96 protein-coding genes, 4 tRNA genes and 2 pseudogenes (2 of these 102 cut by a window edge) are annotated in these 115,343 nt (G+C 60.0%); 55 read left to right on the top strand and 47 right to left on the bottom strand.

Annotated features, from left to right (window positions below; translation table 11 throughout):
• The 10 genes from CAF79_RS17935 to aceA all read left to right on the top strand — a co-directional run.
• Positions 1-1,737: the 3' portion of an NADP-dependent isocitrate dehydrogenase gene (locus CAF79_RS17935; RefSeq protein ID WP_085699135.1), read on the top strand. The gene continues 489 nt to the left of window position 1, outside the view; only the last 1,737 of its 2,226 coding nucleotides appear in the window; its start codon lies beyond the left edge, outside the window; its stop codon occupies positions 1,735-1,737.
• A gap of 411 nt (positions 1,738-2,148) precedes the next feature.
• Positions 2,149-2,814, top strand: coding sequence for a hypothetical protein (locus CAF79_RS17930; protein ID WP_085699133.1), 666 nt, complete (start codon positions 2,149-2,151; stop codon positions 2,812-2,814).
• A 77-nt stretch (positions 2,815-2,891) separates the two neighbouring features.
• Entirely contained in the window at positions 2,892-3,338 is a 447-nt protein-coding gene (locus CAF79_RS17925; protein ID WP_085699131.1) for an NUDIX hydrolase, read from the top strand.
• Positions 3,339-3,397: 59 nt separating this feature from the next.
• Complete coding sequence (gene mnmA, locus CAF79_RS17920) at positions 3,398-4,522, top strand: tRNA 2-thiouridine(34) synthase MnmA (RefSeq protein WP_085699129.1); 1,125 nt, start codon at positions 3,398-3,400, stop codon at positions 4,520-4,522.
• Positions 4,519-5,142 carry a high frequency lysogenization protein HflD gene (gene hflD, locus CAF79_RS17915; protein ID WP_011334953.1) on the top strand — a complete coding sequence of 208 codons (624 nt, stop codon included), beginning with the start codon at positions 4,519-4,521 and terminating at the stop codon, positions 5,140-5,142. The genes mnmA and hflD overlap by 4 nt, the downstream gene beginning before the upstream one ends.
• A gap of 127 nt (positions 5,143-5,269) precedes the next feature.
• Entirely contained in the window at positions 5,270-6,640 is a 1,371-nt protein-coding gene (gene purB, locus CAF79_RS17910; RefSeq protein ID WP_085699127.1) for an adenylosuccinate lyase, read from the top strand.
• A gap of 86 nt (positions 6,641-6,726) precedes the next feature.
• Positions 6,727-7,902 (top strand): cupin domain-containing protein, encoded by a 1,176-nt coding sequence (locus tag CAF79_RS17905; RefSeq protein ID WP_085699125.1) that lies wholly within the window; start codon positions 6,727-6,729, stop codon positions 7,900-7,902.
• Entirely contained in the window at positions 7,895-8,320 is a 426-nt protein-coding gene (locus CAF79_RS17900) for a GNAT family N-acetyltransferase (RefSeq protein WP_007951452.1), read from the top strand. The genes CAF79_RS17905 and CAF79_RS17900 overlap by 8 nt, the downstream gene beginning before the upstream one ends.
• A 132-nt stretch (positions 8,321-8,452) precedes the next feature.
• Positions 8,453-9,205: a secretin N-terminal domain-containing protein gene (locus CAF79_RS17895; protein ID WP_007951453.1), complete on the top strand. Its 753-nt coding sequence runs from the start codon at positions 8,453-8,455 to the stop codon at positions 9,203-9,205.
• Between the two features lie 475 nt (positions 9,206-9,680).
• The gene (aceA, locus tag CAF79_RS17890) at positions 9,681-11,006 is read left to right on the top strand and encodes an isocitrate lyase (protein ID WP_039767419.1); all 1,326 of its coding nucleotides are present in this window, start codon (positions 9,681-9,683) and stop codon (positions 11,004-11,006) included.
• A 135-nt stretch (positions 11,007-11,141) separates the two neighbouring features.
• On the opposite strand, the gene CAF79_RS17885 is transcribed toward aceA, so the two are convergent.
• From CAF79_RS17885 to CAF79_RS17850, 8 genes are all read right to left on the bottom strand, one after another.
• Positions 11,142-12,296 (bottom strand): MFS transporter, encoded by a 1,155-nt coding sequence (locus CAF79_RS17885; RefSeq protein WP_256579299.1) that lies wholly within the window; start codon positions 12,294-12,296, stop codon positions 11,142-11,144.
• Between the two features lie 46 nt (positions 12,297-12,342).
• Entirely contained in the window at positions 12,343-13,488 is a 1,146-nt protein-coding gene (locus CAF79_RS17880) for a histidinol-phosphate transaminase (protein WP_085699121.1), read from the bottom strand.
• Complete coding sequence (locus CAF79_RS17875) at positions 13,485-14,228, bottom strand: class II aldolase/adducin family protein (RefSeq protein WP_085699119.1); 744 nt, start codon at positions 14,226-14,228, stop codon at positions 13,485-13,487. Before CAF79_RS17875 ends, CAF79_RS17880 begins: the two co-directional genes overlap by 4 nt.
• The gene (locus CAF79_RS17870; RefSeq protein WP_085699274.1) at positions 14,221-15,198 is read right to left on the bottom strand and encodes an NAD(P)-dependent oxidoreductase; all 978 of its coding nucleotides are present in this window, start codon (positions 15,196-15,198) and stop codon (positions 14,221-14,223) included. The genes CAF79_RS17875 and CAF79_RS17870 overlap by 8 nt, the downstream gene beginning before the upstream one ends.
• 63 nt (positions 15,199-15,261) lie before the next feature.
• Positions 15,262-16,251: an ornithine cyclodeaminase family protein gene (locus CAF79_RS17865; protein ID WP_085699117.1), complete on the bottom strand. Its 990-nt coding sequence runs from the start codon at positions 16,249-16,251 to the stop codon at positions 15,262-15,264.
• Between the two features lie 84 nt (positions 16,252-16,335).
• The gene (locus tag CAF79_RS17860) at positions 16,336-16,860 is read right to left on the bottom strand and encodes a MaoC family dehydratase (protein ID WP_085699115.1); all 525 of its coding nucleotides are present in this window, start codon (positions 16,858-16,860) and stop codon (positions 16,336-16,338) included.
• 10 nt (positions 16,861-16,870) lie between these two features.
• The gene (locus CAF79_RS17855) at positions 16,871-17,698 is read right to left on the bottom strand and encodes a CoA ester lyase (protein ID WP_085699112.1); all 828 of its coding nucleotides are present in this window, start codon (positions 17,696-17,698) and stop codon (positions 16,871-16,873) included.
• Complete coding sequence (locus tag CAF79_RS17850) at positions 17,698-18,942, bottom strand: aminotransferase class I/II-fold pyridoxal phosphate-dependent enzyme (RefSeq protein WP_085699111.1); 1,245 nt, start codon at positions 18,940-18,942, stop codon at positions 17,698-17,700. Before CAF79_RS17850 ends, CAF79_RS17855 begins: the two co-directional genes overlap by 1 nt.
• A gap of 330 nt (positions 18,943-19,272) precedes the next feature.
• Here CAF79_RS17850 and CAF79_RS17845 point away from each other — a divergent pair, with 330 nt between their 5' ends.
• From CAF79_RS17845 to CAF79_RS17765, 18 genes are all read left to right on the top strand, one after another.
• On the top strand, positions 19,273-20,034 hold the full coding sequence (locus CAF79_RS17845) for an SDR family NAD(P)-dependent oxidoreductase (protein WP_085699109.1): 762 nt from the start codon (positions 19,273-19,275) through the stop codon (positions 20,032-20,034).
• Positions 20,035-20,539: 505 nt separating this feature from the next.
• A complete protein-coding gene (locus CAF79_RS17840; RefSeq protein ID WP_003223812.1) occupies positions 20,540-20,953 on the top strand; it encodes an NADH-quinone oxidoreductase subunit A in 414 nt (137 codons plus the stop codon).
• A 10-nt stretch (positions 20,954-20,963) separates the two neighbouring features.
• The gene (locus tag CAF79_RS17835; RefSeq protein ID WP_007951456.1) at positions 20,964-21,638 is read left to right on the top strand and encodes an NADH-quinone oxidoreductase subunit B family protein; all 675 of its coding nucleotides are present in this window, start codon (positions 20,964-20,966) and stop codon (positions 21,636-21,638) included.
• Positions 21,639-21,707: 69 nt separating this feature from the next.
• Complete coding sequence (nuoC, locus tag CAF79_RS17830) at positions 21,708-23,492, top strand: NADH-quinone oxidoreductase subunit C/D (RefSeq protein WP_085699107.1); 1,785 nt, start codon at positions 21,708-21,710, stop codon at positions 23,490-23,492.
• Between the two features lie 2 nt (positions 23,493-23,494).
• Positions 23,495-23,992: an NADH-quinone oxidoreductase subunit NuoE gene (nuoE, locus tag CAF79_RS17825; protein ID WP_003223804.1), complete on the top strand. Its 498-nt coding sequence runs from the start codon at positions 23,495-23,497 to the stop codon at positions 23,990-23,992.
• Complete coding sequence (gene nuoF / locus CAF79_RS17820) at positions 23,989-25,344, top strand: NADH-quinone oxidoreductase subunit NuoF (protein ID WP_085699105.1); 1,356 nt, start codon at positions 23,989-23,991, stop codon at positions 25,342-25,344. The genes nuoE and nuoF overlap by 4 nt, the downstream gene beginning before the upstream one ends.
• Positions 25,345-25,479: 135 nt before the next feature.
• Positions 25,480-28,194: an NADH-quinone oxidoreductase subunit NuoG gene (gene nuoG / locus CAF79_RS17815; RefSeq protein ID WP_085699103.1), complete on the top strand. Its 2,715-nt coding sequence runs from the start codon at positions 25,480-25,482 to the stop codon at positions 28,192-28,194.
• Complete coding sequence (gene nuoH, locus CAF79_RS17810; protein WP_007951460.1) at positions 28,191-29,198, top strand: NADH-quinone oxidoreductase subunit NuoH; 1,008 nt, start codon at positions 28,191-28,193, stop codon at positions 29,196-29,198. The genes nuoG and nuoH overlap by 4 nt, the downstream gene beginning before the upstream one ends.
• An 11-nt stretch (positions 29,199-29,209) precedes the next feature.
• Complete coding sequence (nuoI, locus tag CAF79_RS17805; protein WP_085690002.1) at positions 29,210-29,758, top strand: NADH-quinone oxidoreductase subunit NuoI; 549 nt, start codon at positions 29,210-29,212, stop codon at positions 29,756-29,758.
• Positions 29,759-29,767: 9 nt separating this feature from the next.
• Complete coding sequence (gene nuoJ / locus CAF79_RS17800; RefSeq protein ID WP_085690004.1) at positions 29,768-30,268, top strand: NADH-quinone oxidoreductase subunit J; 501 nt, start codon at positions 29,768-29,770, stop codon at positions 30,266-30,268.
• Between the two features lie 3 nt (positions 30,269-30,271).
• Positions 30,272-30,595, top strand: a complete 324-nt coding sequence (gene nuoK / locus CAF79_RS17795; RefSeq protein ID WP_085699101.1) for an NADH-quinone oxidoreductase subunit NuoK — start codon at positions 30,272-30,274, stop codon at positions 30,593-30,595.
• A complete protein-coding gene (nuoL, locus tag CAF79_RS17790) occupies positions 30,592-32,445 on the top strand; it encodes an NADH-quinone oxidoreductase subunit L (RefSeq protein ID WP_085699099.1) in 1,854 nt (617 codons plus the stop codon). The genes nuoK and nuoL overlap by 4 nt, the downstream gene beginning before the upstream one ends.
• 39 nt (positions 32,446-32,484) lie before the next feature.
• A complete protein-coding gene (gene nuoM, locus CAF79_RS17785; RefSeq protein WP_085699097.1) occupies positions 32,485-34,017 on the top strand; it encodes an NADH-quinone oxidoreductase subunit M in 1,533 nt (510 codons plus the stop codon).
• Positions 34,018-34,024: 7 nt separating this feature from the next.
• Entirely contained in the window at positions 34,025-35,488 is a 1,464-nt protein-coding gene (nuoN, locus tag CAF79_RS17780) for an NADH-quinone oxidoreductase subunit NuoN (RefSeq protein WP_011334964.1), read from the top strand.
• 667 nt (positions 35,489-36,155) lie between these two features.
• Entirely contained in the window at positions 36,156-36,284 is a 129-nt protein-coding gene (locus CAF79_RS29490; RefSeq protein WP_256574697.1) for a hypothetical protein, read from the top strand.
• A 50-nt stretch (positions 36,285-36,334) separates the two neighbouring features.
• A complete protein-coding gene (locus CAF79_RS17775) occupies positions 36,335-37,558 on the top strand; it encodes a YcaO-like family protein (protein ID WP_085699095.1) in 1,224 nt (407 codons plus the stop codon).
• On the top strand, positions 37,555-38,505 hold the full coding sequence (locus CAF79_RS17770) for a trans-aconitate 2-methyltransferase (RefSeq protein ID WP_085699093.1): 951 nt from the start codon (positions 37,555-37,557) through the stop codon (positions 38,503-38,505). Before CAF79_RS17775 ends, CAF79_RS17770 begins: the two co-directional genes overlap by 4 nt.
• Entirely contained in the window at positions 38,502-39,380 is an 879-nt protein-coding gene (locus tag CAF79_RS17765; protein WP_085699091.1) for an alpha/beta fold hydrolase, read from the top strand. The genes CAF79_RS17770 and CAF79_RS17765 overlap by 4 nt, the downstream gene beginning before the upstream one ends.
• Before the next feature lie 43 nt (positions 39,381-39,423).
• Here the strand turns inward: CAF79_RS17765 and CAF79_RS17760 are convergent, their stop codons facing one another.
• Genes CAF79_RS17760 through CAF79_RS17735 form a run of 6 tightly spaced genes read right to left on the bottom strand, consistent with a single transcriptional unit; the run spans position 39,424 to position 45,376 of the window.
• Positions 39,424-41,166 (bottom strand): ABC transporter substrate-binding protein, encoded by a 1,743-nt coding sequence (locus CAF79_RS17760; RefSeq protein ID WP_085699089.1) that lies wholly within the window; start codon positions 41,164-41,166, stop codon positions 39,424-39,426.
• Between the two features lie 47 nt (positions 41,167-41,213).
• Positions 41,214-41,486, bottom strand: coding sequence for a DUF2160 domain-containing protein (locus CAF79_RS17755; RefSeq protein WP_085699087.1), 273 nt, complete (start codon positions 41,484-41,486; stop codon positions 41,214-41,216).
• A 10-nt stretch (positions 41,487-41,496) separates the two neighbouring features.
• A complete protein-coding gene (locus CAF79_RS17750) occupies positions 41,497-42,297 on the bottom strand; it encodes a carbohydrate ABC transporter permease (RefSeq protein ID WP_007951486.1) in 801 nt (266 codons plus the stop codon).
• 9 nt (positions 42,298-42,306) lie between these two features.
• Positions 42,307-43,173, bottom strand: coding sequence for a carbohydrate ABC transporter permease (locus CAF79_RS17745; protein WP_007951487.1), 867 nt, complete (start codon positions 43,171-43,173; stop codon positions 42,307-42,309).
• Positions 43,170-44,282: an ABC transporter ATP-binding protein gene (locus CAF79_RS17740; RefSeq protein ID WP_085699085.1), complete on the bottom strand. Its 1,113-nt coding sequence runs from the start codon at positions 44,280-44,282 to the stop codon at positions 43,170-43,172. The genes CAF79_RS17745 and CAF79_RS17740 overlap by 4 nt, the downstream gene beginning before the upstream one ends.
• Positions 44,282-45,376, bottom strand: a complete 1,095-nt coding sequence (locus CAF79_RS17735) for an ABC transporter ATP-binding protein (RefSeq protein WP_085690014.1) — start codon at positions 45,374-45,376, stop codon at positions 44,282-44,284. The genes CAF79_RS17740 and CAF79_RS17735 overlap by 1 nt, the downstream gene beginning before the upstream one ends.
• Before the next feature lie 363 nt (positions 45,377-45,739).
• Between CAF79_RS17735 and CAF79_RS17730 the strand changes: the two genes are divergently transcribed.
• Positions 45,740-47,605, top strand: coding sequence for a sigma-54-dependent Fis family transcriptional regulator (locus CAF79_RS17730; RefSeq protein ID WP_085699083.1), 1,866 nt, complete (start codon positions 45,740-45,742; stop codon positions 47,603-47,605).
• Between the two features lie 102 nt (positions 47,606-47,707).
• On the opposite strand, the gene cysS is transcribed toward CAF79_RS17730, so the two are convergent.
• Together cysS and CAF79_RS17720 are read right to left on the bottom strand one after the other, a co-directional pair.
• Complete coding sequence (gene cysS / locus CAF79_RS17725) at positions 47,708-49,090, bottom strand: cysteine--tRNA ligase (protein WP_085699081.1); 1,383 nt, start codon at positions 49,088-49,090, stop codon at positions 47,708-47,710.
• Between the two features lie 20 nt (positions 49,091-49,110).
• Positions 49,111-50,811: a glutamine--tRNA ligase/YqeY domain fusion protein gene (locus CAF79_RS17720; protein ID WP_085699079.1), complete on the bottom strand. Its 1,701-nt coding sequence runs from the start codon at positions 50,809-50,811 to the stop codon at positions 49,111-49,113.
• A gap of 250 nt (positions 50,812-51,061) precedes the next feature.
• Between CAF79_RS17720 and CAF79_RS17715 the strand changes: the two genes are divergently transcribed.
• Together CAF79_RS17715 and lpxH are read left to right on the top strand one after the other, a co-directional pair.
• Entirely contained in the window at positions 51,062-51,568 is a 507-nt protein-coding gene (locus CAF79_RS17715) for a peptidylprolyl isomerase (RefSeq protein WP_085690022.1), read from the top strand.
• Positions 51,565-52,320, top strand: a complete 756-nt coding sequence (gene lpxH, locus CAF79_RS17710) for a UDP-2,3-diacylglucosamine diphosphatase (protein WP_085699077.1) — start codon at positions 51,565-51,567, stop codon at positions 52,318-52,320. Before CAF79_RS17715 ends, lpxH begins: the two co-directional genes overlap by 4 nt.
• 152 nt (positions 52,321-52,472) lie before the next feature.
• Here lpxH and CAF79_RS17705 read toward each other — a convergent pair whose 3' ends face one another.
• The 7 genes from CAF79_RS17705 to CAF79_RS17675 all read right to left on the bottom strand — a co-directional run bounded on the left by CAF79_RS17705 (position 52,473) and on the right by CAF79_RS17675 (position 63,725).
• Entirely contained in the window at positions 52,473-54,002 is a 1,530-nt protein-coding gene (locus CAF79_RS17705; protein WP_085699075.1) for a DHA2 family efflux MFS transporter permease subunit, read from the bottom strand.
• 168 nt (positions 54,003-54,170) lie between these two features.
• A complete protein-coding gene (locus CAF79_RS17700) occupies positions 54,171-55,373 on the bottom strand; it encodes an efflux RND transporter periplasmic adaptor subunit (RefSeq protein ID WP_085699073.1) in 1,203 nt (400 codons plus the stop codon).
• A 15-nt stretch (positions 55,374-55,388) separates the two neighbouring features.
• Positions 55,389-56,858 carry an efflux transporter outer membrane subunit gene (locus CAF79_RS17695; protein WP_085699071.1) on the bottom strand — a complete coding sequence of 490 codons (1,470 nt, stop codon included), beginning with the start codon at positions 56,856-56,858 and terminating at the stop codon, positions 55,389-55,391.
• A complete protein-coding gene (locus CAF79_RS17690; protein ID WP_085699069.1) occupies positions 56,848-57,330 on the bottom strand; it encodes a MarR family winged helix-turn-helix transcriptional regulator in 483 nt (160 codons plus the stop codon). Before CAF79_RS17690 ends, CAF79_RS17695 begins: the two co-directional genes overlap by 11 nt.
• 279 nt (positions 57,331-57,609) lie before the next feature.
• Positions 57,610-61,284: a translocation/assembly module TamB domain-containing protein gene (locus CAF79_RS17685; RefSeq protein WP_085699067.1), complete on the bottom strand. Its 3,675-nt coding sequence runs from the start codon at positions 61,282-61,284 to the stop codon at positions 57,610-57,612.
• Positions 61,281-63,008, bottom strand: coding sequence for an autotransporter assembly complex family protein (locus CAF79_RS17680; protein ID WP_085699065.1), 1,728 nt, complete (start codon positions 63,006-63,008; stop codon positions 61,281-61,283). The genes CAF79_RS17685 and CAF79_RS17680 overlap by 4 nt, the downstream gene beginning before the upstream one ends.
• Positions 63,009-63,074: 66 nt before the next feature.
• On the bottom strand, positions 63,075-63,725 hold the full coding sequence (locus CAF79_RS17675; RefSeq protein ID WP_007951503.1) for an N-acetyltransferase: 651 nt from the start codon (positions 63,723-63,725) through the stop codon (positions 63,075-63,077).
• Positions 63,726-63,899: 174 nt separating this feature from the next.
• Between CAF79_RS17675 and xthA the strand changes: the two genes are divergently transcribed.
• Both xthA and CAF79_RS17665 read left to right on the top strand, forming a co-directional pair.
• Positions 63,900-64,712 (top strand): exodeoxyribonuclease III, encoded by an 813-nt coding sequence (gene xthA / locus CAF79_RS17670; RefSeq protein ID WP_085699063.1) that lies wholly within the window; start codon positions 63,900-63,902, stop codon positions 64,710-64,712.
• Between the two features lie 172 nt (positions 64,713-64,884).
• Entirely contained in the window at positions 64,885-66,219 is a 1,335-nt protein-coding gene (locus CAF79_RS17665; protein ID WP_085699256.1) for a substrate-binding domain-containing protein, read from the top strand.
• An 83-nt stretch (positions 66,220-66,302) separates the two neighbouring features.
• On the opposite strand, the gene CAF79_RS17660 is transcribed toward CAF79_RS17665, so the two are convergent.
• A complete protein-coding gene (locus CAF79_RS17660) occupies positions 66,303-67,532 on the bottom strand; it encodes an acyl-CoA dehydrogenase (RefSeq protein ID WP_011334996.1) in 1,230 nt (409 codons plus the stop codon).
• Positions 67,533-67,721: 189 nt separating this feature from the next.
• On the opposite strand from CAF79_RS17660, the gene CAF79_RS17655 reads away from it, so the two are divergent.
• The 3 genes from CAF79_RS17655 (at position 67,722) to CAF79_RS17645 (ending at position 70,167) form a co-directional block, all read left to right on the top strand.
• Positions 67,722-68,666: a LysR family transcriptional regulator gene (locus tag CAF79_RS17655; RefSeq protein WP_085699061.1), complete on the top strand. Its 945-nt coding sequence runs from the start codon at positions 67,722-67,724 to the stop codon at positions 68,664-68,666.
• A 55-nt stretch (positions 68,667-68,721) separates the two neighbouring features.
• Entirely contained in the window at positions 68,722-69,123 is a 402-nt protein-coding gene (locus tag CAF79_RS17650; RefSeq protein ID WP_007951507.1) for a MerR family DNA-binding transcriptional regulator, read from the top strand.
• Positions 69,124-69,267: 144 nt separating this feature from the next.
• Complete coding sequence (locus tag CAF79_RS17645; RefSeq protein WP_085699059.1) at positions 69,268-70,167, top strand: hydroxymethylglutaryl-CoA lyase; 900 nt, start codon at positions 69,268-69,270, stop codon at positions 70,165-70,167.
• Positions 70,168-70,773: 606 nt separating this feature from the next.
• Here CAF79_RS17645 and CAF79_RS17640 read toward each other — a convergent pair.
• Positions 70,774-72,471, bottom strand: a complete 1,698-nt coding sequence (locus CAF79_RS17640) for an AMP-binding protein (protein ID WP_085699057.1) — start codon at positions 72,469-72,471, stop codon at positions 70,774-70,776.
• 201 nt (positions 72,472-72,672) lie between these two features.
• Between CAF79_RS17640 and CAF79_RS17635 the strand changes: the two genes are divergently transcribed.
• Genes CAF79_RS17635 through CAF79_RS17620 form a run of 4 tightly spaced genes read left to right on the top strand, consistent with a single transcriptional unit; the run spans position 72,673 to position 78,234 of the window.
• Positions 72,673-73,836 (top strand): isovaleryl-CoA dehydrogenase, encoded by a 1,164-nt coding sequence (locus tag CAF79_RS17635; protein WP_085699055.1) that lies wholly within the window; start codon positions 72,673-72,675, stop codon positions 73,834-73,836.
• Between the two features lie 12 nt (positions 73,837-73,848).
• Positions 73,849-75,456, top strand: a complete 1,608-nt coding sequence (locus tag CAF79_RS17630) for a carboxyl transferase domain-containing protein (protein WP_085699053.1) — start codon at positions 73,849-73,851, stop codon at positions 75,454-75,456.
• A 13-nt stretch (positions 75,457-75,469) separates the two neighbouring features.
• Positions 75,470-76,285: a gamma-carboxygeranoyl-CoA hydratase gene (locus CAF79_RS17625; protein ID WP_085699051.1), complete on the top strand. Its 816-nt coding sequence runs from the start codon at positions 75,470-75,472 to the stop codon at positions 76,283-76,285.
• A complete protein-coding gene (locus tag CAF79_RS17620; RefSeq protein ID WP_085699049.1) occupies positions 76,285-78,234 on the top strand; it encodes an acetyl/propionyl/methylcrotonyl-CoA carboxylase subunit alpha in 1,950 nt (649 codons plus the stop codon). The genes CAF79_RS17625 and CAF79_RS17620 overlap by 1 nt, the downstream gene beginning before the upstream one ends.
• A 39-nt stretch (positions 78,235-78,273) precedes the next feature.
• On the opposite strand, the gene CAF79_RS17615 is transcribed toward CAF79_RS17620, so the two are convergent.
• Entirely contained in the window at positions 78,274-78,930 is a 657-nt protein-coding gene (locus CAF79_RS17615; protein WP_085699254.1) for a LexA family transcriptional regulator, read from the bottom strand.
• A 129-nt stretch (positions 78,931-79,059) separates the two neighbouring features.
• Here CAF79_RS17615 and CAF79_RS17610 point away from each other — a divergent pair, with 129 nt between their 5' ends.
• Positions 79,060-79,398, top strand: coding sequence for a DUF6124 family protein (locus CAF79_RS17610; protein ID WP_085699047.1), 339 nt, complete (start codon positions 79,060-79,062; stop codon positions 79,396-79,398).
• Positions 79,399-79,614: 216 nt separating this feature from the next.
• On the opposite strand, the gene CAF79_RS29185 is transcribed toward CAF79_RS17610, so the two are convergent.
• A complete protein-coding gene (locus CAF79_RS29185) occupies positions 79,615-79,779 on the bottom strand; it encodes a hypothetical protein (RefSeq protein WP_170929742.1) in 165 nt (54 codons plus the stop codon).
• Positions 79,780-79,876: 97 nt separating this feature from the next.
• Here CAF79_RS29185 and CAF79_RS17605 point away from each other — a divergent pair, with 97 nt between their 5' ends.
• Positions 79,877-81,028: a M14-type cytosolic carboxypeptidase gene (locus CAF79_RS17605; RefSeq protein WP_085699045.1), complete on the top strand. Its 1,152-nt coding sequence runs from the start codon at positions 79,877-79,879 to the stop codon at positions 81,026-81,028.
• Between the two features lie 147 nt (positions 81,029-81,175).
• The gene (locus tag CAF79_RS17600) at positions 81,176-82,384 is read left to right on the top strand and encodes an MFS transporter (protein WP_085699043.1); all 1,209 of its coding nucleotides are present in this window, start codon (positions 81,176-81,178) and stop codon (positions 82,382-82,384) included.
• Between the two features lie 5 nt (positions 82,385-82,389).
• Here CAF79_RS17600 and CAF79_RS17595 read toward each other — a convergent pair whose 3' ends face one another.
• Together CAF79_RS17595 and CAF79_RS17590 are read right to left on the bottom strand one after the other, a co-directional pair.
• Complete coding sequence (locus CAF79_RS17595) at positions 82,390-82,935, bottom strand: cytochrome b (protein WP_085699041.1); 546 nt, start codon at positions 82,933-82,935, stop codon at positions 82,390-82,392.
• Positions 82,932-84,026, bottom strand: coding sequence for a catalase family peroxidase (locus tag CAF79_RS17590; protein ID WP_085699039.1), 1,095 nt, complete (start codon positions 84,024-84,026; stop codon positions 82,932-82,934). The genes CAF79_RS17595 and CAF79_RS17590 overlap by 4 nt, the downstream gene beginning before the upstream one ends.
• A 157-nt stretch (positions 84,027-84,183) precedes the next feature.
• Between CAF79_RS17590 and CAF79_RS17585 the strand changes: the two genes are divergently transcribed.
• From CAF79_RS17585 to CAF79_RS17570, 4 genes are all read left to right on the top strand, one after another.
• Positions 84,184-84,690, top strand: coding sequence for an RNA polymerase sigma factor (locus CAF79_RS17585; RefSeq protein WP_085699036.1), 507 nt, complete (start codon positions 84,184-84,186; stop codon positions 84,688-84,690).
• On the top strand, positions 84,687-85,439 hold the full coding sequence (locus tag CAF79_RS17580) for an anti-sigma factor (protein ID WP_085699034.1): 753 nt from the start codon (positions 84,687-84,689) through the stop codon (positions 85,437-85,439). Before CAF79_RS17585 ends, CAF79_RS17580 begins: the two co-directional genes overlap by 4 nt.
• Positions 85,440-85,699: 260 nt before the next feature.
• The gene (gene zapE / locus CAF79_RS17575) at positions 85,700-86,833 is read left to right on the top strand and encodes a cell division protein ZapE (protein WP_085699032.1); all 1,134 of its coding nucleotides are present in this window, start codon (positions 85,700-85,702) and stop codon (positions 86,831-86,833) included.
• Positions 86,834-86,894: 61 nt separating this feature from the next.
• A complete protein-coding gene (locus CAF79_RS17570; RefSeq protein WP_085699029.1) occupies positions 86,895-88,208 on the top strand; it encodes a leucine-rich repeat-containing protein kinase family protein in 1,314 nt (437 codons plus the stop codon).
• Positions 88,209-88,246: 38 nt separating this feature from the next.
• Here the strand turns inward: CAF79_RS17570 and CAF79_RS17565 are convergent, their stop codons facing one another.
• Complete coding sequence (locus CAF79_RS17565) at positions 88,247-88,951, bottom strand: YebC/PmpR family DNA-binding transcriptional regulator (RefSeq protein ID WP_027614601.1); 705 nt, start codon at positions 88,949-88,951, stop codon at positions 88,247-88,249.
• A gap of 220 nt (positions 88,952-89,171) precedes the next feature.
• On the opposite strand from CAF79_RS17565, the pseudogene CAF79_RS17560 reads away from it, so the two are divergent.
• Positions 89,172-90,579: pseudogene (locus CAF79_RS17560) on the top strand (type VI secretion system Vgr family protein).
• Positions 90,580-90,582: 3 nt separating this feature from the next.
• Here the strand turns inward: CAF79_RS17560 and CAF79_RS17555 are convergent.
• Positions 90,583-91,974 carry an FAD-dependent oxidoreductase gene (locus tag CAF79_RS17555; protein WP_085699027.1) on the bottom strand — a complete coding sequence of 464 codons (1,392 nt, stop codon included), beginning with the start codon at positions 91,972-91,974 and terminating at the stop codon, positions 90,583-90,585.
• A 72-nt stretch (positions 91,975-92,046) separates the two neighbouring features.
• On the bottom strand, positions 92,047-93,372 hold the full coding sequence (locus tag CAF79_RS17550) for an MFS transporter (RefSeq protein WP_085699025.1): 1,326 nt from the start codon (positions 93,370-93,372) through the stop codon (positions 92,047-92,049).
• 270 nt (positions 93,373-93,642) lie between these two features.
• Here CAF79_RS17550 and CAF79_RS17545 point away from each other — a divergent pair, with 270 nt between their 5' ends.
• A complete protein-coding gene (locus CAF79_RS17545) occupies positions 93,643-94,542 on the top strand; it encodes a LysR family transcriptional regulator (protein ID WP_085699023.1) in 900 nt (299 codons plus the stop codon).
• Here CAF79_RS17545 and CAF79_RS17540 read toward each other — a convergent pair.
• Complete coding sequence (locus tag CAF79_RS17540) at positions 94,512-95,372, bottom strand: LysR substrate-binding domain-containing protein (protein WP_085699021.1); 861 nt, start codon at positions 95,370-95,372, stop codon at positions 94,512-94,514. The genes CAF79_RS17545 and CAF79_RS17540 overlap by 31 nt on opposite strands.
• Positions 95,373-95,485: 113 nt before the next feature.
• On the opposite strand from CAF79_RS17540, the gene CAF79_RS17535 reads away from it, so the two are divergent.
• The 3 genes from CAF79_RS17535 to CAF79_RS17525 all read left to right on the top strand — a co-directional run bounded on the left by CAF79_RS17535 (position 95,486) and on the right by CAF79_RS17525 (position 98,311).
• Positions 95,486-96,595, top strand: coding sequence for a 2-aminoethylphosphonate--pyruvate transaminase (locus tag CAF79_RS17535; protein ID WP_085699019.1), 1,110 nt, complete (start codon positions 95,486-95,488; stop codon positions 96,593-96,595).
• Positions 96,596-96,740: 145 nt separating this feature from the next.
• Positions 96,741-97,568, top strand: coding sequence for a phosphonoacetaldehyde hydrolase (gene phnX, locus CAF79_RS17530; RefSeq protein WP_085699017.1), 828 nt, complete (start codon positions 96,741-96,743; stop codon positions 97,566-97,568).
• Positions 97,569-97,756: 188 nt separating this feature from the next.
• Positions 97,757-98,311 (top strand): cytochrome b, encoded by a 555-nt coding sequence (locus CAF79_RS17525; RefSeq protein ID WP_085699015.1) that lies wholly within the window; start codon positions 97,757-97,759, stop codon positions 98,309-98,311.
• Here CAF79_RS17525 and CAF79_RS17520 read toward each other — a convergent pair.
• A complete protein-coding gene (locus CAF79_RS17520) occupies positions 98,308-99,216 on the bottom strand; it encodes a 1-aminocyclopropane-1-carboxylate deaminase/D-cysteine desulfhydrase (RefSeq protein ID WP_085699013.1) in 909 nt (302 codons plus the stop codon). The two genes, CAF79_RS17525 and CAF79_RS17520, sit on opposite strands and share 4 nt — an antisense overlap.
• 174 nt (positions 99,217-99,390) lie before the next feature.
• A complete protein-coding gene (locus CAF79_RS17515) occupies positions 99,391-101,430 on the bottom strand; it encodes an NADPH-dependent 2,4-dienoyl-CoA reductase (RefSeq protein WP_085699011.1) in 2,040 nt (679 codons plus the stop codon).
• Positions 101,431-101,635: 205 nt separating this feature from the next.
• Between CAF79_RS17515 and CAF79_RS17510 the strand changes: the two genes are divergently transcribed.
• The gene (locus CAF79_RS17510) at positions 101,636-102,766 is read left to right on the top strand and encodes a nitrilase-related carbon-nitrogen hydrolase (protein WP_085699009.1); all 1,131 of its coding nucleotides are present in this window, start codon (positions 101,636-101,638) and stop codon (positions 102,764-102,766) included.
• Between the two features lie 3 nt (positions 102,767-102,769).
• Positions 102,770-103,810, top strand: coding sequence for an AraC family transcriptional regulator (locus CAF79_RS17505; protein ID WP_085699007.1), 1,041 nt, complete (start codon positions 102,770-102,772; stop codon positions 103,808-103,810).
• 321 nt (positions 103,811-104,131) lie between these two features.
• On the opposite strand, the gene CAF79_RS17500 is transcribed toward CAF79_RS17505, so the two are convergent.
• From CAF79_RS17500 to CAF79_RS17450, 12 genes and pseudogenes are all read right to left on the bottom strand, one after another.
• On the bottom strand, positions 104,132-105,001 hold the full coding sequence (locus CAF79_RS17500; protein ID WP_085699005.1) for a DUF2242 domain-containing protein: 870 nt from the start codon (positions 104,999-105,001) through the stop codon (positions 104,132-104,134).
• Positions 105,002-105,093: 92 nt separating this feature from the next.
• Positions 105,094-105,192, bottom strand: a pseudogene (locus CAF79_RS29485) (LysR family transcriptional regulator); the annotation flags it as partial.
• A 77-nt stretch (positions 105,193-105,269) separates the two neighbouring features.
• The gene (locus tag CAF79_RS17495) at positions 105,270-107,141 is read right to left on the bottom strand and encodes a SurA N-terminal domain-containing protein (protein WP_085699003.1); all 1,872 of its coding nucleotides are present in this window, start codon (positions 107,139-107,141) and stop codon (positions 105,270-105,272) included.
• 230 nt (positions 107,142-107,371) lie between these two features.
• The gene (locus CAF79_RS17490) at positions 107,372-107,644 is read right to left on the bottom strand and encodes an HU family DNA-binding protein (protein ID WP_002552737.1); all 273 of its coding nucleotides are present in this window, start codon (positions 107,642-107,644) and stop codon (positions 107,372-107,374) included.
• A 148-nt stretch (positions 107,645-107,792) separates the two neighbouring features.
• The gene (gene lon, locus CAF79_RS17485) at positions 107,793-110,189 is read right to left on the bottom strand and encodes an endopeptidase La (RefSeq protein ID WP_085690114.1); all 2,397 of its coding nucleotides are present in this window, start codon (positions 110,187-110,189) and stop codon (positions 107,793-107,795) included.
• 163 nt (positions 110,190-110,352) lie between these two features.
• A complete protein-coding gene (clpX, locus tag CAF79_RS17480; protein ID WP_085699001.1) occupies positions 110,353-111,636 on the bottom strand; it encodes an ATP-dependent Clp protease ATP-binding subunit ClpX in 1,284 nt (427 codons plus the stop codon).
• Positions 111,637-111,749: 113 nt separating this feature from the next.
• Positions 111,750-112,385, bottom strand: coding sequence for an ATP-dependent Clp endopeptidase proteolytic subunit ClpP (clpP, locus tag CAF79_RS17475; RefSeq protein ID WP_007951559.1), 636 nt, complete (start codon positions 112,383-112,385; stop codon positions 111,750-111,752).
• Positions 112,386-112,477: 92 nt separating this feature from the next.
• Complete coding sequence (gene tig, locus CAF79_RS17470) at positions 112,478-113,788, bottom strand: trigger factor (RefSeq protein WP_085698999.1); 1,311 nt, start codon at positions 113,786-113,788, stop codon at positions 112,478-112,480.
• Positions 113,789-114,187: 399 nt separating this feature from the next.
• Positions 114,188-114,263, bottom strand: a tRNA-His gene (locus CAF79_RS17465).
• Positions 114,264-114,339: 76 nt separating this feature from the next.
• Positions 114,340-114,424: transfer RNA gene (locus CAF79_RS17460), tRNA-Leu, on the bottom strand.
• Between the two features lie 58 nt (positions 114,425-114,482).
• A tRNA-His gene (locus CAF79_RS17455) sits at positions 114,483-114,558 on the bottom strand.
• Between the two features lie 32 nt (positions 114,559-114,590).
• A tRNA-Arg gene (locus CAF79_RS17450) sits at positions 114,591-114,667 on the bottom strand.
• 274 nt (positions 114,668-114,941) lie between these two features.
• Here CAF79_RS17450 and folD point away from each other — a divergent pair.
• Positions 114,942-115,343: the start of a bifunctional methylenetetrahydrofolate dehydrogenase/methenyltetrahydrofolate cyclohydrolase FolD gene (gene folD / locus CAF79_RS17445; RefSeq protein ID WP_085698997.1), read on the top strand. Its footprint extends 453 nt past the window's final position; 402 of the gene's 855 nt are visible here — the first part of the coding sequence; its start codon is at positions 114,942-114,944; its stop codon lies off the right edge, out of view.

Here is a 115,343-nt window from a genome sequence, read left to right as displayed (position 1 = left end):
GCCTGGGCCAAGGACTCCAAGTCCCATGTCGCTCACATGAGCACCGGTGATTTCTACGGCAGCGAAAAAGCTGCCCTGATCGACGCCGCTGACGCCGTGAAGATCGAGCTGATCGCCAAAGACGGCACCGCGACCGTCCTGAAAGAAAAAACCACCGTTCAGGCGGGCGAGATCCTTGACTGCTCCGTCATGAGCAAAAAGGCCCTGCGCGCGTTCATCGCCGCTGAAATCGACAGCGCCAAGCAACAAGGCGTGCTGCTGTCGGTTCACCTCAAAGCCACCATGATGAAGGTCTCCGACCCGATCATGTTCGGCCAGATCGTTGCCGAGTTCTACAAGGACGCCCTGACCAAGCACGCCGACGTGCTGGCCGAAATCGGCTTCAACCTGAACAACGGCATCGGCGACCTGTACGCCCGCATCAAATCCCTGCCGGCCGAACAGCAAGCCCAGATCGAAGCTGACATTCAAGCGGTCTACGCCGTTCGTCCGTCGCTGGCGATGGTCAACTCCGACAAAGGCATTACCAACCTGCACGTGCCGAGCGACGTCATCGTCGACGCCTCGATGCCGGCCATGATCCGTGACTCCGGCAAGATGTGGGGCACCGACGGCCAGTTGCACGACACCAAGGCTGTGATCCCGGATCGTTGCTACGCCACCATCTACCAGGCCGTGATCGAAGATTGCAAAGCCAATGGCGCTTTCGATCCAACCACCATGGGCAGCGTGCCAAACGTTGGCCTGATGGCTAAAAAGGCTGAAGAATACGGCTCCCACGACAAGACCTTCCAGATCAAGGCCGACGGCGTGGTTCGCGTGACCGACAGCAAGGGCACCCTGCTGATGGAGCAGGCTGTTGAAGCCGGCGACATCTTCCGCATGTGCCAGACCAAAGACGCGCCGATCCAGGACTGGGTCAAACTGGCCGTCAATCGTGCTCGCGCAAGCAGCACCCCGGCCATTTTCTGGCTGGACCCGATGCGCGCCCACGACGGCGTGGTGATCGAGAAGGTTCAGGCTTACCTGAAGGATCACGACACCGCCGGTCTGGACATCCAGATCATGTCGCCGGTCGACGCCATGAAGTACACCCTGCAGCGCACCCGCGAAGGCAAGGACACCATCTCGGTGACCGGCAACGTACTGCGTGACTACCTGACCGACCTGTTTCCGATCATGGAACTGGGCACCAGCGCCAAGATGCTGTCGATCGTGCCGCTGATGAACGGTGGTGGTCTGTTCGAAACCGGCGCCGGCGGTTCGGCGCCCAAGCACGTGCAGCAGCTGGTCGAAGAGAACTTCCTGCGCTGGGATTCGCTGGGTGAATTCCTGGCCCTGGCCGCTTCTCTCGAGCACCTGGGTGTTAACTACAACAACCCGAAAGCGCTGATTCTGTCCAAGACCCTGGACCAGGCCACTGGCCAGTTCCTGGACAACAACAAGTCGCCATCGCGCAAAGTCGGCAACATCGACAACCGCGGCAGCCACTTCTACCTGGCGATGTACTGGGCTCAAGCCCTGGCCGCCCAGACTGAAGACGCTGCACTGCAAGCGCAGTTCGCGACTCTGGCCAAGACCCTGACCGAGAACGAAGCGACCATCGTCGCCGAGCTCAATGCCGTTCAAGGCAAGCCAGTGGACATCGGCGGTTACTACCACGCCAATGCCGAGCTGATCAGCAAGGCCATGCGCCCAAGCGCAACCCTCAACGCGGCGATTGCTGCGCTGGTATAAGGTTGTAAAGGGAACTTCACAAACCCCGGCCATGCGCCGGGGTTTGTTTTTTTCAAAAAGTTGAAATTTTGTTTTCGGTCTTACTTACCCCCCCGAGAATCGAGCGCCTTATTCCACATCGTCGCAATGGACGATCGCAAAAAAGCATAATCAACTGTCAAAGTTGACAGGTCACAAGACTCGAGCAAGCCACTAATCTCAGAACACTCGAAATAAAATATCTGCCACCTCACTCACGCTCCCGATAACACAAAACACCGAAATAGCCGGCCGGCCATTACTCCGGAATCAATAATAAAAAACGAGCGAGTCGAATCAACACCTTGCATCCCCGATGCAGACATCCGAGCCCAACAAAAACTTTGAGAGACAACTTTTTCAGATACCTTTAAACCTCGCAAGGAGATAAAAATGAAACCGTCGAGCCTACTCACCAGCTTTGCATTGGCCGCACTTATATCTTCAGCATCTGCCGACACTCTCTCATGGAATGACCCGGCAATCAGTGATGGACCATGCACTGACCCTCCCGCCCTCCAGGTCCCTATGCAACTCTTCAACACTCTGAAAGGCCTGCCACAAGGTTTCAGAGTTTATTTACCTTTTGGAAATCAGGCGTATTACCGCTGGATCCATCAAAAAACAAATGGTGGTATGGCTGCGACAGACGAATCCCAGATTCTGGCAACCAAACCCCGGGTGACTTTCCCGGACTTGCTGGCACCCATATTTTGGGCAGTGGGAAAAGTTGATGTCTACGATCACAACCCCGTCGATAAATGGTATTACGTACAAGCCATCCCCAAGAATCTCATCGCCACAGACTTGAGTGTCAACATTGTCAATCCAAGTCCAGGATCTGCGCCTTATGGATTTGGAGGCACGAACATTCCATCTCGGTATATTTGGGCGGACCCCTACGCACTTGTCGAGTGGCACTGCTTTGCGGGCAACGTTCAAGTCTTTAATGTAATTTCATTAATACCCGCACTTACGAACGAGCAGATTTCAAAAATTTCGACTTTCCTGGAAAGTTATGGCTTTCAATCAAAAAACTTTATGAGCATGCCTTATTAAGCAGACCTGCATGAATCGGTTGAGGACTACGACGCCTTGTTGTTTACTTGCGCCCCTCCCCCGAGCAAGAGCAGTCCATGAACTGGCAACCCCACATCACCGTCGCTACCATCGTCGAGGACAACGGTCGTTTCCTGATGGTCGAGGAACACAAGGCCGGGCGTAACGTACTCAATCAGCCGGCCGGCCATCTGGATCCGGACGAAACCCTGATCGAAGCCGCCGTGCGCGAAACCCTCGAAGAAACCGGCTGGGATGTCGAACCCACCGCCGTGATCGGCATTTATCTGTACACCGCACCGAGCAACGGCGTGACTTACCAACGCGTGTGCTTCAGCGCCAAAGCCGTCAAGCACCACCCGGATTATCAACTGGACGACGGCATCGTCGGCGCCAAGTGGCTGACCCGCGACGAATTATTGGCCCAGCGCGATAACTGGCGCAGCGAGCTGATCATCCGTTGCATCGATGATTATCTGGCCGGCAATCGCTTCGGCCTCGAACTGATCCGCCCTTCCCTTTAGCCTTGAGGGCGTGAGCCTGATAGAATCGCGTCCTTTTTCAAGACACTCATTGAATCCCTATGCGTGATCCAGCCCCTTCTGACACATCCAAGAAGCGCGTCATTGTCGGCATGTCCGGCGGCGTGGACTCTTCCGTTTCCGCTCTCCTGCTGATCGAGCAGGGCTATGAAGTGGAAGGCCTGTTCATGAAGAACTGGGAAGAAGACGACGGAACGGAATACTGCACCGCCATGGACGACCTGGCGGATGCACAGGCCGTGTGCGACAAGATCGGTATCAAGCTGCACACCGCCAACTTCGCCGCCGAGTACTGGGACAACGTGTTCGAGCACTTCCTGGCCGAATACAAGGCCGGCCGCACGCCGAACCCGGACATCCTGTGCAACCGCGAGATCAAGTTCAAGGCGTTCCTCGACTACGCCATGATGCTCGGCGCGGACCTGATCGCCACCGGTCACTACGTGCGCCGCCGCGACATCGATGGCCGCACCGAACTGCTCAAGGGCCTGGATCCGAACAAGGATCAGAGCTACTTCCTGCACGCTGTCGGCGGTGAACAGATCGCCAAGACCCTGTTCCCGGTCGGCGAGCTGGAAAAACCGGAAGTCCGTGCAATTGCCGAGAAATACGAGCTGGCGACCGCCAAGAAGAAGGATTCCACCGGGATCTGCTTCATCGGCGAGCGCCGTTTCAGCGATTTCCTCAAGCAATACCTGCCGGCACAGCCGGGCGAGATCAAGACCACCGAAGGCGAAGTCATCGGCCGTCACCACGGCTTGATGTATCACACCATCGGCCAGCGCCAAGGCCTGGGCATCGGCGGACTGAAAGACGCTGGCGACGAGCCGTGGTACGTGCTGCGCAAGGATCTGGACACCAACGAGCTGATCGTCGGCCAGGGCAACAACCATCCGTGGCTGTTCTCCAGTGCCCTGCTCGCTTCGGAAATCTATTGGGTCAACCCGATCGATCTGAGCCAGCCGTTGCGACTGACTGCCAAGGTCCGTTATCGCCAGAGCGATCAGGCCTGCACCCTGGAAAAAACCGCAACCGGTTATCGCGCCGTGTTCGATGAGCCGCAGCGCGCGGTCACGCCGGGCCAGTCGGTGGTGTTCTATGACGGAGAAATCTGCCTCGGTGGCGGCGTGATCGAAGTTGCCGAGCCGTGGAGCGGCCTGGCATGAGCCCGACTCAGGAGCAACTGACGGCGCTGGGCGGCGTGTTTCTCGCCGCCGTGCTGGTGGACCGGATCGCCAAGACCGGCCAGACCAACGAGGCCGGCCTGAGCTGCATGCTCGGCAGTCTGCTGGTTCGCGACCCGAAAGACACCCTGGATGTGTACGGCGGCGACGATATCAACCTGCGCGAAGGTTACCGCGCGCTGATCGGCGCCCTCGAGCGCGATCCGAGCACCTTGCAGCGCGAACCGCTGCGCTACGCGTTGTCGATGCTTGGTCTCGAGCGACAGCTGGCCAAACGCGACGACATGCTCGATGTGATCGGCAAGCGTTTGCCGCAGATCCAGTCGCAGGTCGAGCATTTCGGCCCGGCCCACGAAAACGTGATCGCGGCCTGCGGCGCGCTGTATCAGGACACCCTGAGCACGTTGCGCCAACGCATTCAGGTGCACGGCGACATGCGCAATCTGCAGCAGCCGAGCAATGCCTCGAAGATCCGCGCCCTGTTGCTCGCCGGCATTCGCTCGGCACGCCTGTGGCGTCAGCTCGGCGGTCATCGCTGGCAGTTGGTCGTGAGTCGGCGCAAGTTGCTCAAAGAGCTGTATCCGTTGATGCGCAGCGAGTAAATCGCCGCGCAATAAAAGCCTTGTAGGCTGTAACGCGTAATACGCCGGTCAGTTGGCGACGGACCGGCGGATTTTTTCATGTATGATACGCGCCCCATTTCGTTGCCCGACTGTCCGAGAACACCCCATGCAGCTCTCTTCGCTCACTGCGGTTTCCCCTGTTGACGGCCGCTACGCCGGCAAAACCCAGGCCCTGCGCCCGATTTTCAGCGAGTACGGTCTGATCCGTGCCCGCGTTCTGGTTGAAGTGCGCTGGCTCCAGCGCCTGGCCGCTCACGCCGGCATCCCGGAAGTGCCAGCCTTCTCCGCCGAAGCCAACGCCGTTCTGAATGAACTGGCCGAGAACTTCTCTCTCGAGCACGCCGAGCGCGTCAAAGAGATCGAGCGCACCACCAACCACGACGTAAAAGCGATCGAATACCTGCTAAAGGAGCAGGCGGCCAAGCTGCCGGAGCTGGCCAAGGTCAGCGAGTTCATCCACTTTGCCTGCACCAGCGAGGACATCAACAACCTGTCCCATGCCCTGATGTTGCGCGAAGGTCGTGACGACGTGATGCTGCCGCTGATGCGCCAGACTGCCAACGCCATCCGCGAACTGGCCCTGCGTTTCGCCGACGTGCCAATGTTGTCGCGCACCCACGGCCAGCCGGCTTCGCCGACCACTCTGGGCAAAGAGTTGGCGAACGTGGTTTACCGTCTCGAGCGTCAGATCGCGCAGGTCGCTGCCGTTCCGCTGCTGGGCAAGATCAACGGCGCTGTCGGCAACTACAACGCTCACCTGTCGGCCTATCCGCAGATCGACTGGGAAGCCAACGCCCGCGCCTTCATCGAAGACGAGCTGGGTCTGGCCTTCAACCCGTACACCACACAGATCGAGCCGCACGACTACATCGCCGAGCTGTTCGACGCCATTGCGCGCTTCAACACCATCCTGATCGACTTTGACCGTGACATCTGGGGCTACATCTCCCTGGGTTACTTCAAGCAGCGCACCATCGCCGGTGAAATCGGTTCGTCGACCATGCCGCACAAGGTCAACCCGATCGACTTCGAAAACTCCGAAGGCAACCTGGGCATCGCCAACGCGCTGTTCCAGCATCTGGCGAGCAAACTGCCAATCTCCCGCTGGCAGCGCGACCTGACCGACTCCACCGTGCTACGCAACCTCGGTGTCGGCTTCGCCCACAGCGTGATCGCGTACGAAGCAAGCCTCAAAGGCATCAGCAAGCTTGAACTGAACGCTGACAAGATCGCTGCCGACCTGGACGCTTGCTGGGAAGTCCTGGCTGAGCCGATCCAGACCGTGATGCGCCGCTACAACATCGAAAACCCGTACGAGAAGCTGAAAGAACTGACTCGCGGCAAGGGCATCAGCCCTGAAGCCCTGCAGACTTTCATCGATGGCCTGGACATGCCGGCCGAAGCGAAAGCCGAGCTCAAGCAACTGACCCCGGCCAACTACATCGGCAACGCTGTAGCGCAAGCCAAACGCATCTGATCGACTGCTTGACCCGTTTGAGACGCCCGGCCGCGCCGGGCGTTTTTATTCCCGTCTGAAAAATGCTTTTTTTCAATAGGTTACATATGAATCCCGATATTCCTCTTCAACTTCTGGGTGGTCTTACGGCGCGCGAATTCATGCGCGATTACTGGCAGAAAAAACCACTGCTGATCCGCCAGGCGATCCCTGATTTCGAAAGCCCGATCGACGCCGACGAACTCGCCGGCCTGGCCCTGGAAGAAGAAGTCGAATCGCGCCTGGTGATCGAGCACGGCGAGCGACCTTGGGAACTGCGTCGCGGCCCGTTCGCCGAAGACGAATTCAGCAAGCTGCCGGAGCGCGACTGGACCCTGCTGGTGCAAGCGGTCGATCAGTTCGTGCCGGAAGTCAGCGAGCTGCTGGAAAACTTCCGCTTCCTGCCGAGCTGGCGCGTCGACGACGTGATGATCAGCTTCGCCGCCCCGGGTGGCAGCGTCGGCCCGCATTTCGACAACTACGACGTGTTCCTGCTGCAAGGCCACGGCAAGCGCAACTGGAAAATCGGCCAGATGTGCGATTCGGAAAGCCCGCTGCTGCAACACGCAGACTTGCGCATCCTCGCCGAATTCCACGAGACCGAAGAGTGGGTCCTGGAACCGGGCGACATGCTCTACCTGCCGCCGCGCCTGGCTCACTGCGGCGTTGCCGTCGATGACTGCATGACCTACTCGGTCGGCTTCCGCGCACCAAGCGCCGCTGAAGTACTGACCCACTTCACCGACTTCCTCAGCCAGTTCCTGACTGACGAAGAGCGCTACACCGACGCCGACGCCAAACCGGTCAGCGACGATCCACATCAGATCCAGCACGATGCCCTCGATCGCCTGAAAGCGCTGCTCGCCGAGCACATGAGCGACGAACGCCTGTTGCTGACCTGGTTCGGCCAGTACATGACCGAGCCGCGCTATCCAGAGCTGGTGGTAGGCCCGGAAGAAGTCGAGGAAGAAGACCTTCTCGGTGCGCTCGAAGACGGCGCCATCCTGATCCGCAACCCGAGCGCGCGCCTGGCGTGGTCGGACGTCGATGACGATCTGCTGCTGTTCGCCAGCGGCCAGAGCCGATACCTGCCGGGCAAGCTGCGTGAATTGCTGAAGCTGATCTGCTCCGCCGACGCCCTGCACACCGACAACCTTGGTGAGTGGCTGAGCGACGAAGACGGTCGCGGCCTGCTGTGCGAACTGGTCAAACAGGGCAGTCTGGGGTTCGCCGACGATGAATAAGATTCGCGTACGTGTTGCAGACTGGCAAAAGGACAACGCCGAGATCCGCCGCATTCGCGAAACGGTGTTCATTGCCGAACAATCGGTTCCACCCGAGCTTGAGTGGGACGCCGATGACGCCACGGCGGTGCATTTCCTGGCTTTCGAAGGCGACTTTCCGATCGGCACCGCCCGCCTTTTGCCCGACGGGCATGTTGGCCGGGTTTCGGTACTGAAGGACTGGCGCGGGCTGAAGGTCGGCGATGCGCTGATGCAAGCGGTGATTGCCGAAGCGGAAGCGCGTGGCTTGAAGCAGCAGATGCTCAGCGCGCAGGTGCAGGCCACGGCGTTCTATGAGCGCCTGGGTTTCAACCTGGTCAGCGAGGAATTCCTCGAAGCCGGGATTCCGCATGTCGACATGGTTCGCCATTCGGCATAACGCTTGATGAGCACCACAAAACGCCCCGCCATCGACCGATGCCGGGGCGTTTTGCTGTCTACGATTCAACTTGCCCCACCCCGGGCCGACAAACTGGCAATATCAAGCCTTTCGAAAGCGGAGATAACGGACATGTCCCTACGCACCCTGCTCACCACCCTGCTGCTCGGCTGCAGTTTTTCGGTGATGGCAGCCACAGAAATCGTTCCCCTCAAGTACCACACCAGTGCCGACATGCTGCCAGTCGCTCAGGACTTCATCGGTAAGGACGGCCAGGTCAGCGCCTACGGCAACCAACTGATCGTCAAGGCCGAGCCCGGCAAAATCGAAGAGCTCAAGGATTTGCTCTCGCAACTCGACACCGCACCCAAGCGCCTGCTGATCACGGTCGATACCAACGAAAACAACGGGCGTGGCGACGAAGGCTATTCGGTCAACGGCGCGCAGACCCGCATCATCAGCCGCAGCACTGCCAGCCGAGACGGCGGTATTCAGCAGATTCAAGCCAGCGAAGGAGCGCCGGCGCTGATTCAGGTCGGCCAGAGCGTACCGATCACCAGTAGCCAGACCAACTCGTACGGCGATTACAGCAGCCAAACCCAATATCGCAACGTCACACAGGGGTTTTACGTCACCGCCAGCGTCACTGGCGAAACCGTTCATCTGGCAATCAGTACCAACCGTGACCGCATGAGCCAGGAACGTCCCGATGTAGTGAACGTGCAAAGCACCGACACAACTGTCACCGGACGACTGGGCGAATGGATCACCCTTGCCGGCGTGAATCGCCAGACTCAAGCCGACAAACAAGGTCTGGCCCGCAGCTACTCGACTCAAGGCCGGGATGACATGACCTTGCGGGTGAAAGTCGACACACTGGACTAAAGCACCAAAAACTGACTGATTAGTCGTATTAGACGAAAGATGTAGTGCTTTAAAAAAAGCACTACAAAATGTTTGACGAGCCAAAAAAGCGAAGGCATGATGGCCTCGCTCCCGCTAATCAGAGGCCCTGGCAAGGGCCTTCGAAGCGCTGCTCGCAACCATCCCCGCGAGCCGTTTCGTGTCTGTACCGCCCACAAGGTGTGTTTGACGAGGTTGCCGACTGGAACGAAGTTGTCCCGAGGGACGGAAGCGTAATTAGGTAACCCGGCTTTACACTGTAGTTCGCATAAAGGCCCACGACACCCGAATGCGCCCACCAGTTGCCTTTACCTGCTCACTTCCCCTCGAGCCCATCGTTCATCCCGTCGCCTGCCCCGCCGAACCCGACCTGACCACCTAAGCTTCTGGTCAGCGAGCGCAAGGAATTTTCCACCGCAGAACAACTTTTCATAAAGACGCGACGAGGTTTATCTCCATGGCACTGACACGCGAACAGCAAATTGCAGCCCTTGAAAAAGACTGGGCTGAAAACCCGCGCTGGAAAGGCGTGACTCGCAATTACTCCGCTGCTGACGTCGTCCGTCTGCGTGGCTCGGTTCAACCAGAGCACACCTTTGCAAAAATGGGCGCCGAAAAACTGTGGAACCTGGTCACCCAGGGTGCCAAGCCGTCCTTCCGCCCAGAGAAAGATTTCGTCAACTGCATGGGCGCCCTGACCGGCGGCCAGGCTGTTCAACAGGTGAAAGCCGGTATCCAGGCGATCTACCTGTCGGGCTGGCAAGTCGCTGCGGACAACAACTCCGCCGAATCGATGTACCCGGACCAGTCGCTGTACCCGGTGGACTCGGTTCCAACCGTGGTCAAGCGCATCAACAACTCGTTCCGTCGTGCCGACCAGATTCAGTGGAAAGCCGGCAAGAACCCGGGCGACGAAGGCTACATCGACTACTTCGCGCCAATCGTGGCTGACGCCGAAGCCGGTTTCGGCGGCGTACTGAATGCCTACGAGCTGATGAAGAGCATGATCGAAGCAGGCGCCGCCGGCGTTCACTTCGAAGACCAACTGGCTTCCGTGAAGAAATGCGGCCACATGGGCGGCAAGGTTCTGGTTCCAACCCAGGAAGCCGTGCAGAAGCTGACCGCCGCTCGTCTGGCTGCCGACGTGGCCGGTGTACCGACCATCATCCTGGCCCGCACCGATGCCAACGCTGCCGACCTGCTGACTTCCGACTGCGACCCGTACGACCAGCCGTTCGTGACTGGCACCCGTACCCAGGAAGGTTTCTACAAGGTTCGTGCAGGTCTGGACCAGGCAATCGCCCGTGGCCTGGCCTACGCACCGTACGCCGACCTGATCTGGTGCGAAACCGCCAAGCCAGACCTGGAAGAAGCCCGTCGCTTCGCCGAAGCGATCAAAAAGGAATACCCGGACCAGATCCTGTCGTACAACTGCTCGCCTTCCTTCAACTGGAAGAAAAACCTGGACGACGCGACCATCGCCAAGTTCCAGCGCGAACTGTCCGCCATGGGTTACAAGCACCAGTTCATCACCCTGGCCGGCATTCACAACATGTGGCACAGCATGTTCAACCTGGCACACGACTACGCCCGCAACGACATGACTGCCTACGTGAAGCTGCAAGAGCAGGAATTCGCTGACGCCGCCAAGGGTTACACCTTCGTGGCTCACCAGCAGGAAGTGGGCACCGGCTACTTCGACGACATGACCACCGTGATCCAGGGCGGCACGTCCTCGGTGACCGCGCTGACCGGTTCGACCGAAGAAGAACAGTTCCACTGATCGACTTCACCGAGTAAACGGCCTTTGCGGACCGTTTAGAAAGCTAACCGCATTGCCGAAAGACTGACGCCCCGACTGGTTCGGGGCGTTTTTTTACTCGCGCTTTCACCATCACTGCCATTTACACAGGCCATTTCAGACTGCAGTCGCATAGCGGCTCTTTCTGGTAGCAAGTAAAAGACAAGCGCTTCCGAACAAAATGCCCACCAGCCCGTAGACACTCCAGCTCAACTGGAAACCGATCCCGGCGATCAAAGAGGCGCCGATGCCCACAGAAACCATCCTCGCCAACGCCAGCACTACAGGAATTATCGAAAACAGACTGGCCTGGGTTTGCAACGTGGTTTTCTGCGCAATCAACGCAGTGATGTAGGTAACACCGAGAATCTCACCCAGCGTCCAGAGGAAAACAAACGAGAGGATCAGTGCGGTTTGCTCGAAAAAGGCATAGGCTCCAAATCCGATACCGTAAAAAACCGCCGCCAGGGACAAATTGGTCAGCGCCCCGAAACGCGACGTCAATGCAATCAGAGGCTGCGTCACCACGACCACCAGCAATGCATTGACGATACCTACCGCACCAAACAGCCCGGCGGCCTTCCCCACCGTCACCTGATCAAGCCATAGAGGCAGCTGATACTCGCGCTGGGCATCCAGCACCGACAACGCAAAAAACATGGCGCCCGCCACGATCACGATCCTTGGCACATCGGCCAGTGCGCGAATGGAAGCACTTCTGGTTTCAGTTAAAACATTCTGACGCTCCGGCAACACCAGAAACACACTCGCCAACAGGCACAACACACTGGCAACCATCGCAAACAGCACCAGATAGTGACTGTCGAGACCGAGCAAGTACCCACCCATCACAAATAGCAGCGCTCCCCCCAGATTGCTGGCCAGGTGCAGATAACCAAAGGAGGCGATGCGATTGCTGTCGTCCGCGGCCAGGGACGTAAGCACACTGAATACCGGCGTGATCAGGCCTGCGCACAGCATGAACAACAGCACCATCGCAATTGATGCGATCGTTGAACTGAATACGGCAGCGAACAATAAAAACAGTGATGAACAGGACGACGTACAGATCAAAAGTGCCCGGAAGGTAAAACGACCGATCAGCGCTCCACCCAACAAATTACCCAGCAGATAAAATGCCGACATCAGCGTGACCACCCAGGCCACCGCCGCGCTGTCGAGCTCGTAATGCCGCTGGAAAAACAATGCCGCAAAAGGCCCCAATGCGTTGGCCATGACGAACAGCAAGCGCAGCGCAATGATATTGCGCATCCCTGCCGCCAGACCGATCCTTTTCAGCCATCTCCTCATATGAGCATCACCGCGATGCTCCGCCAGTGCGCAGCTTTGGTCTTCCGGCAATCCAGCGTTCTATTTTCACATCGCTCAAACGAGCCGCGCTGCCGCTCCCGCGCAATATCGCCATCAGCAATAGTTTGAGATCCGACGATGAAGGGACAGCCACTCGCAGTAAATTGTCGAGCAGGCCAAAACTGTGCGGGTATTGCGAGCAGTTGCTTACGCGGATATTGGCCTGAGCGAAAGCGCTGGCCAGACGACCGTCGTGCTCATCCTGCAGCAGCAGAAAGTTCGTGTCGCTCTCATAGACGACGATCGCGTTGGCCCGACAGACTTCGATTATTTCAGTCTTGATCTGCGCAAGATGATCGTGCGCCTGCTGCAAGACTTTCTGATTCTGCAAACAGAACAGCCCGGCTTTCACCGCTACATGGTTCACATCCCATGGGCCACGCACTTTCATCAGTTCACGTATGGATTCCGGTCGCGTGACCACATACCCCAGGCGCAACCCGGCAAGACCGAAGTACTTGGAAAACGAACGAATCACAAACAACTGCCTGACCGCACTGAATGCATCCAGACAAGATTGTTGCAAATACTCGAAATAACATTCGTCCACGATCATCGGTTTGTCTTGCCTGACACAAGCCTCGACGAACACCTGCAATTGCTCTGGATCGATGCGAACACCCAGTGGATTGTTGGGGTTGCACAGGATCAGCCCTTGGCTGGTTTGCAGGGACTGGAGTACCGCCTCGGTGGACAGCACGAATTTTTCGGCCTGTTTTTCAAACCCCACGATCACGGGAGCCACACCGTTTACGTCGAGCATCTGGTAATAAAAGGAAAAAACCGGAGAAGGCACCACCACCCGATCCCCTGGCGAAAACAGTAACCGAATCACCAGATCGATGGCCTGATCCGCGCCATTGGTCAGCAGCAAACGGTCGGTGGAGACCTTGCAGTACTGTGCGAGCTGGTTAAGGAGCGGCCGGTAATTGGGATAGGCGAACAGATCCTGGGGCTTCAATTCGTTGGCGATGAACCCTGCCAGAAACCTTTGTAAAAACTGGTTTTCGTTCAAATCCAGCAACACCGATGAAAGATCGCGCTCCGGCGCCTTCCATAATCCGGAACATGAGATGTGAGGGTGAAACTTCATTTGCGCATCCCTCCATAGATCACCTGCTCGCCAAGCGCATACATCTGCCTGACCTCTTCGTGACTGGCATACACCACCGATTTCCCCGTGGCGGCCGATAGAAACTGGCTGGTAATCAAGCGGCTGATTTCGGCAGTGAATGCCACGGCGCGATGAAACGCCTCCGACAGGTCGCGGCCAAAACAGGTAATGCCATGACCGGGCATGACAATGCAGTTGGTGTCACCCGCGCAGCGGGCAATGGCACTGACATCCAGCTCGATATTCACACCTTCGCCGAGAATGCACGGTGGTTTGCCCATGACCAATGCCGTGTCGTTCGACACGTATTTCATCTCACGCCACTGCGAGACAGCGAAGAAGGAAATGACTTCATTGGGATGCAGATGCACCGTCGCATTGACATCGGCGCGACAGCGCATGATTTCCCGATGCATCCGGTGCCCCTGGCTGGGCCGGAAACAACCGTGCAAAAGCTCATCGGATTGCATGTCCAGCACCGACAAATGCTCAAGCCCGCACTCTTCCAGAGAGATGCCGCGGTGTTTGGTGTAGATCACGTCGCGTTGCCAGTACGGAGAGCGGCTGCGTACAGCGATATTGCCCAGCGTATTGACCAGTAGTTGTCGCGCCGCCAGCCGCTGACCGTATTGAACAATGCTGTTGCCGATCGCCATGTCGAACCAAGGTGGCAACCCGGCTCGGGACGATTCAAATCCCGCACGTTTCAATTCAGGCATATCCGTTTGCCTCCCGCGATACACAATCGGAATTGACCACAGTTTCGACTGTTTTCCCCTGTAACAGAGCCAGCAGGGTTTCCAGGGCATTGGCTTTGAGTTGGGCCAGAGAGCGCTCGCTGTAAAAAGCGGCATGCGGCGTTAATAACACCCGCTCATGCTCGATCAAGGCCTGGAGAGGAGCAGGCTCTTCCTGCACGACATCCAGCAGAGCCATGGACACAACCCCGGCCTGCAAGGCCCGAAGCAGCGCATCGGTGTCGACGATGCCACCTCGCGCGGTATTGACTAAGGTCGCACCGTGCTTCATCCGTGAAAATGCCGCGTCGTTCATAAGATGTGCAGTGTCCGGGGTAAGCGGCAGATGCAGCGACAGAATATCGGCCGTTTCGAGCAGTGAATCCAGCGTCACGCCCGTGGCAATGCCTTCGGCACAGCGCTCGACCCCGGGGTCGTAAAAACAGATGCGGTAACCCAGGGCCGCCGCCCTGCGGGCCAACGCTCGCCCTGTTGCACCATAACCCACGACTCCCAGAACGGTGTCTGCACAGGCTCTCACTTCACCGGTATGGGCTCGCCAGTTCCAGCCTCCCTGGCGGGTGTGTCCCGCGTAGTCGAACAGCTTGCGCTGGGCAAAAAGGATCAATGCCAAGGCGTGCTCGGCAACTTCCTCCGCCCCTACAGAACCGATGTTGGCGCACACAATGCCTCGCGCGCTCAACGCCTCGACGTCCACATCATCAAGGCCGATCGTGGCCTTAACCAATGCGCGGCAACGATGCATTCTGGCGATCAGCGGCGCGTCGATGACCACCGAATGAAAGGCGATGATGCCGTCGGCTTTGGCCAGTTGTTCATCCGAGGGCCGGAACGTCACCTCCACGCCGTAGTGTCGATACTCCGACCCCGGGCCATATTCCCCGGGGTCGACGTAGTTCACTCGCTGCGAATCGATCATCAAAATATTCATGGGCATCCTTTTCCTTCCTGCGTCGTTGGCACTGCTGATTCAAAACGTTGCGCCCGGCGACTCTCAGGCATTGAGGTAGTCGCACTGTTGGCCGATATGCCCCTCCACGGCCGCGCCATAGACGCAGGCGGCAACCACCATGTCCTGACTGGCATGGCCAACACTGCGGAAGTAACTGAGGCCTTGTTTGCGGGTAACCGGCGAAGGCTGCTCGACAACCAAAGTACTGATCTCACGGATGTCCTTGCGGTTGATCACCGACCACGCCAAGGCCTGGGCAATTTCGCCCGATTCGCGGCATGCGGCGTCCAAATGATCGACATGTACTTGAGCACTGCCCAGCAATTTTGGATCGACCTCGCACGCCTGCTGCGTACTGCCGCCAACGGCATTGATATGGGCATCGGGTTTGAGCTGATGTACCCCGATCAACGGCAGCGGACTGTCGTAGGAGGTTGTCGTACAGACAATATCCGCGTCTGCCAAAGCATCCTCCATGCGCTCAACAGCCTCGACCGGCTGCGCAAGTTCAATGGACAGACGTTCGGCCAAGGCGACACTGCGGGCCATCGAGCGGGAAAAGATCCTGACCTGCCCCAATTCCCTGATAGCGGCCATCGCCTGGATATGCGCCGCCGCTTGAGCCCCAGCCCCGATCACCGCCAGATTGAGCCGGGCCTGCAGGCAGAGTTTGTCCGTCACCAACGCACTCAGGGCACTGGTGCGAATTGCTGTAAGAGCGGCACTGTCGAGCATCGCCAATAACCTGCCGCTATCGACGTCGATCAGCAAAACCGCGCCATTGACCGCCGAGCGCCCCAGCACGGCGTTGCCGGGATGAAACGACGACACTTTGATGCCCAGCGTCTGGCTCACAGGCAAAAAGGCCGGCATGAACAAAGAGAATGCTTTTTGTCGCGAGTGCGTGATTATCGAACGTGGCGGAACCACGGGTGCCGCGAGAGAAAAACCCTGGTGAGCTTTTTCGAGTACGCGCACAAGCGACGGCAACTCGACACAACGCCCTATATCTTCACGATTAAGCAGCAGCATGGTTTGTCCTTTTCCATCAAGGCTCTTTGAAGGTCCCGGCCATTCCCTCACCGGCAGCGCTTCCACGCTGACTGAAGCTGACCTTCAGCCGAGGGGGTAGCCCTGGGAAAACCCCTGCTTTGGAACCAGAAAAGTGCGCAGGTAGGTGATGACCGGAGTGCCATCCTGCTTACGCCCAATCACCCTGATGGTGACGATGCCCTGGCCCGGACGCGACCGGGACTCACGCTTGGAAACCACCTCGCTCTCCGCGTAAAGTGTGTCGCCGACATACACCGGGCTGGGCAGGCGTATTTCATCCCAGCCCAGGTTGGCGATGGCTCGTGCGCTCATCGTCGCGACCGTCATGCCGCTGATAATCGACAAGGTCACGGAGCTGTTCACCAGCAACTTTTCGAACTCGGTGCGCTGTGCGTAAGCCACATCGATATGCACCGGATGGTTATTCATGTTCATCAGTGACTGCCAGATGTTATCCAGCTCCGTCACCGTGCGCCCGGGGCGGTGCTCGAACACATCGCCCACCACAAACTCTTCGTAATGCAGCCCATAAGATTCACGGTAGCGATTCGCCCCAATCCGTTCATGCGCCGGAATCATCGGTTCCATGGCGTCCTCCTTAAAGACCCAGTTCCTGGGCGCGCTGGATGACTTTGCGGGCTAGCTTCACAAAGGGCGGCCCGACCATCAGATTCTTCAATCGGGTGATTTTTTCACCGCTGTTTTGCGCAGCCTGCACAACGGCCAAGGCATGTTCGTACTCCGCGATCGAAGGCGTGAATGCCTCATTGATGATCGATATCTGCCTTGGGTGAATGGAGGTCTTGCCACTGAAGCCCAACTCCCGGGTGTCCTGGCATTCCTTCAGTAACCCGGCTTCGTCATCGAGGTTGAAGTAAGCGGTGTCGAACGCGGGAATACCCGCTGCGCTGGCGGCGGCAATGATGCTTGCACGGGCGTGGAGGATGTTGCTCCAGCCGCCAATCGGCACACCCAGGCTGGCCGCGTAGTCGGCGGAACCGAAGATCAGTCCGTCGGCGCTGGATGCAATGGCGTAAATATCCCGAAGACAGGCCGGGGTTTCGACGGTGACCAGGATTTTCGGACTGCTTCCCTGCCCCCCTAAGTTGGCGCGTACCACGTCTATCTCGGCCGCGGCTTCAGTCATTGCCAGGACGACATACTCGGGTCGCTGTTCAAGTGACTGCACCATCAGCAAATCGAGCAATCCCTGATTGTCACGCAAGGGATTGATACGCAGTGCCGTACGCTGCACCACAGCGGATCGATAGAACTGCTCGACACATAGGCGGGCTTCGGCTTTTTTGAGGAGCGGGACGCCGTCCTCCAGATCAATCACCATGACATCCGTCAGGGCACTCTTGGCATATTGCTCAGGGTGCAAGGCAGAGCAATACAACAAGCTTCGTGGTATCGGATGAGTCATCACCACCTCGCGTTCGGCAGGTTCGGGTTCAGACGGGCTTCTTCGATCTCTGCCCAGACTGCGGAGCAAAAACTGCGGATATCTTCTTGCGACATATCGGCACGCATCATCACGCGTAAACCGGACTTGTTTCTGGCCACAATGGGAAAGAACACCGCCGAGGTGTAATACCCTCGTTTGAAGACGCCCTCGGAAACGCTGATCGCCAGGTCCGGGCTGTCCAATGGAATAACCCGAATCGGCAATTCGGACCCCGCGTGTTCCGTATCAAACAAACTGTCGAAGAGGCGAATGTTGCAACGTAGCTTGTCCTGCAAGACGCCAAGCTCAGGACTCTTATGGATATCCAGCGAAGCCATGGCCGCCCCGACAGCCGCCGGATTTATATATTGAGAATAAGACATCGGACCACCAAAGCGTCGGAAGACACTTTGATAATCGGCCTTCTCCGACATGAATATGCCTCCACCATTGGCACCAAATGCCTTGGCCAATGAATAAACCAGAAGCGTTCTGGGATTGAGCTCAGGCATATAAGTACGGATATAACCTTCACCCCGATCGCCATAGGCACTCAAGGAATGAGAGTCGTCAAAATAAAGAAACAGCCCATATTTATCCTGCAACGCCAACAACCGTTCAATAGGCGCACTTCCGCCCATGCTGTAGGCACCATCAGCAACATATGCGACCAACGGATGTCGCTTGCACATATCCTCAATAAAATCTACATCGTTATGATTGCAGGTCATCACCTGCGTTTCATCACCACAAATGGCCTTGACCTGATTCAGTGCAAAATGGGCGTGCTTGTCAAAGATCAAAAAGGGGCGCTGCCCTTCAGTAAACATGCCAGCAGCCAGAAGCGGCAACGAGGCAACAATACCCGCACTGCAGGACGTCGCGGTGAAGGCTCGACAGTTGAAATGCGCGGACAAGGCATCCTCAAGCTCATCGAGTTCTCGCAACCTTATTCTGATACGCGAGGTGGGCAGATTCACCGTACCGCTATTGAGCACATAATCTGCGGCGCGGCGCGCCAGACGCTGATCGACCTCAAGACCCAGGTATGAACAAGAGCACATGTTCATGAATGGATGACCGTTCTGATCCTGCATACGCCCCTGCTGGGTATGTTTGACGCTCAAATCGGTCAATCCCGATTGTTGCGCGAGGGCCCAGGAAGGGTTACCGATATCGACGGACCTGGCGGTATTAATGAATTTATTTCGTTGTTCTGACATACACGACCTCAGTATAAGTCCATATAACAGGAACAATTACTTACATGCGTTCGCACGTAGCCGACTCAATAACAATGCTGAACACCCATAAACATCCGACCTCTACTCAACCAAAGCTTAGCTGACAACAGCCCGCCACCGGCGGTTAAAATCAGAGTCCTTATAGACACTCAAGAAACTTCCTTCACCCATTAATGAATGATCCGTAGGAACACTCTTAAATAATCATTTACACATGCCGAATCACATTAACGGATCTACGTTCTAACCGTGCGCTGCGTACAACTTATAGGCGCGCGCACTGCAGCTTTGTATTATGGAGAACTATTCATGAATGGAAGATTAAGAGGAAAGCGAGCGCTTATAACCGGCGCGTCCTCAGGCATTGGAAGAGCGATAGCCGAAGCCTTCATTACCGAGGGCGCTGATGTATTCATTACCGCTCGCACCGATGAAGCTGCGGCTCGTGAAGTTCTTGAGTTCGCAGCGCGCCAGGGTCAGCGCGCCAGCTTCACCCTCATGGAAGCCACGAGCGTCTGCATCGAGGCGCTCTTTGATGAAGCGCACGCCGCCATCGGGCCCATTGATGTACTCGTCAACAATCCCGCGTTTATCACCCGCACGCCTTTTCTTGAACTGAGCAACGATGAGTATGAGCAGACGCTGGCGGTCAATCTGCGTTTTCCTTTTTTTGCCACTCAGCGCTTCGCAAAAAACTGCATCGCTCGCGGTCAGGGCGGTAGCGTCATCAACATCTCATCTGTCAGTGCTTTCAGGGCGGTCAGTCGCCTGTCGGCTTATCAAGCCAGCAAGGCGGCGCTGTCGATGCTCACACGAAGCTGCGCGGTGGAACTGGCTCCTCATGGCGTCAGAGTCAATACGATTTCACCCGGACTGACCGCGACAGGTGGTAACGCCAGCCAGTGGCGGGACGCCCCGGCGATATGGCAGAAAAGAAAAAAGCACATTCCCCTGCAGCGAGCGGGAATACCTTCAGACATGGCAGGCGCGGCGATCCTTCTGGCCTCTGATGACTCCTCCTGGATGACCGGTGCCGATCTGGTCATTGATGGAGGCCACAGCGCGATTTGAATTACGGAGGTCGGCCGCCTGTTGCGGACCGACCCAAGGCTAACCGACGGGTTGGGAGGTTTTTGCCTGCGATTCGCCCCGCGCCTTGCCATGCCTTCGGCAGAAACATTGATCCAGAGCAGATCCGTCCCTCGAAAAATGCGGTAAAACGACCTCGGCTGCTACTTGCAGTAACCGCTATTCAAGACAACTTCCCACTCACACACCCGCCTAACAATCTAAAAAACCCCGCAAACAATATTGATTATCATTTGGCCGCAACTATGTTCGTTACATTCCAAACAAAACATATTTCCCGTAAACCCGGCTAATGCCCGCAACGCATGGGCTGCGGGCCCTTCGAGGAGCGCTATGTCCTTATTCCAATAAATAATTTCGCTATAGGAATTTTACTTGCAGGGTGTTTAGCCATAAAATCAGCGCGATTGATTGCTGCGACATATCGTCACTGCCTTATTTCTTTATCAAGCTCAGAGACCTTTGCTCTCTGTTAAGGATTTCCAGCATGCCCGAAGCGACAGGACTCATGGCCCACAACTGGGGCTTTGCCATTTTCCTTCTGGGTGTAGTCGGCCTGTGTGCCTTCATGCTCGGCGTCTCCAGCCTCCTCGGGTCAAAAGCCTGGGGCCGCAGCAAAAACGAACCGTTCGAGTCCGGCATGCTACCTACCGGTGGCGCCCGCTTGCGGCTCTCAGCCAAATTCTATCTGGTCGCGATGCTGTTCGTGATCTTCGATATCGAAGCCCTCTTTCTCTTTGCATGGTCTGTGTCCGTCCGCGAAAGCGGCTGGACCGGATTCGTCGAAGCTCTCGTTTTCATAGCAATTCTGTTGGCAGGTCTTGTCTACCTGTTCCGAGTGGGCGCCCTTGACTGGGCTCCGGAAGCTCGTCGCAAGCGGCAGGCGAAGCTGAAACAATGAGGCTTTGGCAATGCAATACAATCTCACCAGAATCGACCCCGATGCTCCTAACGAGCAGTATCCGATCGGCCAGCGGGAAACCGTTTCCGATCCGTTAGAAGATCAAGTCCACAAAAACATTTTCATGGGCAAGCTGGAAGACGTGCTGAGTGGCGCGGTCAACTGGGGACGTAAAAACTCCCTGTGGCCGTACAACTTCGGCCTTTCCTGCTGCTACGTGGAAATGACCACCGCCTTCACGGCGCCCCACGACATCGCGCGCTTCGGCGCCGAAGTAATCCGGGCATCACCGCGTCAGGCCGACTTCATGGTTATCGCCGGGACCTGCTTCATCAAGATGGCGCCGATCATTCAGCGCCTGTATGAGCAGATGCTCGAGCCCAAGTGGGTGATCTCGATGGGTTCGTGCGCCAACTCCGGCGGCATGTACGACATCTACTCCGTGGTTCAGGGGGTGGACAAGTTCCTGCCCGTTGACGTCTACGTACCTGGCTGCCCGCCCCGTCCAGAAGCGTTTCTGCAAGGCTTGATGCTGTTGCAGGAATCCATTGGCCAGGAGCGTCGCCCACTTTCCTGGGTCGTTGGCGATCAAGGCGTTTATCGCGCCGACATGCCTTCGCAGAAGGAACAGCGCCGCGAACAGCGAATCGCAGTCACCAACCTGCGCAGCCCTGACGAAGTCTGATCCAGTCTGTTTCAAAGAAACGAGAAGCTGGCTTCATTCTTTACGTTGACCGAAAGCGAAAAAATAACCATGACTACAGGCAGTGCTCTGTACATCCCGCCTTATAAGGCAGACGACCAGGATGTGGTCGTCGAACTGAACAACCGTTTTGGCGCCGAAGCGTTCACCGCTCAGCCGACCCGCACCGGCATGCCGGTGCTGTGGGTCGCGCGCGCCAAACTCGTCGAAGTCCTGACTTTCCTGCGCAACCTGCCCAAGCCGTACGTCATGCTCTATGACCTGCACGGCGTGGACGAGCGTCTGCGCACCAAGCGTCAAGGGCTGCCGGGCGGTGCCGATTTCACCGTGTTCTATCACCTCATGTCGCTGGAACGTAATAGTGACGTGATGATCAAGGTCGCCTTGTCCGAAAGCGACCTCAGCTTGCCGACCGTCACCAGCATCTGGCCGAACGCCAACTGGTACGAGCGTGAAGTCTGGGACATGTACGGCATCGACTTCAAAGGTCACCCGCACCTGTCGCGCATCATGATGCCGCCGACCTGGGAAGGTCACCCGCTGCGCAAGGACTTCCCGGCGCGCGCCACCGAATTCGACCCGTTCAGCCTGAACCTGGCCAAGCAACAGCTTGAGGAAGAAGCCGCGCGCTTCCGTCCTGAAGACTGGGGCATGAAGCGTTCCGGCCCGAACGAGGACTATATGTTCCTCAACCTGGGGCCGAACCACCCTTCGGCTCACGGTGCGTTCCGCATCATCCTGCAACTGGACGGTGAAGAGATCGTCGATTGCGTTCCGGACATCGGTTACCACCACCGTGGCGCCGAAAAGATGGCCGAGCGTCAGTCCTGGCACAGTTTCATCCCGTACACCGACCGTATCGACTACCTCGGCGGCGTGATGAACAACCTGCCGTACGTGCTCTCGGTCGAGAAACTGGCCGGCATCAAGGTGCCGGAGAAGGTCGACGTCATCCGCATCATGATGGCCGAGTTCTTCCGGATCACCAGCCACCTGCTGTTCCTGGGTACCTACATCCAGGACGTCGGCGCCATGACTCCGGTGTTCTTCACCTTCACCGACCGTCAGAAGGCGTACACGGTGATTGAAGCCATCACCGGTTTCCGTCTGCACCCGGCCTGGTACCGCATCGGTGGCGTCGCCCACGACCTGCCGCGCGGCTGGGACAAACTGGTGAAAGACTTCGTTGAATGGCTGCCAAAGCGCCTCGACGAATACACCAAGGCCGCCCTGCAGAACAGCATCCTCAAGGGTCGTACCATCGGCGTTGCCCAGTACAACACCAAAGAGGCCCTGGAATGGGGCGTCACCGGTGCCGGCCTGCGTTCCACCGGTTGCGATTTCGACCTGCGTAAGGCGCGTCCTTACTCCGGCTACGAGAACTTCGAGTTCGAAGTGCCGCTGGCCGCCAACGGTGATGCCTACGACCGCTGCATGGTTCGCGTCGAAGAGATGCGCCAGAGCGTCAGGATCATCGACCAGTGCCTGCGCAACATGCCGGAAGGCCCGTACAAGGCGGATCACCCGCTGACCACGCCGCCGCCGAAAGAGCGCACGCTGCAGCACATCGAAACCTTGATCACGCACTTCCTGCAAGTTTCGTGGGGCCCGGTCATGCCGGCCAACGAATCCTTCCAGATGATCGAAGCGACCAAGGGCATCAACAGTTATTACCTGACGAGCGACGGCGGCACCATGAGCTACCGTACCCGGATCCGTACTCCGAGCTTCGCCCACCTGCAGCAGATCCCTTCGGTGATCAAAGGCAGCATGGTCGCGGACCTGATTGCGTACCTGGGTAGTATCGACTTCGTTATGGCCGACGTGGACCGCTAAGCATGAACAGCACGCTTATCCAGACAGACCGTTTCACCCTGAGTGAAACCGAGCGCTCGGCCATCGAGCACGAGCTGCATCACTACGAAGACCCGCGCGCGGCGTCGATCGAAGCCCTGAAGATCGTCCAGAAGGAACGCGGCTGGGTGCCGGACGGCGCTCTGTACGCCATCGGCGAGATCCTCGGCATCCCGGCCAGCGACGTTGAAGGCGTCGCCACGTTTTACAGCCAGATCTTCCGTCAACCGGTCGGCCGTCACATCATTCGCGTCTGCGACAGCATGGTCTGCTACATCGGCGGCCACGAGTCGGTGGTCAGCGAAATCCAGAACAACCTGGGTATCGGCCTGGGTCAGACCACCGCCGACGGTCGCTTCACCCTGCTGCCGGTCTGCTGCCTCGGCAACTGCGACAAGGCACCGGCGCTGATGATCGATGACGACACCTTTGGCGATGTCCAGCCTGCCGGCGTCGCCAAACTGCTCGAGGGCTACGTATGACCCTGACTTCTTTCGGCCCGGCCAACCGCATTCAGCGTTCGGCCGAGACTCACCCGCTGACCTGGCGCCTGCGTGACGACGGCGAAGCCGTATGGCTCGACGAGTACCAGGCCAAGAACGGTTACGCCGCTGCACGCAAGGCCTTCGCCGACATGGGACCGGACGACATCGTCCAGACCGTGAAGGACGCCGGTCTCAAGGGTCGTGGTGGTGCAGGCTTCCCCACTGGCGTGAAGTGGGGCCTGATGCCAAAGGACGAATCCATCAACATCCGCTACCTGCTGTGCAACGCGGATGAAATGGAGCCGAACACCTGGAAAGACCGCATGCTGATGGAGCAACTGCCTCATCTGCTGATCGAGGGCATGCTGATCAGCGCCCGCGCGCTGAAAACCTATCGTGGCTACATCTTCCTGCGTGGCGAGTACACCACCGCCGCCAAGCACCTGAACCGTGCCGTGGAAGAAGCCAAGGCAGCGGGCCTGCTGGGCAAGAACATTCTGGGCAGCGGCTTCGATTTCGAACTGTTCGTCCACACCGGCGCCGGGCGTTACATCTGCGGTGAAGAAACCGCACTGATCAACTCCCTCGAAGGCCGCCGCGCCAACCCGCGCTCCAAGCCGCCCTTCCCTGCCGCCGTTGGCGTGTGGGGCAAGCCGACCTGCGTGAACAACGTTGAAACCCTGTGCAACGTGCCGGCGATCATTGCCGACGGCGTGGACTGGTACAAATCGTTGGCCCGCGACGGCAGTGAAGACATGGGCACCAAGCTCATGGGCTTCTCCGGCAAGGTCAAGAACCCGGGCCTGTGGGAACTGCCATTCGGCGTGACCGGTCGCGAGCTGTTCGAAGACTACGCCGGCGGCATGCGCGACGGTTACAAGCTCAAGGCCTGGCAGCCAGGCGGCGCCGGTACCGGTTTCCTGTTGCCGGAACACCTCGACGCACAAATGTACGCCGGCGGCATCGCCAAGGTGGGCACCCGTATGGGTACCGGCCTGGCCATGGCGGTGGACGACAGCGTCAACATGGTGTCCCTGCTGCGCAACATGGAGCAGTTCTTCGCTCGCGAATCCTGCGGTTTCTGCACCCCTTGCCGTGATGGCCTGCCATGGAGCGTCAAGCTGCTGATGGCCATCGAGCAAGGCCGCGGCCAGCCAGGCGACATCGAGACCCTGCTGGGTCTGGTCAACTTCCTCGGCCCGGGCAAGACCTTCTGTGCTCACGCACCGGGTGCCGTGGAGCCGTTGGGCAGTGCCATCAAATACTTCCGTCCAGAGTTCGAAGCCGGTATCGCGCCTGCAAGCGCCGCCGTCCCGCCTCTGGCGAAGCCGATCACAGTCGGCGCGTAAACGCTTAAAAGGCGAAGGGTCCGTGCCCTTCGCCTTTCGTCCGATGACGCCTTTCGGGGCTGACTGAATTCGGACGGATAACAAGATTCCATTAGCCACGCCCGCTGACACCGGGCCAACGAAGACCTTTGAACCATGGCCACTATCCACGTAGACGGCAAAGCGCTCGAAGTCGACGGGGCAGACAACCTGTTACAGGCATGTCTGTCGCTGGGCCTCGACATCCCTTATTTCTGCTGGCACCCCGCGCTTGGAAGCGTCGGGGCCTGCCGCCAGTGCGCGGTCAAGCAGTACACCGACGAGAACGACACCCGTGGTCGCATCGTCATGTCCTGCATGACCCCTGCCACCGACAACACATGGATCTCCATCGACGATGAAGAATCCAAGGCGTTCCGCGCCAGTGTCGTTGAATGGCTGATGACCAACCACCCGCACGACTGCCCTGTGTGCGAGGAAGGCGGTCACTGCCACCTGCAAGACATGACGGTGATGACCGGCCACAACGAGCGCCGTTATCGCTTCACCAAGCGCACCCACCAGAACCAGGATCTGGGCCCGTTCATTTCCCACGAAATGAACCGTTGCATCGCCTGCTACCGCTGTGTGCGTTTCTACAAGGACTACGCCGGCGGCACCGACCTCGGTGTGTACGGCGCCCACGACAACGTGTATTTCGGTCGCGTTGAAGACGGCACGCTGGAAAGCGAGTTCTCCGGCAACCTCACCGAGGTCTGCCCGACCGGTGTGTTCACCGACAAGACTCACTCCGAGCGCTACAACCGCAAGTGGGACATGCAGTTCTCGCCGAGCATCTGCCATGGCTGCTCGAGCGGTTGCAACATCTCCCCGGGCGAGCGTTACGGCGAACTGCGTCGCATCGAAAACCGTTACAACGGTTCGGTGAACCAGTACTTCCTGTGCGACCGTGGCCGTTTCGGTTATGGCTACGTCAACCGCACCGACCGTCCACGTCAGCCAATGCTGGCCGACGGCACCAAGCTTGGGCTGGATGCTGCGCTGGACAAAGCCGCCGACCTGCTGCGCGGTCGCAACATCGTCGGTATCGGTTCGCCGCGTGCCAGCCTCGAAAGCAACTACGCGTTGCGTGAACTGGTCGGCGCCGAGCACTTCTATTCCGGTATCGAAGCCTCCGAGCTGGAGCGCATCCGTCTGGTCCTGCAAGTGCTGAAAGACAGCCCGCTGCCCGTGCCAAACATGCGCGACATCGAAGACCACGACGCCGTGTTCGTCCTCGGTGAAGACCTGACCCAAACTGCCGCCCGCATGGCCCTGGCCCTGCGTCAGTCGGTCAAAGGCAAGGCCGAAGACATGGCCGAAGCCATGCGCGTCCAGCCTTGGCTCGACGCCGCGGTGAAGAACATCGGTCAGCACGAGCTGAACCCGCTGTTCATCGCCAGCCTGGCTGAAACCAAGCTCGACGACATCGCCGAAGAGTGTGTACACGCCGCTCCGGACGATCTGGCCCGCCTCGGTTTCGCCGTGGCTCACGCCCTGGACGCCAGCGCGCCTGCCGTTGAAGGTCTGGACGCCGAAGCCCTGGAACTGGCCAAGCGCATCGCCGACGCCCTGCTCGCTGCCAAGCGTCCGCTGATCATCGCCGGTACTTCGCTGGGCTCCAAAGCCCTGATCGAAGCTGCGGCGAACATCGCCAAGGCCCTGAAGCTGCGTGAGAAGAACGGTTCGATCAGCCTGATCGTGCCGGAAGCCAACAGCCTCGGCCTGGCCATGCTCGGTGGCGAATCGGTTGATGCCGCGCTGCAAGCTGTGATCGACGGCAAGGCCGACGCCATCGTCGTGCTGGAAAACGATCTGTACACCCGCACTGCCAAAGCCAAGGTCGATGCGGCACTCAACGCTGCGAAAGTAGTGATCGTTGCCGACCATCAGAAGACCGCCACCAGCGATCGCGCGCACCTGGTTCTGCCAGCCGCCAGCTTCGCTGAAGGCGACGGTACGCTGGTCAGCCAGGAAGGTCGCGCCCAGCGCTTCTTCCAGGTTTTCGACCCGCAATACATGGACGCGAGCATCCTGGTACACGAAGGCTGGCGCTGGCTGCACGCCCTGCGCTCGACGCTGCTGAACCAGCCGATCGACTGGACGCAACTCGACCACGTGACCGCTGCCGTCGCTTCGAGCACCGAGCAACTGGCGCGCATCGTCGATGCCGCTCCGTCCGCTGCGTTCCGCATCAAGGGTCTGAAACTGGCGCGTGAGCCGCTGCGTTATTCCGGTCGCACCGCAATGCGCGCCGACATTAGCGTTCACGAACCACGCACCCCGCAAGACAAGGACACCGCGTTCGCCTTCTCGATGGAAGGTTACTCGGGCTCCGCCGAACCGCGTCAGCAGGTTCCTTTTGCATGGTCGCCGGGCTGGAACTCGCCGCAAGCCTGGAACAAGTTCCAGGACGAAGTCGGTGGTCACCTGCGCGCTGGCGATCCGGGCACCCGCCTGATCGAAAGCACCGGTGATTCGCTGAACTGGTTCGCCGCTGCGCCACGTGCGTTCAATCCGGCGCCGGGCACCTGGCAAGCCGTGCCGTTCTTCCACCTGTTCGGCAGCGAAGAAACCTCTTCGAAGGCCGCTCCGGTTCAGGAACGCATTCCGGCGGCTTACGTTGCTCTGGCCAAGTCCGAAGCGGATCGCCTGGGCGTCAACGACGGCGCACTGCTGAGCCTCAATGTTGCCGGCCAGACCCTGCGTCTGCCGCTGCGCATCAATGAAGAGCTGGGCGCAGGTCTGGTGGCATTGCCTGCGGGCATCGCCGGCATTCCACCGGCATTCGCCGGCGTATCCGTTGATGGTCTGCAGGAGGCAGCGCAATGACCTGGTTCACCCCTGAAGTGATCGATGTGATCCTGACGGTCATCAAAGCCATCGTGATCCTGCTGGCCGTGGTGGTCGCAGGCGCGTTGCTCAGCTTTGTCGAGCGTCGCCTGCTGGGCTGGTGGCAGGACCGTTACGGTCCGAACCGTGTCGGCCCGTTCGGCATGTTCCAGATCGCAGCCGACATGCTGAAGATGTTCTTCAAGGAAGACTGGACCCCGCCGTTTGCCGACAAGGTGATCTTCACCCTGGCACCGGTGGTGGCCATGTCCGCCCTGCTGATCGCTTTCGCGATCATCCCGATCACCCCGACCTGGGGCGTGGCGGATCTGAACATCGGCCTGCTGTTCTTCTTCGCCATGGCCGGTCTTTCGGTCTACGCGGTGCTGTTCGCCGGCTGGTCGAGTAACAACAAGTTCGCCCTGCTCGGCAGCTTGCGTGCCTCGGCGCAGACCGTGTCCTACGAAGTGTTCATGGGCCTGGCCCTGATGGGCATCGTGGTGCAGGTCGGCTCGTTCAACATGCGCGACATCGTCGAGTACCAGGCGCAGAACCTGTGGTTCATCATTCCGCAGTTCTTCGGCTTCTGTACCTTCTTCATCGCTGGCGTGGCAGTGACTCACCGTCACCCGTTCGACCAGCCGGAAGCGGAACAGGAACTGGCCGACGGTTACCACATTGAATACGCCGGTATGAAATGGGGCATGTTCTTCGTCGGTGAATACATCGGCATCATCCTGATCTCGGCGCTGCTGGTCACCCTGTTCTTCGGTGGCTGGCACGGTCCGTTCGGCATCCTGCCGCAACTGTCCTTCGTCTGGTTCGCACTGAAGACTGCGTTCTTCATCATGCTGTTCATTCTGCTGCGCGCTTCCATCCCGCGTCCGCGTTATGACCAGGTGATGGATTTCAGCTGGAAATTCTGCCTGCCACTGACCCTGATCAATTTGCTGGTGACCGCTGCAATCGTGTTGTGGAACACGCCTGCGGTTGCGGTTCAGTGAGGATTTGACCCATGTTCAAATATATTGGCGACATCGTTAAGGGTACCGGTACCCAGTTGCGCAGCCTGGTCATGATCTTCGGCCATGGCTTTCGCAAGCGCGACACCCTGCAATACCCGGAAGAGCCGGTCTACCTGCCGCCACGCTACCGTGGCCGCATCGTCCTGACCCGCGACCCCGATGGCGAAGAACGCTGCGTAGCCTGCAACCTGTGCGCCGTGGCATGCCCGGTGGGTTGCATCTCGCTGCAGAAAGCTGAAACCGAAGACGGTCGCTGGTACCCGGACTTCTTCCGTATCAACTTCTCGCGCTGCATTTTCTGCGGTCTCTGCGAGGAAGCCTGCCCGACCACCGCGATCCAGTTGACCCCGGATTTCGAAATGGCCGAGTTCAAACGTCAGGACCTGGTGTACGAGAAAGAAGATCTGCTGATCTCCGGCCCCGGCAAAAACCCTGATTACAACTTCTATCGTGTTGCAGGTATGGCCGTTGCGGGCAAGCCGAAAGGCGCCGCACAAAACGAAGCCGAGCCGATCAACGTGAAGAGCTTGCTGCCTTAAGGAAGAACGATGGAATTCGCTTTCTATTTCGCATCGGGTATCGCTGTTGTGTCCACACTGCGTGTGGTCACCAACACCAATCCTGTGCACGCCCTGCTCTACCTGATCATTTCGCTGATCTCCGTGGCCATGACCTTCTTCGCCCTCGGCGCACCGTTCGCCGGCGTGCTGGAAGTGATCGCCTACGCCGGCGCCATCATGGTGCTGTTCGTGTTCGTGGTGATGATGCTGAACCTTGGCCCGGCCTCGGTTCAGCAGGAACGCACCTGGCTCAAGCCCGGCATCTGGGCAGGACCGGTGATTCTCGCCGCCCTGCTGCTGGCCGAACTGCTGTATGTGCTGTTCGCTCACCAGAGCGGTCAGGCCATCGGCCAAACCACCGTTGACGCGAAAGCCGTGGGCATCAGCCTGTTCGGTCCGTACCTGCTGGTGGTCGAACTCGCCTCGATGCTGCTGCTCGCTGCAGCCGTCACGGCGTTCCATTTGGGCCGTAATGAGGCTAAGGAGTAGAACATGCCTGTTATCCCTCTCGGTTCTATACCTATGGAGCATGGCCTGGCCGTTGCCGGCATCCTGTTCTGCCTTGGTCTGGTCGGCCTGATGGTCCGCCGCAACATTTTGTTCGTGTTGATGAGTCTGGAAGTGATGATGAACGCCTCTGCACTGGCCTTCATCGTCGCGGGCGCCCGTTGGGCGCAACCGGATGGACAGATCATGTTCATCCTGGTGATCAGCCTTGCAGCCGCCGAAGCCAGTATCGGCCTGGCGATCCTGCTGCAACTGTATCGCCGCTTCCACACGCTCGATATCGACGCTGCCAGTGAGATGCGCGGATGAACCTACTCTTTCTGACTTTCGTATTCCCTCTGATCGGGTTCCTGTTGCTGTCGTTCTCGCGCGGCCGCTTCTCGGAAAACCTGTCGGCGCTGATCGGTGTCGGCTCCATCGGCCTGTCTGCCATCGTCGCGGCTTACGTGATCTGGCAGTTCAACGTCGCTCCACCGGAAGGTGGCGTCTACACCCAGGTGCTGTGGCGCTGGATATCGGTGGAAGGTTTCCAGCCTGACTTTGCGCTGTACCTGGATGGTCTGTCCGTGACCATGCTCGGTGTGGTCGTCGGTGTCGGCTTCCTGATCCACCTGTTTGCCTCCTGGTACATGCGTGGCGAAGACGGTTACTCGCGCTTCTTCTCGTACACCAACCTGTTTATCGCCAGCATGCTGTTCCTGATCCTGGGCGATAACCTGCTGTTCATCTACTTCGGTTGGGAAGGCGTGGGCCTGTGCTCGTACCTGTTGATCGGTTTCTACTACAGCAACCGCAACAACGGTAACGCCGCACTCAAAGCCTTCATCGTCACCCGCATCGGCGACGTGTTCATGGCGATCGGCCTGTTCATCCTGTTCCAGCAACTGGGCACGCTGAACGTCCAGGAACTGCTGGTGAAGGCGCCTGAGCACTTCAAGGTCGGCGATTTCTGGATCGTGCTGGCGACCCTGATGCTGCTGGGTGGTGCAGTCGGTAAGTCGGCTCAACTGCCGCTGCAGACCTGGCTTGCGGACGCGATGGCCGGTCCTACCCCGGTTTCGGCACTGATCCACGCTGCAACCATGGTGACTGCGGGTGTCTACCTGATCGCCCGTACCCACGGTCTGTTCGCCCTGGCGCCGGATATCCTGCACCTGGTCGGCATCGTCGGTGGTGTGACCCTGGTACTGGCCGGTTTCGCCGCGCTGGTGCAAACCGACATCAAACGTATCCTCGCCTACTCGACCATGAGCCAGATCGGCTACATGTTCCTGGCGCTGGGCGTTGGCGCCTGGGAAGGCGCGATCTTCCACCTGATGACCCACGCCTTCTTCAAGGCCCTGCTGTTCCTTGCCTCCGGTGCGGTGATCGTTGCCTGCCACCACGAGCAGAACATCTTCAAGATGGGCGGCCTGTGGAAGAAACTGCCGCTGGCCTACGCCAGCTTCATCGTCGGTGGTGCCGCCCTGGCCGCCCTGCCGCTGGTGACCGCAGGTTTCTACTCCAAGGACGAAATCCTCTGGGAAGCGTTCGCCAGCGGCAACCACGGTCTGCTCTATGCAGGTCTGGTCGGCGCATTCATGACGTCGCTGTACACCTTCCGCCTGATCTTCATCGCGTTCCACGGTGAAGCCAAGACCGAAGCCCACGCCGGTCACGGCATCGCTCACTGGCTGCCGCTGTCGGTGCTGATCGTGCTGTCGACCTTCGTCGGCGCCATGATCGTTCCACCGCTGCACGGCGTACTGCCCGAGAGCGTTGGCCATGCCGGTGGCGAAGCCAAGCACAGCCTGGAAATCGCCTCGGGCGCCATCGCCCTGGCCGGTATCCTGCTGGCGGCCCTGCTGTTCCTTGGCAAGCGTCGCTTCGTGACCGCGATCGCCAACAGCGGCATCGGCCGTCTCCTTTCGGCCTGGTGGTTCGCTGCCTGGGGCTTCGACTGGATCTACGACAAACTGTTCGTCAAGCCGTACCTTGCGATCAGCCACATGCTGCGCAAAGACCCGCTCGACCAGACCATCGGTCTGATCCCGCGCATGGCCAAGGGTGGTCACACTGCCCTGAGCCGTACCGAAACCGGTCAACTGCGTTGGTACGCTGCTTCGATGGCTGCTGGTGCCGTGTTGGTCATCGGCGCTGTCGTGCTGGTAGCGGTCTGATATGAACCTTGCGAATTTGCGAAAGGAAACGAGCCCGTCATGATTCTGCCTTGGCTAATCCTGATCCCCTTCATCGGCGGCCTGCTGTGCTGGATGGGTGAGCGCTTCGGCGCTACCCTCCCCCGCTGGATTGCGCTGTTGACCATGACCCTGGAACTCGCCCTCGGCCTCTGGCTGTGGGCCCACGGTGACTATTCATTTGCTCCGGCGCCTGGCGCCGATCCGACCTGGGCGCTTGAGTTCAAGCACGTCTGGATCCAGCGCTTCGGCATCAACGTGCACCTGGCCCTCGACGGTCTGTCGCTGCTGATGATCCTGCTGACCGGTCTGCTGGGCATCCTGTCGGTACTCTGCTCGTGGAAAGAGATCCAGCGTCACGTTGGCTTCTTCCACCTGAACCTGATGTGGATCCTGGGCGGCGTCGTCGGCGTGTTCCTCGCCCTCGACCTGTTCATGTTCTTCTTCTTCTGGGAAATGATGCTGGTGCCGATGTACTTCCTCATCGCGCTCTGGGGTCACAGTTCTTCGGACGGCAAGAAAACCCGTATCTACGCCGCGACCAAGTTCTTCATCTTCACTCAGGCTTCCGGCCTGATCATGCTGGTGGCGATCCTGGGTCTGGTCCTGGTCAACTACAACAGCACCGGCGTGATCACCTTCAACTACGCCGATCTGTTGAAGACCAAGATGTCGATGACCACCGAGTACATCCTGATGCTCGGCTTCTTCATCGCCTTCGCGGTCAAGCTGCCAGTGGTTCCGTTCCACTCCTGGCTGCCTGACGCTCACGCCCAGGCACCGACTGCAGGTTCCGTCGACCTCGCCGGTATCCTGCTGAAAACCGCGGCCTACGGTCTGCTGCGTTTCGCCCTGCCGCTGTTCCCGAACGCCTCGGCCGAGTTCGCGCCGATCGCCATGACCCTCGGTCTGATCGGGATCTTCTATGGTGCTTTCCTCGCTTTCGCACAAACCGACATCAAGCGTCTGATCGCCTTTTCGTCCGTTTCCCACATGGGCTTCGTGCTGATCGGCATCTACTCCGGCAGCCAACTGGCGCTGCAAGGCGCCGTGGTCCAGATGCTGGCCCACGGTCTGTCGGCAGCCGCGCTGTTTATCCTCAGCGGTCAGCTGTACGAGCGCCTGCACACTCGCGACATGCGTGAGATGGGCGGTCTGTGGTCGCGTATCGCATACCTGCCGGCGATCAGCCTGTTCTTCGCAGCCGCTTCGCTGGGTCTGCCGGGCACCGGTAACTTCGTCGGCGAGTTCCTGATCCTGATCGGTACCTTCGCCAGCGCGCCATGGATCACCGCGATTGCCACCTCCGGTCTGGTGTTCGGTTCGGTCTACTCGCTGATCATGATCCACCGTGCCTACTTCGGTCCGTCCAAATCGGATTCGATCCTGCACGGCATGGACGCTCGCGAACTGATCATGGTGCTGGGCCTTGCGGTGCTGCTGGTCTACCTCGGCGTCTACCCGCAACCGTTCCTCGACACCTCTGCCGCCACGATGCATGGCGTGCAGCAGTGGCTCGGCACCGCCTTCACTCAACTCGCTTCGGCCCGGTAAGAGCGCTATGGAATTCACGATTCAACACTTTATTGCGCTAGCGCCACTGTTGATCACCAGCCTCACCATTATCGTGGTGATGCTGGCAATCGCCTGGCGCCGCAACCACTCGCAGACCTTCCTGATTTCGGTGGCGGGTCTGAACCTGGCCTTGCTGTCGATCCTGCCGGCCCTGAAAGTCGCGCCTCTGGCCGTGACTCCATTGCTGCAGATCGACACTTTTGCCTGCCTGTACATGGCGCTGATCCTAGTCGCCACCCTCGCTTGCGTCACCCTCGCCCACGCCTATCTCGGCGATGGCGGTTCGGGTTACCCGGGCAACCGTGAAGAACTGTACCTGCTGATCCTGATGGCCGCCGCCGGTGGTCTGGTTCTGGTCAGCGCGCAGCACCTGGCCGGCTTGTTCATCGGTCTGGAACTGCTGTCGGTGCCGGTCTACGGTCTGGTGGCCTACGCCTTCTTCAACAAGCGTTCGCTGGAAGCCGGCATCAAGTACATGGTGCTGTCGGCCGCCGGTTCCGCGTTCCTGCTGTTCGGTATGGCGCTGCTGTACGCCGACTCGGGTTCGCTGAGCTTCGTCGGCATCGGTCAGGCACTGGCCGCAACCGGCCTGCCAAGCTCGCTGGCGCAACTGGGCCTGGGCATGATGCTGATCGGTCTGGCGTTCAAACTGTCGCTGGTACCGTTCCACCTGTGGACGCCGGACGTGTACGAAGGTGCTCCGGCGCCGGTGGCCGCGTTCCTCGCCACCGCGTCGAAAGTGGCTGTGTTCGCGGTCATGGTTCGCCTGTTCCAGATCTCCCCTGCCGCAAGCAGTGGCGTACTGAGCAACGTGCTGACCATCATCGCCATCGCCTCGATCCTGTTCGGTAACCTGCTGGCCCTGACCCAGAGCAACCTCAAGCGTCTGCTCGGTTACTCCTCCATCGCGCACTTCGGCTACCTGCTGATCGCACTGGTGGCGAGCAAGGGTCTGGCGGTGGAAGCCATCGGCGTGTACCTGGTCACCTACGTGATCACCAGCCTCGGCGCGTTCGGCGTGATCACCCTGATGTCCTCGCCGTACAACGGCCGTGACGCAGATGCGCTGTACGAGTACCGCGGCCTGTTCTGGCGCCGTCCGTACCTGACCGCCGTACTGACCGTGATGATGCTGTCCCTGGCCGGTATCCCGCTGACCGCAGGCTTCATCGGCAAGTTCTACATCATCGCTACCGGTGTCGAGTCGCACCAATGGTGGCTGGTAGGTTCGCTGGTACTGGGCAGCGCAATCGGTGTGTTCTACTACCTGCGCGTGATGGTGACCCTGTACCTGATCGAACCGAACCTGCGCCGCCACGACGCCCAGCTGCACTGGGAACAGAAAGCAGGCGGCGTGATGCTGCTGGCGATCGCCGTTGTCGCGTTCTTCCTCGGCGTCTACCCGCAACCATTGCTGACGCTGGTTCAGCAATCGGGCCTGGCGGGCTGATCGCTCAGCGATAGTCGGCTACAAACGGAAACGGCACCTTCGGGTGCCGTTTCTGTTTTTGCGGGATTTCCATTTTCTACACCCTCCCCTTTCGGCGACCCTGCCGGCGGGCCCTTGCCCGTCGAACAATAAAACCCACGCCGAAGCACGTTCCCGTCTGCCGGACTCAGGAGCGATTAATGGTCAACAACACAAAAATATCGATGCCGCTCTGGTAGTGGTCGTCGGGACGTCCACGGTGACACCGGTGACGGCCGCAACGCTGTTTCCCGCGATGAACCGGGAACGGCACTGACCCCCAAGCCGATTTGTGCGGTTTTTTCTCAAACTCCATGGGAAAAATCGCCGCACAAGTGCTGCATACAGCCTCGTAAATCCTTCAGTAAGAATTTGCCTCCCCCCTGCGCTGAAACGTCTGACAGCGACAACAGATAGAACACCTGAGACAGCTGATTCCTTTCGCCGGGTTCGCCCGTTCCCACGCAGGGCTACCCCTCTCAGAAACACGTCCGCCCGGCGTCAATTCACGTTTTATCAGTACGTATTTCGACACCGCTGAAACCCGCTGCTGGAAACGTCTGGACATTTTTGACCCGCCCTCACCGCGCTTTTAGATTCGGCTCGTGCTTGCAACAGCACACTCCCCCAACAACTTAGGAGCGACATCATGGGCTATATGGGCAACTGGAATGCCAACCACATCGACGAACTTGAAGAGCAGGAAGCGCCCTCGGCAGAGCAGATCGAAGCACTGCAACTGACCGAGGAAGAACAGGCAGAGCTGAACGCCGAGTGACAGAACCTGCGAGGGCCTTGCGCCCTCGCAGGCTTTCCAGGAAGGGAATCATGGACAAGACAACGTTGGCCGAGCGTAAGCTCACGGCCGATCAGGCAGAACGGCGTATTCATACCGAACTTTCACGCCTGGGCCTCACGCCGCACACCCGCACCCTCGGCAGCAAAGTCGTTGCGGTTCACGCAAGTCTGCAGGGCAGAGACAACCGTCATGCCCGTGGCTGCGGCAAAGGCTATGCCGATCAGGCACACCTGGGCGCGCTTTATGAAGCGCTCGAACACTACTGGACCGATGAGCTCTGTACCTCCGATGTTCACCACGAGACAGAAGGTTATTTCAAAGATGCGCCGATGTTTGCCGATGACTCGCTTCTGCACAGGCTCACCTGCCAGCAAAACGTGCGCATCGCCTGCCGGACTTATGTCTGTCCGCCGTGGCATGACCGGTTTTCCTATCCGGTTGCGCTGACTTCGCCGAACGGTTCACGTTTGCCCTCGTCACCGGGCATGGCGGACTACCGCGCCGTGCGGCGCTACGCCAGCAACAGCGGCACCGCGATTGGCGCCACTTACAACGAAGCGATGCTGCACGCCGCCAACGAATGCATCGAGCGCGATGCCGTGTCGTTGTTTCTGCTCGATCATTTTTATTACCAGAACCATCCGCCGCTGCGACGGGTAGCGCGTCTCAATGAAAGCGACCCACTCGGACATCTGTGGGCCGATGCCGAACAGGAAATCGACGGCGAGATCGTCCTGGTGGATATCAGCACCGAATTCAAGGTACGGACCTTTCTGGCCTTCACGACCAGGCCGGGCGTTCACCCACAGGTGTTTGGCAGCGGCAGCTCTCTCGACCCGCGCCACGCGGCATGGCGGGCGCTCACTGAACTGGTGCAATTGCAACTGAATGCCGCCGAACCCGAATACTGCCAGACGCTGGCCAATGCGTTACGCAACCTGCGACCCTTCCCGCGCCTGCTGCGCTGCGCGCAGTTCGATACGCAGACGCTGCTGCATCGCTGCGTTCAACACGAGGTGAGACTGCCGGATTGCGCTAAAAACCTGTCAGTGGAAAACCAGCTGTACTTGCTGACTCAAGACCTGCGGATTCATGGCCGTACGCTGGGTGCAGCCGTCCTGCAACGAACCGAGCTCGACACCACCCTGCTCAACGTGGTGATCCCCGGCCTTGAGCGCTTCTTCGTGGTTTCCAGCGGCAACGTCGTCATCCCGCAAGCCCGGGGCCGTACGCTGGAGAGGCGAGCCCCATGAACCGACTCGATCGCACCCGGGAACTGACATTGGCCCGATCCATGCGCCTTCATCTCAACGAGAACGGCGCTGTTGGCCACTTCCTCGAACCGCGAGGCAGCGGACTGCATCAGGTTTTTTTCCTGCGGGTGAGCGATGAGCTCTGGGTCGGCCGCAAGCTCCTGCAACGTGACCGGCATTTTCGCTGGCAGGCCAGCAGCGTGCTCAAACCCGGCATGTTGTTTGGCCCGCATCTGCATTCATTGTGGGGGGATGACGGTTTGTCGATCGGCTATCGAACGGCCTCCCCCACGGAGAAAACGCAGGTCTTCGAACATGCATTGCATCAGGCTGACAGCGAGATCCTGGTTCCCTTTCCACTGCTGGATGAGGCGGGCCGGGAAGCGGTCTGCCCGGCAGAGTTCTGGCAAGGCAACGAATCACTGGCCGAACAGCTGAACACTGACGAGCACCACCTGCGCGAATACTGCGCCGGGCTGCTCCAGGCCATCACTGAAAAAGGCGCACTGGTTTACGACCCGGCTTGTTCAACGGGCGCGTTCATCGCCCATCTCGCCCGCGCCCTGCCCGATTGTCTTTGCCTGGGCAGTGACCGCTCGGCCTCGATGATCGAACATGCCAGGCGATGGCACAGCGGAACATCCGTCGAGTTCGACGTGCTGGAGGCGAGTGAGGCCTTCGATACCGGGATTCGCTGCGATGTCTTGATCCTGCGTTTCCTCAACGCCGAAGTCTTGACCCGCCGAGAGGCGCAAACCGCATTCGAGTCGCTGATCCGCTGCGTCAAGCCCGGCGGCACGATCCTCGTTTTCGGTCACACCCCGGTGCTGATCCCGGTCACCTGGCTTGCCTCCATCCACCACCTGAAACTTGAATCCAGCGTCGCGGCCCGGCCGGGGCAAGTCGAGCTGTTCCAGTTTTATCGTCTGACGGTTCACGCGTCATGACCTTTTCCCTGCACAGCCGAGGTTATTACCCGACTGGTGACGGACATCGGCTCTATTGGGAACGCCATGGTGTTCCGGGACACGAACCGGTGTTTTTCCTCCATGGCGGCCCCGGCGGACGTATCAGTCGTCACCATCTGCAGTTTTTCGACCTGGGCCGGTTCGACATCATCCTGTTTGACCAACGAGGTTGCGGGCGCTCGACGCCCTACGGCGAGCTGCAGTACAACACCACCGGGTTGTGTGTCGAAGACATCGATGCCCTGCGCCAGCATTTCGGCTTCGAAAGAATCAGTGTGTTGGGAGTGTCATGGGGCAGTTGGCTGGCGATTCAGTACCAGCAGCGTTACCCGCAGCACCTGCTGAAAACCACGCTGGTTTCGGTATTCGTGCCGTTTGCCGCCAATGTCCGGGCTTACGATCAGGCGCTCAATGACGGGCTGAGGCAATCGCCAGAATCATCGTCCGGCCAACGCGCCAGGGACATCTACCGGATACTCGGCGAAGGCCGCCCATCGCAGCAACACCGCGCCGCCATCGAATGGTTGAACGCTGTTCTACGTCGCACAGGGCAGACGATCTGCCCCGATACCCTGGAGCGCTTTGTCGATCAGGAAGCGGTGCTCGCCATCCGCCTCGAACTGCATTACCACCTGCAGAACTACGGCTTCACGCCAAAGGATGAAGATCTGACTCTCGATGACAACACCCAGCTGATCCAGGGCATTCGCGACACCCATGGCATGGCCAGCGTGCGCTGGCTCAGGCAACGCATGAACATCCACTGCCGACTGCTGCACACCGGGCACAACGCTTTTGAAAACGCCACACTCAAAGCGGTGCGCCGGGCGGTGAAACGTGAAATCGAAGGCTAAAAAAAACGGCACCCGAAGGTGCCGTTCCGTCCTGCAAAAGCGCTTACTTGCGTGCCGCCTCCCACGACTTGAGCAGTTCGTTGTAGCTCACGGTTTCGCCTTTTGGTTTCTCGTTGGCCAGTTTCGGTTTTGGTGCGCCCGGCTGGTCGAACCAGTATTGCGCGTCGCGCTCGGGGTTCATTTTCGGTGCGCACACCGCTTGGGCCTTGGAGCGTTCCAGGCGAGTCATGATCGCGTCCTGATCCTTGGCCAGACCGTCGAGGGCCTGTTGCGGGGTCTTCTCGCCGCTGGCGGCTTCGGCGATGTGGCTCCACCACAGTTGCGCCAGGCGTGGATAGTCCGGCACGTTGGTGCCGGTCGGCGTCCATTGCACCCGGGCCGGGCTGCGGTAGAACTCGACCAGACCACCGAGTTTCGGCGCCAGATCGGTCATCGCTTGCGAGTTGATGTCCGACTCGCGGATCGGCGTCAGGCCGACGATGGTTTTCTTCAGCGACACGGTTTTCGAGGTCACGAACTGCGCGTACAGCCAGGCTGCGAGTTTCTGCTTCTCAGGCGTGGATTTCATGAAGGTCCAGGAACCCACGTCCTGATAACCGAGTTTCATCCCCTCTTCCCAGTAAGGCCCGCGTGGCGACGGCGCCATGCGCCATTTCGGCGTGCCGTCGGCGTTGACCACCGGCAGGCCCGGTTTGGTCATGTCGGCGGTGAACGCGGTGTACCAGAAGATCTGCTGGGCGATGTTGCCCTGGGACGGCACCGGGCCGGACTCGGAGAACGTCATGCCCGCCGCTTCCGGTGGCGCGTACTTCTTCAGCCAATCGACATATTTGGTGGTGGCGAACACCGCGGCCGGGCCGTTGGTGTCGCCGCCGCGGGTCACGCTGGAACCGACCGGGTGGCAATCCTCGACACGAATCCCCCACTCGTCCACTGGCAAGCCGTTGGGAATGCCCTTGTCGCCGCCACCGGCCATGGAGAACCAGGCATCGGTGAAGCGCCAGCCCAGGGACGGATCTTTCTTGCCGTAGTCCATGTGTCCGTAAATGCGCTTGCCGTCGATTTCCTTGACGTCTTCGCTGAAGAACCTGGCGATGTCTTCATAGGCCGACCAGTTCACCGGCACGCCCAGTTCATAGCCGTACTTTTCCTTGAACTTGGCTTTCAGGTCGGGGCGTTCGAACCAGTCGGCGCGGAACCAGTACAGGTTGGCGAACTGCTGGTCGGGCAATTGGTAGATCTTGCCGTCCGGCGCGGTGGTAAAGGAGATGCCGATGAAGTCCTTGATGTCGAGGGTCGGCGAGGTGAAGTTCTTGCCTTCGTTGGCCATCAGGTCGGTGATCGACTCGGTCTTGCCGTAGCGAAAGTGCGTACCGATCAGGTCCGAGTCGTTGACCCAGCCGTCGTAGATGTTCTTGTCCGACTGCATGACGGTCTGCATTTTTTCCACGACGTCGCCTTCCTGCAACAGGTCGTGGGTCAGCTTGATGCCGGTGATTTCGCTGAAGGCCTTGGCCAGTACCTTGGATTCATATTCGTGGGTGGTCAGGGTTTCCGAGACGACCTTGATGTCCATCCCGCGAAACGGCTCGGCCGCCTTGATGAACCACTTCAGTTCTTCGAGCTGCTGCTCGGCTGTCAGGGTCGACGGCTTGAACTCGCTGCCGATCCATTTTTTTGCGGCATCTTCGTAGGCGTCGGCCCAGGCGGACGCGCTCAAACCGCTGAGTGCCAGCATGGCTGCCAATGAAATGCTATGTCGCAGCTTATTTTTCTTATCGAACATAGAGACCTCCTGTTAGGTTTTCGGAGCAAGATTGCCGAGCGATTCGACTAGCCCCAACGCATCACAGCCAACAGCCACACCAGGGACAACGCGGACGCTACCCAGATGCTCCAGTCGGTCACGCCGATTACCAGCAAATGCAGGTAGGCGCTGCCGAGAAGACCGATGAACAAGCGATCGCCACGGGTGGTGGCAATCGGCAGAAACCCTCGCCGCAAGATGCTCGGCGAGCGCAGTTCCCAGGTGGACATGCCCACCAGGATCAAACCAATCACGATGAAAAACGCCGCCGTCGGGACGGTCCAGCTCATCCATTCCATCATCAGTTCCTCAGACCCGGCCCAGGGCAAAGCCCTTGGCCACGTGGTTGCGAACGAACCAGATCACCAGCATGCCGGGGAGAATAGTCAACACCCCCGCCGCCGCCAGTACACCCCAGTCAATGCCGGACGCCGACACCGTGCGCGTCATCACCGCCGCGATCGGTTTGGCGTTGACCGAGGTCAGCGTGCGCGCCAGCAACAGTTCGACCCAGGAAAACATGAAGCAGAAAAACGCCGTCACACCGATGCCGGAGCCGATCAGCGGGATGAAGATCTTCACGAAGAACTTGGGAAAGCTGTAGCCGTCGATGTAGGCGGTTTCGTCTATTTCCTTCGGCACCCCGGACATGAAGCCTTCGAGGATCCACACCGCCAGCGGCACGTTGAACAGGCAGTGCGCCAGCGCCACGGCAATGTGGGTGTCGAACAGGCCGATCGACGAATACAGCTGGAAGAACGGCAGCAGGAACACCGCCGGTGGCGCCATGCGGTTGGTCAGCAGCCAGAAGAACAGGTGCTTGTCGCCGAGAAAGCGATAGCGCGAAAACGCATAGGCCGCCGGCAGTGCCACGGTCAGAGAAATGATCGTGTTCAGACTGACGTAGTACAGCGAGTTGATATACCCGGTGTACCAGCTCGGGTCGGTGAAGATCACCTTGTAGTTCGCCAGCGTGAAATCCTGTGGGAAAAGGGTCAGTCCGCCGAGGATTTCGGTGTTGCTCTTGAACGACATGTTCAGCAGCCAGTAGATCGGCACCAGCAGGAACAGGATGTAGAGCAGCAGGGGAATCAGCTTTCTTTTGCTCATGGCCGGGCCTCAGCGGTTGGCATCGTTGTGGGTCATGGCGGTGTAGAACAGCCAGGACACCAGCAGGATGATCAGGAAGTACACCAGCGAGAATGCCGCCGCCGGCCCCAGGTCGAATTGGCCTACGGCCATCTGGGTCAGGGTCTGACTCAGGAAGGTCGTCGAGTTACCCGGCCCGCCGCCGGTGAGCACGAACGGCTCGGTGTAGATCATGAAGCTGTCCATGAAGCGCAGCATCACCGCGATCAGCAGCACACTCTTCAACTTGGGCAACTGAATGTGCCGGAATACGGCCCAGGCCGAGGCCCGGTCGATACGCGCAGCCTGGTAGTACACATCGGGAATCGCCCGCAGCCCGGAGAAACACAACAGCGCCACCAGCGAAGTCCAGTGCCACACGTCCATCACCAGCACGGTGACCCAGGCGTCCATGGTGTTGGCCGCATAGTTATAGCTGATGCCCATGGCGTTGAGGCTCGACCCGAGCAGGCCGATGTCGGCGCGGCCGAAAATCTGCCAGATGGTGCCGACCACGTTCCACGGAATCAGCAGCGGAATCGCCAGCACGATCAGCACCACTGACGACCAGCGCCCCTTGGTCGGCATGGTCAGCGCGATGGCGATGCCGAGCGGGATTTCGATCAGCAGCACGCACGCCGAGTAGATGAACTGACGCAACAACGAATCGTGCAGACGCGGATCGAGCAGCACCTGCTTGTACCAGTCGGCGCCCACGAAGTAGCGGCTGGACTGGTCGAAGATGTCCTGCACCGAATAGTTGACCACGGTCATCATCGGAATGACGGCACTGAAGGCCACCAGCAGGAACACCGGCAACACCAGCCACCAGGCCTTGTTGTTTTGCACCTTGTTCATGGCTGTACCTCGCTGTCGGTGGCATCCAGCAGAAACTCGTCGGCATAGACCATCAGCCACTGCGCCGGAAAACTGATGTACGCCGTGCCCTGCGGCACCGGTTTGTCTTCGGCCAGACGCACCTTCAGCGGAGCGCCGTCCAGGTCCAGGGTCATGATCTTGTAGGTGCCGAGGTCTTCGACGTGTACGACCCGTGCCTGCATCGCGTCATCAAACGGCTCGTCCCACACATGGATGAACTCGGGGCGGATGCCGACCTTCAGATTTTTCCACTGGCCGTGTTCGATATGGCGCTGCAAGGCGTCGGACAACGGCAGATGGGTCGAGTTGAAACCGACCCCGCCCGGTTGCGGCTGTACCTCAATCAGATTCATCCCCGGGCTGCCGATGAAGTAGCCGACAAAGGTGTGGCTCGGCCGCTCGAACAATTCCCGTGGCGTACCGAACTGGACGATCTGGCCGCCGTACATCACCGCAATCTTGTCGGCGAAGGTCGACGCCTCCAGCTGATCGTGGGTGACGTAGACCATGGTGATGTTGAACTGTTCGTGGATCTGCTTGAGCTTGCGCCGCAGTTTCCATTTCAGGTGCGGGTCGATCACCGTCAGCGGCTCGTCGAAGAGGATCGCCGACACGTCGTCGCGCACCAGGCCACGGCCCATGGAGACTTTCTGTTTTTCGTCGGCGGTGAGGTTGCGCGCCTTTTTGCTCAACAGGTTTTGCAGATCGAGGACTTCGGCGATTTCCTGCACCTTGCTGTGTACTTTCGCCTCGGCCAGGCCCTGATTTCTCAAGGGAAAGGCCAGGTTGTCGAACACGGTCATGGTGTCGTACACCACCGGGAACTGAAAAACCTGAGCGATGTTGCGCTTCTCCGGGGTCAGGTCGTTGACCGCTTTGCCGTCGAACAACACATGCCCCTGGGACGGGCTGAGCAAACCGGAAATGATGTTGAGCAAGGTCGATTTGCCGCAGCCCGAAGGGCCGAGCAAGGCATACGCGCCGCCCTGCTCCCAGATGTGGTCCATCTCGCGGATCGCGTAGTCCTCGGGCCCGCTCGGGGTTTTGCTGTAGCTGTGGGCGAGGTGCTGCAAACGGATTTCGGCCATCAGGCAACCCTCGCGACACGCCGGCCCGGTGCCTGCACCAGCCGGCCCTGCGCATCGAACACAAACAGTTTATGGGTCGGGATATAGATGCGGATCGGCGCATCGACGTCGTATTCGTGAACACCCGGCAGATGCAGCACCAGCAGGAAATGCTCGTTGCGCACGTGCAGGAAGGTTTCCGAACCGCTGATCTCCGCCACCTCGACGGTCACTGCCAGTTCCAGGTCGTCATCGTTGCTCGGTACCAGCGAGATGTGGCTCGGGCGCACGCCAAAACGAAACTCGCCCTCGCCCACCGGCCGCAGATCGACGTTCAACGGAAAGTGTACGAAGTTGGCGAAGCTCACTTCGTTGCCGGCGATACGTCCCGGCATCAGGTTGATCGGTGGCTCGGAGAACAATTCGGCCGCCAGCACGGTTTTCGGCTGGTGATAGACCTCGGTCGAAGGGCCGCTCTGGATCACCCGACCTTCGTGAAGAATGGTAGTGGTGCCGCCCAGCGCCAGCGCTTCGTTGGGTTCGGTGGTGGCGTAGATGGCGATGGTATGGCGCGCCTTGAACAGCTCGCGCATCTCCTGGCGCAGCTCTTCGCGCAATTTGTAGTCGAGGTTGACCAGCGGCTCATCGAACAGGATCAGTTCGGCATCCTTGACCAGCGCTCGCGCCATGGCGGTGCGCTGCTGCTGGCCGCCGGACAGTTCCAGCGGATAGCGCTTCAGAAACTTCTCGATGCGCAGCATCTTCGCGGTTTCCTGCACCTTGCTCTGGATCTGCTCGTTGGAGATCCCGGCCTGGCGCAGCGGCGACGCGATGTTCTCGAACACCGTCATGGTCGGGTAATTGATGAACTGCTGATAGACCATCGACACGTTGCGCAAACGCACCGGGCGCTGAGTAACGTCGACGCCATTCATCAGGATGCGGCCGCTGTCGGGCTTGTCCAGACCGGCCATCAGGCGCATCAGACTGGTTTTGCCGGACAGCGTACGTCCGAGCAAAACGTTAAAGGATCCAGGTTCGAATTTCAGGCTCGCATCGTCGATCCAGGTCTGGCCCTCGACGGTACGGCTGACGTGCTCCAGGGTGAGTGACATTGCTCGGCCTTTTTATTATTGGAGTCAAGCGACCTGTCCTGTAGAGCGACATTCGTGCCAGAAACGGCAAGCTGTTGATTTACCGTCGAATTCGCTGCAAGCCACGCAAACCGTGGTTCGTAGCTGAACACAAATGAACAGTTACGAATGAACAATTGAACAGTCGGGCGATTGACAATGAACAATCGTGAACAACACTCTATGGATGCTTTTTGGCACGGATCCCGTGAGAGCGAACTTGCTCGCGATGGCGGTATGTCATTCACCGTTGATGTAACTGACACATCGCTATCGCGAGCAAGCTCGCTCCCACAGAGATCTCAATAACAATAATAAAAATGCTGTATTCAGAGGCTGACTGCCATGGCCGCACCTGCACCGCCGCTTACCCACGATGCGATCGTCCAGGACTCCTGGTCCCGTTGCCGTGCCTTCGGTCTCAATCATCAAAGCGCCCCGGCCTTCGATCAGCTGCCCGCCGCCGGCATCGCGCAGTTGCTCGACCGCCATCATTCGCTGGTGCAGACCACTCACCAGGAAGTGCTGCCGTATTACGAGAACATCCTGAGCAACTCCAACTGCCTGATCATGCTGGCCGACAATCAGGGCCAGGTTTTGACGTCCTGGGGCACCCAGCGCTTCATCGAGCCGAATCTGGCGCGGGGTTTTCAGGCCGGCGCCAGTTGGGTCGAGCGCGCCAGCGGCACCAACGCCATCGGCACGGCGCTGGCCTGTGAGCAGGCGGTGCACATCGAACACGATGAACACTTTCTCAAGGCCAACCGTTTCATGACCGGTTCCGCTGCACCGATTTTCGATGCCGAGCGCAAGGTCATCGCCGTGCTCGACGTATCCAGCGACAGCTACCTGCCGCCCTCGCACACCCTCGGCATGGTCAAGATGATGAGCCAGACGGTGGAGAACCGACTGATCCTCAACCTGTTCCACGGCCAGCACTTTCAACTGACATTCAACACCGGGTTGAACAACCTCGACAGCCAGTGGGCCGGGCTGCTGATCTTTGATGAGAGCGGTCAGGTGCTGTCGGCCAACCGTCGGGCCGACAATCTGTTGGGTGTGCGGTTATCCCGGGTCAGCGTTGAAAGCCTGTTCAAGGTGTCGTTGCTGGAGTTGATCAATCAGCCGGACGGATTGCCGTTTGCCTTGCAGACCTCGGGGCGCAATCGTTTCCAGTGTTTGTTGAAACGGCCTAAACAGGTGCCGATTCAGGCGCGGGTCTTCAATGAAACCAGAACCGCCGAAACCAGAACCGCCGAACCGAAAGTCGCCGTACCGACGGCGATCAGCCTGAGCACTTTGCATTTCGGCGACAGCCGCGTGGAAAAAGCCGTGCGACAGGCCGAACGCCTGCTGGAAAAGGACATCCCGCTGCTGATTCACGGCGAAACCGGGGTTGGCAAGGAAGTTTTCGTCAAAGCCCTGCATCAGGCCAGCTCACGCTGCAAACAGGCGTTCATCGCCGTCAACTGCGCGGCGATCCCCGCCGAACTGGTGGAGTCAGAGCTGTTCGGCTACGAGAAAGGCGCGTTCACCGGCGCCAACCAGAAAGGCAGCATCGGGCTGATCCGCAAGGCCGACAAAGGCACGCTGTTTCTCGATGAAATTGGCGACATGCCCCTGCCAACCCAGGCAAGGCTGTTGCGGGTGTTGCAGGAGCGCTGCGTGCAACCGGTGGGCAGCAGCGAGCTGTTTCCTGTGGATCTGCGGATCATCTCCGCCACCAACCGTTCGCTCAGGGAACAGGTGCAACTGGGGCGCTTTCGCGAAGACTTGTACTACCGCATTGGCGGTTTGACTCTGGAGTTGCCACCGCTACGCGAGCGCAGCGACAAGCAGGCGCTGTTCAAACGGCTGTGGGAACAGCATCGCGAGCCGACGCAGTGGGCGGGATTGAGTCGTGAAGTGCTGGAACTGTTCGAACGGCACCCGTGGCCGGGCAATCTGCGTCAGGTCAGCAGCGTGATGCAGGTGGCGCTGGCGATGGCCGAGGAACAACCGATTCGACCCGAGCATCTGCCGGACGATTTTTTCGTCGATCTGGAGATGGAGCCGGTAGAGGTGGCCGAGCCGTTGGGCATTGATCTGAACGATGCCGAGGCGTTGAACCGGGAGTTGCAGTTGGCCGGGGGCAATATTTCCCATCTGGCGCGACGGTTGGGGGTGAGCCGCAACACGCTGTACAAGCGATTGCGGCAGCTTGAAAACTGAGCGCCCCACGTGATCGTTCCCATGCTCTGCGTAGGAACGATCACGCCGTCAGAAAAACAAAAACCCGCACAAGGCGGGTTTTGTTTGTAACAGGCGCAGCAATCAGTCAGCCAGACGCCAGGTCGTGCCGCCCTTGCCGTCTTCCAGCACCACGCCCATGGCGGTGAGCTGGTCACGGATGCGGTCGGATTCAGCCCAGTCCTTGCCGGCACGTGCCGCCAGACGCGCAGCGATCAGCGCCTCGACTTCAGCTGCATCGACACGCCCTTCGGCGCCGGCCTGCAGGAAGTCATCGGCCTCGAGCTGCAACACACCGAGCACGCTGGCCAGTTCTTTCAGACGCGCCGCCAGACCGGCCGCGGCATCGAGATCGCTCTCGCGCAGACGGTTGATCTCACGGACCATCTCGAACAGCACCGCGCAGGCTTCCGGCGTGCCGAAGTCGTCGTTCATCACCGTGGTGAAACGCTCGACGAACGCTTCGCCGCCAGCCGGCGCCACGTTCGGCAGGCCTTTCAACGCGTGGTAGAAACGCTCCAGTGCGCCCTTGGCGTCCTTGAGGTTGTCTTCCGAGTAGTTGATCGCGCTGCGGTAGTGGCTCGACACCAGCAGATAACGCACGACTTCCGGGTGGTACTTGTCGAGTACGTCGCGAATGGTGAAGAAGTTGTTCAACGACTTGGACATCTTCTCGCCATTGATACGGATCATGCCGCAATGCATCCACGCGTTGGCGTAGGTCTTGCCGGTGGCCGCTTCGCTCTGGGCGATTTCGTTTTCGTGGTGCGGAAATTCGAGGTCGCTGCCGCCGCCATGAATGTCGAAAGTCTCACCGAGGCAGCAGGTGGACATCACCGAGCACTCGATGTGCCAGCCCGGACGCCCGGCGCCCCACGGCGACTCCCAGCTCGGCTCGCCCGGCTTGACGCCTTTCCACAGCACGAAGTCCAGCGGATCTTCCTTGGCTTCGTCGACTTCAATCCGCGCACCGATGCGCAGGTCTTCGATCTTCTTGCGCGAAAGCTTGCCGTAGCCCATGAACTTGCCGACGCGGTAGTACACGTCGCCATTGCCCGGGGCGTAGGCGAAGCCCTTGTCGATCAGGGTCTGGATCATCGCGTGCATGCCAGGGATGTGATCCGTGGCGCGCGGTTCCATGTCCGGCTTCTGGATGTTCAGGCGCGCTTCGTCTTCGTGCATCGCCGCGATCATGCGTTCGGTCAACGCTTCGAACGACTCGCCGTTCTCGTTGGCCCGGTTGATGATCTTGTCGTCGATGTCGGTGATGTTGCGCACGTAGGTCAGGTCATAACCGCTGAACCGCAACCAACGGGTCACCAGATCGAACGCGACCATGCTGCGGCCGTGGCCCAGGTGGCAGTAGTCGTACACGGTCATCCCGCAGACGTACATGCGCACCTTGTTGCCATCCAGCGGCTTGAAGACTTCTTTGCTCTTGGTGAGCGTGTTGTAGATCGTAAGCACGGTGTTTCCTTAAGACTTGATCACTGGCCCCACGAATCACGCAGGGTCACGGTACGGTTGAATACCGGCTGACCGGGTTTCGAGTCCTTGATATCCGCGACGAAGTAGCCTTCACGCTCGAACTGGAAACGGTCTTCCGGCTGCGCATTGCCCAGCGAAGGCTCAGCACGACAACCGGTCAGCACTTGCAGTGAGTCAGGGTTGATGTTGTCCAGGAAACTCGCGCTGTCTTCGGCCTTCTCCGGGTTCGGAGAACGGAACAGGCGATCGTAGAGACGCACTTCGCACTCGATGCTGGCAGCGGCCGGCACCCAGTGGATCACGCCCTTGACCTTGCGGCCTTCAGGGTTCTTGCCCAGGGTGTCCGGATCGTACGAGCAACGCAGTTCGACGATGTTGCCTTCGGCGTCCTTGATCGCTTCGTCGGCACGGATCACGTAGCTGCCGCGCAGACGCACTTCGCCGTTCGGCTCCAGGCGCTTGTAGCCTTTTGGTGGCTCTTCCATGAAGTCATCGCGGTCGATGTAGATTTCACGGGCGAACGGCAGCTGGCGCACGCCGAGTTCTTCTTTCTGCGGATGACGCGGCAGTTCGAGGTTCTCGACCTGGTCTTGCGGATAGTTGGTGATCACGACTTTCAACGGACGCAGCACGCACATGGCGCGCGGGGCGTTCGCGTCCAGGTCCTGACGGATGCTGAACTCGAGCATGCCGAAGTCGACCACGCCGTCGGAACGGTTGGTGCCGATCATCTCGCAGAAGTTGCGGATCGACGCCGGGGTGTAGCCACGGCGGCGGAAGCCCGACAGCGTCGACATGCGCGGATCGTCCCAGCCGTTGACGTGCTTCTCGTCAACCAGTTGCTTGAGCTTGCGCTTGCTGGTGATGGTGTAGTTGAGGTTCAGACGGCTGAACTCATACTGACGCGGGTGCGCCGGCACTGGCAGTGCGTCGAGGAACCACTCGTACAGCGGACGATGGCTTTCGAACTCCAGGGTGCAGATCGAGTGAGTGATGCCTTCGATGGCGTCCGACTGACCGTGGGTGAAGTCGTAGTTCGGGTAGATGCACCACTTGTCACCGGTCTGGTGGTGATGGGCGTGGCGGATGCGGTACATGATCGGGTCGCGCAGGTTCATGTTCGGCGAGGCCATGTCGATCTTGGCGCGCAGCACGCGGGCACCGTCCGGGAACTCGCCGGCACGCATGCGGGCGAACCAGTCCAGGTTCTCTTCCACCGAACGGTCGCGGAACGGGCTGTTCTTGCCAGGTTCGGTCAGGCTGCCGCGGTATTCCCTGGCCTGCTCAGGTGTCAGGTCGTCGACGTAGGCCTTGCCGGCCTTGATCAGCTCGACGGCCCAGTCGTGCAGCTGGTCGAAGTATTGCGAGGCATAGCGCACTTCGCCGGACCATTCGAAGCCCAGCCATTTGACGTCGCTTTCGATCGCGTCGATGTATTCCTGGTCTTCCTTGGCCGGGTTGGTGTCGTCGAAACGCAGGTGAGTGACGCCGCCGAACTCCTGGGCCAGGCCGAAGTTCACACAGATCGACTTGGCGTGACCGATGTGCAGGTAACCGTTGGGCTCAGGCGGGAAACGGGTGACGATCTGCGTGTGCTTACCCGAGTCCAGGTCCGCCTGGATGATCGGGCGCAGGAAATTGACCGGCGTAACGGGGCCGGTCTTGGAATTCGAGGTAGGGTCGACAGTGGGCTTGCTCATAGGATCCTTGAACGTACAGTGCGCGGCCGGGACACGGGCCTGACAAAACAAAGCCGCTATCATAGCCGATGCTGTCAAGCCCCTGACAGAGCGGGGCTTAAAAGGAATGCATTTAATCGCCGGGTTTTGAAAAACAGCCTCGAAATTCGCGCCTGTCACGCTAAACTGCGCACCTTGGCCCTCAGGGGCTGAACCGGTACGGGGCCGAAATGTCCCAATACCCACGAATTCCTTATAAAGAGTAGCGATCATGACTCAAGTTAAATTGACCACCAACTTCGGTGACATCGTCCTGCAACTGGACGCTGAAAAGGCGCCGGTCACCACCGCCAACTTCATCGAGTACGTTAAAAAGGGTCACTACGAGAACGTCGTGTTCCACCGCGTCATCAAAGGTTTCATGATCCAGGGCGGCGGTTTCGAGCCAGGCATGAAAGAAAAGAAAGACAAGAGCCCGAGCATCCAGAACGAAGCCGACAACGGTCTGAAGAACGACAAGTACACCATCGCCATGGCCCGTACCATGGACCCGCATTCGGCTTCGGCGCAGTTCTTCATCAACGCCTCCGACAACAGCTTCCTGAACCACACCGCCAAGACCGCTCAGGGCTGGGGTTATGCCGTGTTCGGTAAAGTGGTGGCGGGCACCGACGTTGTCGACAAGATCGAAGGCGTTTCCACCACGTCCAAGGCAGGCCACCAGGACGTACCGGCAGACGACGTGATCATCGAGAAAGCCGAGATCATCGAAGCGTGATATTGCTGATTTCAGACTTGCATCTGGAAGAGGAGCGCCCGGACATTACCCGGGCGTTTCTGGATTTGCTCGCCGGACGCGCCCGCTCGGCGAGTGCGTTGTACATTCTGGGCGACTTCTTCGAAGCGTGGATTGGCGACGACGCCATGACCCCTTTCCAGCGTTCCATCTGCCAGGCCCTGCGCGAACTCAGCGACAGCGGCACGGCCATATTTCTGATGCACGGCAATCGCGACTTCATGCTCGGCAAGGCCTTTTGCAAACAGGCCGGCTGCACGCTGTTGAAGGATCCGAGTGTCGTGCAGTTTTACGGCGAACCGGTATTGCTGATGCACGGCGACAGCCTGTGCACCCGCGACGAAGCCTATATGAAGCTGCGCCGTTATCTGCGCAACCCGCTCAGCCTGTTCATCCTGCGCAACCTGCCCTTGCGCACCCGCCACAAGCTCGCCCGCAAATTGCGCAGCGAAAGCCGCGCGCAGACACGGATGAAGGCCAATGACATCGTCGATGTCACGCCGCAGGAAATTCCGCGGATCATGCAGGAATACGGAGTGAAAACCCTGGTTCACGGGCACACCCATCGCCCGGCGATCCACAAGTTGCAGATCGGCGATCAGGCGGCGAAGCGGATTGTGCTGGGGGATTGGGATCGTCAGGGTTGGGCATTGCAGGTGGATGAGAACGGATTTGCGTTGGCGCCATTTGACTTTGCGCCACCGCCTGCACTACCCGCCCCTGCCACCGCCTGATCGTTCCCGGACTTAGTTGATCGTTCCCACGCTCTGCGTGGGAATGCCTCAATGGACGCTCCGCGTCCGCTTCGGCATGAGACGCGGAGCGTCCCGGGCTGCATTCCCACGCAGACGGTTCGACGCCTCGACGTGGGAACGATCTGCCTGACTTAGTGACCGCTGGCGGCCGGCCCTGCCTTGGCAGCAAACGGCGGTTTAGCCAGCCACACAATCAGAATCAACCCCATAAACCCCCATCCCAACAACATGAAGTAATCCACGGTGGAAAGCATGTACGCCTGACTGGTGAGAATCTGATCCATCTGCGCATACGCCGATTGGCTCGCGCCACCCAGCGAATGCAAGGTCTCGCGAGTCGCTGGTTCGAAGGTGCTGATGCTCTCGCTCATATAGGCATGATGCTGATCCGCCCGGCGAATCCAGATCCATGTCGTCAACGACGCCGCAAAGCTGCCGCCCAATGTCCGCAGGAACGTCGCCAGACCGGCGCCATCGGCAATCTGACTTGGCGGTAGATCCGACATCAGAATGCTCAAGGTCGGCATGAAGAACAGCGCCACCCCAATCCCCATGAACAGCTGCACCAGGGCGATGTGCTGGAAATCCACCTCGTTGGTGAATTCGGCACGCATGAAGCAGCTCAGGCCGATCGCCAGGAACGCCAGACCGGCCAGCAGGCGCAGGTCGAACTTGTGCGCGTACTTGCCGACAAACGGTGACAGCAGCACCGGCAGAATGCCGATCGGGGCCACCGCCAGCCCGGCCCAGGTCGCGGTGTAACCCATCTGGGTCTGCAACCACTGCGGCAGGATCAGGTTGATGCCGAAGAATCCGGCATACCCCAACACCAGCACCAGCGTGCCGATGCGGAAGTTGCGATAGGCAAACAGCCGCAGGTTGACCACCGGATGCTGGTCGGTCATTTCCCAGATCACGAAGACCGCCAGCGCAATCACCGAAATCGCCGCGCCGATGATGATGAAGTTCGATTCGAACCAGTCCAGGTCATTGCCCTTGTCGAGGATCACCTGCAAGGCGCCCACGCCGATGATCAGCGTGATCAGCCCGACGTAATCCATTGGCTGACGACTGGTGACCACCGGGCGCTTGGCCAGCTGCTGGCGCACCACCATCACCGCGAAGATCCCGATCGGCACGTTGATGAAGAAGATCCAAGGCCAGCTGTAACTGTCGGTAATCCAGCCGCCGAGGATCGGCCCGGCGATGGGCGCCACCACCGTGACCATCGCCAGCAACGCCAGGGCCATGCCCCGCCTTGCTGGCGGATAGACCGCAATCAACAGTGTCTGGGTCATCGGGTACAACGGCCCGGCCACCAGGCCTTGCAACACGCGAAAACCGATCAGTTCCGGCATCGAGGTGGAAATACCGCAGAGGAACGAAGCCAGCACAAACAGGATGGTCGCCCACAGAAACAGCTTCACCTCGCCGAAGCGACGGCTCAGCCAGCCAGTGAGCGGCAGCGCGATGGCGTTGCTCACGGCGAACGAGGTGATGACCCAGGTGCCCTGCTCCGAACTCACGCCGAGGTTGCCGGAAATGGTCGGCAGCGCCACGTTGGCGATGGTGGTATCGAGCACCTGCATAAAGGTCGCCAGCGACAGGCCGATGGTGCTGAGCAACAGGCTGGGCGGCGAAAAAGAGGCGTTATTGCTCATCGCGAATCCTTTGGAACTCGGCGGGTGCCGCGCTTGTTACAGACGCAGTCACCTTTGTGGGAGCGAGCTTGCTCGCGATCGCGGTCTGTCCGATAAATCAATGCTGAATGACACACCGCTTTCATCGGAACGCCGCCCGGAGCAAGCTCGTTCCCACAGGGGAAGGGATCAGCGTTGCGCGGTCTTGCTGACCGCCGCGCTGTTGTCGTGGATCAATTGGGTGATCATCGCGTCGGCTTCGGCCAATTGACGGTCGTAGACGTTGGTGCTGAACGAAGCCTTTTGCGGCGGCTGCTGGGCCAGTACCGGACCGCTCTGGTCATGCAGGTTGACCTCGACATTGGTCGACAGACCGACGCGCAGCGGGTGTTTGGCCAGTTCTTCGGCGTTGACGTGAATCCGTACCGGCACCCGTTGCACGATCTTGATCCAGTTACCGGTGGCGTTCTGCGCCGGCAACAGGGCGAACGCGCTGCCGGTGCCTGCGCCGAGGCTGTCGACAGTACCGCTGAACTTCACGTCGCTGCCGTAGATGTCCGACTCGATCTCCACCGGTTGGCCAATGCGCATGTCACGCAGCTGGGTTTCCTTGAAGTTGGCGTCGATCCACAGCTGATCCAGTGGAATCACCGCCATCAGTGCGGTGCCCGGCTGCACACGCTGGCCGAGTTGCACGGTACGTTTGGCGACATAACCGGTAACCGGCGCAATCAAGGTGCTGCGAGCGTTGGTCAGGTAGGCCTGACGCAGTTGCGCGGCGGCGGCCATCACGTCAGGGTGCGAGGAAACCACAGTGTCATCGACCAGCGCGCTGGTGGTTTTCAGTTGCTGTTTGGCATTGGCCAGAGCGTTCTGTGCCGAGGTCAGGTCATCGCGGGCGTGGGACAGTTCTTCCTGGGAAATCGCCCCGCCGGCCGCGAGATTTTTCCGCCGGTTGAAGTTGTCCTGGGCTTTCTGCACTTCGGCCTGTTGCGCGTTGACCTGAGCCTTCATGCCGTCGACGTTGCTGTACAGACCGCGCACCTGACGCACGGTGCGGGCCAGATTGGCCTTGGCACTTTGCAGGCCGACTTCGGCGTCGTTCGGGTCGAAGTTGATCAGCACCTGGCCTTCCTGAACCAGATCGCCATCGTCGGCGCCGATGCTGACCACGGTGCCGGTCACCAGCGGGGTGATTTCCACCACGTTGCCGTTGACGTAGGCGTCGTCGGTGCTTTCGCTCCAGCGCCCGATGAATTCGTGATACGCCCAGACACCGGCACCGGCGAGGGCAACCACAACGGCCAGCACCAGCAGCATCACCTTGCGTTTGCGCGGATTGCCAGTGTCCTGTGCGTTGTCTTGAGCTTGTGTGTTTTCGGCAGTGGCCATGACAAATACCTTGAATTAGTTGTGCGGCGTGGCTGGGGTGGCGTTGGCTGCGGTCAGGGCTTGCCCCTGGAAGCCGCCGCCCAGCGCTTGCATCAGTTGAATCGACAGGTCGATCTGCTCGGCATTCAGGTTGGCCAACTGACGCTGGGCCTGCAGCAATTGCTGCTCGATGCTGAGCACGTCCAGGTAGTTGCCGATGCCGGAACCGTAACGCTGGACGACGGTGTTGTAAGAGTCCTGGGCAATCTCGGTCGCGTGCTGCTGGGCGCCGATCTGCCGGCCGATATCACGCAACTGGTTGATCGTGTCGCTGACATCGCCCAAGGCTTTCACCAGGTTTTTGTTGTACTGCGCCACGGCGAGGTCGTAGTCGGCGTCGCGGGCATCGAGGTTGGCGCGCAGGCGTCCGCCATCGAAGATCGGCACCGAAATCGTCGGGGCAATGTTGAAGAAGCGACTGGCGGAACCGAACATCGCGTCCCCCAACAAGGATTCGGCACCGGCGGAAGCCGACAGGTTCAAGTTGGGATAGAAACGGGTCTTGGCCGAGTCGATGTCCTTGCTCGCCGCCTCGACACGCCAGCGCGCGGCAACCAGATCCGGGCGACGGCCCAGCAGTTCGGCCGGCAGCACCGATGGCAGCGCGACGGCGCTGGCTTGCAGGACTTTCGGCCGGGCGATTTCGCTGGCGCGATCCGGGCCTTTGCCGAGCAGTACCGCCAAAGCGATTTTTGCGCTGTTCAGGCGCTTTTCGGCGTCGATCAGGCTGGCTTCGGAGCTGGCTTCCAGGCTTTGGGTCTGCTGGAACTGGTACTGACTGTCGATCCCCGAGCTCAAACGACGCTGGCTCAGGTCGAGCATCTGCTTGGTGCGCTTGAGGTCTTCGTTGGCCAGGTCATAAACGATATGCGCCTGACCCAGATCGCTGTAGGCCCGGGCCACGTCGGCAGCCAGGGTCAGTTGCGCGGCCTGACGGTCGACTTCGGCGGCGCGGGCCTGACCGAGTGCGGCTTCCCAGGCGTCACGCTGACCGCCCCACAGGTCGAAGTTGTAATTGAAACCGGCGCTGATGTTGCGCGTGGTGGCGTAGGCATCGCCCTGCCCTCGCGGGTCCTGATCCTTGGCCAGACGCGAACGGCTGATGCCTGCGCTGGCGTCGAGGGTCGGATAGCGCTCGGCATCAGCGGCATACGCGGCGGCGCTGGCCTGATGGGCACGGGCGTCGGCGATCTGCATGTCCGGGCTGTCTTTCAGGGCCTCGCGGATCAGACCGTCGAGCTGCGGATCGCCGAGGCTGGTCCACCAGTCGCTTTTCGGCCACGCGGCCGGCGACAGTGTCACGCCATTGAGGGATTGGCCGACCTTAAGGTCTTTCGCATCAAGGTTTTTGCCATGGGTATCGAGGCCGCTGTAGTTGGCGCAACCGGCGAGGATCATCGCCGACAGCACCAGTGTCAGGCTGCTGCGCAAGGATTTACCGCTCATTGTGTTCACCTAACCGCTGGATGGTGATCGGGTCACCAGCCGCCAGCAAAATTTTCTTGAGGATGTATTCCAGGGTTTTCAACTCATCCGGAGTAATCGCGCCGGCCAGCTCATTCATGGCGTCGGCACCGATGTGCGGCAGACGATCGGCCAGCGCCTGACCTTGCCCGGTGAGCTTCAACTGCACCTGACGACGATCGCCTTCGCTGCGCTGGCGGATCAGGAAGTCTTTCTGCTCCAGACGGTCGAGCATGCGGGTCATCGAACCGCTGTCCAGCGACAGGTGCCGGCACAGCTCGGCCGGGGTGTCGACGCCGTACTGGGCCATGATGATCAACACCTTGAACTGCGCGGCAGTGATGCCGTGGGGTTCCATGTGGGTGTCGATGATCCTGTCCTTGAGCAAGGCTGCACGGCCGAGCAACAGGCCGAGGTGACAATGCTTGAATTCATCCGGGGTGAAATGCTTCATGTACGCACCTAATAACTGCCTAGGCAGTGAATGTATGTCGAGATGTTACTGCCTAGGCAGCGAATGTCAACGCAATAGTTAGGCTGCTTTGTAATTAGGCGATAACTGACCGCACGAGATCGTTCCCACGCTCTGCGTGGGCATGCAGCCCGGGACGCTCCGCGTCCCATTCAACAGCGGACGCGGAGCGTCCATTGAGGCATTCCCACGCGGAGCGTGGGAACGATCAGGTGTTTGGGCGTGGGGACGATCAGGCAATCCGGCGATGGAAAAAGCGGGCTAGAAATCCCGCTTGTAGAAGATGTCCAGCGAACTGGCCACGCCGCTGGCGGCTTCGAGGTAGACCTTCTTGCTCAGTTTGTAACGCAAGGCAATGGTATTGGCCGGTTCGAACACACCGACGCCATAACGCAAACTGAGCTTCTCCGAGATATTGCCGCTGGCCACCACGCTGGTGGTGTTGCCGCTGCCCTGGGTGTCGAGCTGGAAGTCCTGAATGCCCAGATCACTGGCCAGACTGCTGGTGACCCCGGAACTGCCCATCAGACCCAGACCGAGCGCCGCCTGCGCGAGCATGTTGTTGTCCTCGCCGGTGGTGCTCAGCGGACGCCCCAGCACCAGATAGGACAGCGCCTGCTCCTGGCTCATCGCCGGCTCGGAAAAAATCTGCGTAGTCGGCTGCTCGGCGCTGCCGCTCAAGCGAATGCCGGCGATCACGTCATCGGTCTGGCGAATCGCTTCGATGTCCAGATACGGCTGATCGATCGGCCCGGCAAACAGCAGACGCGCGCGACGCACCGTCAGGCGCTGACCATAGGCGCGGTAGCGACCGTCGTTGAGCCACAGTTCGCCACGGGTGTCCATGTTGTCGCCGATGTGCACGTGACCTTGCAGGTTGGCGGTCAGGCCGAACCCGGCGAAGCTCAGTTTGTCCTCGCCGACCACCACGTCGATGTCCATCTTCATGGCCATCGGTGGTTTGCCCTCTTCGGTCTGCGCGCCGACGATGATCGTGTCATCGCTGACTTTCACCGTCGATGGCGGCAGCTCGCGCACGGTGATTTCGCCTCGGGGCACCAGCACTTTGCCGGCGACCGCCAGTTCTTCGCCGGCCATGGAAATCTTCAGGTCCGGCGCCACTTCAAGCTTGGCGTAGGGCTCGACGGTGACCGGCAGTTGCGTACCCTTGAGCGCCAGATCCACCACCAGCGCCTGGCCCCATGCGACGTTGCCGCTGAGGCTGCCCTGCCCGGTCTTGCCGCTTTTCCAGCCGCCGTCCAGGCGCACCGATTCGCCAGCGATCACCGCTTGCAGTCGCAGATCCTGCAACTGCAACGGCAGTTCCGGGCCGGACACTTCACCGTCACTGAGTTGCACGGTGCCGTTGACCAGCGGCGCGAGCAGGCCGCCGGAAATCGTGCCGCTGCCGTTCAGGCGCCCGGTGAGTTTCTCGACCATCGGCACGAACGGCCGGGCCACCGACAGATCCAGCCCGCTGAGACGGAACGAGCCATTCAGCGGTTTGTTCTTCGGCAGCGGATTGAGCTGCGCCTGCACCATCAGCTCACCGAGTTTGCCACCGACGAAATTGAGGTCAGTGTCAATGCGTTTGGGCGTGAGTTTGCTGGTCAGCTTGAGGGTCTGGTACGGGAAGTCCAGCCACTGATCCTTTTCCTTCATGCGCAAGGTGCCGCCGCTGGCATCGACGCTGATCTGGCCGTTCGGGCCGCTGGCCGGCAGGTCCAGCTGCAGGTCGGCATTGAGCTTGCCCTGCCAGGCGAAATCCTTGGGCAGCCATTGCGCCAGGCTTTCGATCGGGAACTGCTTGAGGTGGTAACGCAGCTTCGGCTCCGGCATCAACCGCTGGTCTTCGCCGCACAGGCTGGCATTGCCGGACATCCAGCAATGGGCGCCGAAGTTGATCTTGCCGTCGGCCAGACGTTCGAGTTTCGCCGGGTTTTGCAGCTTCCAGTCCTGACCGCCGGCCTGGATATCGCCGCTGGCCAGACGCCCGCGCCAGTTGCCTTTGTCCAGGTTGCCGTCCAGCCCCAGCGCGAGTTTCAGCTTCGGCCCGAGCAGGTCGAGGTTGAGCTTCTGATTCTTGATATCGCCCTGAGCGCTGACGGTCAACACACCCAGGTTCGTGTCGCCAGCCTGGATGCCGCTACCCTTCAGATCGATTTTCGCCCGCTGCGCGCTGTCGAGGGTGGCGTCGAGGTTGAGGCTTTGCAGGCGGTTGTCCTGGAACACCAATTGCGAGCCTTGCAGGCCGAGCTTGCCTTGCGGTGCTTTCAGCGTACCGGCGACATCGACTCGACCGTTGATCTGCCCGCGCAACTGCGGCCAGAGCTGGGCCAGACGCGGCAGCTTGATATCGATCTGCCCGGCAAGCTTCTGTTGCAGGCTGCCCTTGCCGTTGATGCTGTTGTCGCCGAGACGGATTTGCAGGGCATTCAGATTCCACTGCTCGCCGGCGCCGTCGGCCTTGGCTTGCAGGATCGCCGGCTGGCCGCGCAGTTTGCCTTTCAGATCGAGGTCGGCATTTAGGCTCAGGCGCTCGTTCTTCATTTCGCCTTTGCTCTTCAATGGGCCGGCCAGCGTGCCCGGCAATTCCGCGACCCAATACGCCGGGTTGAGCGCCGACAGTTCCAGCGCGGTGTCCCAGGCGATGCCATCGGCGAACTGCACGTTCACATGGCCTTCGGCCTTGCCCTGCCCGGCTTCGAGTTTCAGCTGTGGCAGGAAGACCTGCTTGAGATTGCCGCTGAACGGACTGCTCAGGGTGAACGCCCCCGCCGGCCCATCTGCAGCGGCGGCAAAGTTACCAATGTATTGACCGTCGGTGTAGGAGACTTCGCCCGTGAAGGTACGCAACGTGACCTGCGGCTCGTCGATTTCCGGATACAGCCGATGCCACGGAAAATCCAGCCAATTGAAGTTGGCCTGAGCACTGAGGCCTTTGCTCCAGTCGACATAACCGGTGAGCTTGAGGCTTTGCTTGTCGCTGGCCGTCAGATCGAGGCCGGCGATCTGCGCGCCATTGGCGTCGACCTTGCCTTTGAGCAGCAACGCCATCGGACCTTTCTCGGCAGGCAGCGTCGCATTGCCGAGCAATTGGTAACCGTTTTTCAGGTCGCCTTCGCCGGTCAATACCAGTTGATTCAATTGCAGGGTGTCCGGCAGGTCGGCGCTCGGCTTGAACGCCTCCGAGGTGATCCGCACATTGGCCGGCAGGTTTTCCACCAGCGGTTGCAGCTCGCCGCTCAACTGGCCGTCGAGGTAGCCACGGCTGTCGGCGTGCAGGTTGAGGGTTTTCAGCAGGTCGCCGTCGATTTTCAGCGCCAGCGTCCACGGCTCGGGAGCCGGCGACGGCAAGGTCAGATCACCGGCGATGTTCAGCGGCCAGTTGCCGGTCGGTTGCAACAGACCGGACAGATTCAGGCTCAAGTCGTCACGCTGCAGTTTCACGCTGTCGATCTGCAGGCCTTTGGCGGTCCAGTGCGCCGCCAGTTGCAGGCCTTTGAGCTCTTCACTGCCGTTGAACAGCAGACTGCCGACCTGCACGTCGCCCAACTCGATGGCCACGGGCAATTGCAGATCAGGAAGTTTGATCGGACCGCTTTCGGTGACTTCTTCGCTCGGCGGAAATTGCAGGCTGACGGTATCTGCCTTGAGCTGTTCGATGCATAGCGTCATGCGCGTCAGGCACAGCGGCGACCATTCGAAGATCGGCTTGTCCAGTTCGACGCGGCTGGTGTCCTGCTGCCACAACAGGTGATCGGCGCTCCACTGCCCGCCGAGGCGACCCTGGAAATTGTCGACGCTCAAGCCCGGAACCAGTCCCAACACCCAACGGCTGCCGGCCTGCGTTCCGAGTACAACGGCAATGCTCAATACCATCAGCAGCACCAGCGACAACAGCGCCAGCGCCGACATTTTCAAACCACGCTTCACAGCTCAGGCCCCATGGAAAAGTGCAGCCGGATGCCGCCATCGTCGTCCAGCGCGTGGGCCAGGTCGAGGCGGATCGGCCCCACCGGCGAGACCCAGCGCACACCGATACCGACCCCGGTCTTGAGGTTCGGCAGTTCGAGTTTGTTGAAGGAGTTGCCCTGATCGACGAAGGTCGCCACGCGCCACTTCTCGGCAATCGAGTATTGGTATTCGACGCTGCCGGCCACCATGTAGCGCCCGCCGATGCGGTCGCCTTCGGAGTTCTCCGGGGACAGGCTCTGATAGTCGTAACCACGCACGCTCTGATCGCCACCGGCGAAGAAGCGCAGTGACGGCGGCACCGACTTGTAGCCGTTGGTGGCGCTGCCGCCGACCTGTACCCGGCCGAGCAAACGGTGCTTGTCGAACACGGTGGTCAAGCCTTTGACCAGCGCCGTGCCGTAAACCAGGTTGTTGTCCGAGCCGAGGCCTTCTTTCGCCACTTTGCTTTCGAAGGTCAGGCGATAGCCATTGTGCGGATCGATGCGGTTGTCGCTCTTGAGGTAGGAATAGCTGACGCCGGGCATCAGCAAGGTGCTCAGGCCGGAGTCGTCACCGAGCTGGTATTCCTCGCGCTGCCATTTCAAAGAGATCACCCGCTGCCAGCCGCTCGGCAGTTTGCTGTGCCATTCCGGGCCGAAGGTCAGCAGCTTGCTCAGGGTGTCGGAGCCGTCGATGTCCTCGTATTGATAACCGCCGGCCCAGCGCAGCTTGTCGGTCAGCGGCGGGTCGAGCGGGATGTCGTAAAACAGGCCGACGTTCTGCCGTGGCGCGGACAGTTCGGCCTCCCAGCCATAACTGTCGCCCTGCGGATTGACCCAGTGACGGGTCCAGTTGGCCTTGATTCGCGGGCCGACGTCGGTGGAATAACCAAGACCCAGGCCCATGGTGCGCGGCTTGCGGGTATCGAGTTTGACGTCCACCGGGATCACGTCGTTTTTTGCGGCGGTCGGCGCGGCGTCGACCCGCACGCCTTCGAAGTAACCGCTCGATTGCAGGTCGCGGTTGAGTTCGGCGATCAGCTCGGAATCATACGGCTCGCCGGCCTTGAACGGCACCATGCGTTGCAGCAGGTCTTCATCGAACGGTGTGTCGCCTTCAAAACTGACTTTGCCCAGCGCATAACGCGGGCCGCTTTCGTAGATCAGTTCGACGTCGGCGACCCCGGCGCGGGGATCGACCATCAATTTCTGACTGGTGAAACGACCGCTGAAGAAGCCATAGCGCGAAGCCTGGTTCTGAATCAGGCGTTTGGCGTCTTCGTAACGCCCATGGTTGAGCACCGCGCCGGGCTTGAGCACGTCGCTTTTCGGGACTCGAAAGGATTTGAGGGAGGCCGCCGGGCCGTCGATGCGCACGGTCACGTTACGCAGGCGGATCGGCTCGCCGGGATCGATGTTCAGCACCAGTCGCGGTTTTTCGCCGCCCTTGACGTCACTTTCGATCTGCGGCTGGTAATAGCCCAAGGCCTGGGCGGCCTTGCGCGCCTGTTCTTCGGCGCCGCGACTGAAGCGCTGCAAGGCTTCTTCGTCACGATCGCCGAGGCTGCCGATATAGCCTTCTATATTGGCTTTCAGTTCATCGTTGGACGGTTTGATCCGCACATCCAATTCACTTTGCGCCAGCGCCGCGCAGCTGGTTAACAGCATGAGCACGCCACTGGTAAATCTTCCTGGAAACTTCATAGGCGCGGATGCTATCACGGGCTTGGGAACGTGATAGAAGAGGAAATTTCCGAAAAAGTTCGATGGTTATCCCGTTGCAGTTTGTAACACCTGCGGGTTGGCATGGAAAAACACGTGCTCGCGCACCGGGCCGACAGCGACTTCGCCGATTTCTTCGTAACCCTGACGCTTGTAGAACTCCAGATAACGCGGGTTGCCGGTGTCGAGGATCACGCCTTGAGAACTTTCGTCCACCGCGCACCAATTGTGCACCGCTTGCAACAATTGTTCGCCGAAATGCTTGCCCTGAAATTGTGGGTGCACACCGAGCAGCGGCAGCATGTGCACCGAGTCGGTCGGCACGCAGGCTTCGACAGCGGCGTGGTATTCCAGATAACGGCGGGTGCAGCGAAAACCGGTGCTCAGCACCATGCGCAAACGCCAGGCCCAACTCTCGGTGACGCCCAGACGCCGTTGCGGCGGCGCGATCAGGGCGATGCCGATCAAGCGGTCGTTAACTAACAGCCCGATAGCCGGCAGATCCTGCAGGAAATGCTGTTTGACCAGTTCCCGCACCGTCGCGCGCACCCGCTGCTCGTAACCCGGACGTTCGGCCTCGAACAGATAAGCGAAAGTCGGCTCGTGGCGATACGCCTGATAAAGAAGGGATCGCGCTTCCCGGGAATAGCCGCGGTCGAGCATGTGGATGTCGGCGATGGCAGTTTGGGTTTCAGGCATGACGGTGATTCTCCCTGGACAGGACTCGACAGGCCCCGTTCTTGTTATACGAGCCTTGGGCTGAAGGGATCGTTCCCACACCCGAAAGACATTAGCAGCGCATATGGACTACCGCCACGCTGGCCCAGATCCTACATGTCAGCTAGCATCGCCCTTTTGCCAGGACTGCCGACCATGAAGATCGTTTCCTTCAACATCAACGGACTGCGGGCCCGTCCGCATCAGCTGGCGGCGCTGATCGAAAAGCATCAGCCGGACGTCATCGGCCTGCAGGAAACCAAGGTCCACGACGACCAGTTCCCGCTGGAAGAAGTGCGGGCCCTGGGTTATCACGTGTATTTCCATGGCCAGAAAAGCCATTACGGCGTTGCCCTGCTCTCGCGCCAGGAACCGATCGCCGTGCACAAAGGCTTCGCCACCGATGAAGAAGACGCGCAGCGACGCTTTATCTGGGGCACTTTCGCCGACGCCAACGGCGTGCCGGTGACAATCATGAACGGCTATTTCCCACAGGGCGAAAGCCGCGACCACCCGACCAAGTTCCCGGCCAAGCAGCGCTTCTACAGCGATTTGCAGGCGTTGCTGGAAAGCCATTTCCACAATGAACAACCGCTGGTGGTGATGGGCGACGTCAACATCTCCCCGGAAGACAGCGACATCGGCATCGGCCCGGACAACATGAAGCGCTGGCTGAAAACCGGCAAATGCAGTTTCCTGCCGGAAGAGCGCGAGTGGATGGCCCGCCTGAAAAACTGGGGCCTGACCGACAGCTTCCGTCACCTTAACCCGGACGTGACCGACATGTTCAGCTGGTTCGACTACCGCAGCCGTGGCTTTGAAGACGAGCCGAAGCGTGGTCTGCGCATCGATGTGATTCTGGCGTCCCACGGCTTGCTGCCACGGGTGAAAGCCGCCGGTGTCGACTATGAACTGCGCGCAATGGAAAAGCCTTCGGACCATGCGCCGATCTGGCTTGAATTGAGCTGAGATCCTGTGGGAGCGAGCTTGCTCGCGATAGCAGAGTGTCAGGCTGCAAAAGCTTGACTGGCACACCGCAATCGCGAGCAAGCTCGCTCCCACATTGATTCAGCTGTAATGTTTTGGTCATGCGCCTGACTTAATCTCCCCGGCAATCCCCGTGGCTGCAATCGGTGCCGGCATGACCCTGCGTGCTCTGTTCGTCTTACTCCTCAGCGCCTGGCTGCAGGTTGCGGTTGCAGCGTTGCCCATTCCCGAGAACGGCCCGGTATTGCGCATCCAGGGTTCCAACACCATTGGCGCGGCCCTCGGCCCGGCGTTGGTGGAAGGCCTGCTGCAAGACCAGGGACTGTTGAAAGTCCACAGCGAAACCCCGGACACCGCCAACGAACAGCGAGTCGTCGGCTTGACGGCCCAAGGCCAAAGGGTTGTCGTGGAGATCGCCGCCCACGGCTCGAGTACCGGTTTCACTGCACTCAAGAACGCCAGCGCCGATCTGGCCGCCTCGTCACGCCCGATCAAGGACAGCGAACTGCTGAACCTGCAAGCCCGGGGCGATCTGAAAAGCCCTGACGCCGAGCAGGTCATCGCCATCGACGGCCTGGCGATCATCCTTCACCCCGCCAACCCGCTGAATCAATTGAACACCGAACAATTGGCGCGGATCTTCAGCGGCGAGGCGAAGACGTGGGACGACGTCGGCGGCAAGGGTGGGACGATTCATCTGTATGCGCGGGATGATCAGTCCGGTACCTACGACACGTTCAAGGAATTGGTTCTCAGCCGTCGTGGGAAATCCCTGAGCAATGCCGCGAAACGGTTTGAATCCAGCGAGCAGTTGTCCGACGCCGTGAGTGCAGATCCGCAGGCCATCGGTTTCATCGGCCTGCCCTACGTGCGTCAGGCCAAGGCCGTGGCGATTGTCGACGGGCAATCCCAGGCGATGCTGCCACTCGCCAGCCTGATCGCCACTGAAGACTATCCGCTGTCGCGGCGGCTGTTCTTCTATCTGCCACCCGACAGCAACAATCCCTGGGCCAAGGCCTTGGTGGAGTTTGCGCAGAGTCGTCGGGGTCAGGCAATTGTCGCGGCCAACGGTTTTATCGCCCAGACCGTGCAGGCCATCGCCGTCACGCCGAATGCGCTGATGCCCGAGGGTTATCAATCCCTCAGCCGCCACGCCCAGCGTCTGACGGTGAACTTCCGCTTCGAAGAAGGCAGCGCCAGCCTCGACAACAAGGCCCGCCAGGATCTGGCCCGGGTGTTCGACTATATAAAGCACCACGACAAGACTGACCGTGCGATAACACTGGTGGGATTCGGCGACGCCAAGGACGACCCGGCACGGGCGGATTTGCTGTCGAAGCTGCGGGCGATGGCGGTACGCCGGGAGCTGGTGAAAAACGGCGTGGTACTGCGCGAAGTGCGCGGGTTTGGCGCGCTGATGCCGGTGGCGACCAACAGCGGGGATGAAGGCCGGATCAAGAATCGGCGGGTTGAGGTGTGGGTTTACTGAGCGTCGAACCACTGATCGTTCCCCCGCTCTGCGTGGTAACGCAGAGCGGGGGAACGATCAGGGCTGACGCGGAATGTCTGTAATCAGCGCTCGCTACGCAGCATTTCCTTCGGCACATACTTGCCGATCTCGAACTTGCCGATTGCCGCGCGGTGCACCTCGTCCGGGCCGTCGGCCAGGCGCAGAGTGCGTTGCATGGCGTACATGTAGGCCAGCGGGAAATCGTTCGAGACCCCTGCCCCGCCATGGATCTGGATCGCCCGGTCGATCACCCGCAACGCGACGTTCGGCGCAACGACCTTGATTTGCGCGATTTCGCTCTTGGCGACCTTGTTACCCACGGTGTCCATCATGTACGCCGCTTTCAGGGTCAGCAGACGCGCCATGTCGATTTCCATCCGCGAGTCGGCGATCTTGTCGACGTTACCGCCCAGACGCGCCAGCGGTTTGCCGAATGCAGTCCGGCTTACCGAACGTTTGCACATCAGTTCCAGCGCACGCTCGGCCATGCCGATCGAACGCATGCAGTGGTGAATTCGGCCCGGGCCAAGGCGACCCTGAGCAATTTCGAAGCCGCGTCCTTCACCGAGCAGGACGTTTTCGTACGGCACCCGCACGTTGTCGAACAGCACTTCGGCGTGGCCGTGAGGTGCGTCGTCGTAACCGAACACCGGCAGCGGACGGATGATCTTCACGCCGGGGGTGTCGACCGGCACCAGGATCATCGAGTGCTGGGCGTGGCGCGGCGCATCGGGGTTGCTCAGGCCCATGAAGATCAGGATTTTGCAGCGCGGATCGCAGGCGCCGGAGGTCCACCATTTCTTGCCGTTGATCACCCACTCGTCGCCATCGCGCACGGCACGGGCGGCCATGTTGGTGGCGTCGGAGGACGCGACGTCGGGCTCGGTCATGGCGAACGCCGAGCGGATTTCGCCGCGCAGCAGCGGTTCGAGCCAGCGTTGCTTCTGTTCTTCGTTGGCGTAACGCACCAGCACTTCCATGTTGCCGGTGTCCGGCGCCGAGCAGTTGAACGGCTCGGGACCGAGCAGCGAACGACCCATGATTTCCGCCAATGGCGCGTATTCGAGGTTGGTCAGGCCGGCGCCGAGTTCCGACTCAGGCAGAAACAAATTCCACAGCCCTTCGGCTTTTGCCTTGGCCTTGAGTTCTTCCATGATCGCCGTCGGCTGCCAGCGATCGCCTTCGGCGACCTGGCGCTCGAACACGGCTTCGGCCGGGTAAACGTAAGTGTCCATGAACGCGGTCACGCGCTCACGCAGTTCTTGCACCTTGGGCGAATAAGCGAAATCCATGAGCAATTACCTTTTTTCGGCAGGTTGTTTAAGTCATGCAATCGATGCTAGAACAGCGTTGATAATTTACCTAGCCTATTCTCGGCGTGTATAAACATTCATCACCGATATATGATTGGTTGATTTTCCTGGCCGCCCTGACCCGTGCCATCCATCTATAACAAGCACCTATAACAAGAGAGCCGCGTAATGAATCTGAGCAAGGTCGACCTCAACCTTTTCATCGTCTTCGACGCGATCTACACCGAAGCCAACCTGACCCGCGCCGGGCAGATTGTCGGCATTACCCAGCCAGCGGTGTCCAACGCATTGGCGCGGTTGCGCGAAACCTTCAACGACCCGCTCTTCGTGCGCACCGCTCAGGGCATGGTGCCGACGCCCATGGCGCAAAACATCATCGGCCCGGTGCGCAACGCACTGTCGCTGCTGCGGGTGTCAGTTCAGGAAAGTCGGATTTTCAACCCCTCGCAAGCGGTCAAGACCTACCGCATCAGCATGACTGACCTGACCGAAGCGGTGATTCTGCCGCCGCTGTTCCAGCGCCTGCGTCGTCTGGCGCCGACGGTGATCATCGAAAGCTTCTTGTCCAAACGCCGGGAAACCACCAAGGAACTGGCCGCCGGGCGTCTCGACTTTGCCGTGGATGCGCCGCTCAACACCGACCCGCAGGTACGCCACGTCAAGCTGATGGAAGACCGTTACGTCTGCGCGATGCGCAAGGGCCATCCGCTGGCGACCAAGGAAAAATTCACCCTCGACGATTACCTGTCGCTGACCCACATTCATATTTCCAGCCGTCGCAGTGGCCTGGGTCATGTCGATCTGGCACTGGGCAAGATGGGCATTCAGCGCAAGATTGCCCTGCGCTCGCAGCATTACCTGATGGCGTCCCAGGTGTTGCAGCAGACCGAAATGGTGATGACCGTGCCGGAGCGTTTCGCCCGCCGCCATGACCTGCATGCGTTCAATCTGCCGGTCAACGATGTGCCGCCGGTTGAAACCCATTTGTACTGGCATGAAAGCACCGATCAGGATCCGGCCAACCGCTGGATGCGCGAGCAGATGATCGAGTTGTGCCAGCAAGTGACGGCACATGAGAAGAAGCTCGACAAGCTGCAGGCGCCCGCTACTTGACGTAAACGTCAACCTGCCATTAGCTTAGCGCCAAGCCCCTTCTTCGAGCGCTTTCATGAGCAGCCAGACCTACAGCATTTCCGACCTCGCCCGCGAGCTGGACATCACCACCCGGGCGATCCGCTTCTATGAAGAACAAGGCCTGCTCAGCCCTGAGCGCCGAGGCCAGGAACGCATCTATTCGCCACGCGACAAGGTCAGCCTGAAGCTGATCCTGCGGGGCAAGCGCATCGGTTTTTCCCTGGCCGAGTGCCGCGAACTGATCGAGCTCTACGACCCGTCCAGCGGTAACACCAAACAACTCAACAGCATGCTGGCGAAAATCAGCGAACGCCGGGAACAGCTCGAGCAGCAATTGCTGGACATCGAACAGATGAAGCTGGAACTCGACACCGCCGAAGAACGCTGCGTGCAGGCGCTGGAGCAGACGCTCAAGAGTCAGCAAGTCGCGCAGTAACAGCCACACTTCATCTCCTGTGGGATCGGGCTTGCTCGCGATGAGGCCGGAACATCCAGTATTGATGTTGACTGACCCAACGCCATCGCGAGCAAGCTCGCTCCCACAAGGGGTCCGCAGGAATTCAAAGAGCAGGTCAATGCCATGTCCCTCCCCTCCAAAGTACGCCTGATCGAAGTCGGCCCCCGTGACGGCCTGCAGAACGAAGCCCAGCCCATCAGCGTCGCCGACAAGGTGCAACTGGTCGACGCGCTGAGCGCCGCCGGCCTCGGTTATATCGAAGTCGGCAGTTTCGTCTCGCCCAAGTGGGTGCCGCAGATGGCCGGCTCCGCCGAGGTGTTCGCGCAGATCCAGCGCACGCCCGGCGTGACCTACGGCGCACTGGCACCGAACCTGCGTGGTTTTGAAGATGCGCTGGCGGCGGGGGTCAAGGAAGTTGCGGTATTCGCTGCAGCGTCCGAAGCGTTCTCGCAACGCAACATCAATTGCTCGATCAGCGAAAGTCTGGCGCGGTTCGCGCCGATCATGGAATCGGCGAAACAACACGGCGTTACCGTGCGCGGTTACGTGTCTTGCGTGCTCGGCTGCCCTTACGAAGGCGAGATCGCCCCGGAACAAGTGGCCATGGTGGCCCGCGAGCTGTACGCGATGGGCTGCTACGAGGTATCGCTGGGCGACACCATCGGCACCGGTACCGCGGGCGCGACCCGCCGTCTGTTCGAAGTGGTTTCGAAACAGGTGCCGCGAGAGAAACTCGCCGGCCACTTCCACGATACCTACGGCCAGGCCATGGCCAATATCTACGCCAGTCTGCTGGAAGGCATCGCGGTGTTCGACAGCTCGATCGCCGGCCTCGGCGGCTGCCCGTACGCCAAGGGCGCCAGCGGCAACGTTGCCACCGAAGACGTGGTGTATCTGCTCAACGGCCTGGGCATCGAGACCGGTATCGACCTCGACGCCTTGATTGCCGCCGGCCAACAGATCAGTGCAGTGCTGGGTCGCCCGACCGGTTCGCGCGTAGCCAAGGCCCGTAGCGCACAGTGAGGGCGAAGGTGTTACCGCTGCGTCCGAAACGTGGGCATAGGCGAGTAACACGGAAACAAATTGTCTGGTTTTGCCTGAATGAGAAATCTTTCAAAAAATTCAAACCCTTGATTTACAAGGGTTTTTAAAAGTTGGCACGGCTTCTGCTATCTCTATGGCATAACAAGAATAAAAAGCAGCAAACCAATAAAAATAAGACGTACCGACTCTGACATAACAAAAACAACACGGCAGAGACGCAGCTAACAGATTTTTTTGGAGAAGGTGTGCTTTTCAGGGTGTTCCTCGGAATGACCCGCAACCGGGCAGAGAACAATAAAACTACCTTCAGGTAGCTCCCGAATCGGTTGGATCGCTTGGCGAGAAAGCAGATCAGCGCTCAAAAAAATACGTTTGCTCTTGACCCCGGATGGGGGTCGCCAAAAACAGCGGTAAAGGGCCACGGTTGCCAAAAACAACAACAGACCGCCCCTCAATAATAAAAAAGAGCACGCGACGACAAAATTAAAGGGGAGCTTCGGCTCCCCTTTGTGCTTTCCACGATTCCTGTTTTCACCGCCGCCCCCTTGTGGGAGCGGGCTTGCTCGCTCCCACATTCGATCTTCGTCAGGCCTGCTTTTCTCGCAACTCCTCGATACTGATCTCACGCATCCGGAATTTCTGGATCTTGCCTGTTACCGTCATCGGAAACTCCTCCACAAACTTGAAGTAACGCGGCGTCTTGAAGTGGGCGATGCGTTCCTTGCACCACGCTTGCAGCTCTTGTTCGGTGGCGCTGTGGCCGGGATGGAATTTGATCCAGGCGACGATTTCCTCACCGTAACGCGAGCAGGGAATGCCGATCACCTGCACGTCTGCCACCGCCGGGTGAGTGAAGAAGAACTCTTCCAGTTCGCGCGGGTAAATGTTCTCGCCGCCACGGATGATCATGTCCTTGTTGCGCCCGGCGATGCACACGTAACCCTCGTCGTTCATGCTTGCCAGATCACCGGTGTGCATCCAGCCCGCCGCGTCGATGGCTTCGGCAGTCGCCTGCGGATTGTTCCAGTAGCCGAGCATCACGCTGTAGCCACGGGTGCACAGTTCGCCGATGGTGCCGCGTGGTACCGGGTTGCCGGCCTCGTCGATGATTTTGCTTTCGAGTTGCGGCTGGGTGCGGCCGACGGTGGTGACGCGCAGTTCCAGTTCGTCGGATGGTCCGGTCTGCAGGGAGACGGGGCTGGTTTCGGTCATGCCGTAGGCGATCTGCACTTCACTCATGTGCATTTCGCTGATGACCCGGCGCATCACCTCGATCGGGCACGTGGCGCCGGCCATGATTCCGGTGCGCAGGGTCGACAGGTCGAACTCGGCGCGTTGCGGCTGATCGAGCATGGCGATGAACATGGTGGGTACGCCGTACAGCGCGGTGGCTTTTTCTTCGGCGACGGTGCTCAGGGTCAGCAGCGGATCGAAGGCGTCGTTGGGATAAATCATGGTGCTGCCGTGGGTGATGCAGCCGAGGTTGCCCATGACCATGCCGAAGCAGTGATACAGCGGCACCGGGATCACCAGGCGATCAACAGCGGTCAGGCCAAGGCTTTCGCCGACCATGTAACCGTTGTTGAGGATGTTGTAGTGACTGAGGGTCGCGCCCTTGGGGAAACCAGTGGTGCCAGAGGTGTACTGAATATTGACGGGCTGATCGAAGTGCAGGCTGTCGCTGCGTTCACGCAATTGTTGCGCAGTGACACTGGCGGCCAGATCTGCCAGTTGCGACCACGGGAGAAAACCCGAAGGCGGCTGTGGATCGAGGCTGATCAGACCGCGCAGTTCCGGCAGCCGCTCACTGTGCAGCTCGCCGATGGATTGCTCGGCCAGTTCCGGCAGCAAGCCTTGCAACATGCCGTGATAGTTGGAGCTCTTGAACGCCCCGGCGCAGATCAGCCATTGGCAACCGGATTGCTTGAGCACGTATTCGAGCTCAGAGCTGCGGTAGGCCGGATTGATGTTGACCAGGATCACACCGAGCTTCGCGGTGGCGAACTGTGTGATGCACCACTGCGCGCAGTTCGGCGCCCAGATGCCGAGCCGGTCACCGGCTTGCAAACCCAACGCCAGCAGGGCTCTGGCGTGAACATCCACCGCGTCGGCCAGTTGCCGCCAGGTGTAACGCAGCTGCTGATGGCGCACCACCAGCGCCTCGCCGTCCGGGTACTGCGCGGCGGTCTCGTCGAACTTCTGCCCGATGGTCATCGCCAGCAAGGCTTTATCCTGGGAACCGCGGGTGTAGCTGCGCTGCGGGTTTGCACTGGGTTGATCCATGACGACCCCTATTGTCTTTATTAGTGGGTGTTGGAACGGAGCTACAGCAGCTCCGACCATTCAGAACTGGCTCTACTCTCGCTCAAGTTGACGTTAACGTAAAGGGTGATTGACAGCCATTCGTCACAGGCTTACGTTAACGTAAAGGTGAGAACTGAAACGCCCTTCTCCCCACCCTACAAAAAAGCCAAAAGGTGACCCATGAGCTACCCATCCCTGAACTTTGCCCTCGGTGAAACCATCGACATGCTGCGCGATCAGGTTCAGTCCTTCGTCGCCAACGAGATCGCGCCGCGTGCCGCGCAGATCGACAGCGACAACCTGTTCCCGGCCGATTTGTGGCGCAAGTTCGGTGACATGGGCCTGCTCGGCATCACCGTGCCGGAAGAATACGGCGGCGCTGGCCTGGGTTACCTGGCGCACGTCGTTGCGATGGAAGAAATCAGCCGTGGCTCGGCTTCGGTGGCGTTGTCCTACGGCGCCCACTCCAATCTCTGCGTCAACCAGATCAACCGCAACGGCAACCACGAACAGAAAGCCAAATACCTGCCAAAACTGATCAGCGGCGAACACGTCGGCGCACTCGCCATGAGCGAGCCAAACGCCGGTTCCGACGTGGTTTCGATGAAACTGCGCGCAGATAAACGCGGCGACCGTTTCGTGCTCAACGGCAGCAAGACCTGGATCACCAACGGCCCCGACGCCAACACCTACGTGATCTACGCCAAGACCGACCTGGAAAAGGGCCCGCACGGCATCACCGCCTTCATCGTCGAACGCGACTGGAAAGGCTTCAGCCGCAGCAACAAGTTCGACAAGCTCGGCATGCGCGGCTCCAACACTTGCGAGCTGTTTTTCGACGACGTCGAAGTGCCTGAAGAAAACATCCTCGGCGTACTCAACGGCGGCGTAAAAGTGCTGATGAGCGGCCTCGATTACGAGCGCGTCGTGCTGTCCGGTGGCCCGACCGGGATCATGCAGTCGTGCATGGACCTGATCGTGCCGTACATCCATGACCGCAAGCAGTTCGGCCAGAGCATCGGCGAATTCCAGCTGATCCAGGGCAAAGTCGCCGACATGTACACCCAGCTCAACGCCAGCCGCGCCTATCTCTACGCCGTGGCTCAGGCCTGCGAGCGCAACGAAACCACACGCAAGGACGCCGCTGGCGTGATCCTCTACACCGCCGAACGCGCCACGCAAATGGCCCTCGACGCGATCCAGATTCTCGGCGGTAACGGTTACATCAACGAATTCCCGGCCGGCCGCCTGCTGCGTGACGCCAAGCTGTACGAAATCGGCGCCGGTACCAGTGAGATCCGTCGCATGCTGATCGGTCGCGAACTGTTCAACGAAACCCGCTAAACGGAGCTGTCCATGGCTATCCTGCATACCCAGCTCAACCCTCGCTCAGCGGAGTTCGCCGCCAACAGCGCGGCGATGCTCGAACAGGTCGACGCCCTGCACACTCTGCTCGCTCAAGTGGCTCAGGGCGGCGGCGCGAAAGCTCAGGAACGTCACACCTCGCGCGGCAAGCTGCTGCCCCGTGAGCGGATCAACCGCTTGCTCGATCCCGGCTCGCCGTTTCTGGAAATCAGCCAGTTGGCCGCCCACGCCGTTTATGGCGAAGACGTGCCAGCCGCTGGCGTGATTGCCGGGATCGGTCGTGTGGAAGGCGTCGAATGCATGATTGTCGCCAACGACGCGACGGTGAAAGGTGGCTCGTACTACCCGCTGACCGTGAAGAAACACCTGCGCGCCCAGACCATCGCCCAGCAAAACCGCCTGCCGTGCATTTATCTGGTGGATTCGGGTGGCGCCAACCTGCCGCGTCAGGACGAAGTGTTCCCGGATCGCGAACACTTCGGGCGGATCTTCTTCAACCAGGCCAACATGAGCGCCATGGGCATTCCGCAGATTGCCGTGGTCATGGGTTCCTGCACCGCCGGCGGCGCTTATGTACCGGCGATGGCCGACGAAGCGATCATGGTGCGCAATCAGGCGACGATTTTCCTCGCCGGCCCGCCCTTGGTGAAAGCCGCGACCGGTGAAGTGGTCAGCGCCGAAGACCTCGGCGGGGCCGACGTGCACTGCAAGACGTCCGGGGTCGCCGACCATTACGCGGAAAGCGATGAGCACGCCCTCGCCCTCGCCCGGCGCAGCGTCGCCAACCTCAACTGGCGCAAGCTCGGCGAAGTGCAGCAGCGCACGCCGATTGCGCCGCTGTACGCCAGCGATGAGTTGTACGGGGTGGTTTCGGCGGACGCCAAGCAGCCGTTCGATGTGCGCGAAGTGATCGCGCGACTGGTCGACGGCTCGGTGTTCGATGAATTCAAAGCCTTGTTCGGCACCACGCTGGTGTGCGGTTTCGCCCACCTGCACGGCTACCCGATCGCGATCCTCGCCAACAACGGCATCCTGTTCGCCGAAGCCGCGCAAAAAGGCGCGCACTTCATTGAACTGGCCTGCCAACGCGGCATTCCGTTGCTGTTCCTGCAGAACATTACTGGCTTCATGGTCGGTCAGAAATACGAGGCCGGCGGCATCGCCAAGCACGGCGCCAAACTGGTGACCGCCGTGGCATGCGCCAAGGTGCCGAAATTCACCGTGATCATCGGTGGCAGCTTCGGTGCCGGTAACTACGGCATGTGCGGGCGGGCCTATGATCCGCGTTTCCTGTGGATGTGGCCGAACGCGCGGATCGGCGTGATGGGCGCCGAACAGGCGGCCGGCGTGCTGGTTCAGGTCAAGCGCGAGCAGGCCGAACGCAGCGGTCAGGCGTTCAGTGCCGAGCAGGAAAGCGAGATCAAGCAGCCGATTCTCGACCAATACGAAGAGCAGGGTCACCCCTACTATTCCAGCGCGCGGCTGTGGGACGACGGCGTCATCGACCCGGCGCAGACCCGCGATGTGCTGGCCCTGGCCTTGTCCGCGTCGTTGAACGCGCCTATCGAACCGAGCCGCTTCGGCGTGTTCCGGATGTGATCGGGAGAACCTCATGAGCGACTTCAACACCCTCGAATTGCACAGCGATCCACGGGGTTTCGCGACCCTGTGGCTGAGCCGCGAAGAAAAGAACAACGCGTTCAACGCCGAGATGATTCGCGAACTGATCCTGGCGCTGGACAAGGTCGCCAGCGACGCCAGCCTGCGCTTTCTGCTGGTACGCGGACGCGGCAAACATTTCAGCGCTGGTGCCGATCTGGCCTGGATGCAGCAATCGGCCGAACTCGATTACCACACCAACCTCGACGACGCCCGGGAACTGGCGGAGCTGATGTACAACCTCGCCAAACTGAAAATCCCGACCGTGGCTGTGGTGCAAGGCGCGGCGTTCGGCGGCGCGCTGGGTCTGATCAGTTGCTGCGACATGGCGATCGGCACCGACGACGCGCAGTTCTGCCTGTCGGAAGTGCGCATCGGTCTTGCGCCAGCGGTGATCAGCCCGTTCGTGGTGCAAGCCATCGGCGAACGCGCGGCGCGGCGTTATGCGCTGACGGCCGAACGTTTCGGCGGGCAGCGGGCGCGGGAAATCGGTTTGTTGTCCGAGAGTTATCCAGCGAATGAGTTTGAACAGAGGGTCGAGCAATGGATCGACAACCTGCTGCTCAACAGCCCCGCCGCCATGCGCGCCAGCAAGGATTTGCTGCGTGAAGTCGGCAACGGCGCGCTGACTCCGGCCCTGCGCCGCTACACCGAAAACGCCATCGCCCGCATCCGCGTCAGCCCAGAGGGACAGGAAGGTCTGCGGGCCTTTTTGCAGAAACGTCCACCGAGCTGGCAAGCCGCAACCACCACCAAGGAGCCGCGTTGATGAGCGCACCTGTTCTCACCACCCTGCTGGTGGCCAACCGTGGCGAAATTGCTTGCCGGGTCATGCGCACCGCCAAGTCGCTGGGCCTGACCACCGTTGCCGTGCACAGCGCCACCGACCGGGAAGCGCGGCACAGCCGTGAAGCGGACATCCGTGTTGATCTGGGCGGCAGCAAAGCGGCCGACAGTTACCTGCAAATCGACAAACTGATCGCGGCGGCAAAGGCCAGCGGCGCTCAGGCGATTCATCCGGGTTACGGCTTTCTTTCAGAAAACGCCGGGTTTGCCCGCGCCATTGAAGCGGCCGGCCTGATCTTCCTCGGCCCGCCCGCCTCGGCCATCGACGCGATGGGCAGCAAATCCGCCGCAAAAGCGTTGATGGAAACCGCCGGCGTGCCGCTGGTGCCGGGTTATCACGGCGAAGCCCAGGATCTGGACACTTTCCGCGATGCATGCGAACGCATCGGCTACCCGGTGCTGCTCAAGGCCACGGCCGGCGGTGGCGGCAAGGGCATGAAGGTCGTTGAAGACGTCAGCCAACTGGCTGAAGCGCTGGCATCGGCTCAGCGTGAAGCGAAGTCGTCGTTCGGCGACTCGCGGATGCTGGTGGAGAAATACCTGCTCAAGCCGCGTCACGTGGAAATCCAGGTGTTTGCCGATCAGCATGGCAATTGCCTGTACCTGAACGAGCGCGACTGCTCGATTCAGCGTCGGCACCAGAAAGTCGTCGAAGAAGCGCCGGCTCCAGGCCTGAGTCCAGAACTTCGTCGGGCGATGGGCGAAGCCGCTGTGCGTTCAGCGCAAGCCATCGGTTACGTCGGCGCCGGCACCGTGGAGTTTTTGCTGGACGCTCGCGGCGAATTCTTTTTCATGGAAATGAACACGCGCTTGCAGGTCGAGCACCCGGTCACCGAAGCCATCACCGGGCTCGATCTGGTGGCCTGGCAAATTCGCGTCGCCCGTGGCGAAGCGTTGCCGATCACTCAGGATCAAGTGCCGCTGAACGGACATGCGATTGAGGTTCGGCTGTATGCGGAAGATCCGTCGAATGATTTTCTGCCGGCGACCGGGCGTCTGGATCTGTATCGCGAATCCACCGCTGGGCCGGGGCGCCGTGTGGACAGCGGCGTTGAGGAAGGCGATGAGGTTTCGCCCTTCTATGACCCGATGCTCGGCAAGCTGATCGCCTGGGGCGAGGATCGTGAGCAGGCGCGCTTGCGACTGCTGAGCATGCTCGATGAGTTTGCGATTGGCGGGTTGAAAACCAACATCAACTTCCTGCGACGGATCATCGGTCATCCGGCGTTTGCGGCGGCGGAGCTGGATACCGGTTTCATCCCGCGTTATCAGGAACAGTTGCTGCCTGCGCCTGCTGCACTGAGTGATGAGTTCTGGAATGCGGCGGCGCAGGCTTTTGCGCAGAGTTTGCCGGGGATGGCTCGGGCAGATGATCCGGCTTCGCCTTGGGCGCTTCACAGCGGTTTGCGCGCCGGTTTGCCTCGCGAAATCACTCTGCATTTGAGCTGCGAGGGGCAGGATCGAGCGCTGACGCTCGGTGCCGGCGGCAATGCAAAACTGATCGGCGAGCAATTGGTGGTCGAGCACGATGGACTGCGTCGACAGCTGCGGGCGATTCGTCGTGGAGAAGTTCTGTATCTGCAATGGGACGGCGAGCTGCGACGCGTTGAAACGTACGACCCGATCAGCGCTGTCGAAGCCAGTCACAGCCATCAGGGCGGTCTGACCGCGCCGATGAACGGCAGCATTGTGCGGGTGCTGGTGGAGGCCGGGCAATCGGTTGAAGCCGGTGCGCAATTGGTGGTGCTTGAGGCGATGAAGATGGAGCACAGCATTCGCGCGCCCCACGCCGGTGTGATCAAGTCACTGTATTGCCAGGAAGGTGAAATGGTCAGCGAAGGCAGTGCACTGGTCGAGCTGGAAGAAGCTTGAAAGGTGGATCGATCCTACGCCTGGCGAGGATCGATCTGACTAGTATTTGGCGGTTGCCTGAACCACGACACCGATGATTCGGCACTCGTCGGTCAACAAGGCTTTCGGCCAGGTCGGATTGAGCGGCACCAGGTAACGCTGGCCGCCCTCTTCGATCAGTTTGCGGAAAATCGCCTCGTCGCTGTCCGGCCACTGGGCGATTACCAATTTCCCGGGCTCGGCTTCCAGTGCCGGGTCCACCAGAATCATCATTCCCTCGCCGATGCTCTGCCCGGTGGGCGCCGTCATCGCGTTACCCGTCACCGTGAGCCAGAACGCCGGGCCGCGGGCGTGGTAATCCGTCAGTACGAAACGTCGCTTGTCCTTGGCACTCGAATACGCTGGCTGGCTCTCACGGGCCTCGACCGGCGAATTCCACTCGCTGACCGGATAGCGAAAGTAAGGGTTGTACTTCTGCGCAAGGGGCATTTCGTCGTCCGCATCGACCTGCGGTTCACGAATCACCACCGCGACCTCGAGATACTCCATGCCCAGCGCTTTCAGCACGCGGTTCATCTGCGTGATGCCGGGCTCGCGGCGCTTGTTCAGCCAATGGCCGATACCGCCCTGAGACATGCCGACGCGCTCGCCGAGTTCGACTTGAGTGACGTTGAGTTCACTCATTTTGGCCTTGACCAACTCAATCCATTTATCCATGTGCGGCACCATACGTGGACGCCTGCGGCCGGCAAAACACATATTGTAGTATTTAAATTCTGGTCACAAATACTGATAGTACTATTCTTGAGTCACGGATTTGAATCGACCAAGGAGTGACCTTTCACCATGACCATCACCAGTAAAGACTTGCCCGATCTGCAAATGGACACCACCTTCACCTCCCCGCAAGGGTGCGCCGCTGCGCAACGGGCGTTGGATTATTACTTGAAACCAGCTGTGTCAGAACCGGAAGTGGACGAGCGCTTTTTCGGTGTGAACAGCAACCTGAGTGGCGAAGAATCCCTGGTCCACGCTTCCGATCTGCTGCGATGTGCAGCGGCTACCGCGTTCAAGGCGGCGGACGGCTTGCAGGGCGTGAGTCGGGATCTGGCTTTTTCAGTCGTGCACATGGTGGATATGGCGCGGGCGATGGTTGATCACTCGCTCGATGGCGCGGTTCGCTGAAGACGGGAGTTCGGACGGAAGGAAAAGAATTTTCCAATCGCGCAGATAAAAACATTTGACTTGCAAATGATAATGATTACTATTGCAAGCAACTGGTCGCGAGATCAGTCGATGGACCAGAGACCTTAGGTCGGTCTTCTGGACTATCTCCTCATCAGGCTAATCACGGTTTTTGACCCGGCTTTTTGCCGGGTCTTTTTTTGCCAGTTTTCTGGCTTATGGCTTCAGGCTAATGAAGTCTTTGGGTGCTGCAAATTCAATGGCGCGGATGATATCAAAAGAATATTGCTTGGCAAGCGGACCCCGGCCACATTGGGGCAAAGTAATGCCAATCAGCACTTGAGAATCAATCGCACAGTCACTAAGCTGCATCCGCGTCATGGAGGACGCCCCCCGCCACACCCCGCAATTTCCCTCGGTTTCACCCCTGTCTTGCGTGTAAAGTAGCCGCCATAAAAATCATATTCAGGAACCGATTATGACCGTGGCCAAATCCTCGTTCGACATCAGCGCAAACTTCGACAGCGGCAACATCCAAGTCATCGACATCAGCAATCCGCTCAACCCGGTTCTGGCAATTCGGCCAGATACCCGCAGCGCCCATTTCCAGTGGTTCCACTTCAAGGCCAGCGGCCTGCACGTCCATCAGGAACACTGGTTTCGTCTGGTCAACGCCAGCCAGTCTTCCTACAACAAAGCCTGGACCGGCTATCAGGCGGTCGCTTCCTACGACCACGTCAACTGGTTCCGTATTCCTACCCAATTCGAAGGCGACAGCCTGCGCTTCTGCCTCGAAGCCGAGCAGACCCACGCCTGGTTCGCCTACTTCGAACCTTACAGCCGTGGCCGTCACGACTGGCTGATCGAACAGGCGCTGACCAAGGCCGGCACCGAACTGCTGGCCACCGGCAAAAGCGTCGAAGGCCGCGACATCCAGCTGCTACGCAAAGGCACCGGCGCTGAAGGTCGCCGCAAGATCTGGATCATCGCCCAGCAGCATCCGGGCGAGCACATGGCCGAGTGGTTCATGGAAGGCGTGATCGAACGCCTGGAACATCATGACGATCCGGTACTGAACAAACTGCTGGCCAGCGCCGATCTGTACCTGGTCCCGAACATGAACCCGGACGGCGCCTTTCACGGCCACCTGCGCACCAACGCCATGGGCCAGGACCTGAACCGCGCCTGGCAGAACGCCAGTCAGGAAATCAGCCCGGAAGTATTTTTCGTACAGCAGCAGATGGAAAAGTACGGCGTCGATCTGTTCCTCGACGTACACGGCGACGAAGAAATCCCCCACGTGTTCACCGCCGGCTGCGAAGGTAATCCGGGCTACACTCCGCGTCTGGAGAAGCTTGAAGAGCACTTTCGCAGTCACCTGAAACACACCACCAAAGACTTCCAGACCAAGTACGGCTATACCCGCGACGAACCGGGCCAGGCCAACATGACCCTGGCCTGCAACAGCGTCGGCCAGAAATTCGACTGCCTGTCGCTGACTCTGGAAATGCCGTTCAAGGATCACGACGACGCGCCGAACCCGATCACCGGCTGGTCGGGCAAACGCTCGAAGCAACTGGGCAAAGACGTGCTGACCACTATCGCCGACATGGTCGACACCCTGCGCTGATCCCTCCCCGTTTTTCACTTCACGAAAGATCGCAGCCTGTCTGCGATCTTTTTTTTGTGCCGTCTTTTACCCAATCAGGTTGCAAATCAAAACTGGATTACTTACCGTCAATCAAGTTTCATCTTGAAACCTGAAAGGATCCGGGACATGAAAACTGCAACACTCGATAACGCTGTCGTACTGCTTTTCGCCATCGCTTGCGGCCTCGCGGTGGGCAACGTGTATTACGCCCAGCCGCTGCTGGATGCGATGGCCGACGCCTTCGGTCTGACGCCGGGCAGCATCGGCGTCGTCATGACCTTGACTCAGATCGGTTATGGACTCGGTCTGTTATTGCTCGTGCCCCTCGGCGATCTGCTCAATCGGCGGCGGCTGATCGTCACGCAAACGCTGTTGTCCGCCGCAGCCTTGCTGATGATTGCTCTGGCCCCCAACAGCGCGTGGCTGCTGATCGGCGTCACCCTGACCGGTCTGCTTGCGGTGGTCACCCAGGTGCTGGTCGCCTACGCCGCAACCCTTGCCGTCCCCGCGCAACGCGGAAAGGTTGTCGGCGTGATCACCAGCGGCATCGTCGTCGGCATTCTGCTCGCGCGCACGGTAGCGGGCGGCATGGCTGATCTGGCCGGCTGGCGTTCGATCTATCTGTTGTCGGCGGGATTGACGCTGGTGATGGCCGCGCTGCTGTTTCGGGTATTGCCCAAGGATGAAGAAGCACGACCGGACACGCATTACGTGGCACTGATCACTTCAGTGTTCACTCTGTTTCGTGAGGAGCCGGTGCTGCGCCGACGAGCAATCCTGGCGCTGCTCACCTTCGCCAGCGCCATGGTGCTGTGGACGCCGATGGTGTTGCCGCTGTCCGCCCCGCCGTTGTCGCTTTCCCACAGCGAAATCGGATTGTTCGGACTCGCCGGCGCGGCAGGCGCACTCGCCGCCGCCAGAGCCGGTCACCTGGCGGATCGAGGATGGGGGCAATGGGTGAGCGGTCTGTCGCTGTTGCTGATGCTGGGCTCGTGGCTGCCGATCGCACTCACCCAGACTTCGTTGTGGGCGCTGCTGCTTGGCGTCATCACCCTGGATCTGGGCTTGCAGGCCGTGCACGTCGCCAGCCAGAGCATGATCTACAGCGTCCGCCCGGAGGCGCAAAGCCGACTGACTGCCGGCTACATGCTGTTTTACTCCATTGGCAGCGCCTTGGGCTCGATCGCCTCGACGGCCATGTACGCATGGGCAGGATGGCCGGGCGTCTGCTGGCTGGGTGCCGCAATCAACATGGTCGCGTTGCTTTATTGGTGGCGATCACTGGCCGGACAGAAACGTGGCGAGGCTGTTTGCGCCCTCGCCACGTCGGACTGACACAATCAACCGCGATTGCGTCCCCGCAGCATGCTGTCGAGCACTTCGTCGCGGCGCACCCAGCCATGAAACAGCGCCGCCGCCAGATGCAGCAGCACGGTCAGGAACAACAAATACGCCAGATACCCGTGAGCCTTGCGCAGCAACGCAAACACCTGCGCATCCGCCGGCACGATCGACGGCAATTGCAGGGACGCGCCGAGCATCACCGGATCCCCCGCCGCGCTGATCATCGCCCAGCCCAGCAGCGGCAACACCAGCATCAGCGCGTACAGCAACAGATGAGAGGCCTTGGCCGCCAGCACTTGCCAGCCCGGCAGATCCGCTGGCAGCGGCGGCTGACGGGTGCCCAGCCGTACAAGAATGCGCACGATCACCAGCAACAGAATCGCGATGCCCAGCGGCTTGTGCAGATTGATCAGCCATTCATGCCGCGCCGACACCGAGGTCACCATGCCGGCACCGATGAACAACATCGCGATGATCATCAACGCCATCAGCCAGTGCAGCAACCGCGCCAGCGGATTGAAATGAGTCGGTTGCGTGCTCATGGGCGAGCCTCCTTTTTGCCGGTCGGCAGTTGGCTGACTTCGCTGGTGCGACGCAGGTAGGAATCGGCGTAACCGGCCGAGCGCGCGGCCAGCAACGGATCGCCGGAACCCTGAATGCCGGCCGGCAGCACCAGCGGATCGTAGTTGATGTCACGGCATTCACCGCTGAGCTGCGGCTGGGTCTTTTCCAGTACCAGAGTGCCGGCGTTCAACACTTTGCGGCCGGCGGGCCAGGTTTTGCTCGCGTCGTTCACCGGATCGTCGGCGTTGGCCAAGGTGATGTTCAACTGAAAGCGCAGCGGCCCTTCGGCCAGGCGTTGCACCAGGTCCTTCTCAAGGAAGTCGCTTCCTTCAGGCGCAGTCGCACCGGCAGCATCCTGGGCCAGAGGCGTCATGCTCCAGCGCACCGCCTGCTTCTTGCCGCTGGCATCCACCAGATAAAACGCGTTGATGCTGTTGTAGGTTTCCGTCGCGTAACTGGCCGACGGTCTGGCGGTTTTTATCCAGGTCAGAAACGGCACGGTTTCCGGGTGTGCGGCAAAAAATGCCGGCACCTTGGCCGGATCCGGCTTGCCCGTTGCGGGATCCGGCGATTGCGCCTGCTGCAACTGATAGAACGCCTCGGGCGTACCGACCGGGAACACCGGCATGCTGTTCATCCCGGTGCGCCACTGCTGGCCGTTGGCCTGAGTGAAACGCAGCGCCAGACTGCGGATCGGTACGGCGCTGTCCGGTGCGTACGGATTGCCGGCCGGTAACGCAAAGCGCCCGACCACCGGGGTGCGCGGCTCGTTGAACACTTGCGCGACCGAATACGAGCGAGCCTCACCGCTGCTCTCGAAGTGGCCGATCACGCAAACACCTTTGGCGTGATTACGGCGAAAGCCGGGATGCACGCCGTTGTTCTTTTCCAGCACATCGACCAACGCTTTCGGCGTCAGTCGTTGTGGGTCAAATGAACCATGAACGTAGGCAAACGCCCCGGCCAGGGCTGCGACCACCACGGCGATTCCGCCAAGCCGCAACACCAGGCTCGCGGCACTCAGTGGCGGGCGTTGTGGCCCGCCGGGCGATGAGCTGCGATCAACCATGAAGCACTCCAGGGCCATCGGCCACAAGTAGGAAGAATCAGCAAGACGCACGCCATCGGGATTTATTCCACGGTCCGGTATTTATTTTTCAGAACGTGGAATAACCTCCAATGCCGGACGTCTTCCTAGTCCACAGCGTAGTGACTAGTAGAACTTCATGAGCGAATTCGACGAACAACTGAGAGAAATCATTCCCAGATTGCGGCGCTTTGCCGTGTCGTTGACCCGCAACGGCAGCAGCGCCGACGATCTGGTACAGGCCAGCCTGGAGCGGGCGCTGTCGAGTTGGGGCGACAAACGCGCCGACGGCGATCTGCGCGCCTGGCTGTTTTCGATCCTGTACCGGCAGTTCCTCGATGCGCATCGGCGTTCGCGGCGGTATGCGCGGATGCTCGAGTTTTTCACCGGCCGCGATGACGCCGAGCCCTCGGTGGAACGCACCGTCATTGCCCAATCGACCTTGCAGGTCTTCGACCGACTGCCCACCGAACAGCGCGCGCTGCTGTTGATGGTGTCGGTGGAAGGCCTGACTTATAAGGAGGTCGCCGAGATTCTCGACGTCCCCACCGGCACCGTGATGTCGCGCCTGTCCCGTGCTCGCCAGGCCCTGCGCCAGCTCAGCGACGGGGAAATCAGCAGCCCTTCCTTGCGGATACTCAAATGATCAGTCTGCCTCCCAACGAACGTGACCTGCACGCCTACGTCGACCACCAGCTCAGCGAGGCCGACCGACATGTGCTGGAAACCTGGCTCGCCAGCCATCCGGACGAAGCGGCGCAGGTTCGTGCCTGGCAACAGGATGCCCAGCACCTGCGCGCTGCCCTCGGCGGTGCCTTGCAACAACCGGCCAATCCGAACCTCGATCCGTCGCTGATCCGTCAGCGACTCAAGCGCCAGTCGCGCCGCCAGTGGGCCAGCGCGGCGGTGCTGCTGATTGCCGTCAGCCTCGGCGGTGTCGGTGGCTGGAAAGCTCGGGACATGACCGTGTTTCATCCCCCGGCACCGATGACGGACGCCTTGCAGGCCTACCGTTTGATCGCCCAGCAAGGGCTTTTGCCGGCAGATTACAAGGTCGACGGCGACGGCGACATCCAGCGCTGGCTCGACCGTTATTTCACTCAGGCCAATCGCCTGCCGGACCTGACATCGGCTGGATTTACACCGGTCAGCGGTCGTCTGCTGAGCACCGATGAAGGCCCGGCGGCGATGGTGATGTATGAAGACCAGAGCGGGCACAAGGTCAGTTTCTACGTGCGTCCACCAGGACCGAAAAATACCTTTCTGCCCCGGGGCAGCCGCCAGGACGGAGATCTGCAGGCCGAGTACTGGTCCGGCAAGGGCTACAACTACGCGATGGTCAGCCCGACTGACACACCTGCAGCGAAAATGCTCAAGCAATCCGTAAGCTTCTAGCCGGGTCAGAACCCCACATCCAGCACCACATTGTCCAGGCAGGTTCCAGCGGGCGGTGTGGTCTGGTCGGTGTGGATTCTCGCGTTGTCATTGCGCATTCTGCCCGTCGTTCAGTCCCACGGTGCAGGCACTGCCCTCTACACGCCGCAGCTTGCTCCCCGGAAAAACGATAAAGCGCAGTGGATGCAAAACTACCCGTCTGGTTAAACTACGCCGCCGCGCTCGGGGGGAGCCGGCCCGATGATGACGGAGTGATTGCAGTGCCCGCCCGACCGCCCGAACGTTCGCGTCTGACCCAGCGCTGGTCAGCCTTGCGCCATCTCTTCGGCAAACGCTCCGTTACAAACGCGGGCCAGTGCGCTGCCAGCGCGCAATCGATGCGTGACTATTTCCGGCAAAAGGCCCACGGCCAGGGCTACACCCTCAGCCACAGCCAGCAACGGGTCATCGATTGCATGGCGCAGCAGGCCGGCCTGATGTTTGGCACGCCTGCGCGAACCCCGCGCAGCCTGTATCTGCACGGAGCCGTCGGGCGAGGCAAGAGCTGGTTGCTGGACGGATTCTTCCAGGCATTGCCGATTCAGCAAAAACGCCGTCTGCATTTCCATGGATTCTTCGCCCAACTGCATCAAGGCATGTTCGAGCACCGCGACCGCGACGACGCCCTCGCCGTCACCCTCGATGCGCTGCTGATGGACTGTCGGGTGCTGTGTTTCGATGAATTTCATGTGCATGACATCGGCGATGCGATGCTCATCACCCGATTGTTCAAGGCGTTGTTCAAGCGCGGGATCCTGTTGCTGGTGACCTCCAATTACCCGCCCGAAGGCTTGCTGCCCAACCCGCTGTACCACGCGCGCTTCAAACCGGTGATCGACCTGATCAACGCGCGCATGCAGGTCATGGAAGTCGGCGGTCCGCACGATTACCGCAGCCAGGCGCGCCGGCATGAGCATCAGGTGTTCACCCAGGGCCATTACGTCTGGCCGGCCAGTCCGGCGCAGCGCCTCGCCTTGAACCTGCCGCCACTCGACGCCACACCGTTGCCTCTGGCGGTCGGCAGCCGGCACTTGCAGGCGCGGTTGTGCGAAGGCCGGCGCGTCGGTTTTACCTTCAACGACCTCTGCGAACAGCCCACGGCCGTGATGGATTATCTGGAGCTGTGCCGACGCTTCGACCATTGGATCATCGATGAACTGCCGGAGCTGGACGAATGCTCGATCGCCGCCCAGCAGCGATTCATCAACCTGATCGACGTGCTCTACGATCAGGACAAACACCTGACCCTGCTCGGCCAACGCCCGTTGCACGAAAGCCTCGGCGGTCAGGCGATCGATCTGGCCCGCACCCGCAGCCGACTCGGGCAATTGCGCGAAGTGCACGAACCGGGCTGATTTGCCGTTATCATGCGGCCCATTTCCGGCGCTCTGCGCCTTCTCGATAGCGATCCTGCTCATGCACACTCTTGCACAACTGCGCGCCGGCGAACTGTCGGGCATCACCCGGCTGGACCTGGCCGAAGGCCTGACTGAATTTCCGCCGGAGATTTTCAACCTGGCCGAAACGCTGGAAGTGCTCAACCTCAGCGGCAATGCCCTGAGCAGCCTGCCGGATGACTTGCACCGTCTGACGCACCTGCGCGTGCTGTTCTGCTCCGACAATCAGTTCACGCAATTGCCGGCGTGTCTGGGCCAGTGCCAGGCGCTGACGATGATCGGTTTCAAGGCCAACCGGATCACTCAAGTGCCCGGCGCGGCGCTGCCGCCGAACCTGCGCTGGCTGATCCTCACCGACAACGCCATCGAAACCCTGCCCACGGAACTGGGCGAGCGCCCGTTGCTGCAAAAACTCATGCTCGCCGGCAATCGGTTGCGCGCCCTGCCGCCGTCACTGAGCCAGTGCCATCGGCTGGAGCTGATCCGCATCGCCGCCAACCAGCTGACCGAACTGCCGCAATGGCTGCTGACCCTGCCGAGCCTGACCTGGCTGGCCTACGCCGGTAATCCGCTGGAAACCGAAGCCGATGCCGCCGCCCTCGATGCCGCGCCCCTGATCGACTGGTCGGCGCTGCAGCTGGAGCAACGGCTGGGCGAAGGCGCTTCCGGAGTCATTTACCGGGCGCAGTGGCAACCTGCCGATCAGGCGGCCGCGCCCGTGGCAGTCAAGTTGTACAAGGGTGAAATGACCAGTGACGGTTCGCCGCTGCATGAAATGAACGCGTGCATCACCGCCGGGCTGCACCCGAACCTGATCCGCGTCGAAGGTCGCATCGACCGGCATCCCGATGGCCAGCAAGGCCTGGTGATGCAATTGATCGATCCGAGCTTCCGCAATTTGGCCGGGCTGCCGAGCCTGGCATCCTGTTCACGGGATGTGTATGCCGACGATTGCCGCTTCAGCGCCGACGTTGCCCTGCGCATTGCCCGGGGCATCGCCTCGGTCGCCGGGCATCTGCACGGTCACGGCATCACCCATGGCGATCTCTACGGACACAACATTCTGTTGAACGATCGGGGCGACTGTCTGCTGGGGGATTTTGGTGCGGCGTCGTTCCACGCCACGGCGGACACGCCTGAAACCCGCGCGCTGCAACGCCTTGAAGTGCGGGCGTTCGGGATTTTGCTGGGGGAATTGCTGGCGCGCATCGACTCGGGGTTGAGCGATGAACAGCGTCAGGTGCTGGAAGCCCTGGAACAGCGCTGCTGTCAGCCGGATGTGCTGGCGCGGCCGGGGTTTGGCGAGATCAGCCTGGCGTTGCAAGACGCCTGAAAAAAATCGCAGCCCGAGGGCTGCGATTTTCTGGTGTGTCAGCCGGCGAGACCAACGAACATGTCTTGCACGTCGTCATGGTTATCCAGGCCTTCCAGGAATGCCTCGACTTCTGCCATCTGCTCGGCGCTCAGGCCGCTGACCGGGTTCTTCGGCTGGTAGCCCAGTTTGGCCGACAGCACGGTGAAGCCTTGTTCCGGCAGGGCTTTCTGCACGGCATCGAGGTCGGTCGGGTCAGTCAGGAACAGGGTCGCGCCCTCTTCGCCCGGCTCGAAATCCTGGGCGCCGGCTTCGATCGCGGCCATTTCCGGATCCGCATCCGGGGTGTCCGGCGACGCTTCGATCATGCCGACATGGTTGAAGTCCCAGGCAACGGAACCGGAAGCACCCAGTTGGCCCTTGCGGAACGCCACGCGAATTTCCGCCACGGTACGGTTGATGTTGTCGGTCACGCACTCGACTATCAGCGGCACCTGATGCGGTGCGAAACCTTCGTAAGTCACGCGATGGTACTGAACGGTTTCACCCAGCAGGCCAGCACCCTTCTTGATGGCGCGATCCAGGGTTTCCTTGGGCATCGAGGCTTTCTTGGCCTGTTCGACCACCAGACGCAGGTGTGCGTTGGTGGCGGTATCGGCACCGTTACGCGCAGCAATGGTGATTTCCTTCACCAGTTTGCCGAAGATCTTGCCCTTGGCGTTGGCTGCCGCTTCTTTGTGTTTAACCTTCCACTGTGCGCCCATTACTCACTCTCTTGATCTGTGGCGCCGAGACATCTATTGGCCGACGCATGGCGCCAAGTTTATACGGCCTAAAGTCGGCAATCGACCAAAAATTCCGATGCGCATCGACATCTTCTACACGTCTTGTAGGGCGATTCTGAAAAACCGGTTTGCCACGTCCATTCAACGTCGTGTTTTCGTACCCTCTGTGGCCCGTATCGCCTGAACAGAGCCCGCTCGAATGCTCAATGACAAGGAAAGTCCGTTTTCGCTGACCCTGGCCGAGGGCGGGATAAACCTGCCGGTCCTGCGCTTCAGCGGTCATGAAGCGCTGAATCAGCCCTATCGGTTCGAGATCGAAGTCATGGGCCTGGCGCCCGCCTGGTCCCCCGGCACACTGCTGCATCAGGCGGCATTTCTGCACCTGGATGATGACCACGGAATTCACGGCATCATTCAAAGTGCCAGCTGCGAATACCGCGCAACACACCGGATCGCCTACCAACTGGTGCTGATGCCGCATCTGCAGGCGCTGGAGCAACACCCTGTTCGCCGGGTCTTCACGCAACTGAACGTGCCCGCCATCCTTGAACAACTGATCAGCGAACATCACCTGCCCGCCGACAGCTATCGGATCGAGATGACTGTCGGCCACTACCCGCCGCGCCCGTTCTGCATTCAATACGAAGAAACCGATCTGGCCTTTTTGCAACGGCTTTGCGAAGAGGAAGGCATCCACTATCACTTCGAACATCAGCCGGACGGCCACGTGGTGGTGTTCGCCGATGACAGCCTGAGCCTGCCGCAGCAACCGACGGCGATTCCTTTCAACACGCAGATTGATGCGCCAGCAACCGGCCTCAGCAGCCTGTTCCAGCGCCATGAGGCGGTGCTGCCTCAGATTCCTGCCGGAGTGCGTGAGCGAGGGTATTCGATTGCGGGCCAGGACGCTGCCAATCACACGCTGGGCAGTGCCATCGCCCCTCCGGGATTTCTGCCGACTGCGCAACGTCACGCGCGCCCAGCGCAGTCGTCGCCTGCTGGAACGCCAACGCTGCAGGTCACGCTCGATCCACGGCCGCAGCGATTGCCCGCGACTGCTCAGCGGGCGTCTGGTGCAAGTCATGGAGCACCCGGTAAACGCGTTCAACGAGCAATGGTTGATCACCGACTTGCGTCATCAAGGCCAGCAACCTTCCATTCTCGATCCCGTTCAGACGGTTCGCCGTTATCACAACGACTTTACGGCGCTGCCCTGGTCGACCCCGTTTCGCCCGCCGCCGAAACAACAGCGCCCTGCAATTCCGGGGTATCAGTCGGCGCAGGTACTCGGCGTGCCGGGGCAACCGGCGCAAGTGGACGATCAGGGGCGGATCGCCGTCCGGTTATGGCCCGATCATGCGAATGCCAGCGCCAGCGAAGTGCTGTGGTTGGCGGTGGTCATGCCCCATGCCGGCAGCGGCCTGGCTCGGGAAAATCTGCCCTGCGCCGGCAGCGAGGTCTGGGTGAGTTTTCTCGACAGCGATCCCGACCGGCCGATCCTCTGCCTCGACGCCTGCCGCCCGCGAACGTCGCAGCCCACGGAAACCGAGCCTGACGACGACTTATTGCTCGACTGGCTGCTCAACCGCTACGCCCCGCCCCGTTGACCATCAACCTTTGTCAGCCTTGCCCGCCGCAGCAGCAAATTTCGCCAGACGCACATCAAGGTGCCGGGGCCGACGACCGTGATCCTCGGCGCGCTCCTTGCGGCGAATGGCGTTGCGCACCATCAGTGAGCCGAGGTAGCGAATCGGTTCCGGCGGGAAGTAACCCAGCGGCCCGTTGACCAGCGGTGAACGCGTCCATGGGTTGTCGAGACCTTGCACGAGCGAAGCGAGAATCTGCCCGCCCATGTGGCACGGTCCGACGCCGCTGCCGGAATAACCGAAACCGTAGAACACGTTGCCGCCGGCACTCATCTGGCCGAAGAACGGCAGGCCGGTGACTGACCGATCCGATGGGCCATTCCAGGTTGCGTCGATCTTCACATCGGCAAAAGCCGGGAAGAAATCGTCGAGGCTGCGCTTGAGCAATCCGGCGTAAGGTGATGGCTGGTCGAATACCGGCAGCATCCGCCCGCCGTAAGCGAAGGTATTGCCGCCCTTGCCGAGCATGATCCGGCCGTCCGGGGTGTTGTGGTAGTAGTGCACGAAAATCCGCGAATCAAGCACGGTCACGCCGCTGGTCAAACCGATTTCCTGCAACAGATCCGGACGCGGTTCGGTGACCAGCATGTCACTGGAAACGATCGCCACACTGCGCTCGAACTGCGGGAAAGCGCGGGCCATCCACGCGTTCATCGCCAGTACCACGCGGTCGGCGGTCACGCAGCCGTTCGCCGTATGAAGGCGCGCCGGACGGCCTTCCTCCAGCCCGGTCATCGCCGTGCCTTCATGAATCCGCACGCCCAGTTGCAACGCCACCCGGCGCAAGCCACGTACCAGTTTGCCCGGCTGCACGCTGGCGGCGGCTGGCGAAAACCAGCCTTCCAGGTGTTTTTCCGAACCGGCCATGCGCTGCACATCAGCCACCGGACGCTGGGTAAACGAGTTGATGCCGTTGCGCTCCAGCGCCGCAATCACCGCATCGGTGGAGCCGCATTGCGCGCGGTTGGTGGCGGTGTAAAGCGTGCCATCGAGACGGTAATCCGCATCGACGCCGTACTGCTCGCAGAACTCGCCGATGGCGTGGATGCTGCGCTCCGATTCCTTGACCAGCCGCACCGCCTCTTCGACGCCGAACAGCCGCTCAAGGGTGAAATACTTCGCCGACCACGACAGCGCACAACCGCCATTGCGCCCACTGGCGCCGGCGCCGCAGATGTCGGCCTCAATCAGCAACACATCAAGTTCGGGGTTCTGCTGCTTGAGCATGATCGCCGTCCACAACCCGGTGTAACCGCCGCCGACGATGCACACGTCGGTGCGCACATCGCCTTGCAGCGGCGCGCAAGGTTCGGACGTGTCGAGTTGCAAAGCCTGCTCCAGCCAAAACGGTCTCATGGGAGTTCTCCAGTCAGTCGGCCACGGCACAGCCTGCCGCGAATGGCGCAGCAGGCCGCGAGGCAGGTTTATTCAGTTACGCAGGGGTTTGATGGTCAGGGCCCGATTGGGCACCGAAGCACGGGGTTCCATGACGCCGACCGGGCGACTGTTCCAGTGCGGAATCAGCACCAGCGCCGAGAACAGCGCGCAACCGGCGAACACGATGAACACCGTCACCGAGTCGAAGTATCCCGGCAGCAAACCACCGAGCACCGCACCGACCGAGCCGCAGCCGTTGACGAATCCGGCCGCCGTGGCGCCGGCCTTGGCCTTGCCGAAATCGATGGCGGCCGCGCCGCTGATCATCGAGTCCGGGCCATACAGGGTCAGGCCCATCACGAACAACAGTGCCACCACCAGCATGACGCTGCCGGTGTGCAAGGCGCCCATGAACAACGCGAGGGTCACGGTCAGCGCCAGCAGGCTCAACACGCAGGCCGGCATGCGTCGGGCACCGAACAGTTTGTCTGAAGCCAGCCCGATCATGATCGGGCCCAGCAGGCCGGCCAGTTCAAACGCGGTGGGGATGATCGCCGCGCCGACCTTGCCGACCGAAGGCATCTGTTCGAACACGATCACCGGGCCCCACAGCAGAATCGCGTAACGCGCCGGTTTCAACAGAAAATACGCCAGCCCCAGCACCAGCACCGTGCGGTTGCGCAGGATTTCCTTGAGCGGCTCCCACACGCTGAGTTTGCTGTTGGCTTCGGCTTCCTCGGCGCTGATGACCGGCTCCGGCTCCACAGCGGGCAGGCCGACGTCTTCCGGTTTGTTGCGCTGAAAAATGAAGAACAGCACCGCCACCAACGCGACCACCGCCGCACTGGAAATGAATGCCGCGTGCCACGAACCGATCAGCGTGTAAGCCCACCAGCCGGCGAACGGCGACGCCACCAGCCCGCCGAATGCATAGCAGGAACTCCACAGCCCAAGCACTCGGCCGCGCTGTTCGGAAGGAAAGAAACTGCCGAGGTTCTTGCACAACCCCGACCAGCCGGTGGATTGTGCCAGCCCCTGAATCAGCATGCAGGTGGCGAAGATCGGCAAGGTCGCGAAGCTGCCCATCACCAGCGCCGCAGCGGCGGAAATCAGCAAACCGCCGAGCACCACGACCCGTGGGCCGAAGCGGTCGGCGAGCATGCCCCAGGTGAACTGGCCGATGGCGTAGGCCGCCAGGTAAATCGCGTCGAGGTTGGCCATGGCCATTTTGTCGAGGGTGAAACTCGGGTCTTCGGCAATGCCCAGTTTGGCCACCGAAAAGGCTTTGCGGGTGAAATAGAACGCGGCGTAAGCGAGCCAGGTGACAGCGAAGATCTGCATGCGCCAACGCGCAAGGGTGCCGATGTGCTTGTTCATTGTGGTTCTGACCTCAGGGTGTGAGTGTGCCGGCAGAATCGTTAAGTAAACGCCTGTGTTTTTTATTGTTGAGCACTGCGATATCACCCCGTCCCTTAGGCGATACCGGTCAGATGAGTCCTGCTGTTGCACGCACAGGCTCATGGCCAGCGTCGCTGCCCGACCGGGCAGTCAGCGTTGGCGTGAGCGGATCAAAGCAATTACTGTTTAATAAATAAAATCGATTTATCGTATTTCACACATAAGCTCAGCTTGTTACTGGAGTCAGAAATGTCGGTTTCACACGCGCAGCTCAAAGCCTTTCACGCGGTCGCCGTGCACGGAAGCTTCACCAAAGCCGCCGAGCGGCTTTATCTGACGCAACCGGCGATTTCCGACCAGGTGCGCAAACTCGAAGAACGTTTCGGTGTGTTGCTGTTCCATCGCAACAAACGCTCGGTCCGTTTGACGGATCTGGGCGAACGCCTGCTGGCGATCACCCAGCGTCTGTTCGTGGTCGAGGCCGAAGCCCAGGAGCTGCTGCAGGAATCCCAGGCCTTGCAGACCGGCAGCCTGATTCTGGCTGTGGATGCGCCGGTACACGTGTTGCCGCAGATTGCCCGGTTCTGCGAACGCTACCCGGGGATCAGCGTGAAGATCGAGACCGGCAATACCGATGAATCGCTGTTTCGGCTGTTCAACTATCAGGCTGATCTGGCGTTGCTTGGGCGCGATGTCAGCGATGAACGTCTGCTGTGCGTGCCGCTGCGCAATGATCCGATGGTGGCGTTTGTCTCGCGCCATCATCCGTGGGCCGAGCGCGAGTCGATCTGCCTGGCAGACCTGGATGACACGCCGCTGGTACTGCGCGAACACGGTTCAGTGACTCGCCAGACCCTGGAAGAAGAAATGGCCCGCGCCGGTTTCCGCATCCGCCCGGCGATCCAGGTCGAAGGCCGGGAAGCGGCGCGGGAAGCGGTGGTCGTGGGAATTGGCGTGGGCGTGGTGTCGGCGGCGGAGTTTGGTGCGGACTCACGGGTTTGCGCGCTGCCGATCACCGACTGCACCCGGCGCTTGACCGAAACACTGGTGTGCCTGCGCGAGCAGAGTTCGCGGCGGGTGGTGGCGACGTTTCTCGAGATGGTGCGCCAGAGTCTTGTTCAGACCGGGGCCAACCCGAAAAACGCCTGAATCAACCGCAACTCCCGCCGCCGCTCCACGCAGCCGAGCATGTGTCGGTTCACCAGCCCCTCTCCCGCGATGGGAATCGCGATAACGCGGGGATCGTGACTGACCTCCACCGAAGACACCACCCCAACCCCCAGTTCAGCCGCCACCGCCTCGGTCACCGCCTCGCGACTGTCCAGTTCCAGCAACACCCGTGGGCTGACCGACGCCTGTGCACAGGCCTGATCGAACGTGCGCCGGGTAATTGAACTCGGCTCGCGCAACACCATGATCACCTGATCCAGCTCCTTGAGCCTGACCTCGCCGGAACGTGTCGCCCAAGGATGCGCGGCCGGCACCAGCGCGCAAATCCGCGATTCACTCAACGCTTGCAGGTGCAGGCCCTTGCGCGGCTCTACCTCAGTCAGCACCGCCACGTCAGCGTGCTCGGACAATAACGCCGCCAAGGTTTCCTGAGCATTGCCCAACCGCAGATTCACCGTGATCCCCGGATAGCGCGCCCGCAAGCTGGCGAGCATCGGCATGACCATGTGCGGGCCGTCCGCCGCGACCTCAAGACGTCCGGTCAGCAACTGCCGATTGGCCTCGAGCAACGCCTGCGCCTCTTCGGCCATGCCGAACATCGCCCGGGTGATCGCTGCCAGTTTGGTGCCCTCCTCCGTCAGCTCGACCCGGCGCGCCGTCCGTCGCAACAGCGTGATCTGGTAATGCTCCTCCAGCGCCTTGATGTGCCCGGTGACCGCCGGCTGGCTGATGAACAACCGCGCAGCGGCACGGGTAAAGCTGCCTTCCCGGGCCACGGCGTCGAAGGCGCGGAGCTGGAACAGGTTCATGAATAACCCTCACTGATGGCTGGCATAACAACAAACAATTTGATTGATGATCCGCCGAATTGCAACGTAGGCCCCGTAGCTTCATCCCACAGCGCTATCGCGAGGACACACGAATGAGTACTGCCGCACCCATCCTGCTCACTCCCGGCCCGTTGACCACCTCGGCCCGCACCCGTCAGTCGATGATGGTCGACTGGGGTTCATGGGATGACCGCTTCAACCAATTGACCGCCAGCCTGTGCGAGCAACTGCTGGCCATCATCAACGGCGCCGCCACTCACCACTGCGTACCGTTGCAGGGCAGCGGCACCTTCGCCGTCGAAGCCGCGATCGGCACCCTCGTCCCCCGCGACGGCAAGGTGCTGGTGCTGATCAACGGTGCTTACGGCAAGCGTCTGGCGAAAATCTGCGAAGTGCTCGGCCGCCCGTTCAGCACCTTTGAAACCGCTGAAGACGAACCGACCACCGCCGCCGACGTCGACCGCCTGCTGCGCGCCGACAGCGACATCACCCACGTCGCGCTGATCCACTGCGAAACCAGCACCGGCATTCTCAATCCACTGCCGGAAATCGCTCAGGTCGTCGAACAGCACGGCAAACGCCTGATCATCGATGCCATGAGTTCCTTCGGCGCGTTGCCGGTGGATGCGCAAAAAGTCCCGTTCGATGCGCTGATCGCCGCCTCCGGCAAATGCCTGGAAGGCGTGCCGGGCATGGGTTTCGTGTTTGCTCGCAAAGAATCGTTGGCCGCAGCCGCCGGCAACTCGCATTCGTTGGCGATGGATCTGTTCGACCAGCACAGCTACATGAAAAAGACCGGCCAGTGGCGCTTCACCCCGCCGACCCACGTGGTCGCTGCGCTGCACGAAGCCCTGCTGCAATACAACGAAGAAGGCGGCCTGCCGGCGCGGCATGCGCGATACGCCGCCAACTGCCAGGCGCTGATGGAAGAGATGGGCAAGCTCGGCTTGCGCAGTTTCCTGCCCGCCGCGATCCAGGCGCCGATCATTGCGACCTTCCACGCACCGAAAGATCCGCGCTACCAGTTCAAGGACTTCTACGAACGGGTCAAGGCCAAGGGCTACATCCTCTATCCCGGCAAGTTGACCCAGGTCGAAACCTTCCGCGTCGGCTGCATCGGCCACGTCACCCCGGCGCAGATGCGCGAAGCCGTCGCAGCGGTGGGTGAAGTGCTGCGCGAGATGGAAGTGCTCGATATTTAAGCCACCCACTGTGGGAGCGAGCTTGCTCGCGAATGCGGTCACACATTCAACCTAGATGCCAACTGGCACGACGCCTTCGCGAGCAAGCTCGCTCCCACAAGATCACCAAATTTTCGAATTGCGTGTTCTCACAGGAATTTTTGCCATGAACTACAACAACCCGAGCAAACTGCAAGCCGCCATCCTCGACTGGGCCGGCACCGTTGTCGATTTCGGTTCTTTCGCCCCGACCCAGATCTTCGTCGAAGCCTTCGCCGAGTTCGACGTCCAGGTCTCCATCGAAGAAGCCCGAGGCCCGATGGGCATGGGCAAGTGGGATCACATCCGCACCCTGTGCGATCAGCCGCAGGTTGCCGAGCGCTATCGCAAGGCGTTCGGCCGCACTCCGACCGACGATGACGTGACTGCAATCTATAACCGCTTCATGCCGCTGCAGATCGAGAAAATCGCCGAGCATTCAGCGCTGATTCCCGGCGCGCTGGAGACCATCGCCAACCTGCGTCAGCAAGGGATCAAGATCGGTTCCTGCTCCGGTTATCCGAAGCAGGTGATGGACAAGGTCGTGGCACTCGCCGCCACCAACGGCTACATCGCCGACCACGTCGTGGCCACCGACGAAGTGCCGAACGGCCGCCCATGGCCTGCACAAGCACTGGCCAACGTGATTGCGCTGGGCATCGACGATGTCGCCGCCTGCGTGAAGATCGACGACACCGTGCCGGGCATTCTCGAAGGTCGTCGCGCCGGCATGTGGACCGTGGCACTGATCTGCTCCGGCAACGCCCTGGGCCTGGATTACGAAGGCTTTCGCGCACTGGGCAGCGACGCGCTGGCCAGCGAACGCAAGCGCATTCACGCGCTGTTCGAAGGCTCGCGCCCGCACTACATGATCGACACCATCAGCGATCTGCCGGAAGTGATCACCGACATCAACAAACGCCTGGCCAACGGCGAGATGCCGCAAAGCAGCTGATTGCGGCGGCTGCGGCAAAAAAAACGCCGGTGTCTGCCCGACACTGGCGTTTTTTTTGGGCAAACCCCTGATTTCGCGCAATGAAAGCGTTTTTAGGCGCGGGCAATTCGGCCAAAGCGGATTACAGTTAAGGCATGCCGTCGCTCAAGAACGGCACGTTTCGTCCCTGATCCGTGAGGAAATACCGTATGCCGTGGACAAGTTCAGAATCACGCTACAGCACCGTGTCAGTCCTGTTGCACTGGTTGATGCTGGTGCTGTTGGTGCTGGTTTACGCCAGCATGGAATTGCGTGGCATCTTCCCCAAGGGCAGTGGTGGCCGCTCGCTGATCCGCGAGGTGCACTACATGCTGGGCCTGACGGTTTTCGTGCTGGTGTGGTTTCGCCTGCTGGCACGCAGCATCGGCCCGGCGCCGAAGATCTTCCCCGCTTCACCGCTGTGGCAGACCGCGCTTGCCAGACTGATGCACTGGGCGCTGTACCTGTTCATGATCGCCATGCCGATCCTCGGCTGGCTGATCACCAGCGCCGAGGGCCATCAAGTGATGTTCTACGGTTTCGACCTGCCGTTGCTGGTGCAAGAAGACAAAGCCTTTGCCAAGCAGGTTGAACAATGGCACGTACTGATCGGCAATATCGGCTATTGGCTGATCGGCCTGCATGCATTGGCGGGGCTGTATCACCATTACGTGGTGGGCGATAACACGCTGCTGCGGATGATGCCCAAGCGCAATCAGGGCTAGCCATCAAATCCACGCCGGCCCTGCAAACCGCCGGTGTGGACAAAAATCAAGCGTGAACCCCGGGCAAAGCGGCCAGATTCGATCTGTTGTTTGAGCGCCAGCAAGGCTTTCCCGGTGTACAGCGGTTCGAGGGGAATGCCGCTGGCCTGTTCGGTTTGCGCGATGAATTCAAGCAGTGCCGGATCGACCTTGGCGAAACCACCACGGCTGGCGTCGAACAGCTCGTAGCCTCCGGCTTCACTCACGATCGCCTCGACATTGGCCGCGACGCCGTGATCGTCGGGCACAGCCATTGCGCCATACACCGCATGTTGTCCTGCCTCGGCCAAAACCAATCCCGCGAGCGTGGTGCCCGTGCCACAGGCCAGCCACCAACCGTGATAGTCGCTCCAGCCGAGCTTGCCGAGTTGCGCATTGACTTGATCCTTCAATGACGCACAACCCTGCGCCCCCGGCAAACCGCCGCCACCTTCAGGCACCGGATGCAGCGTCGGATATTGCTCTCGCCACGGCTGCCAGAACCCCGGCTCATGCCGCGCCCGATAACCGCCAAACCCGAGCCAGTGCAGTTGCATGCCGAAATCCTGCAAATCCCTGACCGTCGGCGTGTCCTGCGCATGCCCGCGCAACAGCCCGACCGTCGTGAATCCCAGGCGTTTGCCCGCAGCCGCCAGTGCATGCAGATGATTGGAGTGCGCGCCGCCCAGACTGATGATGCCTTCGGCGCCCGCGCGATCGGCGGCTTTGAGATGTTCGACGAGTTTGAACCACTTGTTGCCGCTGATCAGCGGATCGATCCGGTCCAGACGCAGGTTCGCGACTTCAATGCCGGCGGCGGTGAGCCAGTCCAGATGAAGGGGATCGAGGGGGGCTTGAGGGAGCCAGTCTGCGGGGGGAAGAAGCATGGGTGACTTTTCATTCTGGACAGAGCCAGCATTCTAGTCGCACAAAGGACGCCATCGCGAGCAAGCTCGCTCCCACAAGGTTCTGCTGAGCTCACAACATCTGTGAACGACGCAAAACCTGTGGGAGCGAGCTTGCTCGCGATGGTCGTTGGCACGCTGGACCTGGTTGCAGCGTTACAGCTCAGCGGCCAGACGCGAACCCTGATTGATCGCACGTTTGGCATCCAGCTCGGCCGCCACATCGGCGCCGCCGATCAGGTGCACGTTCTGCCCGGCTTCGATCAGACCGTCGTGCAGCTCGCGCAGCGGATCCTGGCCGGCGCAGATGACGATGTTGTCCACCGGCAACACTTGCGGCTCGCCGGTTTCGCCGATGCGAATGTGCAGGCCCTGGTCGTCGATCTTCAGGTATTCGACGCTGTTGAGCATCTGTACCTGCTTGTTCTTCAGACCGGTGCGATGAATCCAGCCGGTGGTCTTGCCCAGACCGTCACCGACCTTGGATTTCTTGCGCTGCAGCAGGAACACATCGCGCGCCGGAGCATGTGGTGCAGCCTTGATCCCGGCCACGCCACCACGGGCTTCCAGATTCGAGTCGATGCCCCACTCTTTCCAGAACGCAGCGCGATCCTGACTGGTGGCCACACCTTCATGCACGAGGAATTCCGACACATCGAAACCGATGCCGCCGGCGCCGATCACTGCGACACGCTTGCCGACCGGTTTGCGCTCGAGCAGCACATCCAGGTAGCTCAGCACTTTGGCGTTCTCGATGCCCGGAATCGCCGGCAGACGCGGCACAATGCCGGTCGCCAGAATGACTTCGTCGTAACCGCCCTCGACCAGCTTCGCCACGTCGACGCGGGTGTTCAGGCACACCTCGACGTGGGTGGTCTGCAACTTGCGTTTGAAGTAGCGCAGGGTTTCGTAAAACTCTTCCTTGCCCGGCACACGCTTGGCGACGTTGAACTGGCCACCGATCTCGCTGGCCGAATCGAACAAGGTCACCTGGTGCCCGCGCTCGGCGGCCACGGTGGCAGCGGACAGACCGGCAGGACCGGCACCGACCACGGCGATCTTCTTGATCTGCTTGACCGGCAGATAGTTGAGTTCGGTCTCGTGGCAGGCACGCGGGTTGACCAGGCAACTGGTGAGCTTGCCGCCGAAGGTGTGATCGAGACAGGCCTGGTTGCAACCGATGCAGGTGTTGATTTCGTCAGCGCGGCCTTCAGCGGCTTTGTTGACAAAATCCGGGTCGGCGAGGAACGGCCGCGCCATCGACACCATGTCGGCATCGCCTTCGGCGAGAATCTGCTCGGCGACTTCCGGGGTGTTGATGCGGTTAGTGGTGATCAGCGGAATGCTCACCGAGCCACGCAGCTTGGCCGTGACCTTGCTGAACGCCGCACGCGGCACTTTGGTGGCGATGGTCGGAATCCGTGCTTCGTGCCAACCGATACCGGTGTTGATGATGGTCGCACCGGCCTGCTCGATGGCTTTGGCCAGGGTAACGATTTCTTCCCAGGTGCTGCCGCCTTCCACCAGATCAAGCATCGACAGACGGAAGATGATGATGAAGTTCGGACCCACCGCTTCACGTACGCGGCGAACGATTTCCACCGGCAGACGCATGCGGTTTTCGTAGCTGCCGCCCCAACGGTCGGTGCGATGGTTGGTGTGGGCCGCCAGGAACTGGTTAATGAAATAACCTTCCGAGCCCATGATTTCCACGCCGTCGTACTCGGCGGTCCGGGCCAGTACCGAGCAGGTGACGAAATCGTTGATCTGTTTCTCGATGCCTTCCTCGTCCAGCTCCTTGGGCTTGAACGGGTTGATCGGCGCCTGAATCGCGCTCGGCGCAACCTGTTTCGGGCTGTAGGCATAACGGCCGGCGTGGAGGATCTGCATGCAGATCTTGCCGCCCGCCTCATGCACCGCGCGGGTGACGATACGGTGCTTGAGCGCTTCTTCCTCGGTGGTCAGCTTGGCCGCACCGGAATACACACCGCCCTCGTCGTTCGGGCCGATACCGCCGGTCACCATCAGGCCGACGCCGCCACGGGCACGCTCGGCGAAGTATGCCGCCATGCGTTCGAATCCACCCGGCTTCTCTTCAAGGCCGGTGTGCATCGAGCCCATCAGGGTGCGGTTGCGCAGCGTGGTGAATCCCAGGTCCAGCGGGGCCAGCAGGTGCGGGTATTGAGTGGCGGTCATCGTTAACTCCACAGCGAGCGATCACGGAAAATGCGGGAGCTCTGCGTCCCCCGTCAGTCATGGTCGACAGATTAGGAGTCGCATCGCTGTCACTCAATGACCGTAACTGACAAGTTATTGATCCAAATGCGCAGCGCCCCTTGGCAAGCCGGAGCTGGCGCCCTACCCTGTCCGCACACCCTGTACCCGGCTGTTGTTGGATTTCATGCGCAAACTTCTGTACCTGACTTTTTCCATGGCGCTCATCGCCGCGCTCACCTTCTACGCCATGTGGGCGGCTGACCGCCCGGCCGGTCATTACCTGTCGGACCTGCGGATCAAACTCGCGGTCGATCAGGGCACCCCGGCCGACCGCGGCAATCTGCTGGGCATCCAGCCCGAACTGTTCCCCACCGACTACCAAAGCCCCGAACGTCTGCACCGCAAGCTCGCCGCCTATTTGCAGCAGGCTCAGGATCAGGGGCTGTTGAATGAAAAAACCGTGGTCATCCTGCCGGAGCATGTCGGCACCTGGCTGATGATCAGCGGCGAGAAAGACGAGCTGTACCAGGCCGCCACCCTCGCCGAAGCGATGAACTGGCTGGCGGCGAGCAACCCGGTGCAATTTGCTCGCGCCTGGCTCACCGCCAAGGGCAGCAAACGTCTGGATGACGCGCACCTGCGCATGAAGTCCCGGGACATGGCCAAGGACTATCAAGCGCTGTTCGGTGGGTTGGCGAAGGAATTCCGGATCACACTGGTGGCCGGCTCGATCGTGTTGCCCGAGCCGAACATCATCGAAGGCAGGCTCAAGGCCGGTAGTGGCGCGCTGTACAACAGCACCGTAGTCTTTGGCCGTGACGGCGCCCCGCTCGGCCAGCCTCAGCGGCAGATGCGTCCGGTCTTCGATCAGGACGAAGCACCCAGCACCCGCGAGGCTTCACGGATCAATGTGGTCGACACTCCGGCCGGACGCCTTGGCGTGCTGATCGGCAAGGACAGTTGGTATCCGGACAACTACCGCAAACTCGACGAACAAGGCGCGCAGCTGATCGCAGTGCCTGCGGTTGTCGTCGGTCATGGCGTCTGGGATCAACCGTGGAAAGGCTACAAAGGCTTGAGCGTGCCGGGCTCGGTCAGCCTGAAACCGGGAGCGATCAGCGAAGGCCAGGCCTGGCACCAGTTGACCCTGACCGCGCAACCGTCGGCCAGCAAGGCGCTGGCCGGCATGAGTGTGTTTCTGCGCGGGCAGTTCTGGGACAAACCGAGTTCCGGGCAAAGCTTCCTCAACAGTAACGGCCAGCAGTTCGCTGACAGCGAAGCTCGTGGCGCGCGCCTGCTGAACCTCTGGCTGTAAACCATGAAACCGCTGCCGATGCGTCTCGGGGATCTGTCGGTGGGCTTCGTCCACAGCCTGGCCGATGCCGTGCGCAGCCATGGCGTCGATCCGTTGCCATTGCTCCAACAGTACGGCCTGGATGCCGCACGACTGGCCGAAGCCGGGGCGCGTCTGTCGATCCCGCGCTACATGCGTCTGGGGCATGGCGCGATCCAGCTGACCGGCGATCCGGCACTGGGTTTGCGCATGGGCGGGCTCAGTCGCTTGAGTCAGGCAGGGCTGGCCGGCGTGACCGCGGCGCAGGCCCCGACGGTACGCGAAGCCGCTCGTTGTCTGACTCGCTTCGAACCCTTGTACGGCTCCAACTATCGCGGTCAGTCGAGTTTCCACGAGGACGCCAGTGGTGCGTGGCTGCGGTTCTACTCGATCAGCCCGTACAACGCCTACAACCGCTTTGTGGTGGATTCGATCATTGCCGGCTGGCTGCATCAGTTGTCCAGCGTCAGCCCCGAGCCCCTGCGCGCCGAACGGATCGAAATCGAATTCGACATCCCGGATTACCGCGACGCTTATACGGTGCTCGGCGAATGCCCGATCCAGTTCGGCGCCGAACACAATCAACTGCGCCTGAGCCTCACCAGCCTGGCCCAACGCAACCCGGAGCATTGCCCCAGCACCTGGAAACATCTGCTCGGTTTGTGTGAACGGGAACTGGAGCAATTGACCCGCACCCGCAGCCTGCGTGAGCGCATCACGCAATTGCTCGGGCCGTTGCTCAATGGCGGCCGGGAACCGGATCTGGAAGAAGTGGCGGCACGCCTGAAGCTGCCGACCTGGACGTTGCGGCGAAAGCTGGCCGAGGAAGGCACGCAGTTTCGCGCGATCCTCAATGACACCCGCCGTGATCTGGCGATGACCTACATCCGCGACACCGAACTGGCATTCGGTGAAATCGCCTACCTGCTTGGGTTTGCTTCGGCCGAAGCTTTCCAGCGCGCCTTCAAGCGCTGGAACGGCCAGACACCGGGCGAATTTCGCCGCAGTCACCGCAAGACAGGCTGACGCCTCACAGCTCGGTGGCGTCTTCCGCAGGCTCGGGTGAATCCAGCTCAAAGGCCTGGAATTCGAGCAGTTCTTCTTGATAGTCATCCATTGCGTAATCCCCCTACCTGCTTGCTTGAAATGGCCTGGAACAAATGACCAGTGCCTCGAGCATAAAGTGCCCGTGTGAAGGAAAAATGAAACGCGTCCTTCATGAAATAAACGTAGCAGGCGGTCAGGAGTTTATCGCGGGAATTTTTTCGACGGGACTGGCAGGAAGAAGCTCAAGGGAGACAACAAAACGCCACGCGTCCGACAGAGGTCGGAGACGTGGCGTAAAGCTCACTGCCCGGAGGCAGGCATGGCTGGAATCGGCTCGGAGGGCGGCGGCATGTCCGTCGGGTTGGCCGGAGGGGTGATGGTTTGCGTCGCGGGCGCAGGTTCGGCAACCGGTGCCGGGGTGATCGGCGCGGCTTCGGCCGGCGATGCTACCGGCTCGGAACTGGCCGGGGTTGCCTCCGCAGGCGTTGGCGCCGGTGCCGCAGCGGGCTCGGCCGCCGGTGCTGGGGCCGGGGCCGGGGCGGGTTCAGCCGCAGGGGTTGGAGCCAATGGAGCTGGCGTCGCTTTGGCTTCCGGGACGCCCAGGTCGGTCTTCGGCTTTTCGGTGATGTGCGCAGCCTTCTTTGCGTCAGCCGGCAGGAACAGCTCGACCAACGTGAAGAAGCGCTCGTAGAACTTCTGCGACGACACCGTTTCGCTGGCGACCTTGACCATCGAGTCGTCAGACGAGCCGATCGGCATCGAGACCGAGCCCAGCACGCCGACACCGAGGCTGGCCGAGTTGTTAGTCTTCTTCAGCGCGTAGCGGTCCTGCAGGGCGTTGGCGAACACGGTGGCGTGATGGCCGGCGCTGCCATCATCGGCGCACACCACGTTGAAGCTGATCTCCAGATGGGTTTCGCCGGTCTGCTGAAAGCTCTTGTGCCCGCTGACCAGTTTCGGGTCATTGCTGGTAATGATGTAGCCCTGGCTGAGCAACGCTCGGCGGGCCGCTTCGCAACTGGCGGTGTCGGTCACCGGGTAATTGCGCGAAAAGGTGCCGGAGTCGTCGAAATTCTCATGCTCGTAGATAGGCTTGTCCTTGGAACAGCCGGCAGCGGCGGTCAGCAACAACGCCAACCCGATGAAACGCACGGGAATAGAATTCAACATTGAACATCCTGAGGGAAAACGGTCCGGGGCGTATTGTGCAACAGATCGCTGCCCCGCGGCGTATGGATTAGTGTCTTAAAACAGTTACAACTCTATCGACCTTCAATCGCAGGAAAAAGTCGCGCTGATAAATGATCGACGAACACGCGCAATTTGGCGGTTGCATCCCGGCTTGATCGCCACAGGACCCAGACCGCGGCAGAAACAGCGCGCATAAAAAAACCCCGGATTTTCATCCGGGGCTCGGGTCTTGCGGCTCAGCCAGGCATCAGAAACGCTTGATGTCGGCTTCGCTTTCCAGCTGTTTGCGGTACGCCGCGAAGTCTTGCTGGCCTACACGCGATGCGAGGAAGCGACGGTATTGCGCTTTCTCTTCATCGGTCGGAGCCGCTGCTTCGTTCACGCCGTTCAGACGCACGATGGTCAGGCTGCCATCCGCCAGCGTCACGCTGGTGAAGGTCGGCTTGTCCTTGGCGGACGGTTTCGGCATGCGGAACAACGCTTGCAGCACCGCCGGATCAACGCCTTCCTGAGCGCGGTTCGCCGCTTCAGTGACCTTCCAGTTCTGACCGTCCACCGCCTTGTCCAGCGGCGTCTTGCCATCACGCAGACTGGCGATCAGTTGCTCCGCCTTGGTCTTGGCAGCCGCGCTGGCGTGCTCTTTGGTCAATTGGGTGCGAATGGCAGCGGCTACGCTTTCCAGCGGCAATTGAGCAGGCTTCAGATGCTCCTTGGCACGCAGCACGATCACGGTTTCCGGATCCAGCTCAATGGCGGTGCTGTTGGCCCCCTCTTCCAGCACTTCAGTGCTGAACGCGGCGGTCACGACGGCACGGTTGGCTGTAACGCCTTCGCCACCTTCACGGCCGAACGGCTTGGAGGTGTGCACGGTCAGTTTCAGCTCCTGCGCTGGCTGGGCCAGGTCGGATGCTTCGAACGAAGAGTCTTCCAGTTGCTTGGTCGCCTCGACGAAACGCTGCTCCACTTGCTGGGTTTTCAGCTCGCGGGTCAGCTTGTCTTTCAGGCTGGCCAGGGTCGGCACTTCAGGCGCCTCGACACCCAGCAGCTTGATCAGGTGGTAACCGAAGTCGGTGCGAACCGGCTCGGAAACCTGATCCTTGTTCAGCGAGTACAGGGCTTTCTCGAAGGCTGGATCGTAAACGCCAGGACCGGCATAACCGAGGTCACCACCGTTGTTGGCCGAACCCGGATCCTGCGAGAACTCCTTGGCCAGCGCTTCGAATTTCTCGCCCTTGGCCAGACGCGCCTGGATTTCTTCGATCTTCGCCTTGGCCTGAGCTTCGGTGGTCTTGTCGTTGACTTCAATCAGAATGTGCGCCGCGCGACGCTGTTCCGACAGGTTGGCGATCTCTTTCTGATACGCCGCCTGCAGGTCTTCGTCCTTGACGGTGATCTGATCGAAGAACGAAGCCTTTTTCAGCTCCAGGTAATCGATAACCACTTGATCCGGGGTCATGAATTCCTTGGCGTGCTCGTCGTAGTAAGCCTTGACCTCGTCATCGGTCAGCTTAACGGCCGAAGGATCAGCCTTGATGTTCAACGTGGCGAAATCGCGGGTCTGTTTTTCCAGACGGGCGAAGGCCAGCACTTGAGCGTCGGTCACGAAACCGCTGCCCGCCACACCGGCGCGCAACTGGCCGATCAGCATTTCCTGAGCCAGCATCTGGCGGAACTGCATGCGGGTGTAGCCCAGTTGACGGATCACCTGATCGAAACGGTCGGAGCTGAACTTGCCGTCGACCTGGAATTCAGGCGTCTGCAGGATCACTTGATCCAGGGCCGCTTCGGAGAAAGCGAATTTCGATTGTTCCGCGCCTTGCAGCAGCAGCTTGCGATCGATCAAACCCTTGAGGGCTGATTCGCGCAGCATTTTTTCGTCCAGCAAGGAGGCGTCGAAGTCCTTGCCCAGTTGTTGCATCAGCTGACGGCGTTGCATATCCACCGCCTGGCTCAGCTCGTTCTGGCTGATTTCTTCACCGTTGACCTTGGCCGCCTCATTCTTGTGAGTCGTGGCCTGGAAAATGGCGTCGAAACCGGTCAGAGCCATCAGTGCAACGATGACTCCGATAATGGTCTTGGCAATCCAGCCTTGTGAATTGTCCCTGATATTCTGCAGCATGCGTCCCCCAGAAACGGTTGAACTTCAAATTAGGCAACCGTGGAGCGTGGGTAGAATCCGGATAGAAGAAAGGCGCATCCGAGGATGCGCCTTCTCGTAACTGGCGGAGCGGACAGGGCTCGAACCCTCGATCCCGGTGTGACAGGCGGCTATTCCAACCGCCTGCTCTACCGCTCCGCTGCCAAGTCAGGCATGACCCCGACCCGGATGGGTAAAAACCTGAATCAAACTTAGTTGACGGCTTCTTTCAGGGCTTTACCGGCTTTGAAACCTGGCTTCTTGGCTGCCGCGATTTCCAGAGTCTTGCCGGTCTGTGGGTTACGACCGATGCGAGCTGGACGATCAGTTACGGAGAAAGTACCGAAGCCAACCAGAACAACGGAGTCGCCAGCCTTGAGAGCGCCAGTGACGGATTCGATTACAGCGTCCAGCGCACGGCCAGCAGCAGCTTTCGGGATATCAGCGGATGCAGCGATAGCATCAATCAGTTCCGACTTGTTCACTCTAAGTCCCCTTATATCTATTTTGAGATGATTCTAAGTTTTTTGGTGAAAGCAAAAACGAGTGCTGAATGGCCTACAGACACTTAAGAGCCGCTTTATAACAAGGGCTCTAAAAAGCTGTCAAGGAAGCCCCCCAGGCAAAAGCGTATTAATGCGTGCTAATTCTTTCCTTAGAGTCAGACTCACGTTTTTCGTCCTTGGCAACTATCTCCGGAGCCACATCCGGCAAGGGCTCCGGCGCGTATTGCAGCGCAATTTGCAGGACCTCGTCAATCCATTTAACTGGTTTGATCTGCAGATCCTGCTTGATATTGTCAGGAATCTCCTTCAGATCGCGCACGTTCTCTTCCGGAATAATCACTGTCTTGATTCCGCCACGGTGAGCGGCCAGCAGTTTTTCTTTCAAACCACCGATGGCGAGAACTTGACCACGCAGTGTGATCTCGCCGGTCATGGCGACATCCGCTCGCACAGGAATACCCGTCAAAGCCGACACCAGCGCAGTACACATGCCTACACCGGCGCTCGGGCCGTCTTTCGGCGTAGCGCCTTCCGGCATGTGAATGTGAGTGTCGCGCTTCTCGTGGAAGTCCAGAGGAATGCCCAGGCTCTTGGCACGGCTGCGCACCACGGTCTGGGCCGCAGTGATCGATTCGACCATTACGTCACCCAGCGAACCGGTCTTGATCAGTTGACCTTTACCCGGCACCACAGCCGCTTCGATGGTCAGCAGTTCGCCACCCACCTGAGTCCAGGCCAGGCCGGTCACTTGACCGATCTGATCCTGCTGCTCGGCCAGACCGTAGCGGAACTTGCGAACACCGAGGAAATGCTCCAGCAAGTCAGCTGTCACTTTTACCGAGAAGCGTTTTTCCAGCGCGTGCTCTTTGACCGCCTTGCGGCAAACCTTGGCAATCTGCCGCTCGAGGCCACGCACACCGGCTTCGCGGGTGTAATAACGGATGATGTCGCGGATCGCTTCTTCGTCGAATTCCAGCTCGCCCTTCTTCATGCCGTTGGCTGCAATCTGCTTTGGCGAGAGGTACTTGACCGCAATGTTGATCTTCTCGTCTTCGGTGTAACCCGGCAGGCGGATCACTTCCATCCGGTCCAACAGCGCTGGCGGGATGTTCATCGAGTTCGAGGTGCACAGGAACATCACATCCGAAAGGTCGTAATCGACTTCCAGATAGTGGTCGTTGAAGTTGTGGTTCTGTTCCGGATCGAGCACCTCGAGCAGCGCCGACGCCGGGTCGCCACGCATGTCGCTGCCCATTTTGTCGATTTCATCGAGCAGGAACAGCGGGTTGCGCACACCCACTTTTGTCATCTTTTGAATCAATCTTCCTGGCATCGAACCGATGTAAGTCCGACGGTGACCACGGATTTCCGCTTCGTCACGCACACCACCGAGGGCCATGCGCACGAATTTGCGGTTGGTGGCATGAGCGATCGACTCCGCCAGCGAGGTTTTACCCACGCCTGGAGGACCGACCAGGCACAACACCGGGCCACGGATTTTCTTCACGCGTTTTTGCACGGCGAGGTATTCAAGGATGCGTTCCTTGACCTCTTCGAGGCCGTAGTGATCGGCGTCGAGAATGTCTTCGGCACGGGCCAGGTCCAGACGCACCTTGCTCTGAGCCTTCCAAGGCACCTGAACCAGCCAGTCGATGTAGGAGCGCACCACGGTGGCTTCAGCAGACATCGGCGACATCTGCTTGAGCTTGTTCAGCTCGGCAGTGGCCTTGGCCAGGGCATCTTTCGGCAGACCGGCAGCATCAATACGCTTTTTCAGGTCTTCGATTTCGTTGTGGCCTTCGTCGCTGTCGCCGAGCTCTTTCTGAATGGCCTTCATCTGCTCGTTCAGGTAGTACTCGCGCTGACTGCGCTCCATTTGCTTTTTGACGCGGCCACGAATGCGTTTTTCGACTTGCAGCAGGTCGATCTCGGCGTCCAGCAGGGCCAGAACGTGCTCAACCCGGGCTGACAAATCGATGATTTCGAGGATTTCCTGCTTCTGCTCGATCTTCAGTGCCATGTGCGCGGCCATGGTGTCTACCAGGCGGCCAGGCTCGTCGATGCTGTTGAGCGACGACAGGACTTCAGCCGGGACTTTCTTGCCCAGCTGCACGTATTGTTCGAACTGCGACAGCAGGCTGCGCACGAACACTTCGGACTCACGCTCGGCGGCGTCGACTTCGTCGATCAACGAGACTTCGGCACGACAGTGGCCATCGACTTCGCTGAAGCGCTCGACAGCGCCACGTTGCTCGCCTTCGACCAGAACCTTGACGGTGCCGTCCGGAAGCTTCAGCAGTTGCAGAACTGTGGCGATGGTACCTACGCGATAGAGAGCTTCTTCACCGGGATCGTCGTCAGCCGGGTTTCTCTGGGCCAGCAGCAGGATCTGCTTGTCGCCCGTCATCGCGGCCTCGAGGGCTTCGATGGATTTCTCGCGCCCCACGAACAGCGGGATAACCATGTGCGGATACACAACGACATCACGCAATGGCAGGAGAGGCAATTCGATGGTGGTCTTCATGATTTCGCCTCTACGGCGGCCATATGGCCGTAATCAGATGGAATTGAACTTGAAACCAAGATGGGGGCTGACTTGAAAAAAAACAAGCGTAAAGGGGGTGTAAAAAACGACATAAAAAAAAAGAGGCCCGAAGGCCCCTTCTTTGTTCCGGCAGACCGGACGCTTACGCGTCCGGTGCAGCCTTGGCAGCCGGCTCACTGTTTTCGTAGATATACAGTGGTTTGGACTTGCCCTCGATCACGCTTTCATCGATCACTACTTTGCTCACCTCGGACTGCGAGGGGATCTCATACATCGTGTCGAGCAGTACACCTTCGAGAATCGAACGCAGGCCACGGGCACCGGTTTTACGTTCCAGGGCACGTTTGGCGACTGCTTTCAGCGCGTCGGAACGGAATTCCAGATCCACGCCTTCCATCTCGAACAGCTTGGCATACTGTTTGGTCAGGGCATTTTTCGGCTCGGTGAGGATCTGCATCAAAGCAGCCTCATCCAGCTCGTCCAGCGTCGCCAGGACCGGCAGACGACCGACGAATTCCGGGATCAGACCGAACTTGACCAGATCGTCAGGCTCGACTTCACGCAGGGACTCGCCCACCTTCTTGCCTTCTTCCTTGCTGCGCACTTCTGCGTTGAAACCGATGCCACCCTTTGTAGAACGGTTCTGAATGACCTTCTCCAGACCGGAGAATGCGCCACCGCAGATGAACAGGATGTTGCGGGTATCAACCTGAAGGAATTCCTGCTGCGGATGCTTGCGGCCACCTTGCGGCGGAACCGAAGCGACCGTGCCTTCGATCAGTTTGAGCAAGGCCTGCTGCACGCCTTCACCGGAAACGTCCCGGGTGATCGACGGGTTGTCGGACTTGCGCGAAATCTTGTCGATTTCGTCGATGTAGACAATGCCCATCTGGGCTTTCTCTACGTCGTAATCGCACTTCTGCAGCAGCTTCTGAATGATGTTCTCGACGTCTTCACCCACGTAACCCGCCTCGGTGAGGGTGGTTGCGTCGGCGATGGTGAACGGAACGTTCAGCAAGCGGGCCAGGGTTTCGGCCAGCAGGGTTTTACCGGAGCCGGTCGGGCCGATCAGCAGGATGTTGCTCTTGCCGAGTTCGACGTCGTCAGCCTTTTTGTCACGCTGGTTCAGACGCTTGTAGTGGTTGTACACCGCCACTGCCAGAACCTTCTTGGCACGCTCCTGACCAATTACATACTGATCAAGGATGCCGCTGATTTCTTTAGGCGAAGGCAATTTATGCGCGCTGCTTTCGGCCTGTGCTTCCTGCACCTCCTCGCGGATGATGTCATTGCACAGGTCGACGCACTCGTCGCAGATAAAGACCGAGGGGCCGGCAATCAATTTGCGCACTTCATGCTGGCTTTTGCCACAGAAGGAGCAATAGAGCAGCTTGCCGTTGTCCTCGCCGTTGCGGGTGTCAGTCATTCGTTCGATCCAAATCCGATAGGCTTGCAACACAAGATGAAGGCTATTGCGGGCTTTTTCAAGCCCGCCGCTGATCAGACGCGCCGACCAAGCCTATTTTGAGCTGCTTGTTTTTAAGCTGGGCGCTGGTTGATCACTTCGTCGATCAGACCGTATTCCTTCGCAGCTTCTGCACTCATGAAGTTGTCGCGGTTGGTGTCGCGCTCGATTTCTTCAAGCGTACGGCCGCTGTGCTTGGCCATCAGCGTGTTGAGACGCTCGCGAATGAAGAGGATTTCCTTGGCATGGATTTCAATGTCCGATGCCTGGCCCTGGAAACCGCCCAGTGGCTGGTGAATCATCACGCGCGAGTTAGGCAGGCAGAAACGCTTGCCAGGTGCACCGGCCGTCAGCAGGAACGCGCCCATGCTGCACGCCTGACCGATACAGGTAGTCGATACGTTTGGCTTGATGAACTGCATGGTGTCGTAGATCGACATGCCCGCTGTCACCGAACCGCCCGGGGAGTTGATATAAAGATGGATGTCCTTGTCCGGGTTTTCCGCTTCAAGGAACAGCAATTGCGCGCAAATCAGGTTGGCCATGTAGTCCTCTACAGGGCCCACCAGAAAGATTACTCGCTCCTTGAGAAGACGCGAGTAGATGTCATAGGCGCGCTCGCCACGAGCAGATTGCTCGACAACCATCGGGACCAGGCCGCCGGCGGCCTGGATATCAGAGTTCTGCTGAATATAGGAATTACGGAACATGCTCTGCAGTCACTCCCAAATAGTCATGTCTTGAATACGCATAAGCCAGCTCGAAGGCTGGCTTATGGTGTGTGCTTCTAACGCAAAAACAATCAGTCGGCTTTTGGAGCTTCTACCGGCTTGACCGCTTCTTCGTAAGAGACCGCTTTGTCGGTCACGCTAGCTTTCTGCAGAACAGTATCCACAACTTGTTCTTCCAGCACAACCGAACGGACTTCGTTCAGTTGCTGCTCGTTCTTGTAGTACCAGGACACGACCTGCTCAGGCTCCTGGTAAGCCGAAGCCATTTCCTGAATCATTTCGCGAACGCGGGCTTCGTCTGGCTTCAGGTCGAACTGCTTGACCACTTCGGCCACGATCAGACCCAGTACAACGCGACGCTTGGCTTGTTCTTCGAACAGCTCGGCAGGCAGTTGGTCAGGCTTGATGTTGCCACCGAACTGCTGAACAGCCTGCACGCGCAGACGGTCAACTTCGTTGGACAACAGAGCCTTGGGCACCTCGATCGGGTTGGTGGCCAGCAGACCGTCCATTACCTGATTCTTGACCTTGGATTTGATCGCCTGACGCAGTTCACGCTCCATGTTCTTGCGAACTTCGGAGCGGAAACCGTCGATGCCGCTTTCCTTGATACCGAATTGAGCGAAGAACTCTTCGTTCAGCTCTGGCAGTTTTGGCTCGGAAACGGTGTTGACAGTCACGGTGAACTCGGCGGTTTTGCCAGCCAGGTCCAGGTTCTGATAGTCCTCTGGGAAGGTCAGGTTCAGAACGCGCTCTTCACCGGCCTTGGCGCCAACGAGGCCTTCCTCGAAGCCAGGGATCATGCGACCGGAACCCAGCACCAGCTGAGTGCCCTTGGCGGAACCGCCAGCGAACACTTCGCCGTCGACCTTGCCAACGAAATCGATGTTCAGTTGGTCTTCGTTCTGGGCAGCACGCTCAGCCACTTCGAAACGCGTGTTCTGCTTGCGCAGGATGTCCAGCATCTTGTCCAGATCGGCGTCAGCCACTTCAGCGCTCAGACGCTCAACGTTGATGCTTTCGAAACCGGCAACGGTGAACTCAGGGAAAACTTCGAATACGGCTACGTATTCCAGGTCCTTGCCAGCTTCGAGCGACTTTGGCTCGATCGACGGCGAACCGGCCGGATTCAGCTTCTGCTCGACCACAGCTTCGTAGAAGGAGGACTGGATCAGGTCACCGATCGCTTCCTGGCGCGCATCAGCACCGAAGCGGCGCTTGATTTCGCTCATTGGCACTTTGCCTGGACGGAAGCCAGCAATCTTGGCCTTCTGGGCAGTCTGCTGCAGACGCTTGTTGACCTGAGTCTCGATGCGCTCAGCCGGCACGGTGATGCTCATGCGGCGCTCAAGAGCAGTAGTATTTTCAACAGAAACTTGCATGGATATTCCTCGTTGCACAGACGTTAGCCGGCCGTTTCCGACCCAAGAATCAAGGGCAAGCATTCTAGTAGGTCAAACTCAAGAAGTCACCCTACTGAAAACGGGTAAAAAAACAGCAGGCCATTTGAAGGCGGGGACAAACGGTTGCACCTCGCCCTGTTAGCAAATACAGCCAATTCAAGCCAGGGCTCTGCACCAACCTCTTCTATATATAGAGGCGGTTGAATCATCTCCCTGACAGCCGACCGCGCAAGCATGGTCGGCAGGCAGCGCGCATCATCGAGCAACATTAATACGACGAAGCACCCTGCCCTGCGACCCGAAACCTGCAGCCGCGAAAATCCGAAACCGTAAAACAAAAAAGGCGCCAGACTGTTAAATCTGGCGCCTTTCGGAATATGGGGTGGACGATGGGGATCGAACCCACGACAACGGGAGTCACAATCCCGTGCTCTACCAACTGAGCTACGCCCACCATATTGCGTGCCAAAGAAGCCAAACAACTTCTTTGTAAAACTTCATCCGGCCAACGGCATGAATGAAGCTTTGATTGGTGCGGATGAAGAGACTCGAACTCTTACGCCTCGCGGCGCTGGAACCTAAATCCAGTGTGTCTACCAATTCCACCACATCCGCGGATGAAGCTTTTTAAAGCAAAGGCGCCAGACTGTTACATCTGGCGCCTTTCGAAATATGGGGTGGACGATGGGGATCGAACCCACGACAACGGGAGTCACAATCCCGTGCTCTACCAACTGAGCTACGCCCACCATATCGCGTTACTTGTGCCAATGCTGCCTAATGGCGCACCCGGCAGGACTCGAACCTGCGACCATCCGCTTAGAAGGCGGATGCTCTATCCAGCTGAGCTACGGGCGCCTTGTTAGCTGTACCCTTGGAGGACTACAAACTAAGTGCTTTCCAGTCATTCGAAACCGTAATTTCGTTCGACTTTCTTAACCAGTGCTAGGCTGTGCCCGACAAGTGCGACGAATAGTATAGAGCGACCCGAAGGTCGTCAAATCCTTTTTAAAAAAAATTCATTTAATTAAAGGGCTTAGGGGAATTTGCTGACCAAGCGCCTTTGCCCTCACCGTTTGACATGCGAGAATGCGTTCTCTTTTTTTCCCCTCTCGATGGTTAATCACGCGCAATGACTGCACAACTAATCGACGGCAAATCGATCGCCGCCAGCCTGCGCCAGCAGATCGCCCAACGGGTTGCCGAACGTCGCCAGCAAGGTCTGCGCACGCCTGGCCTCGCGGTGATCCTGGTTGGCAGCGATCCTGCCTCTCAGGTTTATGTCTCGCACAAGCGTAAAGACTGTGAAGAGGTCGGCTTCCTCTCTCAAGCCTACGACCTGCCTTCCGAAACCACTCAAGAAGCGCTGACCGATCTGATCGATCGACTGAACGATGACCCGGCAATCGACGGCGTTCTGCTTCAACTCCCTCTGCCAGAGCACCTGGACGCTTCCAAACTGCTGGAGCGCATCCGCCCGGACAAGGATGTCGACGGTTTCCATCCTTATAACGTCGGCCGCCTGGCCCAGCGC

Source organism: Pseudomonas sp. B26(2017), assembly GCF_002113045.1.
Classification (GTDB): domain Bacteria; phylum Pseudomonadota; class Gammaproteobacteria; order Pseudomonadales; family Pseudomonadaceae; genus Aquipseudomonas.
The sequence above is the reverse complement of the archived record's forward strand: the minus strand, read 5'-3'. Positions and strand labels throughout refer to the sequence as shown.

Bases quoted from the DNA above. Each gene is read 5' to 3' on its own strand.
- CAF79_RS17930 (WP_085699133.1), top strand. From the start codon at position 2,149: ATGAAACCGTCGAGCCTACTCACCAGCTTTGCATTGGCCGCACTTATA.
- CAF79_RS17925 (WP_085699131.1), top strand. From the start codon at position 2,892: ATGAACTGGCAACCCCACATCACCGTCGCTACCATCGTCGAGGACAAC.
- mnmA (WP_085699129.1), top strand. From the start codon at position 3,398: ATGCGTGATCCAGCCCCTTCTGACACATCCAAGAAGCGCGTCATTGTC.
- hflD (WP_011334953.1), top strand. From the start codon at position 4,519: ATGAGCCCGACTCAGGAGCAACTGACGGCGCTGGGCGGCGTGTTTCTC.
- purB (WP_085699127.1), top strand. From the start codon at position 5,270: ATGCAGCTCTCTTCGCTCACTGCGGTTTCCCCTGTTGACGGCCGCTAC.
- CAF79_RS17905 (WP_085699125.1), top strand. From the start codon at position 6,727: ATGAATCCCGATATTCCTCTTCAACTTCTGGGTGGTCTTACGGCGCGC.
- CAF79_RS17900 (WP_007951452.1), top strand. From the start codon at position 7,895: ATGAATAAGATTCGCGTACGTGTTGCAGACTGGCAAAAGGACAACGCC.
- CAF79_RS17895 (WP_007951453.1), top strand. From the start codon at position 8,453: ATGTCCCTACGCACCCTGCTCACCACCCTGCTGCTCGGCTGCAGTTTT.
- aceA (WP_039767419.1), top strand. From the start codon at position 9,681: ATGGCACTGACACGCGAACAGCAAATTGCAGCCCTTGAAAAAGACTGG.
- CAF79_RS17885 (WP_256579299.1), bottom strand. From the start codon at position 12,296: ATGCGCAATATCATTGCGCTGCGCTTGCTGTTCGTCATGGCCAACGCA.
- CAF79_RS17880 (WP_085699121.1), bottom strand. From the start codon at position 13,488: ATGAAGTTTCACCCTCACATCTCATGTTCCGGATTATGGAAGGCGCCG.
- CAF79_RS17875 (WP_085699119.1), bottom strand. From the start codon at position 14,228: ATGCCTGAATTGAAACGTGCGGGATTTGAATCGTCCCGAGCCGGGTTG.
- CAF79_RS17870 (WP_085699274.1), bottom strand. From the start codon at position 15,198: ATGAATATTTTGATGATCGATTCGCAGCGAGTGAACTACGTCGACCCC.
- CAF79_RS17865 (WP_085699117.1), bottom strand. From the start codon at position 16,251: ATGCTGCTGCTTAATCGTGAAGATATAGGGCGTTGTGTCGAGTTGCCG.
- CAF79_RS17860 (WP_085699115.1), bottom strand. From the start codon at position 16,860: ATGGAACCGATGATTCCGGCGCATGAACGGATTGGGGCGAATCGCTAC.
- CAF79_RS17855 (WP_085699112.1), bottom strand. From the start codon at position 17,698: ATGACTCATCCGATACCACGAAGCTTGTTGTATTGCTCTGCCTTGCAC.
- CAF79_RS17850 (WP_085699111.1), bottom strand. From the start codon at position 18,942: ATGTCAGAACAACGAAATAAATTCATTAATACCGCCAGGTCCGTCGAT.
- CAF79_RS17845 (WP_085699109.1), top strand. From the start codon at position 19,273: ATGAATGGAAGATTAAGAGGAAAGCGAGCGCTTATAACCGGCGCGTCC.
- CAF79_RS17840 (WP_003223812.1), top strand. From the start codon at position 20,540: ATGCCCGAAGCGACAGGACTCATGGCCCACAACTGGGGCTTTGCCATT.
- CAF79_RS17835 (WP_007951456.1), top strand. From the start codon at position 20,964: ATGCAATACAATCTCACCAGAATCGACCCCGATGCTCCTAACGAGCAG.
- nuoC (WP_085699107.1), top strand. From the start codon at position 21,708: ATGACTACAGGCAGTGCTCTGTACATCCCGCCTTATAAGGCAGACGAC.
- nuoE (WP_003223804.1), top strand. From the start codon at position 23,495: ATGAACAGCACGCTTATCCAGACAGACCGTTTCACCCTGAGTGAAACC.
- nuoF (WP_085699105.1), top strand. From the start codon at position 23,989: ATGACCCTGACTTCTTTCGGCCCGGCCAACCGCATTCAGCGTTCGGCC.
- nuoG (WP_085699103.1), top strand. From the start codon at position 25,480: ATGGCCACTATCCACGTAGACGGCAAAGCGCTCGAAGTCGACGGGGCA.
- nuoH (WP_007951460.1), top strand. From the start codon at position 28,191: ATGACCTGGTTCACCCCTGAAGTGATCGATGTGATCCTGACGGTCATC.
- nuoI (WP_085690002.1), top strand. From the start codon at position 29,210: ATGTTCAAATATATTGGCGACATCGTTAAGGGTACCGGTACCCAGTTG.
- nuoJ (WP_085690004.1), top strand. From the start codon at position 29,768: ATGGAATTCGCTTTCTATTTCGCATCGGGTATCGCTGTTGTGTCCACA.
- nuoK (WP_085699101.1), top strand. From the start codon at position 30,272: ATGCCTGTTATCCCTCTCGGTTCTATACCTATGGAGCATGGCCTGGCC.
- nuoL (WP_085699099.1), top strand. From the start codon at position 30,592: ATGAACCTACTCTTTCTGACTTTCGTATTCCCTCTGATCGGGTTCCTG.
- nuoM (WP_085699097.1), top strand. From the start codon at position 32,485: ATGATTCTGCCTTGGCTAATCCTGATCCCCTTCATCGGCGGCCTGCTG.
- nuoN (WP_011334964.1), top strand. From the start codon at position 34,025: ATGGAATTCACGATTCAACACTTTATTGCGCTAGCGCCACTGTTGATC.
- CAF79_RS29490 (WP_256574697.1), top strand. From the start codon at position 36,156: ATGGGCTATATGGGCAACTGGAATGCCAACCACATCGACGAACTTGAA.
- CAF79_RS17775 (WP_085699095.1), top strand. From the start codon at position 36,335: ATGGACAAGACAACGTTGGCCGAGCGTAAGCTCACGGCCGATCAGGCA.
- CAF79_RS17770 (WP_085699093.1), top strand. From the start codon at position 37,555: ATGAACCGACTCGATCGCACCCGGGAACTGACATTGGCCCGATCCATG.
- CAF79_RS17765 (WP_085699091.1), top strand. From the start codon at position 38,502: ATGACCTTTTCCCTGCACAGCCGAGGTTATTACCCGACTGGTGACGGA.
- CAF79_RS17760 (WP_085699089.1), bottom strand. From the start codon at position 41,166: ATGTTCGATAAGAAAAATAAGCTGCGACATAGCATTTCATTGGCAGCC.
- CAF79_RS17755 (WP_085699087.1), bottom strand. From the start codon at position 41,486: ATGGAATGGATGAGCTGGACCGTCCCGACGGCGGCGTTTTTCATCGTG.
- CAF79_RS17750 (WP_007951486.1), bottom strand. From the start codon at position 42,297: ATGAGCAAAAGAAAGCTGATTCCCCTGCTGCTCTACATCCTGTTCCTG.
- CAF79_RS17745 (WP_007951487.1), bottom strand. From the start codon at position 43,173: ATGAACAAGGTGCAAAACAACAAGGCCTGGTGGCTGGTGTTGCCGGTG.
- CAF79_RS17740 (WP_085699085.1), bottom strand. From the start codon at position 44,282: ATGGCCGAAATCCGTTTGCAGCACCTCGCCCACAGCTACAGCAAAACC.
- CAF79_RS17735 (WP_085690014.1), bottom strand. From the start codon at position 45,376: ATGTCACTCACCCTGGAGCACGTCAGCCGTACCGTCGAGGGCCAGACC.
- CAF79_RS17730 (WP_085699083.1), top strand. From the start codon at position 45,740: ATGGCCGCACCTGCACCGCCGCTTACCCACGATGCGATCGTCCAGGAC.
- CAF79_RS17720 (WP_085699079.1), bottom strand. From the start codon at position 50,811: ATGAGCAAGCCCACTGTCGACCCTACCTCGAATTCCAAGACCGGCCCC.
- CAF79_RS17715 (WP_085690022.1), top strand. From the start codon at position 51,062: ATGACTCAAGTTAAATTGACCACCAACTTCGGTGACATCGTCCTGCAA.
- CAF79_RS17705 (WP_085699075.1), bottom strand. From the start codon at position 54,002: ATGAGCAATAACGCCTCTTTTTCGCCGCCCAGCCTGTTGCTCAGCACC.
- CAF79_RS17700 (WP_085699073.1), bottom strand. From the start codon at position 55,373: ATGGCCACTGCCGAAAACACACAAGCTCAAGACAACGCACAGGACACT.
- CAF79_RS17695 (WP_085699071.1), bottom strand. From the start codon at position 56,858: ATGAGCGGTAAATCCTTGCGCAGCAGCCTGACACTGGTGCTGTCGGCG.
- CAF79_RS17690 (WP_085699069.1), bottom strand. From the start codon at position 57,330: ATGAAGCATTTCACCCCGGATGAATTCAAGCATTGTCACCTCGGCCTG.
- CAF79_RS17680 (WP_085699065.1), bottom strand. From the start codon at position 63,008: ATGAAGTTTCCAGGAAGATTTACCAGTGGCGTGCTCATGCTGTTAACC.
- CAF79_RS17675 (WP_007951503.1), bottom strand. From the start codon at position 63,725: ATGCCTGAAACCCAAACTGCCATCGCCGACATCCACATGCTCGACCGC.
- xthA (WP_085699063.1), top strand. From the start codon at position 63,900: ATGAAGATCGTTTCCTTCAACATCAACGGACTGCGGGCCCGTCCGCAT.
- CAF79_RS17665 (WP_085699256.1), top strand. From the start codon at position 64,885: ATGACCCTGCGTGCTCTGTTCGTCTTACTCCTCAGCGCCTGGCTGCAG.
- CAF79_RS17660 (WP_011334996.1), bottom strand. From the start codon at position 67,532: ATGGATTTCGCTTATTCGCCCAAGGTGCAAGAACTGCGTGAGCGCGTG.
- CAF79_RS17655 (WP_085699061.1), top strand. From the start codon at position 67,722: ATGAATCTGAGCAAGGTCGACCTCAACCTTTTCATCGTCTTCGACGCG.
- CAF79_RS17650 (WP_007951507.1), top strand. From the start codon at position 68,722: ATGAGCAGCCAGACCTACAGCATTTCCGACCTCGCCCGCGAGCTGGAC.
- CAF79_RS17645 (WP_085699059.1), top strand. From the start codon at position 69,268: ATGTCCCTCCCCTCCAAAGTACGCCTGATCGAAGTCGGCCCCCGTGAC.
- CAF79_RS17640 (WP_085699057.1), bottom strand. From the start codon at position 72,471: ATGGATCAACCCAGTGCAAACCCGCAGCGCAGCTACACCCGCGGTTCC.
- CAF79_RS17635 (WP_085699055.1), top strand. From the start codon at position 72,673: ATGAGCTACCCATCCCTGAACTTTGCCCTCGGTGAAACCATCGACATG.
- CAF79_RS17630 (WP_085699053.1), top strand. From the start codon at position 73,849: ATGGCTATCCTGCATACCCAGCTCAACCCTCGCTCAGCGGAGTTCGCC.
- CAF79_RS17625 (WP_085699051.1), top strand. From the start codon at position 75,470: ATGAGCGACTTCAACACCCTCGAATTGCACAGCGATCCACGGGGTTTC.
- CAF79_RS17620 (WP_085699049.1), top strand. From the start codon at position 76,285: ATGAGCGCACCTGTTCTCACCACCCTGCTGGTGGCCAACCGTGGCGAA.
- CAF79_RS17615 (WP_085699254.1), bottom strand. From the start codon at position 78,930: ATGGATAAATGGATTGAGTTGGTCAAGGCCAAAATGAGTGAACTCAAC.
- CAF79_RS17610 (WP_085699047.1), top strand. From the start codon at position 79,060: ATGACCATCACCAGTAAAGACTTGCCCGATCTGCAAATGGACACCACC.
- CAF79_RS29185 (WP_170929742.1), bottom strand. From the start codon at position 79,779: ATGACGCGGATGCAGCTTAGTGACTGTGCGATTGATTCTCAAGTGCTG.
- CAF79_RS17605 (WP_085699045.1), top strand. From the start codon at position 79,877: ATGACCGTGGCCAAATCCTCGTTCGACATCAGCGCAAACTTCGACAGC.
- CAF79_RS17600 (WP_085699043.1), top strand. From the start codon at position 81,176: ATGAAAACTGCAACACTCGATAACGCTGTCGTACTGCTTTTCGCCATC.
- CAF79_RS17595 (WP_085699041.1), bottom strand. From the start codon at position 82,935: ATGAGCACGCAACCGACTCATTTCAATCCGCTGGCGCGGTTGCTGCAC.
- CAF79_RS17590 (WP_085699039.1), bottom strand. From the start codon at position 84,026: ATGGTTGATCGCAGCTCATCGCCCGGCGGGCCACAACGCCCGCCACTG.
- CAF79_RS17585 (WP_085699036.1), top strand. From the start codon at position 84,184: ATGAGCGAATTCGACGAACAACTGAGAGAAATCATTCCCAGATTGCGG.
- CAF79_RS17580 (WP_085699034.1), top strand. From the start codon at position 84,687: ATGATCAGTCTGCCTCCCAACGAACGTGACCTGCACGCCTACGTCGAC.
- CAF79_RS17570 (WP_085699029.1), top strand. From the start codon at position 86,895: ATGCACACTCTTGCACAACTGCGCGCCGGCGAACTGTCGGGCATCACC.
- CAF79_RS17565 (WP_027614601.1), bottom strand. From the start codon at position 88,951: ATGGGCGCACAGTGGAAGGTTAAACACAAAGAAGCGGCAGCCAACGCC.
- CAF79_RS17555 (WP_085699027.1), bottom strand. From the start codon at position 91,974: ATGAGACCGTTTTGGCTGGAGCAGGCTTTGCAACTCGACACGTCCGAA.
- CAF79_RS17550 (WP_085699025.1), bottom strand. From the start codon at position 93,372: ATGAACAAGCACATCGGCACCCTTGCGCGTTGGCGCATGCAGATCTTC.
- CAF79_RS17545 (WP_085699023.1), top strand. From the start codon at position 93,643: ATGTCGGTTTCACACGCGCAGCTCAAAGCCTTTCACGCGGTCGCCGTG.
- CAF79_RS17540 (WP_085699021.1), bottom strand. From the start codon at position 95,372: ATGAACCTGTTCCAGCTCCGCGCCTTCGACGCCGTGGCCCGGGAAGGC.
- CAF79_RS17535 (WP_085699019.1), top strand. From the start codon at position 95,486: ATGAGTACTGCCGCACCCATCCTGCTCACTCCCGGCCCGTTGACCACC.
- phnX (WP_085699017.1), top strand. From the start codon at position 96,741: ATGAACTACAACAACCCGAGCAAACTGCAAGCCGCCATCCTCGACTGG.
- CAF79_RS17525 (WP_085699015.1), top strand. From the start codon at position 97,757: ATGCCGTGGACAAGTTCAGAATCACGCTACAGCACCGTGTCAGTCCTG.
- CAF79_RS17520 (WP_085699013.1), bottom strand. From the start codon at position 99,216: ATGCTTCTTCCCCCCGCAGACTGGCTCCCTCAAGCCCCCCTCGATCCC.
- CAF79_RS17515 (WP_085699011.1), bottom strand. From the start codon at position 101,430: ATGACCGCCACTCAATACCCGCACCTGCTGGCCCCGCTGGACCTGGGA.
- CAF79_RS17510 (WP_085699009.1), top strand. From the start codon at position 101,636: ATGCGCAAACTTCTGTACCTGACTTTTTCCATGGCGCTCATCGCCGCG.
- CAF79_RS17505 (WP_085699007.1), top strand. From the start codon at position 102,770: ATGAAACCGCTGCCGATGCGTCTCGGGGATCTGTCGGTGGGCTTCGTC.
- CAF79_RS17500 (WP_085699005.1), bottom strand. From the start codon at position 105,001: ATGTTGAATTCTATTCCCGTGCGTTTCATCGGGTTGGCGTTGTTGCTG.
- CAF79_RS17495 (WP_085699003.1), bottom strand. From the start codon at position 107,141: ATGCTGCAGAATATCAGGGACAATTCACAAGGCTGGATTGCCAAGACC.
- lon (WP_085690114.1), bottom strand. From the start codon at position 110,189: ATGAAGACCACCATCGAATTGCCTCTCCTGCCATTGCGTGATGTCGTT.
- clpX (WP_085699001.1), bottom strand. From the start codon at position 111,636: ATGACTGACACCCGCAACGGCGAGGACAACGGCAAGCTGCTCTATTGC.
- clpP (WP_007951559.1), bottom strand. From the start codon at position 112,385: ATGTTCCGTAATTCCTATATTCAGCAGAACTCTGATATCCAGGCCGCC.
- tig (WP_085698999.1), bottom strand. From the start codon at position 113,788: ATGCAAGTTTCTGTTGAAAATACTACTGCTCTTGAGCGCCGCATGAGC.